103 protein-coding genes, 6 tRNA genes and 1 other RNA gene (2 of these 110 only partly in view) are annotated in these 114,239 nt (G+C 70.2%); 73 read left to right on the plus strand and 37 right to left on the minus strand.

The annotated features are described in order from the left end of the window. A protein-coding gene (locus ASF76_RS05695) for an A1S_2505 family phage non-structural protein (RefSeq protein WP_055954290.1) crosses the window boundary here: on the plus strand, positions 1-143 show its final stretch. It extends 220 nt beyond the left edge of the window; the window shows 143 of its 363 coding nt (coding positions 221-363); its start codon lies beyond the left edge, outside the window; its stop codon occupies positions 141-143. Between the two features lie 11 nt (positions 144-154). Here the strand turns inward: ASF76_RS05695 and ASF76_RS05700 are convergent. After that, positions 155-228: transfer RNA gene (locus ASF76_RS05700), tRNA-Gly, on the minus strand. Between the two features lie 182 nt (positions 229-410). Here ASF76_RS05700 and ASF76_RS05705 point away from each other — a divergent pair. The 6 genes from ASF76_RS05705 (at position 411) to clpX (ending at position 5,758) form a co-directional block, all read left to right on the plus strand. After that, positions 411-484: transfer RNA gene (locus ASF76_RS05705), tRNA-Pro, on the plus strand. 73 nt (positions 485-557) lie between these two features. Next, a complete protein-coding gene (gene tig, locus ASF76_RS05710) occupies positions 558-2,042 on the plus strand; it encodes a trigger factor (protein ID WP_055954293.1) in 1,485 nt (494 codons plus the stop codon). A 280-nt stretch (positions 2,043-2,322) separates the two neighbouring features. Next, entirely contained in the window at positions 2,323-2,811 is a 489-nt protein-coding gene (locus ASF76_RS05715) for a tetratricopeptide repeat protein (protein WP_055954295.1), read from the plus strand. 78 nt (positions 2,812-2,889) lie between these two features. Then, a complete protein-coding gene (locus ASF76_RS05720; RefSeq protein ID WP_055954298.1) occupies positions 2,890-3,477 on the plus strand; it encodes an ATP-dependent Clp protease proteolytic subunit in 588 nt (195 codons plus the stop codon). A gap of 23 nt (positions 3,478-3,500) precedes the next feature. Then, positions 3,501-4,163, plus strand: a complete 663-nt coding sequence (locus ASF76_RS05725) for an ATP-dependent Clp protease proteolytic subunit (RefSeq protein ID WP_055954300.1) — start codon at positions 3,501-3,503, stop codon at positions 4,161-4,163. A gap of 326 nt (positions 4,164-4,489) precedes the next feature. After that, a complete protein-coding gene (gene clpX / locus ASF76_RS05730) occupies positions 4,490-5,758 on the plus strand; it encodes an ATP-dependent Clp protease ATP-binding subunit ClpX (protein WP_055954303.1) in 1,269 nt (422 codons plus the stop codon). Positions 5,759-6,017: 259 nt separating this feature from the next. Here the strand turns inward: clpX and ASF76_RS05735 are convergent, their stop codons facing one another. The 3 genes from ASF76_RS05735 to valS form a co-directional block, all read right to left on the minus strand. Next, positions 6,018-8,069, minus strand: coding sequence for a M3 family metallopeptidase (locus ASF76_RS05735; protein ID WP_055954306.1), 2,052 nt, complete (start codon positions 8,067-8,069; stop codon positions 6,018-6,020). Positions 8,070-8,386: 317 nt separating this feature from the next. Beyond that, entirely contained in the window at positions 8,387-8,635 is a 249-nt protein-coding gene (locus ASF76_RS05740) for a hypothetical protein (protein ID WP_055954309.1), read from the minus strand. Next, positions 8,635-11,202: a valine--tRNA ligase gene (valS, locus tag ASF76_RS05745; protein ID WP_055954312.1), complete on the minus strand. Its 2,568-nt coding sequence runs from the start codon at positions 11,200-11,202 to the stop codon at positions 8,635-8,637. Before valS ends, ASF76_RS05740 begins: the two co-directional genes overlap by 1 nt. 304 nt (positions 11,203-11,506) lie before the next feature. On the opposite strand from valS, the gene ASF76_RS05750 reads away from it, so the two are divergent. The 8 genes from ASF76_RS05750 to ndk all read left to right on the plus strand — a co-directional run bounded on the left by ASF76_RS05750 (position 11,507) and on the right by ndk (position 22,908). Further along, complete coding sequence (locus ASF76_RS05750) at positions 11,507-13,120, plus strand: ABC transporter substrate-binding protein (RefSeq protein ID WP_055954314.1); 1,614 nt, start codon at positions 11,507-11,509, stop codon at positions 13,118-13,120. A gap of 15 nt (positions 13,121-13,135) precedes the next feature. Further along, positions 13,136-14,113 (plus strand): ABC transporter permease, encoded by a 978-nt coding sequence (locus ASF76_RS05755; protein WP_055954318.1) that lies wholly within the window; start codon positions 13,136-13,138, stop codon positions 14,111-14,113. 70 nt (positions 14,114-14,183) lie between these two features. Continuing rightward, a complete protein-coding gene (locus ASF76_RS05760; protein ID WP_055954321.1) occupies positions 14,184-15,023 on the plus strand; it encodes an ABC transporter permease in 840 nt (279 codons plus the stop codon). 83 nt (positions 15,024-15,106) lie between these two features. Beyond that, positions 15,107-16,645, plus strand: coding sequence for a dipeptide ABC transporter ATP-binding protein (locus ASF76_RS05765; RefSeq protein ID WP_235561244.1), 1,539 nt, complete (start codon positions 15,107-15,109; stop codon positions 16,643-16,645). A gap of 598 nt (positions 16,646-17,243) precedes the next feature. Then, entirely contained in the window at positions 17,244-20,729 is a 3,486-nt protein-coding gene (gene ileS, locus ASF76_RS05770; RefSeq protein WP_055954327.1) for an isoleucine--tRNA ligase, read from the plus strand. Then, positions 20,726-22,078, plus strand: coding sequence for a bifunctional folylpolyglutamate synthase/dihydrofolate synthase (locus ASF76_RS05775; RefSeq protein ID WP_055954329.1), 1,353 nt, complete (start codon positions 20,726-20,728; stop codon positions 22,076-22,078). The genes ileS and ASF76_RS05775 overlap by 4 nt, the downstream gene beginning before the upstream one ends. After that, positions 22,075-22,488, plus strand: a complete 414-nt coding sequence (locus tag ASF76_RS05780; protein WP_235561245.1) for a DUF4233 domain-containing protein — start codon at positions 22,075-22,077, stop codon at positions 22,486-22,488. The genes ASF76_RS05775 and ASF76_RS05780 overlap by 4 nt, the downstream gene beginning before the upstream one ends. A gap of 3 nt (positions 22,489-22,491) precedes the next feature. Beyond that, a complete protein-coding gene (gene ndk / locus ASF76_RS05785; RefSeq protein WP_055954335.1) occupies positions 22,492-22,908 on the plus strand; it encodes a nucleoside-diphosphate kinase in 417 nt (138 codons plus the stop codon). 297 nt (positions 22,909-23,205) lie between these two features. Here ndk and ASF76_RS05790 read toward each other — a convergent pair whose 3' ends face one another. After that, positions 23,206-23,802, minus strand: a complete 597-nt coding sequence (locus ASF76_RS05790; protein WP_055954338.1) for a vitamin K epoxide reductase family protein — start codon at positions 23,800-23,802, stop codon at positions 23,206-23,208. Between the two features lie 331 nt (positions 23,803-24,133). On the opposite strand from ASF76_RS05790, the gene ASF76_RS05795 reads away from it, so the two are divergent. Further along, positions 24,134-26,872, plus strand: coding sequence for an Rne/Rng family ribonuclease (locus tag ASF76_RS05795; protein ID WP_055954341.1), 2,739 nt, complete (start codon positions 24,134-24,136; stop codon positions 26,870-26,872). Between the two features lie 219 nt (positions 26,873-27,091). On the opposite strand, the gene ASF76_RS05800 is transcribed toward ASF76_RS05795, so the two are convergent. Further along, positions 27,092-27,361 carry a DUF4031 domain-containing protein gene (locus tag ASF76_RS05800; RefSeq protein ID WP_055954343.1) on the minus strand — a complete coding sequence of 90 codons (270 nt, stop codon included), beginning with the start codon at positions 27,359-27,361 and terminating at the stop codon, positions 27,092-27,094. A 211-nt stretch (positions 27,362-27,572) separates the two neighbouring features. Between ASF76_RS05800 and rplU the strand changes: the two genes are divergently transcribed. From rplU to rsfS, 9 genes are all read left to right on the plus strand, one after another. Further along, positions 27,573-27,881, plus strand: coding sequence for a 50S ribosomal protein L21 (gene rplU, locus ASF76_RS05805; RefSeq protein WP_055836929.1), 309 nt, complete (start codon positions 27,573-27,575; stop codon positions 27,879-27,881). An 18-nt stretch (positions 27,882-27,899) separates the two neighbouring features. Next, on the plus strand, positions 27,900-28,160 hold the full coding sequence (gene rpmA / locus ASF76_RS05810) for a 50S ribosomal protein L27 (RefSeq protein ID WP_055836932.1): 261 nt from the start codon (positions 27,900-27,902) through the stop codon (positions 28,158-28,160). Positions 28,161-28,268: 108 nt separating this feature from the next. Further along, a complete protein-coding gene (gene obgE, locus ASF76_RS05815; protein ID WP_055954347.1) occupies positions 28,269-29,813 on the plus strand; it encodes a GTPase ObgE in 1,545 nt (514 codons plus the stop codon). Further along, positions 29,810-30,646, plus strand: coding sequence for a glutamate 5-kinase (gene proB / locus ASF76_RS05820; protein ID WP_055954349.1), 837 nt, complete (start codon positions 29,810-29,812; stop codon positions 30,644-30,646). The genes obgE and proB overlap by 4 nt, the downstream gene beginning before the upstream one ends. A 4-nt stretch (positions 30,647-30,650) precedes the next feature. Next, positions 30,651-31,910, plus strand: coding sequence for a glutamate-5-semialdehyde dehydrogenase (locus ASF76_RS05825; RefSeq protein ID WP_055954352.1), 1,260 nt, complete (start codon positions 30,651-30,653; stop codon positions 31,908-31,910). Positions 31,911-31,960: 50 nt separating this feature from the next. Next, on the plus strand, positions 31,961-32,185 hold the full coding sequence (locus ASF76_RS05830; protein WP_055954353.1) for a hypothetical protein: 225 nt from the start codon (positions 31,961-31,963) through the stop codon (positions 32,183-32,185). A 10-nt stretch (positions 32,186-32,195) separates the two neighbouring features. Then, complete coding sequence (gene nadD, locus ASF76_RS05835) at positions 32,196-32,792, plus strand: nicotinate-nucleotide adenylyltransferase (protein WP_055954356.1); 597 nt, start codon at positions 32,196-32,198, stop codon at positions 32,790-32,792. After that, positions 32,789-33,907 carry a hypothetical protein gene (locus tag ASF76_RS05840; RefSeq protein ID WP_055954360.1) on the plus strand — a complete coding sequence of 373 codons (1,119 nt, stop codon included), beginning with the start codon at positions 32,789-32,791 and terminating at the stop codon, positions 33,905-33,907. Before nadD ends, ASF76_RS05840 begins: the two co-directional genes overlap by 4 nt. Then, the gene (gene rsfS / locus ASF76_RS05845; RefSeq protein WP_055954363.1) at positions 33,904-34,284 is read left to right on the plus strand and encodes a ribosome silencing factor; all 381 of its coding nucleotides are present in this window, start codon (positions 33,904-33,906) and stop codon (positions 34,282-34,284) included. Before ASF76_RS05840 ends, rsfS begins: the two co-directional genes overlap by 4 nt. 78 nt (positions 34,285-34,362) lie before the next feature. Here rsfS and ASF76_RS05850 read toward each other — a convergent pair whose 3' ends face one another. The 3 genes from ASF76_RS05850 to ASF76_RS05860 are packed head-to-tail and all read right to left on the minus strand — an operon-like array spanning position 34,363 to position 37,336. Then, positions 34,363-35,298 (minus strand): TAXI family TRAP transporter solute-binding subunit, encoded by a 936-nt coding sequence (locus ASF76_RS05850; protein WP_156459154.1) that lies wholly within the window; start codon positions 35,296-35,298, stop codon positions 34,363-34,365. Beyond that, complete coding sequence (locus tag ASF76_RS05855; protein ID WP_055954371.1) at positions 35,295-36,683, minus strand: sensor histidine kinase; 1,389 nt, start codon at positions 36,681-36,683, stop codon at positions 35,295-35,297. Before ASF76_RS05855 ends, ASF76_RS05850 begins: the two co-directional genes overlap by 4 nt. After that, a complete protein-coding gene (locus tag ASF76_RS05860) occupies positions 36,680-37,336 on the minus strand; it encodes a response regulator transcription factor (RefSeq protein ID WP_055954374.1) in 657 nt (218 codons plus the stop codon). Before ASF76_RS05860 ends, ASF76_RS05855 begins: the two co-directional genes overlap by 4 nt. Positions 37,337-37,525: 189 nt before the next feature. On the opposite strand from ASF76_RS05860, the gene ASF76_RS05865 reads away from it, so the two are divergent. After that, entirely contained in the window at positions 37,526-38,908 is a 1,383-nt protein-coding gene (locus ASF76_RS05865; RefSeq protein ID WP_055954377.1) for an MFS transporter, read from the plus strand. A gap of 156 nt (positions 38,909-39,064) precedes the next feature. Here the strand turns inward: ASF76_RS05865 and ASF76_RS05870 are convergent. The 5 genes from ASF76_RS05870 to ASF76_RS05890 all read right to left on the minus strand — a co-directional run bounded on the left by ASF76_RS05870 (position 39,065) and on the right by ASF76_RS05890 (position 42,699). After that, positions 39,065-39,137 (minus strand) — tRNA-Ala (locus tag ASF76_RS05870). Positions 39,138-39,177: 40 nt separating this feature from the next. Then, a complete protein-coding gene (locus tag ASF76_RS05875) occupies positions 39,178-40,086 on the minus strand; it encodes a hypothetical protein (RefSeq protein WP_055954380.1) in 909 nt (302 codons plus the stop codon). Beyond that, positions 40,083-40,793 (minus strand): SOS response-associated peptidase, encoded by a 711-nt coding sequence (locus ASF76_RS05880; RefSeq protein WP_055954382.1) that lies wholly within the window; start codon positions 40,791-40,793, stop codon positions 40,083-40,085. Before ASF76_RS05880 ends, ASF76_RS05875 begins: the two co-directional genes overlap by 4 nt. Positions 40,794-40,972: 179 nt before the next feature. Beyond that, the gene (locus ASF76_RS05885) at positions 40,973-42,013 is read right to left on the minus strand and encodes an App1 family protein (RefSeq protein ID WP_055954386.1); all 1,041 of its coding nucleotides are present in this window, start codon (positions 42,011-42,013) and stop codon (positions 40,973-40,975) included. Positions 42,014-42,018: 5 nt separating this feature from the next. Beyond that, positions 42,019-42,699: a DedA family protein gene (locus tag ASF76_RS05890; protein WP_055954389.1), complete on the minus strand. Its 681-nt coding sequence runs from the start codon at positions 42,697-42,699 to the stop codon at positions 42,019-42,021. Between the two features lie 42 nt (positions 42,700-42,741). Between ASF76_RS05890 and ASF76_RS05895 the strand changes: the two genes are divergently transcribed. Together ASF76_RS05895 and leuS are read left to right on the plus strand one after the other, a co-directional pair. Then, positions 42,742-43,980 carry an anthranilate synthase component I family protein gene (locus ASF76_RS05895; RefSeq protein WP_055954393.1) on the plus strand — a complete coding sequence of 413 codons (1,239 nt, stop codon included), beginning with the start codon at positions 42,742-42,744 and terminating at the stop codon, positions 43,978-43,980. A 64-nt stretch (positions 43,981-44,044) separates the two neighbouring features. Next, positions 44,045-46,618, plus strand: coding sequence for a leucine--tRNA ligase (leuS, locus tag ASF76_RS05900; RefSeq protein ID WP_055954396.1), 2,574 nt, complete (start codon positions 44,045-44,047; stop codon positions 46,616-46,618). 112 nt (positions 46,619-46,730) lie between these two features. Here leuS and ASF76_RS05905 read toward each other — a convergent pair whose 3' ends face one another. Beyond that, complete coding sequence (locus ASF76_RS05905; protein ID WP_055954399.1) at positions 46,731-47,228, minus strand: DUF2087 domain-containing protein; 498 nt, start codon at positions 47,226-47,228, stop codon at positions 46,731-46,733. Positions 47,229-47,334: 106 nt separating this feature from the next. Between ASF76_RS05905 and ASF76_RS05910 the strand changes: the two genes are divergently transcribed. The 3 genes from ASF76_RS05910 to holA all read left to right on the plus strand — a co-directional run bounded on the left by ASF76_RS05910 (position 47,335) and on the right by holA (position 51,579). After that, entirely contained in the window at positions 47,335-47,949 is a 615-nt protein-coding gene (locus ASF76_RS05910) for a helix-hairpin-helix domain-containing protein (RefSeq protein WP_235561246.1), read from the plus strand. Next, entirely contained in the window at positions 47,946-50,462 is a 2,517-nt protein-coding gene (locus ASF76_RS05915) for a ComEC/Rec2 family competence protein (protein ID WP_055954403.1), read from the plus strand. Before ASF76_RS05910 ends, ASF76_RS05915 begins: the two co-directional genes overlap by 4 nt. Positions 50,463-50,541: 79 nt before the next feature. Beyond that, on the plus strand, positions 50,542-51,579 hold the full coding sequence (holA, locus tag ASF76_RS05920) for a DNA polymerase III subunit delta (RefSeq protein ID WP_055954406.1): 1,038 nt from the start codon (positions 50,542-50,544) through the stop codon (positions 51,577-51,579). Between the two features lie 893 nt (positions 51,580-52,472). Here holA and rpsT read toward each other — a convergent pair. Together rpsT and ASF76_RS05935 are read right to left on the minus strand one after the other, a co-directional pair. After that, positions 52,473-52,733 (minus strand): 30S ribosomal protein S20, encoded by a 261-nt coding sequence (gene rpsT / locus ASF76_RS05930; RefSeq protein ID WP_055954413.1) that lies wholly within the window; start codon positions 52,731-52,733, stop codon positions 52,473-52,475. A gap of 118 nt (positions 52,734-52,851) precedes the next feature. Then, entirely contained in the window at positions 52,852-53,574 is a 723-nt protein-coding gene (locus tag ASF76_RS05935) for an alpha/beta fold hydrolase (protein WP_055954417.1), read from the minus strand. 227 nt (positions 53,575-53,801) lie between these two features. Between ASF76_RS05935 and lepA the strand changes: the two genes are divergently transcribed. From lepA to ASF76_RS06015, 16 genes are all read left to right on the plus strand, one after another. Continuing rightward, positions 53,802-55,646 (plus strand): translation elongation factor 4, encoded by a 1,845-nt coding sequence (lepA, locus tag ASF76_RS05940; protein WP_055954420.1) that lies wholly within the window; start codon positions 53,802-53,804, stop codon positions 55,644-55,646. 25 nt (positions 55,647-55,671) lie between these two features. Next, a complete protein-coding gene (locus ASF76_RS05945; protein ID WP_055954423.1) occupies positions 55,672-56,316 on the plus strand; it encodes a DUF1990 family protein in 645 nt (214 codons plus the stop codon). Further along, positions 56,316-57,533, plus strand: a complete 1,218-nt coding sequence (gene hemW / locus ASF76_RS05950; protein WP_055954426.1) for a radical SAM family heme chaperone HemW — start codon at positions 56,316-56,318, stop codon at positions 57,531-57,533. Before ASF76_RS05945 ends, hemW begins: the two co-directional genes overlap by 1 nt. 339 nt (positions 57,534-57,872) lie before the next feature. Further along, positions 57,873-58,913, plus strand: coding sequence for a heat-inducible transcriptional repressor HrcA (gene hrcA, locus ASF76_RS05955; protein ID WP_055954429.1), 1,041 nt, complete (start codon positions 57,873-57,875; stop codon positions 58,911-58,913). Between the two features lie 46 nt (positions 58,914-58,959). Then, complete coding sequence (dnaJ, locus tag ASF76_RS05960) at positions 58,960-60,084, plus strand: molecular chaperone DnaJ (RefSeq protein WP_055954434.1); 1,125 nt, start codon at positions 58,960-58,962, stop codon at positions 60,082-60,084. Between the two features lie 2 nt (positions 60,085-60,086). Then, positions 60,087-60,821: a 16S rRNA (uracil(1498)-N(3))-methyltransferase gene (locus ASF76_RS05965; protein WP_055954438.1), complete on the plus strand. Its 735-nt coding sequence runs from the start codon at positions 60,087-60,089 to the stop codon at positions 60,819-60,821. A 306-nt stretch (positions 60,822-61,127) separates the two neighbouring features. Next, the gene (locus tag ASF76_RS05970; protein ID WP_055954441.1) at positions 61,128-61,475 is read left to right on the plus strand and encodes an HIT domain-containing protein; all 348 of its coding nucleotides are present in this window, start codon (positions 61,128-61,130) and stop codon (positions 61,473-61,475) included. A 49-nt stretch (positions 61,476-61,524) separates the two neighbouring features. After that, positions 61,525-62,550: a PhoH family protein gene (locus ASF76_RS05975; protein ID WP_235561258.1), complete on the plus strand. Its 1,026-nt coding sequence runs from the start codon at positions 61,525-61,527 to the stop codon at positions 62,548-62,550. Continuing rightward, complete coding sequence (gene ybeY / locus ASF76_RS05980; RefSeq protein WP_055954445.1) at positions 62,547-63,014, plus strand: rRNA maturation RNase YbeY; 468 nt, start codon at positions 62,547-62,549, stop codon at positions 63,012-63,014. The genes ASF76_RS05975 and ybeY overlap by 4 nt, the downstream gene beginning before the upstream one ends. Continuing rightward, entirely contained in the window at positions 63,011-64,321 is a 1,311-nt protein-coding gene (locus ASF76_RS05985) for a hemolysin family protein (protein WP_055954448.1), read from the plus strand. The genes ybeY and ASF76_RS05985 overlap by 4 nt, the downstream gene beginning before the upstream one ends. Continuing rightward, positions 64,318-65,211 (plus strand): GTPase Era, encoded by an 894-nt coding sequence (era, locus tag ASF76_RS05990; RefSeq protein ID WP_055954452.1) that lies wholly within the window; start codon positions 64,318-64,320, stop codon positions 65,209-65,211. Before ASF76_RS05985 ends, era begins: the two co-directional genes overlap by 4 nt. Before the next feature lie 46 nt (positions 65,212-65,257). Beyond that, the gene (locus ASF76_RS05995; protein ID WP_055954455.1) at positions 65,258-66,205 is read left to right on the plus strand and encodes a quinone oxidoreductase family protein; all 948 of its coding nucleotides are present in this window, start codon (positions 65,258-65,260) and stop codon (positions 66,203-66,205) included. Beyond that, a complete protein-coding gene (locus ASF76_RS06000; RefSeq protein ID WP_082484886.1) occupies positions 66,202-66,789 on the plus strand; it encodes a GNAT family N-acetyltransferase in 588 nt (195 codons plus the stop codon). The genes ASF76_RS05995 and ASF76_RS06000 overlap by 4 nt, the downstream gene beginning before the upstream one ends. A 150-nt stretch (positions 66,790-66,939) precedes the next feature. Next, on the plus strand, positions 66,940-68,700 hold the full coding sequence (gene leuA, locus ASF76_RS06005) for a 2-isopropylmalate synthase (protein WP_055954460.1): 1,761 nt from the start codon (positions 66,940-66,942) through the stop codon (positions 68,698-68,700). A gap of 23 nt (positions 68,701-68,723) precedes the next feature. Then, the gene (locus tag ASF76_RS06010; protein ID WP_055954463.1) at positions 68,724-69,512 is read left to right on the plus strand and encodes a methyltransferase domain-containing protein; all 789 of its coding nucleotides are present in this window, start codon (positions 68,724-68,726) and stop codon (positions 69,510-69,512) included. Positions 69,513-69,602: 90 nt separating this feature from the next. Then, on the plus strand, positions 69,603-70,385 hold the full coding sequence (locus ASF76_RS06015; protein ID WP_055954467.1) for an MOSC domain-containing protein: 783 nt from the start codon (positions 69,603-69,605) through the stop codon (positions 70,383-70,385). Positions 70,386-70,410: 25 nt separating this feature from the next. Here ASF76_RS06015 and ASF76_RS06020 read toward each other — a convergent pair whose 3' ends face one another. Continuing rightward, complete coding sequence (locus tag ASF76_RS06020) at positions 70,411-71,109, minus strand: trimeric intracellular cation channel family protein (RefSeq protein WP_200936086.1); 699 nt, start codon at positions 71,107-71,109, stop codon at positions 70,411-70,413. A gap of 85 nt (positions 71,110-71,194) precedes the next feature. Here ASF76_RS06020 and recO point away from each other — a divergent pair, with 85 nt between their 5' ends. The 8 genes from recO to ASF76_RS06060 all read left to right on the plus strand — a co-directional run bounded on the left by recO (position 71,195) and on the right by ASF76_RS06060 (position 78,969). Beyond that, positions 71,195-71,923: a DNA repair protein RecO gene (recO, locus tag ASF76_RS06025; RefSeq protein ID WP_055954474.1), complete on the plus strand. Its 729-nt coding sequence runs from the start codon at positions 71,195-71,197 to the stop codon at positions 71,921-71,923. Beyond that, on the plus strand, positions 71,920-72,723 hold the full coding sequence (locus ASF76_RS06030; RefSeq protein WP_055954477.1) for an isoprenyl transferase: 804 nt from the start codon (positions 71,920-71,922) through the stop codon (positions 72,721-72,723). Before recO ends, ASF76_RS06030 begins: the two co-directional genes overlap by 4 nt. Before the next feature lie 49 nt (positions 72,724-72,772). Continuing rightward, entirely contained in the window at positions 72,773-73,456 is a 684-nt protein-coding gene (locus ASF76_RS06035; RefSeq protein WP_055954480.1) for a DsbA family oxidoreductase, read from the plus strand. Between the two features lie 80 nt (positions 73,457-73,536). Next, a complete protein-coding gene (dusB, locus tag ASF76_RS06040; RefSeq protein WP_055954483.1) occupies positions 73,537-74,703 on the plus strand; it encodes a tRNA dihydrouridine synthase DusB in 1,167 nt (388 codons plus the stop codon). Between the two features lie 7 nt (positions 74,704-74,710). Then, entirely contained in the window at positions 74,711-76,024 is a 1,314-nt protein-coding gene (locus tag ASF76_RS06045; RefSeq protein ID WP_235561247.1) for a deoxyguanosinetriphosphate triphosphohydrolase, read from the plus strand. Then, positions 76,024-77,865, plus strand: a complete 1,842-nt coding sequence (dnaG, locus tag ASF76_RS06050; RefSeq protein ID WP_055954489.1) for a DNA primase — start codon at positions 76,024-76,026, stop codon at positions 77,863-77,865. The genes ASF76_RS06045 and dnaG overlap by 1 nt, the downstream gene beginning before the upstream one ends. A 192-nt stretch (positions 77,866-78,057) precedes the next feature. Then, positions 78,058-78,831 carry an ATP-binding cassette domain-containing protein gene (locus tag ASF76_RS06055; protein WP_055954492.1) on the plus strand — a complete coding sequence of 258 codons (774 nt, stop codon included), beginning with the start codon at positions 78,058-78,060 and terminating at the stop codon, positions 78,829-78,831. 62 nt (positions 78,832-78,893) lie between these two features. Further along, positions 78,894-78,969, plus strand: a tRNA-Asn gene (locus tag ASF76_RS06060). 164 nt (positions 78,970-79,133) lie between these two features. Here the strand turns inward: ASF76_RS06060 and ASF76_RS06065 are convergent. Continuing rightward, positions 79,134-80,741 carry a serine/threonine protein kinase gene (locus ASF76_RS06065; RefSeq protein ID WP_055954494.1) on the minus strand — a complete coding sequence of 536 codons (1,608 nt, stop codon included), beginning with the start codon at positions 80,739-80,741 and terminating at the stop codon, positions 79,134-79,136. Positions 80,742-80,934: 193 nt separating this feature from the next. On the opposite strand from ASF76_RS06065, the gene glsA reads away from it, so the two are divergent. The 3 genes from glsA to ASF76_RS06080 all read left to right on the plus strand — a co-directional run bounded on the left by glsA (position 80,935) and on the right by ASF76_RS06080 (position 83,213). Next, positions 80,935-81,861, plus strand: a complete 927-nt coding sequence (gene glsA, locus ASF76_RS06070; protein WP_055954497.1) for a glutaminase A — start codon at positions 80,935-80,937, stop codon at positions 81,859-81,861. Positions 81,862-81,930: 69 nt separating this feature from the next. Further along, positions 81,931-82,548, plus strand: coding sequence for an SRPBCC family protein (locus ASF76_RS06075; RefSeq protein ID WP_082484888.1), 618 nt, complete (start codon positions 81,931-81,933; stop codon positions 82,546-82,548). After that, positions 82,545-83,213: a DUF4166 domain-containing protein gene (locus tag ASF76_RS06080; protein ID WP_055954500.1), complete on the plus strand. Its 669-nt coding sequence runs from the start codon at positions 82,545-82,547 to the stop codon at positions 83,211-83,213. Before ASF76_RS06075 ends, ASF76_RS06080 begins: the two co-directional genes overlap by 4 nt. A gap of 72 nt (positions 83,214-83,285) precedes the next feature. Here the strand turns inward: ASF76_RS06080 and def are convergent, their stop codons facing one another. Beyond that, entirely contained in the window at positions 83,286-83,852 is a 567-nt protein-coding gene (def, locus tag ASF76_RS06085; RefSeq protein ID WP_082484889.1) for a peptide deformylase, read from the minus strand. A gap of 41 nt (positions 83,853-83,893) precedes the next feature. Between def and ASF76_RS06090 the strand changes: the two genes are divergently transcribed. Both ASF76_RS06090 and ASF76_RS06095 read left to right on the plus strand, forming a co-directional pair. Beyond that, entirely contained in the window at positions 83,894-84,859 is a 966-nt protein-coding gene (locus tag ASF76_RS06090; RefSeq protein ID WP_200936087.1) for a DMT family transporter, read from the plus strand. A gap of 270 nt (positions 84,860-85,129) precedes the next feature. Then, positions 85,130-85,203: transfer RNA gene (locus ASF76_RS06095), tRNA-Ile, on the plus strand. Between the two features lie 90 nt (positions 85,204-85,293). On the opposite strand, the gene ASF76_RS06100 is transcribed toward ASF76_RS06095, so the two are convergent. Next, complete coding sequence (locus tag ASF76_RS06100; RefSeq protein WP_055954502.1) at positions 85,294-86,502, minus strand: glycosyltransferase; 1,209 nt, start codon at positions 86,500-86,502, stop codon at positions 85,294-85,296. A gap of 39 nt (positions 86,503-86,541) precedes the next feature. Here ASF76_RS06100 and ASF76_RS06105 point away from each other — a divergent pair, with 39 nt between their 5' ends. From ASF76_RS06105 to ASF76_RS17305, 4 genes are all read left to right on the plus strand, one after another. Further along, positions 86,542-87,549, plus strand: coding sequence for an NAD-dependent epimerase/dehydratase family protein (locus ASF76_RS06105; RefSeq protein ID WP_082484890.1), 1,008 nt, complete (start codon positions 86,542-86,544; stop codon positions 87,547-87,549). Then, positions 87,542-88,303 carry an MBL fold metallo-hydrolase gene (locus tag ASF76_RS06110; protein ID WP_055954509.1) on the plus strand — a complete coding sequence of 254 codons (762 nt, stop codon included), beginning with the start codon at positions 87,542-87,544 and terminating at the stop codon, positions 88,301-88,303. The genes ASF76_RS06105 and ASF76_RS06110 overlap by 8 nt, the downstream gene beginning before the upstream one ends. A 17-nt stretch (positions 88,304-88,320) precedes the next feature. After that, positions 88,321-89,295, plus strand: coding sequence for a 3-oxoacyl-ACP synthase III family protein (locus ASF76_RS06115; protein ID WP_055954512.1), 975 nt, complete (start codon positions 88,321-88,323; stop codon positions 89,293-89,295). A gap of 64 nt (positions 89,296-89,359) precedes the next feature. Next, positions 89,360-90,256: a zinc-ribbon domain-containing protein gene (locus ASF76_RS17305; protein ID WP_055955393.1), complete on the plus strand. Its 897-nt coding sequence runs from the start codon at positions 89,360-89,362 to the stop codon at positions 90,254-90,256. 29 nt (positions 90,257-90,285) lie between these two features. Here ASF76_RS17305 and ASF76_RS06125 read toward each other — a convergent pair whose 3' ends face one another. From ASF76_RS06125 to ASF76_RS06150, 6 genes are all read right to left on the minus strand, one after another. Continuing rightward, the gene (locus ASF76_RS06125) at positions 90,286-91,104 is read right to left on the minus strand and encodes an SDR family oxidoreductase (protein ID WP_055954515.1); all 819 of its coding nucleotides are present in this window, start codon (positions 91,102-91,104) and stop codon (positions 90,286-90,288) included. Between the two features lie 253 nt (positions 91,105-91,357). Further along, complete coding sequence (locus ASF76_RS06130) at positions 91,358-92,383, minus strand: CNNM domain-containing protein (protein ID WP_055954518.1); 1,026 nt, start codon at positions 92,381-92,383, stop codon at positions 91,358-91,360. After that, positions 92,380-93,783 carry a hemolysin family protein gene (locus tag ASF76_RS06135; protein ID WP_055954520.1) on the minus strand — a complete coding sequence of 468 codons (1,404 nt, stop codon included), beginning with the start codon at positions 93,781-93,783 and terminating at the stop codon, positions 92,380-92,382. The genes ASF76_RS06130 and ASF76_RS06135 overlap by 4 nt, the downstream gene beginning before the upstream one ends. A 351-nt stretch (positions 93,784-94,134) precedes the next feature. Then, complete coding sequence (locus tag ASF76_RS06140; RefSeq protein WP_055954523.1) at positions 94,135-94,830, minus strand: hypothetical protein; 696 nt, start codon at positions 94,828-94,830, stop codon at positions 94,135-94,137. Beyond that, positions 94,827-95,738 (minus strand): ABC transporter ATP-binding protein, encoded by a 912-nt coding sequence (locus ASF76_RS06145; protein WP_055954527.1) that lies wholly within the window; start codon positions 95,736-95,738, stop codon positions 94,827-94,829. The genes ASF76_RS06140 and ASF76_RS06145 overlap by 4 nt, the downstream gene beginning before the upstream one ends. Continuing rightward, on the minus strand, positions 95,735-96,133 hold the full coding sequence (locus ASF76_RS06150; protein WP_055954530.1) for a GntR family transcriptional regulator: 399 nt from the start codon (positions 96,131-96,133) through the stop codon (positions 95,735-95,737). The genes ASF76_RS06145 and ASF76_RS06150 overlap by 4 nt, the downstream gene beginning before the upstream one ends. A 254-nt stretch (positions 96,134-96,387) precedes the next feature. Here ASF76_RS06150 and ASF76_RS06155 point away from each other — a divergent pair, with 254 nt between their 5' ends. After that, positions 96,388-96,729, plus strand: coding sequence for a DUF7882 family protein (locus ASF76_RS06155; protein ID WP_082484892.1), 342 nt, complete (start codon positions 96,388-96,390; stop codon positions 96,727-96,729). A 42-nt stretch (positions 96,730-96,771) separates the two neighbouring features. Here the strand turns inward: ASF76_RS06155 and ASF76_RS06160 are convergent, their stop codons facing one another. Both ASF76_RS06160 and ASF76_RS06165 read right to left on the minus strand, forming a co-directional pair. Further along, positions 96,772-98,190, minus strand: coding sequence for a sensor histidine kinase (locus ASF76_RS06160; protein WP_055954535.1), 1,419 nt, complete (start codon positions 98,188-98,190; stop codon positions 96,772-96,774). After that, positions 98,187-98,861, minus strand: coding sequence for a response regulator transcription factor (locus tag ASF76_RS06165; RefSeq protein ID WP_055954538.1), 675 nt, complete (start codon positions 98,859-98,861; stop codon positions 98,187-98,189). Before ASF76_RS06165 ends, ASF76_RS06160 begins: the two co-directional genes overlap by 4 nt. Positions 98,862-99,005: 144 nt before the next feature. Between ASF76_RS06165 and ASF76_RS06170 the strand changes: the two genes are divergently transcribed. The 3 genes from ASF76_RS06170 (at position 99,006) to ASF76_RS06180 (ending at position 101,197) form a co-directional block, all read left to right on the plus strand. Next, a complete protein-coding gene (locus ASF76_RS06170) occupies positions 99,006-99,575 on the plus strand; it encodes a hypothetical protein (protein WP_156459155.1) in 570 nt (189 codons plus the stop codon). Between the two features lie 119 nt (positions 99,576-99,694). Beyond that, positions 99,695-100,582: a hemagglutinin gene (locus ASF76_RS06175; RefSeq protein ID WP_156459156.1), complete on the plus strand. Its 888-nt coding sequence runs from the start codon at positions 99,695-99,697 to the stop codon at positions 100,580-100,582. Between the two features lie 111 nt (positions 100,583-100,693). Then, a complete protein-coding gene (locus ASF76_RS06180) occupies positions 100,694-101,197 on the plus strand; it encodes a DUF3145 domain-containing protein (protein WP_055954545.1) in 504 nt (167 codons plus the stop codon). A gap of 263 nt (positions 101,198-101,460) precedes the next feature. On the opposite strand, the gene ASF76_RS06185 is transcribed toward ASF76_RS06180, so the two are convergent. The 6 genes from ASF76_RS06185 to aceE form a co-directional block, all read right to left on the minus strand. Beyond that, a complete protein-coding gene (locus tag ASF76_RS06185) occupies positions 101,461-102,699 on the minus strand; it encodes a beta-ketoacyl-[acyl-carrier-protein] synthase family protein (RefSeq protein WP_055954548.1) in 1,239 nt (412 codons plus the stop codon). Between the two features lie 68 nt (positions 102,700-102,767). After that, positions 102,768-103,016 carry an acyl carrier protein gene (locus tag ASF76_RS06190; RefSeq protein WP_055954551.1) on the minus strand — a complete coding sequence of 83 codons (249 nt, stop codon included), beginning with the start codon at positions 103,014-103,016 and terminating at the stop codon, positions 102,768-102,770. Between the two features lie 69 nt (positions 103,017-103,085). Beyond that, positions 103,086-104,090: a beta-ketoacyl-ACP synthase III gene (locus tag ASF76_RS06195; RefSeq protein WP_055954554.1), complete on the minus strand. Its 1,005-nt coding sequence runs from the start codon at positions 104,088-104,090 to the stop codon at positions 103,086-103,088. After that, positions 104,087-105,007, minus strand: a complete 921-nt coding sequence (locus tag ASF76_RS06200; protein ID WP_055954559.1) for an ACP S-malonyltransferase — start codon at positions 105,005-105,007, stop codon at positions 104,087-104,089. Before ASF76_RS06200 ends, ASF76_RS06195 begins: the two co-directional genes overlap by 4 nt. Before the next feature lie 82 nt (positions 105,008-105,089). Then, positions 105,090-106,268, minus strand: coding sequence for a PucR family transcriptional regulator (locus tag ASF76_RS06205; RefSeq protein WP_055955396.1), 1,179 nt, complete (start codon positions 106,266-106,268; stop codon positions 105,090-105,092). Between the two features lie 125 nt (positions 106,269-106,393). Next, positions 106,394-109,120, minus strand: a complete 2,727-nt coding sequence (gene aceE / locus ASF76_RS06210) for a pyruvate dehydrogenase (acetyl-transferring), homodimeric type (protein ID WP_055954562.1) — start codon at positions 109,118-109,120, stop codon at positions 106,394-106,396. Positions 109,121-109,383: 263 nt separating this feature from the next. Between aceE and ASF76_RS06215 the strand changes: the two genes are divergently transcribed. Next, entirely contained in the window at positions 109,384-110,079 is a 696-nt protein-coding gene (locus ASF76_RS06215; protein WP_055954565.1) for a DUF1345 domain-containing protein, read from the plus strand. A 3-nt stretch (positions 110,080-110,082) separates the two neighbouring features. On the opposite strand, the gene ASF76_RS06220 is transcribed toward ASF76_RS06215, so the two are convergent. Next, positions 110,083-110,155: transfer RNA gene (locus ASF76_RS06220), tRNA-Val, on the minus strand. 265 nt (positions 110,156-110,420) lie between these two features. On the opposite strand from ASF76_RS06220, the gene ASF76_RS06225 reads away from it, so the two are divergent. The 4 genes from ASF76_RS06225 to ASF76_RS06235 all read left to right on the plus strand — a co-directional run bounded on the left by ASF76_RS06225 (position 110,421) and on the right by ASF76_RS06235 (position 113,769). Then, positions 110,421-111,149, plus strand: a complete 729-nt coding sequence (locus ASF76_RS06225; RefSeq protein WP_055954568.1) for a zinc ribbon domain-containing protein — start codon at positions 110,421-110,423, stop codon at positions 111,147-111,149. Between the two features lie 15 nt (positions 111,150-111,164). Continuing rightward, positions 111,165-112,871 carry a bifunctional 3'-5' exonuclease/DNA polymerase gene (locus tag ASF76_RS06230; RefSeq protein WP_055954571.1) on the plus strand — a complete coding sequence of 569 codons (1,707 nt, stop codon included), beginning with the start codon at positions 111,165-111,167 and terminating at the stop codon, positions 112,869-112,871. Between the two features lie 31 nt (positions 112,872-112,902). Beyond that, an RNA gene (rnpB, locus tag ASF76_RS07470) (RNase P RNA component class A) lies at positions 112,903-113,283 on the plus strand. Positions 113,284-113,478: 195 nt separating this feature from the next. Beyond that, on the plus strand, positions 113,479-113,769 hold the full coding sequence (locus ASF76_RS06235; protein WP_055954575.1) for a hypothetical protein: 291 nt from the start codon (positions 113,479-113,481) through the stop codon (positions 113,767-113,769). 24 nt (positions 113,770-113,793) lie between these two features. On the opposite strand, the gene ppgK is transcribed toward ASF76_RS06235, so the two are convergent. Beyond that, positions 113,794-114,239: the 3' portion of a polyphosphate--glucose phosphotransferase gene (gene ppgK, locus ASF76_RS06240; RefSeq protein WP_055954578.1), read on the minus strand. 340 nt of this gene lie beyond the right edge of the window; the window shows 446 of its 786 coding nt (coding positions 341-786); its start codon lies off the right edge, out of view; its stop codon occupies positions 113,794-113,796.

Below are 114,239 nucleotides of genomic sequence, written 5' to 3' on the forward strand. Positions count from 1 at the left end.
ATCCTGACCTGCGGTTCCTCGTCACCGAGGTGGGGTGCGGGATCGCCGGGTACCGCCCGAACCAGGTCGCGGGCTTCTTCGCGGATGCCGGGGAGAACGTCGTCCTGCCGAAGTCTTTCCGTGCGGTGACGGACGCGACATGACAGCCAGGATGTGGAGGGGCTGACGAGAATCGAACTCGCATCATCTGTTTGGAAGACAGAGGCTTTACCACTAAGCTACAGCCCCGAATTTCGGCATCCTGAAGAGGACGACGAACTCGAACTCGACCACTCTACGACACCCGCGCGGGTGGTGCGAACGCGACCCACGGGCGTCTCCGCCGGTTCCTGTCTGGCGGGACCTGCGCGCTCAGGCCGATCGACTAGACTTTCAGCGGTCGTTTCGTCGGCGCGTGCCGCGCGCCGCCCCGGGGCGTAGCTCAGCTTGGTAGAGCGCCCGCTTTGGGAGCGGGAGGCCGCAGGTTCAAATCCTGTCGCCCCGACGTCACGGCCCCACAGACCACAGGCCTAGCCGGCCCCCGCGTGCGCGCGGGCCACACGAGGAGAACGAACCGCATGGTCAACAGCACCGTCGAGAAGCTCAGCCCCACCCGGGTCAAGCTCCACATCACGGTCTCGCCCGACGAGCTCAAGCCGAGCATCGCGCACGCCTACGAGCACATCGCCAAAGATGTGCAGATCCCCGGCTTCCGCAAGGGCAAGGTGCCCGCGCCCATCATCGACCAGCGCATGGGCCGCGGCGCCGTCATCGAGCACGCCGTCAACGAAGGGCTCGACGGGTTCTACCGCGCGGCCGTCGAGGCGAATGACCTGCGCGTGATCGGTCGCCCCAACGCCGAGATCATCGAACTGCCCGAGCTGAAAGACTTCTCGGGTGACCTGATCGTCGACGTCGAGGTCGACGTGCGCCCCGAGTTCGACCTGCCCGCGTACGACACCATCACGGTGACCGTCGACGCCGCCGAGGTCGACGAGGCCGGCATCGACGCCGAGCTCGACAAGCTGCGCGCCCGTTTCGGCACGCTCGTCACCGTCGACCGTCCCGCGACGACCGGTGACTTCGTCGAGCTCGACCTCGTCGCCACCATCGACGGTGCCGAGATCGACCGCGCCGAGGGCGTGTCGTACGAGATCGGTTCCGGCGAGCTGCTCGAGGGCATCGACGAGGCCATCGAGTCGCTCACCGCCGACGAAGAGACCACGTTCCGCTCGAAGCTCGTCGGCGGCGACCACGCCGGTGAAGAGGCCGAGGTGGCCGTGACCATCAAGGCCGTCAAGGAGCGCGAGCTCCCTGACGCTGACGACGACTTCGCCCAGATGGCATCCGAGTTCGACACGATCGCCGAACTCCGCGAGTCGCTCAACGAGCGTGTCTCGCAGCAGTCGGTGTTCACGCAGGGCGCCGCTGCGCGCGACAAGTTCATCGAAGCCCTCCTCGAGGCCGTCGAGATCCCCGTGCCGCCGGCGCTCATCGAGGACGAGGTCCACAACCACCTCGAGGGCGAGAACCGCCTCGAAGACGACGAGCACCGCGCCGAGGTGACCGAGGCGAGCGAGAAGCAGTTCCGCACGCAGATGGTCCTCGACAAGATCGCCGAAGACGCCAACGTCCAGGTGTCGCAGGACGAGCTGACCCAGTACCTCATCCAGTCGGCCGCGCAGTACAACATGGCGCCGCAGGACTTCGTCAACGCGCTGCAGCAGGGCAACCAGCTGCCCGCGCTCGTCGGAGAGGTCGCGCGCAACAAGGCCCTGGCCATCGCGCTCGGCAAGGTCACGGTCGTCGACACCGACGGCAAGCCCGTCGATCTGACCGGCTTCGTCGCCGTCGAGGGCGAAGAGCCCACCGACGGCGAGGACGAGGTCGTCGAAGAGGCGCAGGAGATCGCTGACGCCGCGGCCGACGCCGACGCCGTCGTCGAGGCAGAAGAAGCGCCCGCCGAAGAGTCGCCCGCCGAGGAGGCCCCCGCGAAGGCCCCCGCCAAGAAGCGCGCCCCCGCCAAGAAGAAGGCCGCCGACAAGGCCGCTGACAGCGAGTAAGTCATGACGAAGGGGGCGGATGCCGTGGCATCCGCCCCCTTCGTCGTTCCCGGATGCCGTCCCTACCCCCTGTTGAGTGTCCAGGACACGCCGCAGGCCAGCCACCCGAACGGCGATTCCTGGACACTCAACAGGGGTTTTGGGGACGGGGCGTGCGAGCGAGTCGGCGGTGGCCCCGGATGCTGTTGAGTGTCCAGGACACGCCGCGCGGGGCCCGGTGATGCGGCGTGTTGTGGACAATCAACAGGACAGCACGACCCCAGGAGACCGGAGAGACGTCATGGACGACTGGCAGAGCCGAGTGGATGCCGTGTGGGCCGACGAAACGCTCGACCCCACTGACGTGATCACCCGCATCGACGAGCTCGCTACGGAGCGTCCCCAGGACGACGCGGTGGCGCTGTTCGAGCGGGCCGGGGCCCGCGATTCGGCCGGGCGAGAGCGGGAGGCGGAGGGACTGTACCGCAGGGCGCTCCAGATCGGTCTCGACGACGAGCGTCGTACTCGTGCGACCATCCAACTCGCCAGCACGATCCGCAACCTCGGTGAGACGGCGGAAGCGCTGGCCCTGCTACGGGCGGAGTACGAGCGCGAGCCGCGCGGCGACCTGCACGACGCGGCGGCCGCCTTCTACGCGCTCGCGCTGGTGTCGAACGGGGAGCCCGAGAGGGCGGCATCCATCGCTCTGCAGGCGCTCGCCCCGCACCTACCGCGCTATACCCGGTCGGTGACCGGATACGCGCGTGAAATCGCCGAAGAACCGCGCTGATCCGCCCGCGGCGAACACGGCATCCCGCCCCGGAACGCGCCGGTAGATTCGTTGAAGATCACCGGAAGAGGAGCACACATGCCCGAACCCCTTATGGCAACGAGCGTCTTCGACAGGCTGCTGAAGGACCGCATCATCTGGCTCGGTTCCGAGGTGCGCGACGATAACGCCAACGAGATCTGCGCCAAGATCCTGCTGCTCGCAGCAGAAGACCCGCAGAAGGACATCTACCTCTACATCAACTCGCCTGGCGGCTCGATCACAGCCGGCATGGCGATTTACGACACCATGCAGTTCGTGCCGAACGACATCGTCACCGTCGGCATCGGCATGGCGGCGTCGATGGGCCAGTTGCTGCTGACCAGCGGCACCAAGGGCAAGCGCTACATCACGCCCAACGCCCGCGTGCTGCTGCACCAGCCGCACGGTGGCTTCGGCGGAACGTCGAGCGACATCCAGACGCAGGCGCAGCTCATCCTCGACATGAAGCGTCGCCTCGCCGAGATCACTGCGGCGCAGACGGGCAAGAGCGTCGAGCAGATCAACGAGGACGGCGACCGGGACCGTTGGTTCACGGCGCAGGAGGCCCTCGAGTACGGCTTCGTCGACCACATGCGTGAGCACGCCACCGACGTCACCGGCGGCGGCGGAACCGCTGCGGTCTGAGGCGAGAGGAAAAGGACACCGACATGAACATCCCCACCTTCGGCGGCGCCGCGGCGCACATGCCCTCGAGCCGCTACGTCCTCCCTCAGTTCGAGGAGCGCACGGCCTACGGCTACAAGCGCCAGGACCCCTACAACAAACTGTTCGAGGACCGCGTCATCTTCCTGGGCGTCCAGGTCGACGACGCCTCGGCCGACGATGTCATGGCCCAGCTGCTCGTGCTCGAGTCGCAGGACCCCGACCGCGACATCATCATGTACATCAACTCGCCCGGTGGCTCGTTCACGGCCATGACGGCGATCTACGACACGATGCAGTACGTCTCGCCGCAGATCCAGACCGTCGTGCTCGGCCAGGCGGCCTCGGCTGCCTCGGTGCTGCTCGCCGCCGGCGCCCCCGGCAAGCGTCTCGCCCTGCCGAACGCCCGCATCCTGATCCACCAGCCCGCGATGGGCGAGGCGGGCCACGGGCAGGCGTCCGACATCGAGATCCAGGCGCAGGAGATCCTCCGCATGCGCACCTGGCTCGAAGCCACGATGGCGCACCACACCGGTCAGGACGTCGCGAAGATCAACAAGGACATCGACCGCGACAAGATCCTCTCCGCTCACGAGGCGATGGAGTACGGCATCGTCGACCAGGTGCTGACCACGCGCAAGCGTGTGCCCGCGGCTCTCACCGCCTGAGGCACTCACCGCACGAAGCCCCGCAGACCTCGTTCGGTCTGCGGGGCTTCGCCGTGTTCGGCCGGCCCGCCATCCGTCGAACTCCGGGCGCGCGGTTCGCATCGACGCTGCATCACGGTGGCAGGCTGCAGCCGAGGTGTCAGGGACACGTCGTCTCGACGCACGCTGCGTCGCCGCTGACGGGTGGACCGCGGGCGTCAGCGGATGCCGCGCGTCCGCCCTGGGCGATCATGACACCGCCGCGGTCGTAAATGCCCTTGGTTCGTACGGGCACGGGTTAGGCTCGACTACACACCGGCGGGGGCCGGGTGACGGGAGGAACCGGCATGGCACGTATCGGTGAGAGCGCCGACTTGTTCAAGTGTTCCTTCTGCGGCAAGAGCCAGAAGCAGGTTCAGCAGCTCATCGCCGGTCCCGGCGTGTACATCTGCGACGAGTGCGTCGAGCTGTGCAACGAGATCATCGAAGAGCGCATGGCCGAATCGTCGGCCGGTGACGTCGCCGAGTTCGATCTTCCCAAGCCCCGCGAGATCTTCTCCTTCCTCGAGGAGTACGTCGTCGGTCAGGATGCCGCGAAGCGTGCCCTCGCCGTCGCCGTCTACAACCACTACAAGCGCATCCGCGCGCACGGCACGCTGCAGCCCGCTGAGGCCCGCGCCGAAGAGATCGACATCGCCAAGAGCAACATCCTGCTGCTCGGTCCCACGGGATGTGGAAAGACGTACCTCGCACAGACGCTCGCGAAGCGTCTCAACGTGCCCTTCGCGGTGGCGGATGCCACGGCCCTCACCGAGGCCGGCTACGTCGGTGAAGACGTCGAGAACATCCTGCTCAAGCTCCTGCAGGCCGCCGACTTCGACGTGAAGCGCGCCGAGACCGGCATCATCTACATCGACGAGGTCGACAAGATCGCCCGCAAGGCGGAGAACCCTTCGATCACGCGCGACGTCTCCGGTGAGGGCGTTCAGCAGGCGCTGCTGAAGATCCTCGAGGGCACCGTCGCCTCCGTCCCGCCGCAGGGTGGACGCAAGCACCCGCACCAGGAGTTCATCCAGATCGACACGACCAACGTGTTGTTCATCGTCGCCGGCGCTTTCGCGGGTCTCGAGGAGATCATCTCCGCGCGTGTCGGTAAGCACGGCGTCGGTTTCGGTGCCCCGCTGCACCGCAAGGAAGACGCGCCCGACCTCTTCAGCGAGGCGCTGCCCGAAGACCTCCACAAGTTCGGCCTGATCCCCGAGTTCATCGGTCGTCTGCCCGTTGTTGCATCCGTGTCTCCGCTCGACCAGGACGCGCTGATGGAGATCCTCACGGCGCCTCGGAACGCGTTGGTCAAGCAGTACCAGCGCATGTTCGAGATCGACGGGGTGCAGCTCGAGTTCGACGAAGACGCCCTGCGTGCCATCGCCGACCTCGCCGTGCTGCGCAAGACGGGCGCCCGCGGGCTTCGCGCCATTCTCGAAGACGTGCTCGGGCCGATCATGTTCGACGTGCCCTCGGCCGACGACATCGCGAAGGTCGTCATCACGCGCGCTTCCGTCGAAGACGGCGCGCAGCCGACGATCGTGCTCGCGCAGAAGCGCCGCAGCGCCTGAGCCACCCGCGCACCGGGGACGGCAGCGCCTGAGCCGCCCGCGCACCGGGGACGGTAGCGCCTGAGCCGCCCGCGCACCGGGGACGGTAGCGCCTGAGCCGCACGACGCCGACGGCCATCGCGACTGCGCGCGCCGGGCCTCACCCGTGCCTGCGCAGAAACGCCACGGCGCGCGAGCACGCCCCGCACACAAGCGCACGCACCGACGACACCCGTTCCGGTCCGGTGCGGGGGCGCTATGCGCGCCCCCGCGCGCGGTGTCACCCCGTGAGGCCGCGTCGCTCCAGGAGCGGGCGGATGTCGGCATCCCGTCCACGGAAGTCGCGGTAGGCCGCGAGCGGGTCGCCGGCGCCACCGACGCCCAACACCTTCTGGCGGAAGCGCTCACCGTTCGCGCGGGCCAGACCGCCGTTCTCGCGGAACCATTCGACGGTGTCGGCGTCGAGAACCTCGCTCCAGATGTAGGAGTAGTACCCGGCGCTGTACCCACCCGAGAACACGTGCGCGAAGTACGTCGAGGCGTACCGGGTCGGCACGACGGGATTGTCGAGGCCGATGTCGGCCAGAGCAGCGGCCTCGAACTCGGCGACGTCGATCTCGGCCGACGCCTCGTCGACGGACAGGCCGTGCCACGCCTGATCGATCCAGGATGCCGCGAGGTACTCGCTCGTCGCGAAGCCCTGGTTGAACGCCTCCGAGGCATGCAGGCGATCGACGACGTCGGACAGGAGCGGTTCGCCGGTGTCGATGTGACGGGCGTAGTTCGTGAGGATCTCGGGCCAGAGGATCCACATCTCATTCACCTGGCTCGGGAACTCGACGAAATCGCGGTAGACCGCGGTGCCGGCGAAGTGCGGGTACGTCACCGTGGCGAACAGGCCGTGCAGGGCGTGACCGAACTCGTGGAACAGCGTCGTGACCTCATCCAACGTCAGAAGGGTCGGCGTGCCCGGGGCCGGCTTGTTGACGTTGAGATTGTTGACGACGACGGGGGCGGTGCCGCGCAGCGTGGACTGCGTCACGATCGAGTTCATCCACGCGCCGCCCCGCTTGCTGTCGCGGGTGTAGAGGTCGAGCAGGAACAGCCCGAGCTCGCCACCGTCGGCGTTGCGCACCTCGAACACGCGCACCTCGGGATGGTAGCCCTGCAGGTCGTGACGTTCGGCGATGGTCACGCCGTACAGCTGTTCGGCGGCGAAGAAGACGCCGTCGCGCAGAACGCGCTCCGCTTCGAACCAGGGGCGCAGCTCCGCGCGATCGAGGTCGTACCGCTCGGCGCGTACCTTCTCGGTGTAGAGGGCCCAGTCGGCGGCCTCGATGTGGATGCCGTCCGCATCGGCGATCTTCTGGAGGGCGTCTTGCTCGGACCGCGCGTTGGCGGCGGCGGGCACAGCGAGTCGGCGGAGCAGGTCGCGGGCGGCATCCGGAGACCCCGCCGTCTGGTCCGCGAGGACGGCGGCCGCGTGCGAGGGGTATCCGAGCAGGGCGGCGCGCTCCGCGCGCACGCGCACGATCTCGCGGAGGACGTCGCGGTTGTCGTGGGCGTTGCCGCGCGCGGCGCGTGAGCGGGACGCCTCGAGCAGACGTCGACGGCTCTCGCGGTTGGTCAGTGACGCGAGGTAGGGGTGACCGGTGTACAAGGTCAGGGTGACGACGTACCGCCCGTCCAGGCCTCGACTGGTCGCCGCCTGCGCCGCGGCCGACAGCTCGCCCGCGCCCAGGCCGTCGAGCTCGGCCGCGTCGTCGAACACGACGGCCAGGTCGTTGGTGTCGGCGAGCAGGTTCTTCTCGAACGTCGTGGTGAGGACCGAGAGACGCTGGTTGAGGTCGGTCAGGCGCGCCTTCTGCGTGTCGTCGAGCCCCGCGCCGGCCAGCGACATCTCGCGGTGACGGCGTTCCACGAGGTAGCGGCTCTCGGCATCGAGATCGAGTCGGTCGAGATGGGCGTGCACCTCCGCGATGCGCGCGAACAGGGTGGCGTCCAGCTGGATCGCGTCGCTGTGCGCGGCCATGAGGGGGGCCAGCTCCTCCTCGATCGCCTGGATCTCGGCGGTGCCGTCGGCAGACGTGACGGTGTAGAAGGTCCGCGCCACACGATCGAGAAGAACGCCGCTGCGCTCCAGAGCGAGAAGGGTGTTCTCGAACGTGGGCTCATCCGTCTGCGCGGTGATGGCGTCGATCTCGGCGCGATGAGCGGCGAACGCCTCGTGGAAGGCGGGCAGGTAGTGCTCGGGCCGGATGCTTCCGTACGGGGGGAGGTCGAAGGGGAGAGCGGGCGGTGCGAGGAGGGGATTGGTCACGGCATCCGTCATCGTCCCAGCCTACGAGCACGAGCGACGGATCCGGGGGGAGGACTTCCGATGGGCGGAGGATCCTGGGAGCGTGCGCCGTCCTCCGCCGCCGGAAACTCCTCCACTCCCGGACGTCGGTCCCGCCGTGCGCGCAGGTGCGAACGGCGAGGCGAGCCTCCGAGCGGAGGACTTCCGGCCGGGGGAGGATCCCGGGCGCGTGCGACGTCCTCCGTCCCCCGAATCTCCTCCGCTCCCGGGCACGACGGGTCGCAAGCGCCACACGACGAAGCCCGCCGACGCCCCAGAGGGCGCAGCGGGCTTCGTGGCGAACGGACGGCTCAGGCGAACTCGTCGTCGTCGTCGTAGCGAACGACGATCTCGCCCGCGGCATCCTGGGACACGATGACCCCGGTGTCGAGCTCGGCGACGGGGCGCCCCTCGAGGAACGTCAGCGTCCACCGCGGGGCGGGCGCGCTGAGCCCGTCGGGATTCAGCGCCTCTTCGACCGCGGCGATCTGCGCGTGCAACGCCTCGGGGACGGCCTTCGGCGGCTGCTCACGGGCGGTCCAACGGGTTCCGAGCTGCATCAGTCCTCCTGGGGTGCGAACACGATGTCGGTGACGGTGGTGGTGTCGCCCTCGGCGAAGGCGATCGTCTCGATGCGCCCGACGGCGCGCAGGTCGCCCTCAGCGAGGCGCAGCGCCTCGACGTGGGGGCTGGCAACCGTGAGCGATGTCACGGCCGTCTTCTGCGAGGCTTTCGCCTCGGTCTTGGCGCGACGGATGCCGATGAGCGCGGCGCTGACGGCGGTGAGCACGGCGGGGTCGCCGTCGATGCCGAGCGGCTCCGGCCACGCGGCGGTGTGCACCGAACCCTCTTCGAACCACGACCAGGTCTCTTCAGCGGCGAACGACAGCACGGGGGCGAACAGGCGCACCAGCGTCGAGAGGGCCGTGCGCAGCGCGAGAGCGGCCGAGGCCTGACCCACGTCGGACCGGTCGTACGCGCGCTCCTTCACCAGCTCGAGGTAGTCGTCGCAGAACGTCCAGAAGAACGACTCGGTGATCTCCAGCGCCCGCGCGTGGTCGTACGCCTCGAAGGCGGCGGTGGCGTCTCGAATCACGGCGTCCAGGGTCGCGAGCATCGACGCGTCGAGGTCGTGCGTGACCTCGGCGCCCTCGGGCACGGGGAAGGACAGTACGAACTTCGCCGCGTTCAGCAGCTTGATCGACAGGCGCCGACCGATCTTCACCTGCGTCGGGTTCTGCGGGTCGAAGGCGGCATCGGTGCCCAGGCGGCTCGACGCCGACCAATAGCGCACGGCGTCGGAGCCGTGCTGCTTCAGGATGTCGGCGGGAGTGACGACGTTGCCCTTCGACTTCGACATCTTCTTGCGGTCGGGATCGACGATGAAGCCCGAGATCGCGGCATCCGACCAGGGGCTCCGGTCGTCTTCGAGGGCGCTGCGCAGCATCGTCGAGAAGAGCCAGGTGCGGATGATGTCCTGACCCTGCGGTCGCAGGTCGAACGGTGCGACGAGGTTCCACAGCTCCTCGTCGCGCTGCCAGCCACCGGCCAGCTGCGGGGTGAGCGACGACGTCGCCCAGGTGTCGAGGATGTCGAGCTCAGGGTCGAAGCCGCCGGCCACTCCACGCTGGTCCTCGGTGTACCCCGGGGGCACATCGACCGTCGGGTCGACCGGGAGGGCGGCGAGGTCGGGGGTCAGCACGCGCGCGTAGTCGCGCTCCCCGTTCTCATCCAGCGCGTACCAGACGGGGATCGGCACCCCGAAGAAGCGCTGGCGCGAGACGAGCCAGTCGCCGGTGAGGCCGTTGGTCCAGTTCTCGAAGCGCACGCGCATGAAGTCGGGATGCCACGACATCTCGCGCCCGAGGGCCACGAGGCGCTCGCGCAGCTCGGCATCCCGAGCACCGTTGCGGATGTACCACTGGCGCGTCGACACGATCTCGAGCGGACGGTCGCCCTTCTCAAAGAACTTCACGGGGTGGGTGAAGGGCTTCGGAGCCCCCTCCATGGCGCCGGATTCCTGCAGCAGCTCGACGATGCGCTTCTTGGCGCTGAACACGGTCTTGCCCGCGAGTTCGTCGTACGCCGCCTTCGCGGCATCCGTCACGATCACGTCGGGGGCGTCGGCGACGATGCGTCCGTCTTTGCCGATGATCGTGCGGTTCGGCAGGTCGAGCTCGCGCCACCAGATGATGTCGGTCACGTCACCGAAGGTGCAGATCATGGCGATGCCCGATCCCTTGTCCTTCTGCGCGAGCGGGTGCGCGAGCACCGGCACCTCGACATCGAAGAGCGGGGTGCGCACGGTCGTACCGAAGAGGGGCTGGTAGCGCTCGTCGTCGGGGTTGGCCACGAGAGCGACGCACGCGGCGAGCAGCTCGGGGCGGGTGGTCTCGATGAAGACGTCGCCGGAGCCGTCGGTCTTCGCGAAGCCCACGCGGTGGTAGGCGGCGGGCTGGTCGCGGTCTTCGAGCTCGGCCTGGGCGATCGCCGAGCGGAAGTCGACGTCCCACAGGGTCGGCGCCATCGACTGATACGCCTCGCCGCGCTCGATGTTGCGCAGGAACGCCAGCTGGCTCGTGCGGATCGAGTCGTCGGAGATGGTGCGGTAGGTCTGCGTCCAGTCGACGCTGAGTCCCAGCTCGCGGAAGAGCTCCTCGAACTGCTTCTCATCCTCGATCGTGAGCTGCTCGCAGAGCTCGATGAAGTTGCGGCGGCTGATCGGCACCTGGTCGGCGGCCTTGCTGTTCTTGTTGTCGCCGCCGGCGAACGGCGGGGTGAAGTCGGCGTCGTAGGGGAGCGAGGGGTCGCAGCGCACGCCGTAGTAGTTCTGCACACGGCGCTCGGTGGGCAGGCCGTTGTCGTCCCAGCCCATCGGGTAGAACACGGTCTTGCCGCGCATGCGCTCGAAGCGCACCTTCACGTCGGTGTGCGTGAAGGAGAACACGTGGCCGATGTGCAGGCTCCCGGATGCCGTCGGCGGCGGGGTGTCCACGGAGTACACGCCCTGGCGACCGACTTTGGCGGCGCGCAGGCGGTCGAAGACGTACGTGCCGCGCTCGTTCCACGCGGCGTCCCACTTCTGCTCGAGGCCTTCCAGGGCGGGCTTGTCGGGAATGGTGGCCATGCGGGTACTCCTCGAGCGATATGGGCGGCACTGTGTGAGCGTGCCTGAAGGGTGTGGCATCCACGATACCGGGGGCGGGGCCGCGGCGCGGGCAGGGCGCCTCCGTGGCCGCGTGAGTGTCCACGACACCAGGGAGCGGTCGGAGATCGTCCGGGTGTCGTGGACACCCACGCGACGAGGCGACCCGTGCGCGCTATGGTCGCGCATTCGCCGCGGGCGAGCGCGCGGGGGCCGGGGTTTCCGCACCGGGTCCAGGAACGCGGGTAGGCTGGAGGTTCCCCATCGAGATTTCCGAGGTCTCTCCATGCCTTCTGTGCACACCCGCCGCGCGCTGACGGCGGTCGCCGTCGCTGCTGTCGCCGCCCTGTCCCTCTCCGCGTGCGCGGGGTCCGACCCCGAGGCCTCCGGTGACGGCGAGATCGTCTGGGCGATCGAGGGCGCCAACCTCTCGGCCGGGCACATGGACCCGCAGACCAGCCAGCTCGATGTGTCGGCCATGGTGCAGCGCGCCGTGCTCGACTCGCTGGTCTACCAGGAGGCCGACGGCTCGTTCTCGCCGTGGCTCGCGACCTCGTGGGAAGTCGAAGACGGCGGTGCGAGCTACGTCTTCCAGCTCCGCGACGACGTGACCTTCCACGACGGCACGCCCTTCGACGCGGCGGCCGTGAAGGCGAACTTCGACCGCATCGTCGATCCCGAGACGGCGTCGGCGCAGGCGGCATCCATGCTCGGAGGCGACCTGTACGGCGGCACCGACGTGGTTGACGACCACACCGTGCGCGTGCGCTTCTCGCAGCCCTACGCACCGTTCCTTCAGGCCGCCAGCACGTCGCTGCTCGGGTTCTACTCCCCGGCAGTGCTCGAGACCAAGGCCGACCAGCTCAAGGCCGGCGGCCCCGGCGTCACGGTGGGAACCGGCCCGTTCGAGCTGACCGAATACACGCCCGACCAGGACATCGTCTACACCCGCAACGACGACTACACCTGGGGCCCCGACGGCACCGGGGCGCCGAGTTTCGAGACGCTGCGCGTCGACATCCTGCCCGAGGCCTCGGTGCGCGTCGGCGCCCTTTCCAGCGGCCAGGCCGATGTCGTGACGAACCTGCCGCCGAACCTCGTCAGCCAGGTTCCCGCCGACGACACCGTCGAGTCGCTCGAGTACCCGGGTCTGCCCTACTCGCTCTTCCTCAACGAGAAGTACGGCGTCTTCGCCGACCAGAAGGTGCGTCAGGCCTTCACGCGCGCGATCGACGTCGACACCGCCGTGCAGGAGATCTTCTTCGGTCAGTACCCGCGCGCATGGAGCATCCTCGGCTCCACCACCCCCGGCTACGACGCGAGCCTCGAGAACTCGTGGCCCTTCGACCAGTCGGCGGCGAACGCCCTGCTCGACGAGGCGGGTTGGACGGGCCGGGATGCCGACGGCATCCGCACCAAGGACGGCCAGCGCCTCACGGCCCGCTGGATCGCGTGGACCCCGGTTCCCGACGACCGCGCGGCGCTCGCGAACGCCGCGCAGAGCGACCTCAAAGCGGTGGGTTTCGATCTGCAGCGCGAGGTGCTCGAGCCCGGCGCGTACAACGAGCAGTACGGCCCGAAGACGTTCGACGTCACCGACTGGGGCTTCTCGGGCGTCGACGCCGATCTGCTGCAGAGCCACCTCGCGACCGACGGGTTCCAGAACGCCTCGCAGGTGAGCGATCCCTCCCTCGACGCGCTGTTGGAGCAGGGTGCCTCGACCACCGACGCCGCGGCCCGCAACGCCGTGTACGCCCAGGTGCAGCAGTGGAACGCCGAGCATGCCGCCATCGTGCCGCTGTACAGCCCCGCGCTGATCAGCGCCGTGCGCCCTGACGTGAGCGGCCTGACGTTCGACCTCTACGGTCGTCCGCTCTTCGCCACCGCGTCGGTCGGCTGAGACCCCGACCCTCGGATGCCACGCTCTCGCCCGCGCGCGCTGCTGACGCGCCTCGGCGGGGTCGTGGCATCCGTCGTCCTCGTCCTGTGGGGGGCGGCGACGCTGGCGTTCGTGGCGTTCCGCATCATCCCGGGTGACCCCGTCGAGGTGATGCTCGGGCCGCAGGCGCAGGTGAGCGACGCGGTCAAGGACGCGATCCGCGCCGACCTGGGGCTGGACCGACCGGTCTTCGAGCAGTACGGCGCGTTCGTGGGCCGGCTGCTCCGCGGTGACCTCGGGGAGTCGTACCAACTGCGCCTCCCGGTGGGTGAGGTCATCGGTCGGCAGCTCGGTCCGACCCTGCAGCTCTCGACGCTCGCCCTGGTCATCGCGGTGGTGCTGGTTCTGGCATCCGCCCTGCTCGTGCGCGGGCGGACGGGCCGAGCCGTGGCATCCGGGATCGAGCTCGTCATACTCTCGTCGCCGGTGTTCTGGACGGGCCTGGTGCTGTTGAGCGTGTTCTCGTTCCAGCTCGGGTGGTTTCCGGTGTCGGGGGCGAGGGATGCCGCGGCGATCGTGCTGCCGGCGGTCACCCTCGCGCTACCGGTCGCGGCTCTGCTGTCGCAGGTGCTGCGCGACGGGGTGGAGGCGGCCGAGCGGGAGCCGTTCCTGTTGAGCGTGCGCGCGCGGGGGGCGACGCGGCTCCGCGAGAGCGTCCACCACACATTGAGACATGCGAGCGTGGGCGGTCTGACACTCGCCGCCTACCTCGTCGGTTCGCTGCTCGGTGGGGCGGTGCTCGTGGAGACGGTGTTCGCACGGCCGGGAATCGGGCGCGTGACGCTGACGGCCATCACCGACCGCGACCTGCCCGTGATCACCGGTGTGATCCTGTTGAGTGCGCTGGTATTCGTCGTCGTGAACACCGTGGTCGACATCGTCGTGCCGCTCATCGACCCGCGTCTGCGCGCGGCGACCACGGCGCTGGACATCCGCACGGCGGTGCCCTCATGAGCGCTGTCGTGGGCCTCGCCCGGGGTCGGACCGGCGATACCGGCGTCGACGTTCGCCCGGCGGTCGCCTCGTGAGCGCAACCACCGCCCGCGCGCGGCTCCGCCCCGGCCGCACCGTCGCCCTCTCGCTCGCGGGCGTCGTCCTGGCCGTCATCGCTCTGGCGGCGGTGGCTCCGGCTCTTCTGGCCACCCACGATCCGCTGCTCACCGACGTGCGCGCGGCGCTCCAGCCGCCGAGTCCCGCGCACTGGTTCGGCACCGATCAGAGCGGCCGCGACGTCTACTCGCGCGTCGTCTTCGGTGCCGGGCGCTCGGTCGGCATCGGCCTGCTGGCCACGGGGCTCGCGCTGGTGATCGGCGTCATCGCGGGCTCGCTCGCCGCGGTCGCACCGCGCCCTGTCGACACGGTCGCGATGCGCATCGTCGACGTGCTTCTGGCGTTCCCGGAGTTCCTCGTGGCGCTGCTGGTGGTGGCGGTGTTGGGACCCGGGCCGGCGAACGTCGCCCTCGCGGTCACCATCGCGGCCGTGCCCGTCTACATCCGTCTCGCGCGCGCACAGACGCGCACCCTCGCCACCGCCGAGTACGTCGAGGCGGCACGCATCAGTGGAGTGCCCGCCGTGTTCGTGCACGTGCGCCACGTGCTGCCCGGCGTGCTCGGCGCGGTGAGTGTGCTCGCGACGATCGGTGTCGGCACCTCGATCCTGGCGGCCGCGGGTCTGAGCTTCCTCGGCCTCGGTCCGACCGAGCCCACACCCGAGTGGGGTCTCATGCTGTCGGCCGGGCGCAACCTGCTGTTGCAGGCGCCGTGGGTCGCGGTCTTCCCGGGTCTGGCGATCACCGCGACGGTGGTCAGCGTGAGCGTCGTCGGCCGGACCCTGCGGGCGCGCGCCGAGGAGCGCGGGGCGTGAGCGGGCGGGAGCCCGGGATGCCGGGCGCGCGCCGAGCGCCGGGCTCGAGGAAACCGGACTCCGGGGGGCGGCTCGCGGACGGGGTGCATCTGCGCCGCCTGCGCATCGACGGGCCCGACGGCTCGATCGTCGACGGGCTCGACCTCGACGTGGCACCCGGGGAGTGCGTTGCGGTCGTGGGGGAGTCGGGCGCGGGCAAGTCGCTCAGCGCCCGGGCGCTGCTCGGTATCGTGCCGGACGAGCTGTCGTGGTCGGTTGAATCGCTCGAGGTCGACGGGGTCGACGCGGGGTCTCTCACCGAACGGCAGTGGCGGGCGCTGCGCGGAAACCGCATCGCGCTCGTGTCGCAGGACGCGCTGGTCTCGCTCGACCCGCTGCGACGGATCGGGGCGGAGGTCGCCGAGCCCGTCCGCATCCATGAGCCGTCCGTGCGCGGCCGCACCCTCGCCGATCGTGTACGCGCCACCCTGGAACGTGTCTCGCTGCCCGAGCCCGACCTGCGCGCACGCCAGTACCCGCACGAGTTGTCGGGCGGTCTGCGCCAGCGCGCGCTCATCGCCTCCGCTCTGGCAGCGCATCCGGCTGTGCTCGTCGCCGACGAACCGACGACGGCCCTGGATGCCACCGTGCAGGCGCGCGTCCTCGACCTCCTCCGGCGGATCACCGACGACGGCGTCGCCGTGGTCTTCATCAGTCACGACCTCGGTGCCGTCGCTCGGGTGGCCGACCGCGTCGTGGTGATGCACGAGGGACGCGTCGTGGAGACGGGCGCCACGGCCGACGTGCTGGCATCCCCTCGCCATTCCGTCACGAAGGAGCTCGTGGCCGCGGTGTCGCACGAGCCGCTGGAGCGCGAGCTGCGGTCGGACGCGCCGATTTTCACGGCCGACCGCGTGACGAAGCGGTTCGGTGAGCGGGTCGCTGTCGACGACGTCTCGTTCGAGGTGCGGCGCGGCCGCACGCTCGCGGTCGTGGGGGAGTCGGGGTCGGGGAAGACGACGCTGGCGCGCATCGTGGTGGGTGTCTCCGCCGCGGATGCCGGGGAGCTCGTCTTCGATGGACGGCCGTGGGGGCGCGCGGTCGCGCGCGGAGCGGACCGGCGGCGCGTGCAGCTGGTGCAGCAGAACCCGTGGGGAGCGCTCGACCCGCGGTGGAACGTGGGCCGCACGCTCACCGAGGCGGTCGCCGCCGCGGGTGTCGCGCGCTCCGCGCGAGGATCGACCGTGGCCACCCTGCTCGAGGAGGTCGGGCTGTCGACGGCATTCGTCGCTCGCCGACCGGCGCAGCTGTCGGGCGGTCAGCGTCAGCGCGTCGCGATCGCCCGGGCCCTGGCCGCGTCGCCCGATCTGCTCGTGCTCGACGAACCCGTCTCGGCGCTCGACGCGACGGTGCGGGCGCGGATCCTCGAGCGGCTGCTCGACCTGCAGCGCGAGCGGGAACTGGCGATGGTCTTCGTCACCCATGACCTCGACGTGGTGGCGGCGGTCGCCGATGACGTGATCGTGATGAAAGACGGCCGGGTCGTGGATTCGGGCGCTGTGTCACGCGTGTTCGCCGCTCCCGGGCACCCGTTCACACGGGAGTTGCTGGCCGCCGCCGGCCTCCGCGCGCCCGGTGCGTGAGCCCGCGCGGCTACCGGCCGAGTCGAGTGTCCACGACATGCCGTATCCACCGGGGCCGGGCGGCGTGTCCTGGACACTCACGGGAGCGGGCCGGACCAGGCGTTGAGTGTCCACGACGCGCCGCATCCGCCGGGCGTGAGCGGCGTGTTGTGGACACTCGCGCGAGCGGGCCGCACGCGGTGCTGAGTGTCCATGACATGCCGTATCCACCGGGGCCGGGCGGCGTGTTCTGGACACTCACGGGAGCGGGCCGGACCAGGCGTTGAGCGTCCACGACGCGCCGTATCCGCCGGGCGTGAGCGGCGTGTTGTGGACACTCGACGATCTTCGGCGGCATCGCGCGACCGGCGGGGTGTCCTACGTGCACAGAGCCGCCGCGCCGAACGCGGCGAGCGCGTAGACTCGGTCCATCAGCACCGATCCGGCCATCACCGGGGAGCTCGCGGAAGAAACGGGTCCAGACCCGGAGTAGAACCGCGCGGGGCAGGCCCGTCACAGCCGCAGTGAGAGCGGCGTACCCGCGAGGGTGCGCAATGCAGGGTGGTACCGCGGTCCGCACGGATCGTCCCGGCGAGTAGACCTCGACCCGCGGAGTGACATGACCTACCCACGCCCCTCATCCTTCGGCCCCGCCGCCGACCCGGCAGCGACCGGCACGGCCTCGACCTCGGATGCCGCCACCCGCGGTACCGCGACCCCGGATACGTCGGCCCCGGCTGCCGCGACCCCGGCGCCCGGGCAGGCCCCGGCATCCGTCGTCCCGAGCCCCCGGTTCCCGGCCATCGAGGACGACACGCTGGCGTTCTGGAAGGCCGACGACACCTTCCGCGCATCGATCGCGAACCGCGAGGGCGCCGAGGAGTGGGTGTTCTACGACGGTCCGCCCTTCGCCAACGGGCTGCCGCACTACGGGCACCTGCTCACCGGCTACGCGAAGGACGTCTTCCCGCGCTTCCAGACGATGCGCGGCAAGAAGGTCGACCGCGTCTTCGGGTGGGACACCCACGGCCTCCCGGCCGAGCTCGAGGCGATGAAGCAGCTCGGGATCACCGAGAAGGACGAGATCGAGCGCATGGGCGTGGCGACCTTCAACGCCAAGGCCCGCGAGTCGGTGCTCGAGTACACGCGCGAGTGGCAGGACTACGTCACCCGCCAGGCGCGCTGGGTCGATTTCGACCGCGGTTACAAAACGCTCGACACGACCTACATGGAGAGCGTGCTCTGGGCCTTCAAGACCCTGCACGACAAGGGCCTCGCCTACGAGGGTTACCGCGTGCTGCCGTACTGCTGGCGCGACGAGACGCCCCTGTCGACGCATGAGCTGCGCATGGACGACGACGTCTACAAGATGCGTCAGGACCCCTCGGTCACCGTCACCTTCCCGCTCGTCGGTGCCAAGGCCGAGGCGCTCGGCCTCACCGGTGTGCGCGCCCTCGCGTGGACGACGACGCCGTGGACCCTCCCGACCAACCTCGCGCTCGCGGTGGGTCCCGGCATCCGGTACGCCGTGATCGAGGGCGGCCCGAACGGCGCCGCCGACGTGCACCGCGCACCCGACGGCGCGGCCGACGAGGCTTTCGAGGCCGTCGCGCACCGGTATCTGCTGGCCGAGGACCTGCTGCCGAACTACGCGAAAGACCTCGGATACGAGAGCCCGGATGCCGCCCGCGCGGCCGTGGAGACGACCATCTCGGGCGCCGAACTCGAGGGCGTGTCCTACGACCGCCTCTTCGACTACTACGCCGACGCCGAGATCTGGGGCACGCAGAACGCCTGGAAGATCCTCGTCGACGACTACGTCACCGTGTCGGACGGCACCGGCATCGTGCACCAGGCACCGGCCTACGGTGAGGACGACAAGCGTCTCGCGGATGCCGCGGGCCTGCCCACGATCATCTCGCTCGACGACGGCGGCCGGTTCCTCTCGGCGGTCACCGACGTGGCGGGGGAACTCTGGTTCGAGGCGAACCGCCCGCTCATCCGCCTGCTCACGCAGGCCGGCCGCCTGTTGCGCGAGGCGTCGTACGAGCACTCGTACCCGCATTGCTGGCGCTGCCGGAACCCCCTCATCTACAAGGCCGTGTCGAGCTGGTTCGTCCGCGTCACCGACATCAAGGACGACCTGCTGGCGAACAACCAGCAGATCACCTGGGTGCCCGAGAACGTCAAGGAGGGCCAGTTCGGCAAGTGGCTCGAGGGCGCGCGCGACTGGTCGATCAGCCGCAACCGGTACTGGGGCTCGCCGATCCCGGTGTGGAAGAGCGACGATGCGAACTACCCGCGCGTCGACGTGTACGGCTCGCTCGCCGACATGGAGGCCGACTTCGGCCGCCTGCCCGTGAACGCCGACGGCGAGGTCGACCTGCACCGTCCTTACATCGACGACCTCACGCGCCCGAACCCCGACGACCCCACGGGGAAGTCGACGATGCGCCGCATCGAGGACGTGCTCGACGTGTGGTTCGACTCGGGATCCATGCCGTTCGCGCAGGTGCACTACCCGTTCGAGAACCACGAGTGGTTCGACGAGCACGCCCCCGCCGACTTCATCGTGGAGTACATCGGGCAGACGCGCGGCTGGTTCTACGTCATGCACGTGCTCTCGACCGCCCTCTTCGACCGCCCCGCCTTCACGGGTGTGTCGTGCCACGGCATCGTGCTCGGCAACGACGGGCAGAAGATGTCGAAGTCGCTGCGCAACTACCCCGACGTGCGCGAGGTCTTCGATCGCGACGGCTCGGATGCCATGCGGTGGTTCCTCATGTCGAGCTCGGTGCTGCGCGGCGGCAACCTCGTCGTGACCGAGGAGGGCATCCGCTCGGGCGTGCGCGAGTTCCTGCTTCCGTTGTGGAACGCGTGGTACTTCTTCGCGACCTACGCGAATGCATCCGGTGCCGAGGGCTACGAAGCCGAGTGGCGCACCGACTCCACCGATGTGCTCGACCGCTACATCCTCGCGCTCACGGGCGACCTCATCGAGGGTGTCGCGGGCGACCTCGAGGGCCTCGACTCCACGACTGCCGCCGAGCGCCTGCGCGACTTCGTCGAGGTGCTGACGAACTGGTACATCCGCCGCTCGCGCGACCGCTTCTGGGTGGGTGTGACCGACGACCCCACGAGCCGCGAGGCGTTCGACACGCTCTACACGGTGCTCGAGACGCTCACCCGCGTCGCCGCCCCGCTGCTGCCGCTGGTGACCGAGCGCGTCTGGCAGGGCCTCACCGGCGGTCGGAGCGTCCACCTCGCTGATTGGCCGGATGCCACGGCGTTCCCGGCGGCCGAAGACATCCGCACCGCGATGGACACCGTCCGCGAGGTCTCGAGCGTCGCCAACGCGCTGCGTAAGCGCGAGGGCAAGCGCGTGCGCCTGCCGCTGCCGCGTCTGACGGTGGTGACCCCGGATGCCGCGGGCCTGGCGCAGTTCGACGACATCCTCCGCGAGGAGCTCAACGTCAAGAGCGTCGAGCAGGTCGCCCTGCAGGACGGCACGGCGGCTGAGTACGGCATCACCCACCGCCTGTCGGTCAACGCCCGCGCCGCGGGTCCGCGCCTCGGCAAGCAGGTGCAGCAGGCGATCAAGGCCGCCCGTGAGGGCGACTGGAGCGAGGTCGACGGACAGGTCGTCGCCGGTGGCATCCCCCTCGAACCCGCTGAGTACGACCTCGTGGTCGAGACCGCCGGTCGCCCCGAGGGCGAGGCTCTCGCCGTGCTGTCGTCGGGCGGCTTCGTGCTGCTCGACACCGTCACCACCCCCGAGCTCGAGGCCGAGGGGCTGGCGCGCGACATGATCCGCGGCATCCAGGACACCCGCAAGGCCGCCGGCTTCGACGTGAGCGATCGCATCTTCCTGTCGCTGACGTTCGTCGAGGACGCCGACGCCCAGGCGGTCGCCCAGGCCTTCGACGTCGCTGGGGTGGCATCCGAGACCCTCTCCGAAGCCGTCGTGCTGGCCGGACCCGAGGGCCGTCTCGTCGAACGCGGTGCGATCGCGCCGGCCGAGTACGAGACCGTCATCGCCGCGAAGACCTACGCGAACGTGGGCGCCGTCACGGTCGCCGTCGCGCGGATCGGAGCCCCCGCATGAGCGACCGCACCAGAGCCGACGCCGTCTACAGCGCGCTGCTCGAGCGGCAGGGCGAGCAGTGGGTGCAGCCGCGCGTCGAGCGCACGCGTCGCGTGCTCGAGCTGCTCGCCGACCCGCAGCGCACCTACCGCGTGATCCACGTGACCGGCACGAACGGCAAGACCTCGACCAGCCGCATGATCGAGAGCCTGCTGCGCGCCATGGGGCTTCGCACGGGCCTGTTCACCAGCCCCCACCTCGAACGCTTCACCGAGCGCATCCTCATCGACGGAGAACCCGTGGCGGATGCCGCGATCGCCGACGCGTGGGACGAGATCCAGCCGTTCGTGGACATGGTGGATGCCGAGCTCGCTGCGGCCGGAGACGCCCCGTTGACGTTCTTCGAGCTGCTCACCGTGCTCGCGTTCGTCGTCGCGGCCGACGCGCCGATCGACGTGCTCGTGCTCGAGGTCGGCATGGGCGGGGAGTGGGACTCCACGAACACTGCCGACGGCGACGTCGCCGTGTTCACGCCCATCGACATCGACCACGTCGATCGGCTGGGCTCGACGATCGCCGAGATCGCCACCGTCAAGGCCGGCATCATCAAGCCCGGCGCCGCGGTCGTGTCGGCCGCGCAGCCCGACGAGGCGCTCCGCGTCATCCGTGCGCGCGCCGAGAAAGAGGGTGCGACGGTGTCGGTCGACGGCGACGGTTTCGCGCTCGAGGAGCAGACCCTCGCGGTGGGCGGGCAGCAGCTCTCCATCCGCGGCGTCGCCGGCAGGTACGCCGAGGTCTACCTGCCGCAGTACGGCGCGCACCAGGGCCGTAACGCGGCGCTGGCGGTGGCCGCGGTCGAATCCCTCATCGGCGGGGGTACGCAGCCGTTGGCCGGCGAGGTGGTCGCCGACGGTCTCGGCAACGCCACCTCGCCCGGCCGCCTGCAACTCGTCGGCACCGCGCCGACCGTGCTCGTCGACGCGGCCCACAACCCGCACGGGGCGCGGGCGCTGGTCACGGCCCTCGACGAGGCGTTCGACATCGACGAGTGGGGCGCCGTGGTCGGCATCCTCGACGGGAAGGATGCGGTCGGCATCATGTCGGCGCTCGTGCCCGCCGTGGCCCGCGTGTTCGCGACCGCCCCCGACAGCGACCGTGCGACCGACCCCGACGTGATCGCCGACGTCGCCGAGGCGGCCGATCTCCCCGTCACCGTGCACCCCACCCTCGAAGACGCCGCCGACGCCGCGCGCGCGTGGGCCGTGGAGTCGGACCGCCGCGCCGTCGTCATCGCCGGCTCCGTCGTGCTGGCCGGCGAAGCCCTGCGTCTGTCGGCGCTGGAGGACTGGAAGTCGGGGTGGCAGGCGTGAGTCCTCGCGAACCCCGCGCTCCGCGCCCCCGCCGTCAGCGCGGTGCGCAAGAATCGCTCGGCGCCGTCGTGCTCGGCTTCGAGTCGGTCATCGTCTTCCTCGGCGGCCTTGTCGTCTACGGCCTCAGGGTGCTGCCGTTCGGGATCGAACCGTGGTGGGGCATCGTCGGCGGCGTCGTGATGGCGATCGCGATGGTCGCCGTCTCGGGGATGCTCCGTCACCGCTGGGCACTCTTCGCCGGATGGGGGCTGCAGGTGCTTCTCCTGCTCGGCGGATTCCTCGTTCCCGCCCTCGCCGTGGTCGCGCTCATTTTCGGCGGTATGTGGGCGTATGCGACGATCAAGGGAGCGGCCCTCGATCGCGCGAATGCGCGGCGCGCCGCTGACCCCGACCTCTCGAACGGAGAATGACCCATGGCCACCGAAGAGACTCTCGTCCTCGTCAAGCCCGATGGCGTCGCTCGCGGCCTCACCGGCGCGATCCTCGCCCGCATCGAGGCGAAGGGCTACGCGCTCGTCGACATCCGCCTCGTCGAACCCGACCGTGAGACGCTCGCCCAGCACTACGCCGAGCACGAGGGCAAGCCCTTCTACGAGCCGCTGCTGGAGTTCATGCTCTCGGGCCCGTCCGTGGCCATCCGTCTCGCGGGCAACCGCGTGATCGAGGGCTTCCGCTCGCTCGCCGGCACCACCGACCCCACCACCGCCGCCCCCGGCACGATCCGCGGCGACTTCGGTCGCGACTGGGGCCTGAAGGTGCAGCAGAACCTCGTCCACGGGAGCGACAGCGTCGAATCCGCCGAGCGCGAGCTCGCGATCTGGTTCGCCTGATCCCGGATGCCATGGTGGCCGCTACCCTCACCGGGTGGCGGCCATCGTCTTTCGCAGCATGCGGGCAGTTCGCAGCCTCCGTGCTCTGCGTAGGGTCAGCGGCATCCGGTGCGTTCGGACTGAGGTTGCGCTGATCGCTGAGGATCTGCGCGGCAGAGTGATCGTGCGGACGCGAACTGCCGGGTGGGTCCGTTCCGCGTCGCCCGGCCCCTTCGACAGGCTCAGGGACCTCTCGACGAGCGGGCTGAGCCCGTCGAAGTCGCCGGTCACCGGTGCTCCGTCGCGCTCCCGCACGTGTCAGAACTGCGCGAGCACGTTCAGGCGCACCTGCGCGAGCACCGCGACGACGACGAAGGCGGCCAGCGTCATCAATGGCACCCACACCATCAACCGGTCCGCGACCTCACGCACCCGCGCCCCCGGGATGACGCCCTCGCGCAGCACGTGCAGCGTGACGACGAAGAACGACGGGATCACGACCGACCACGTCACCATGCACCACGGGCACAGCGTCGCGAGCACGAACAGGCTCTGCGCGATGAGCCAGATGACGAAGGTCAGCGCGAGGGCGAACCCGAGCCAGAACAGCGCCCAGAACCAGCGGGCGAACCGGGCTCCGGCCAGCAGCGCGACGCCGACGACGATCGGGGCGATCCAGGCCGACAGACCGATGATGGGGTTGGGGAAACCGAAGACCGCACCCTGAGCCGACTGCAGGTTCGCCGAGCACTGCACGAGCACGCTGATGTCGCAGGATGCCGCGGCTCCCGGGTTCTCGAGCTGGTGGAAGCGCTCCATCGTCAGCGAGAAGGCCGCCCACCAGCCGACGATGCCGGCGAAGATCAGCCAGGTCGCGACGACGACCGGGAGTCGGGGGGTGACGGTTTCGCTCATACGACAATCCTGCCACCGCGACTTTTCCGAGCGCTGAGGACGTGGCATCCAGATGCCCGTGCGCGTGCGCGCGGCGGACGATCGGCATTCCGGGCAGGGCGAACCGACGTGTTCGCTGGCCCTGGCGCCGGTCCGTGCGATAATGAAGGCCGATGTGCCGCGGCCGCGCCGCAGGAACATCACCCAGAAGACTTCGGGCGACGACCGCCCTTCGCAGCACGAGCCGCAGGCCTGCTGCAGACCGAATGAGTTCGCGGCCCCGCCGGGTGCGGCGCTGCATGAGATTTCGTCGGGCGACGCGCGGTGTCGCCCGCCAGGGAGAACCCCCGACATGGCCGATGTGACAGACGATCAGACCCCCACCGACGAGAGCGCGGCCGACACGTCCGCGCTGAATGCGCCCGACGCTCCGGCCGTCGGGGGCGAGAGTTCGGCCCAGGCCGACTCCGCCGACATCGACGGAGCGGCCGCCGACGAAGACGAGGCGGCGGCGGTTCAGGATGCCGAGGACGCCGTCGCCGAAGACACCGGGGCCCCCGCTGTGCTCGAGGCCGACGATGCGCAGACCGCTGATCCGGTGGAGAGCGCCACGGCGGAGAGCGACACCGCGGTGACCGAGACCGCCGATGCCACTCCCGACGACATCGCGCCCGCGGCACCCGCTGCCGATGAGCCTGCTCCGGCGGCACCCGCTGCCGACGAGCCTGCTCCGGCGGCACCCGCTGCCGATGAGCCTGCTTCGGCGGAGTCCCCGGCGACCGAGGCCCCGGGCGACACCGAGCCCACGGCCGAGGCGGCAGCGCCCGCAGTCGGCGAGACCCACGCCGCCCCCGAGGCTCCCGCCCAGCCGGAGCCCCAGCCCGAGGCGGCTGAGCCGGAAGCCGCGGCCGCACCCGAGAAGCCCGCCCGCCCGACCGCGGTATCGCTCGGCCTGCTGCCCGAGAACTTCGTGTCGGCCGTGTCCACGGCGCTGCACTTCTACGCGCCCGCGCTGCCGCCGCTCGCGCTGAGTGACGACTTCGACGATCGTGACGACCGCGACGACGAGGGCCCTGCCGAACGCGTGTCCGCCAACGCCCGTCGCCGCAACCGACGCCGTGGCGGCACCGAACCCGCCCCGGTCGAGCAGAACGACCCCCCGGCCGCCCCCGTCCGCCAGCGCGCCGTCGAGGTCATCACCGAACCGCAGCGCATCAAGGGCTCCACCCGTCTCGAGGCCAAGAAGCAGCGCCGCCGCGACGGGCGCGAGGCCGGGCGTCGCCGCCCCGTCGTGACCGAGGCCGAGTTCCTCGCCCGGCGCGAGGCGGTCGACCGCGTCATGGTCGTCCGCTCCAAGGCCGGTCGCATCCAGATCGCCGTGCTCGAAGACAACGTGCTCGTGGAGCACTACGTCGCCCGCAATCAGGACGCCTCCCTCATCGGAAACGTCTACCTCGGCCGTGTACAGAACGTGCTGCCCAGCATGGAGGCCGCGTTCGTCGACATCGGTCGCGGACGCAACGCCGTGCTGTACTCCGGCGAGGTCGACTGGGAGGGCGTGGAGACCAACAACCAGCCCCGCCGCATCGAGCTCGCCCTCAAGTCGGGCGACCGTGTGCTCGTGCAGGTGACGAAAGACCCGGTGGGCCACAAGGGCGCGCGCCTGACCAGCCAGATCTCGCTGCCGGGCCGCTACCTCGTCTACGTGCCGAACGGCACGATGAACGGCATCTCGCGCAAGCTCCCCGACACCGAGCGGGCCCGCCTGAAGAAGATCCTCAAAGAGGTCCTTCCCGAGTCGTCCGGCGTGATCGTGCGCACGGCCGCCGAGGGCGCCACCGAGGAGCAGCTGACCCTCGACGTGCAGCGCCTCACCTCGCAGTGGGAGCACGTCTCGAGCCAGCTCAAGACCATCCAGGCGCCCGCCCTGCTGCACTCCGAGCCCGACCTGCTGGTCAAGATCGTGCGCGACGTCTTCAACGAGGACTTCACGCGCATGCTCATCCAGGGCGAAGAAGCGCTGCAGACGATCTCGAGCTACCTGCAGGGCGTGGCCCCCGACCTGCTCGAGCGCGTCGAGAAGTACGACGGCGAGCAGGACCCGTTCGACGCGTTCCGCGTCACCGAGCAGATCGAGAAAGCCCTCGACCGCAAGGTCTGGCTGCCCTCCGGCGGCTCGCTCGTCATCGACCGCACCGAGGCGATGACGGTCGTCGACGTCAACACCGGCAAGTTCGTCGGCTCGGGCGGCAACCTCGAAGAGACCGTCACGAAGAACAACCTCGAGGCGGCCGAAGAGATCGTGCGCCAGCTGCGTCTGCGTGACATCGGCGGCATCATCGTCGTCGACTTCATCGACATGGTGCTCGAGTCCAACCGCGACCTCGTGCTGCGCCGACTCATCGAGTGCCTCAGCCGGGACCGCACGAAGCACCAGGTCGCCGAGGTCACCTCGCTCGGCCTCGTGCAGATGACGCGCAAGAAGCTCGGTCTCGGTCTGCTCGAGACCTTCAGCGAGGCGTGCGAGGTGTGCGCCGGTCGCGGTGTCGTCGTGCACCACGACCCGGTCGTCAAGCACCGTCCGTCGGGAACCGCGAACGGCAATGGCAACGCGAACGGCGGTTCTTCGAACCGTCGTGGACGCGGAGGCAACGCCGGTTCGTCGAACAACGCGTCTTCTTCCGCATCGAACACCGGTCACAGCACCGGCAACGGTGCGGCAGCGGCCGCGAACGGCGGCACGCACGTCATCACCGAGGGCGTGAAGTCCGCGCTCGCCCAGATCGCGGCATCCACCGTCAAGCCCACCGTCGACGACCCCGCCGTCGTCGAGGCGGCGGTCGTGGCATCCGTCGAAGCCGTCCTCGAGGCGAAGGTCGAAGCCGACGCGCCGGCACCGGCGCGCGAGAAGCGCCCGCGCAAGAAGCGCGAGCCCAAGACGCCGCGCACCGAGAAGGACGCCCTGCTGGAGTCGGTGCTCGAGGCGCTGCCCGAGCCGAAGGCCCCGGGCCAGGGCCGTTCGCGCCGTCGCGTGACCACGGCTGCCCTGACCGGCACCCCTGTGAACGCGCAGCCCACGACGGAGTCCTGAGCACGACGACGGACGTGAGGGGCTGCTCCTCGTCGCCGAGCCGGGCTCGCGCGCGACTCGGAGCGGCCCCTCCGCACGTCTCCGCCGGCCGGACCGGGAGCGGCCCCTCCGCACGTCTCCGCCGGCCAGACCGGGAGCGGCCCCTCCGCACGTCTCAGCCGGCCGGGGCGTCCCCACGCGTCCGCGTCGGTATGGCGAGGGATGCCGGGCACGTGCGTGTCAGGAGCGTCGCTCGCGCGCGGTGACGCGCAGGCCCGAGGCCCGCAGGCGCCGCACGAGCTCCTTGCCGCCGACGTGCTCGGCACCGGCGGCGACCAGAGCGGCGTGGCGCTCGTCGGGCACGTCGTAGTGGTCGAGATCGAACGCGCGGCGGGGGATGCCGGCGGCTGCGGCGAAGGCGTGAAGTTCGTCGAGATCGCTGTCGCTCACGAGGTGCGCCCACAGGCGTCCGTGCGCGGGCCACTGCGGGTCGTCGATGAGGATCGCCATTCCGCGATCCTACGGTCGACACGCGGGCCGATGCTTTTGCCGGATGCTGCCCGGTGAGCTAAACTCGACCCTTGGTGCGTCGCGTCCGCCCTACGGGAGCGTGACCCCGCTGACTTTCGTCGGCCGGATCGCACCGAGACTTGGGTCATCAGACCCTCCCAACGTCATCAGACAACCGGAGCCCCGCGCTCCCGAATGAAACAGGTGTGAAGTGGTTTACGCAGTTGTGCGCGCCGGCGGCCGCCAGGAGAAGGTCCAGGTCGGCACGGTCGTCGTGCTCGACCGCCAGAAGGCGAAGATCGGCGAGAGCATCCAGCTGCCCGCCGTCCTGTTCGTCGACGGCGACGCGGTCACGACCGACGCCGACAAGCTCGCGAAGGTCTCGGTCACGGCCGAGGTGCTCGGCGAGGAGCGCGGTCCGAAGATCGTGATCCAGAAGTTCAAGAACAAGACCGGCTACAAGAAGCGCCAGGGCCACCGCCAGGACCTCACGCGCGTCAAGATCACCGGCATCAAGTAAGAGCCAGGAGACGCAGAGATGGCACACAAAAAGGGCGCAAGCTCCACCCGTAACGGTCGTGACTCCAACGCACAGCGCCTCGGCGTGAAGCGCTTCGGCGGTCAGGTCGTCCTCGCCGGCGAGATCATCGTCCGTCAGCGCGGCACGCACTTCCACCCCGGCGCCAACGTCGGCCGTGGTGGCGACGACACGCTGTTCGCTCTGGCTCCCGGTGCGGTCCAGTTCGGCGCCAAGGGCGGCCGCAAGGTCGTCAACATCGTCACCGCCGCAGCGGAGTAATTCCCGCGCTTCGGCGCTCGAGGGGGTGGGCGAAGCCCACCCCCTCGTTTCATTTCCCGAACCGGCTGCCGCGCGTCTGGTTTGCTCGATAACCCGGAAGGACCCGCCATGGTCACCTTCGTCGACCGCGTCACCCTGCACCTGCGTGCGGGCAAGGGCGGCAATGGCTGCGTCTCCGTGCGCCGCGAGAAGTTCAAGCCGCTGGCCGGTCCCGATGGCGGTAACGGGGGAGGCGGCGGCGACGTGGTGCTCGTCGCCGACCCGCAGGTGACCACTCTGCTTTCGTACCACCACTCGCCGCACCGTTCGGCGGGCAACGGCGGTTTCGGCATGGGCGACCACCGTTCCGGCGCGGAGGGCGAGGACCACGAGCTTCCCGTCCCGCTCGGCACCGTCGTGAAGGACCCCGACGGCACGGTGCTCGTCGACATGCTCACCCCCGGCATGCGTTTCGTCGTCGCGCCCGGTGGCCTCGGCGGCCTCGGTAACGCCTCGCTCTCATCCCCCAAGCGCAAGGCTCCCGGTTTCGCCCTGCTGGGTACCCCCGGCTGGGAGGGCGACGTCGTCCTCGAGCTGAAGACCGTCGCCGACATCGCGCTCGTCGGCTTCCCCTCCGCCGGCAAGTCGAGCCTCATCGCCGCGGTTTCCGCTGCGCGTCCGAAGATCGCCGACTACCCGTTCACGACGCTCCACCCCAACCTCGGCGTCGTCCAGTCCGGCGACGTACGTTTCACCATCGCCGACGTGCCCGGACTCATCGAGGGCGCCAGCGAGGGCAAGGGCCTGGGCCTGGAGTTCCTGCGTCACGTCGAACGCTGCACCGCGCTGGTGCACGTCCTCGACTGCGCCACGCTCGACCCGGGCCGCGACCCGCTGAGCGATCTCGACATCATCCTCGCCGAGCTGGGCGCCTATCCCGTGCCCGAGGGGCAGACGCCGCTGCTCGAGCGTCCGCAGATCGTCGCCCTGAACAAGATCGACGTGCCCGAGGCGCGCGACCTCGCCGACTTCGTGCGCCCCGACCTCGAGGCCCGCGGCTTCCGCGTGTTCGAGATCTCGACGGTCAGCCGCGCGGGGCTGCGCGAACTCACCTTCGCGCTGGCCGACGTCGTCGAGCAGCACCGTCTCGCCACGATCGACGACACGCCCGCCGAGCGCATCGTCATCCGCCCGCAGGGTTCGCGCAAGGACTTCGAGGTCAAGGTCGAGGGCGGCACGTACGGTCCCGTCTACCGCATCCTCGGCGACAAGCCGGTCAAGTGGGTGCAGCAGACCGACTTCCAGAACGAAGAGGCCGTGGGCTACCTCGCCGACCGCCTCGCGCGCCTGGGTGTCGAAGAGGGACTGTTCCGCGCCGGTGCGGTCGCCGGCGCGACAGTGGTCATCGGTCCCGGCGACGGCATCGTCTTCGACTGGGAGCCCACGCTCACCTCTGCGGCCGAGCTGATGACCGCCCCGCGCGGTACCGACCCCCGCCTCGTGCAGAATCCCCGCCGCACCTCCTCGGAGCGTCGCGAGAGGTACCACGAGCGGATGGATGCCAAGGCCGAGGCCCGCGCCGAGCTCGAGACCGAGCGCCGCGCGGCGCGTGCCGCCGGCATCACCCCCGACGGCGACTCGGCGGTGCTCGGCGCCGAGGACGACGCACGGTGACGGCCGAGACCCGCGCCGAGATCCCGGGCGCCGCTCGCGTCGTGGTGAAGGTGGGGTCGTCGTCCATCAGCGGCGACGGCGCGCACCGCATTGACACGATCGTCGAGGCGCTCTCGGGCGCCCACCGCGCCGGCACCGAGGTGGTTCTGGTGTCGTCGGGCGCCATCGCGACCGCGCTGCCGCTGCTCGATCTCGGCGGGCGTCCGAACGACCTGGCGACCCAGCAGGCCGCGGCCGCGGTCGGGCAGAACGTGCTCATGTGGCGTTACCAGACCTCACTCGATCGCTTCGGGCTGCTCGCGGGTCAGGTACTGCTGACCGCCGGTGACCTCGAGAACGCCACGCACCGCTCCAACGCCCGTCGGGCCATGGAGCGACTGCTCGGACTCGGCATCCTCCCGATCGTCAACGAGAACGACACCGTCGCCACCCACGAGATCCGTTTCGGCGACAACGACCGGCTCGCGGCCCTCGTCGCCCAGCTCATCGGTGCCGACGCCCTGGTGCTGCTGAGCGACATCGAGACGCTGTTCACCCGGCCGCCCAGCGAACCGGGCGCGCGCCCCATCACCGACGTCGAGTGGGGACACGATCTGTCGGAGTTCGAGTTCGGCGCCGGAGTCGTCAACGGCGTGGGCACCGGGGGAGCGGCAACCAAGGCGTCGGCCGCGAAGCTCGCCTCGACCGCCGGGGTCGGCGTGCTCGTCACGAGCGCGGATCTGGTGGCATCCGCCCTCGCCGGTGACTCCGTCGGCACGTGGTTCGCCCCCAACCCCGATCCCGTCACCCTGGCGACGGGGCCCGTGGGCGCCGTTAGCGCGCCGGTACACTGAGCGCATGACCGTCATCGCCGCCTCCGTCGACGAGCGCCTGCGTCTCGCGAAAGACGCGGCGCGCGAGATCGCCCTCCTCGATTCCGCTCGCAAGAGCGCACTGCTGAACGCCGTGGCAGACGCCCTCGTGACCGCGTCCGACGACATCGTCGCCGCCAATGCCGACGACCTCGAGCGAGGGCGGGCGGATGCCATCGGCGAGGCACTCCTCGACCGTCTGCGCCTCGACACCGCGCGGGTGGCCGCCCTGGCCGCCGCCGTCCGCGACGTCGCCGATCTGCCCGACCCGGTCGGACGCGTGCTCGACGAGCGCACCCTGCCCAACGGCATCCAGCTGCAGAAGGTCGCGGTGCCGTTCGGCGTCGTCGGGTCCATCTACGAGGCACGCCCCAACGTGACGGTCGACATCGCCTCGCTCGCCCTGCGCTCCGGGAACGCCGTCGTGCTGCGCGGTGGGTCGGCGGCGCAGCGCACCAACGCCGTGCTCGTGTCGGTCATGCGTGACGCCCTGCAGTCCGAGGGGGTGTCGCCCGAGGCCGTGCAGAGCGTCGACGACTTCGGCCGCGAGGGTGCGCGCGCCCTCATGAACGCCCGGGGTCTCGTCGACGTCCTCGTCCCGCGGGGGAGCGCCGGTCTGATAGAGACCGTCGTCACCGAATCCACGGTGCCGGTGATCGAGACGGGTGCGGGCGTCGTCCACGTCTTCCTCGACGCCACCGCCCGCGACGACTGGGCGCGCGACATCGTCCTCAACGCCAAGACCCAGCGCCCGAGCGTATGCAACGCCGTCGAGACCGTACTCGTGCACCGCGGCGCGGCCGACCGTCTGCTGCCGGAGCTGCTGGCATCCCTTTCCGACGCCGGTGTCACCGTGCACGGAGACGACGAGACCCGTGCGCACGACGGGCGCGTGGTCGCGGCAACCGAAGAAGACTGGGCGCGCGAATACGGCACGCTCGATCTGGCCGTGCGTGTCGTCGACGACCTCGACGACGCCCTCGCCCACATCCGCCGCTACTCGACGCACCACACCGAGTCGATCGTCACCGACGATCGGGCCGCCGCCGACCGCTTCCTCGCCGAGGTCGACTCGGCGGTCGTACTCGTCAACGCCTCCACCCGCTTCACCGACGGGGGCGAGTTCGGCTTCGGCGCCGAGGTCGGCATCTCGACGCAAAAACTGCATGCCCGCGGACCCATGGGGCTCGCCGAGCTCACGAGCACCAAGTGGCTCGGGCGCGGCGGCGGCCAGGTCCGCGCCTGACCGCCTAAAATGGCTTTGCGCGCCGCGCAGACCACTCGAACGGAGTACTGATGACTTTCGCCACGCTTCTCGCCCACGCCGCCGAAGAAGGCGGACACCACGGCGGCAACGTGCAGGCCGAGACCTTCTGGGTCGGTGCCGTGGCATTCGTGGTCTTCGTGCTGCTGAGCCTGGTCACGCTGTCGTACCGCAACGTGTCGAACCGCCACGCGCACAAGGCCGAGGCCTACGCGCAGAAGCACGGCGCGCCTGTCCCCGAGGCGCACGGCCACTGAGGCCCACCGTATGTCGGTGACGCGCGCCCCTCGCATCGGGGTCATGGGTGGGACGTTCGATCCCATCCATCACGGTCACCTCGTTGCGGCGTCCGAGGTCGCGCAGTCGTTCGATCTCGATGAGGTCGTCTTCGTGCCCACGGGCCGCCCGTGGCAGAAGCACGACGTCACCGAGAGCGAGCACCGCTATCTCATGACGGTGATCGCGACCGCATCCAATCCGCAGTTCACCGTCAGCCGCGTCGACGTCGATCGGGCCGGCCCCACCTACACGATCGATACGCTGCGCGATCTGCACGAGCAGCGTCCGGGCGCCGAACTGTTCTTCATCACCGGCGCCGACGCGGTCGAGCAGATCCTCAGCTGGCGCAACCATCAGCAGTTGTGGGACCTGGCGCACTTCGTCGCCGTCTCGCGTCCCGGCCACGTGCTGAGCACCGAGGGGCTCCCTTCCGAGAACGTGAGCCAATTGGAGATCCCCGCCCTGTCGATCTCGTCCACAGACTGCCGCGCCCGTGTGCGTCGAGGACACCCCGTGTGGTACCTCGTCCCCGACGGCGTCGTGCAGTACATCGCGAAGCACCATCTCTACCGGAGCAAGGCATGAGCACTCCCGACACCCCCGAGACGCCCGCCCTGACCCGCCGTCAGTTGCGCGAGCTGCGTCAGACCGGCGCCACGCCCATCATCACGTCGAACGACTACACCGTGGCCCCGGATGCCACGGCGCAGACCGCCGAGACCGAGTCCCCGGTCGCCGACGTCCCGTCCCCGGACGAAGCGGCTCCGACCGCCGAGCCCGAATCTCCGGATGCCGCGGCACCGACCGCGGAGCCCGCGCCGACCGCCGAGCCCGAGTCTCCGGATGCCGTGGCGCCGACCGCCGAGCCCGAAGCGCCCGCTGTCATCGCGGCCGTCCCGACCGCTGATGAACGCACGTCGTCGGCCGACACGGCGCGCCCGGTCGATCCGGCGCCCGCCGCCGCTTTCGATTCCTACACCGAGGCCGGCGCCGACCACGGTGTCTCCGGCCTCACCCGCCGGCAGGCGCGCGCTCAGGAGAAGATCCGTACGGCATCCGTGCCCGTGATCAGCCCCGACCTCGAGTCGTCGGCGCCGCTCGTCGCGTCCACGCCGACGCCCGACGACGCATCTCAGCCGGCCATCTTCCGCCCGGCGGCGGCCGAGGCCCCCGCCCCCGCGGCGGCTCCCGCACCGTCGGTGGTCAACCCCGCCCTCGGCTCCCAGCTGCTCGACGGCGCGACGCCCGATGTGTCGCTCCCGTCGTCGTTCGACCAGCTCATCTCGCGCACCACCGGAGCGACCGGAACGGTCTCGACCCCGAATTCGCTGATCCTCTCGCAGACGCCCACGGGCGCGCCGCTCGTGGGCCCGGTGACGGCGACCGGCGAGATCATGATCACGGGCACGTTCGACCTGCCCGAGGGCCTCGGTTCTGTCGGGCACGCCCCCGGCACCACTGACGGCCGCGACGCCGACGCCGTCCTCCTCGACGGCGAGCTTCCGGCCGCCTCGTCACCCACCCCGATCGCGGCGAGTGCCGCGATCAGCACCGTCAAGCAACCCGGGGAGATCATCCGTCCCCCGGCGCCCGAGAAGGGGAGCAAGCTCCTCGTGGGTCTCATCATCACGACGGGTGCTCTCTTCCTGGCGGTGGTCGGAACCCTCGGCCTCGCCTTCACGACAGGAGTCTTCCGATGACCGCCACCACCAACGGTAAAGAGATGGCGCAGATCGCCGCTCTCGCCGCCGACGCCAAGGGCGGCGACGATCTCGTCGCCCTCGATGTGTCGGAGCCCCTTCCCCTCGTCGACGTCTTCCTCCTCGTCACCGGTCGCAACGAGCGCAACGTCGCTGCGATCGCCGACGAGATCGAAGAGAAGCTGCTCGAGGCAGGCCACAAGCGTCTCCGCCGCGAGGGCCGTCAGGAGTCCCGCTGGGTGCTGCTCGACTTCGGCGACCTCGTCGTGCACGTCTTCCACGAGGAGGAGCGCGTGTACTACGGCCTGGAGCGCCTCTGGAAGGACTGCCCCGTAGTCCCGCTCGAGATCCCCACGCCGGCGCACGCCGCGGAGTAGCCCCCACTCGACGACGCCCTCTGCCCCGCGGCAGGGGGCGTTCTTCGCGTTCGGGTCCCGCTGCTGCCGTGGCGTCGCTCAGCCGTACCGCTCGCGGTACCGGCGCTCAGCGGCGGGGTGCAACGGCACGGGCAGCGTGTCGATCAGACTCGCCGGTGTCAGGTATTGGACGCCGAGGGAACCGGGCGGCACGAGCCGCGCGGCGTCGTCGATGAGCACATCGACCAGGCGACGCGCCAGGTCGTCATCGAGGTCGCGGTGGGTCAGGAGCAGGTTGGCGACACCGATCGTCGGAACAGACGTGTCGGCGCCATAGACGCCCGCGGGGATCGTCGTGGCCACATATGCGTCGGGGTACCGTCGCAGCAGCTTGGGCAGGACGGGCGTCGTGTCGAGCACGCGGATCGGCGTCCGATCGGCCAGGTCGGCGATCTGGGGTGTCGGAACGCCGCCCGACCAGAAGAGCGCGTCGATGCGGCCCTGCTCGAGGTCGACGACCGCATCGCGGAACGGTCGTTCGATCGTGACGGGAGGCGTCGACGTCGACGTCAGGTCCCCGGCATCCAGAAGCCGGCGCGCGGTCGCCGCCGCTCCCGATCCCGCCGCACCCAGTGAGACGACGCGCCCCGACAGGTCGGCGAGCGAGGTCAGGCCGTCGGCGGCGCGCACGATGCACTGCAGGTAGTTCTGGTAGACCCGTCCGATGGCGACGAGGTCGTCGCCCGGAGTGGCTGCTGCCGCGGAGTCCGCGAGAGAGAGTGCCAGCTCGACGCTCCCGGCGTCGAGCAGGGCGAGGTTCTCGACGCTGCCCTCCGTCGCGAGCGCCGTGATCTCGACGCCGCCGGTCTCGCGTGCGACCGCGCTCAGCAACTGGCCGAATTCCAGATAACTCCCTCCGGGCTCGCCGCACCCGAGGGTCAGGGCGCGGGGCGGGGCGGGGGAGCAGCCGGCGAGACCGACCGCTCCGGCGGCCATGCCCGCCCACAGGAACCCGCGTCGGGTGAGCCCCGTCACGATCGCTCCCACAGCAAGCGAGCCGCGAGCCCCCCGGATGCGGAGCGGTCGAGGACGAGCCGCCCGCCGGCGGCGCGCATCAACTGGGCCACGATCGCGAGCCCGAGGCCCGTTCCGGTCTGCGTCGCGTCGCGGCCGGCGCGCCAGAACCGCGTGCCCATGCGGGCGAGGTCGTCGTCGGCGAGTCGCGTACCGGAGTCCTCGACCACGAGCCGGATGCCGTCGGCATCCTGGGCGAGACCCACGCGGACCTCGGCCGCGGGGCCGGCGTACTTGGCCGCGTTGTCCAGGAGCACGTCGACCATCTCGTCGAGGTCGGCGCGCCCGCACGGGACCGTGACCGCCGGGCCCGGAGCGGTGGTCAGCCGGAGCCCCGCAGCCTCCAGACGGTCGCGGTGACGGTCCGTGATCTCCGCAGCCGTGACGGTGCACTCCCGCGCGGCACCGTCGTCGCGCGCCGGATCGCGCCCCCGCGACTGCGCCGCGGCGCGGTGCTCCGCATTCGCGAGGGTGAGCATGCGCCCCACCGTGTATTCGAGTCGATCGAGGTCGTCATCGACGGCCGCGAGGTCGGTGGCCGCCTCTCCCTCTCGCGGTAAGCCGTCCACGCGCAGCCGGATCGCGGCGAGAGGCGTCCGCAACTGATGCGAGGCGTCGGCGACGAATCCGCGCTGCTGCTCGAGGCTGCTCTCGACCTCGGCCGTCATCTCCCCGAACGCACGGCTGAGGCGTCGAAGTTCGGGCGGGCCCGAGGGGCGCAGGGGCGAGGGGTCGCGGTGGGCGGTGACGTCGGCGACCGCGGCGTCGAGGGCGCGCACCGGGCGCAGGATCCATCGCGTCCACACCAGCGACGCCCCCATGAGGGCGCTGAGCAGCAGCACGCCGATGACGACGATCACGGCCCAGGCACGCGACACGTCCATCTGCGCGTCGCGGAGGTCGACGGCGAGTACCACGACGCCGGTCGACAGGTCGCCGGCGGCGATCACCGGCACGGCCACGACGGAGGTGTCCGGGCCCCAGGGCGTGACGCGGGGGAGCACGAGCTGGGGGAGAGCTCGGGATGCCGCGGTCACGAGCTCGTCGACACGCTCATCGCGCGATACGTCGCCGGCGGAGGCGACGGCATCCCCGGCCTCGTCGAGGACGAGCACCGACTCGCCGTAGACCGCGTGGAAGCGCTGGAGGTAGGTCTGTAGGCCCTCGGCGTCGCCCTGCACGAGCGCGGTGCGGGCACGCTGCACGACCTGGTCGAGGGCGGCGGTGCGCTGCAGGGCGAGCTGCTGCGTGCGGGAGTCGGCGATCGACTGGGCGACGGGGATGAGCACGGCGATGACCGCGATCAGCCCGAACACGAGCAGCGGCAGCAGGACGCGCAGCTTCATCCGGCATCCTCGAGGCGGTAACCGACCCCGCGGACCGTGGTGATGGTCAGCCCGGGGAGCTTCTGGCGCACCTGACCCAGGTGCACGTCGAACGAGCGCGACGACGTCGCGTACGCGTCGCCCCACACCTCGTCGAGGATCTGCTGACGGCTGACGATCTGGCCCGCGCGCCGGGCGAGCGAGAACAGGATGCCGAACTCGTTGGGCGTGAGCGCCACGTCGCTCCCGTCGACGGTGACGCGCCGGGCGTCGACGTCGATGTCGACCGGGCCGACCTGCACGCGCGTGGGCTCATCGGGAGGGGTGTAACGGCGGGTGACGGCGAGCAGCCGAGCGAGCAGCTCGTGCAGGCGCACGGGCTTGACCAGGTAGTCGTCGGCACCGAGCGACAGCGCCCGCACCGTCGAGCGCTCGTCACCACGGGCGGTGACGACGATGACCGGGATCTGACTCACCGCGCGCAGCTGGCGGAGGACATCGAGGCCGTCCATGTCTTCCAGGCCCAGGTCGAGCAGCACGACCTGCGCGTCGCGGTGGCGCAGCAGCACGTCGCTTCCACGGCTGACGCGCGTGCTCGCGTGGCCGGCGCGCTGCAACGCCGAGACGAGCGCTGCGGCGACGGAGCCGTCGTCCTCGGCCACGAGTACGTGCATGTCCTCATCGTAGGCATGCCCCTGCGCGGGGGATCGCTGCGGGCCGGGCGTGAATGTAAGGCGGATGTAAGGATCCGCACGGAGGGCCGCCGCTTGTCGACATGATGTCGGCATACGTCTCGTCGTCGTCGCCGGGAGACTCCGACGGCACACGAGACGAGAACCGTCCATCGACCGATCGGATCTCCTATGTCAACGACGACACCACCGGCCACCACGACCACGATCCCCACGAGTCTCCGCCGCTCCATCTCGAACACCTTGAAGGGCTCGGCGGGCAACCTCGTCGAGTGGTACGACGTGTACGTCTACTCGGTGTTCGCGGTGTACTTCGAGTCGCAGTTCTTCAGTTCCGACGACAAGAACTCGACGATCTACGTCTGGGCGATCTTCGCCGTCACCTTCCTCATGCGCCCCATCGGCTCCTGGTTCTTCGGCCGCTTCGCCGATCGCCACGGTCGACGGCTGTCGTTGACCGTGTCGGTCTCGCTGATGGCGTTCTGCTCCCTCATCATCGCCTTCGCCCCCACCGCCGAGATGATCGGTGTCGGCGCCGTCGTCATCCTGGTGTTCGCCCGTCTCGTGCAGGGCTTCGCGACCGGTGGCGAGTACGGGACGAGCGCGACCTATATGTCGGAGGCGGCCATGCCCGGCCGACGCGGCTTCCTCTCGTCGTTCCACTACGTCACCCTCGTCGGTGGTCACGTGCTGGCTCAGACGACCCTGCTCGTCATGGTGCTCACCCTCGATGAGGAAGCGATCACGTCGTGGGGCTGGCGCGTCGCGTTCGCCATCGGCGGTGTCGCCGCGGTCGCGGTCTTCTGGATGCGGCGCACGATGGACGAATCGCTGGAGAAGAGCGTCATCGACGACACCAGGTCGGGCCGGTCGAAGGACTCCGGGTCGATGCGCGATCTCCTCGTGAACAACTGGCGCCCGCTGCTGCTCTGCTTCGCCGTCACCGCGGGCGGCACGGTCGCGTTCTACACCTACTCGGTCACCGGCCCCAACATCGTCAAGACCGCCTTCTCGGGCGGCGACGTGATCACCGGCACCGTCATCAACCTCATCGCCCTCACCGCTCTGATGCTCATGCAGCCCCTCGGCGGGTGGCTGAGCGACAAGGTCGGCCGCAAGTCGCTGCTGGTCTTCTTCGGCGTCGGCGGCGTGCTGTACACGTGGTTCCTCATCACGATGCTCCCGCAGCAGACCAACGAGTTCGCGGCCTTCGCGATCCTGTTCGGCGGCTTCGTCATCCTCACCGGCTACACCTCGATCAACGCCCTCGTGAAGGCCCAGCTCTTCCCCACCCACGTGCGTGCGCTGGGCGTCGGCCTCGGATACGCCCTCGCCAATTCGTTGTTCGGCGGGACGGCACCCCTGCTGTACGCCGGAGCGCAGAGCACGGAGCAGGTTCCGCTGTTCATCGTGTATGTGACGGCCATCATCGCCGCGTCGCTCGCGGTGTACATCTTCGCCCTGCGCAACAAGGCGCCGAACTGGCTCGAAGACGAGCTCGTCATGCGCGAGGCGCAGACGGCGCGGACCCGCGTGCCCGTCTCGTCGCGCTGATCCACTCTTCGGACGCCCCTGCCCCACGGCGGGGGCGTCCGTCGTTCGGGGGAAGGGATGCCGCGTCGCCGGGCCGAGGGGAGGGTGCGGCCGCGTCGACGACCGCTCCTGACAAACGACGAAAGCCCCCGCCGAAGCGGAGGCTTTCTCTCTATGTGGACCTGAGGGGACTCGAACCCCTGACCCCCTGCATGCCATGCAGGTGCGCTACCAGCTGCGCCACAGGCCCTTATTTTGTTGTCTGCCCCGTTTGAGGCAACTCCATGAGCTTACAACACAGTTCGCGACCGCAGGAAATCGGCGCGACCGGGCGTGTCGTCTCCGCTCGTGACCGCCGCGATCACGGCGCGGCGGAGCACCTGCCCACGCTCACTCATTGTCCGTTGGCGGGTGACGTACTCGGCCTTGCCCTCGGTCGTCTCGATCGCCACCGCCGGGTAGCCCCAGCCGCTCAGATCGTAGGGCGAGGCCTCCATGTCGAGGGTGCGGATGTCGCGCGCGAGTTCGAACGCATCGAGCAGCAGCGGACCCGGTACGAGCGGGCCGAGCTTCACGGCCCACTTGTAGACGTCCATGCCGGCGTGAAGGCATCCGGGCTGCTCGCGCTCGACCTGGTCGTCGCGCGACAAGGGCGTACGGTTGCGAGGCACGGCGTCGGGTGTGAAGAACCGGAACGCGTCGAAGTGCGTGCACTTGAGATCGTGCGCGTCGACGACGGCGTCGGTGCCGTCTCGACCGAGGCGCAGGGGGACCGCGTGCCGCACGTCGTCGGCGCGGTACGCCATCGCCCACTCGTGAAGGCCGAAGCAGCCGAACTGCGCCGGTCGATCCGCCGTCGCGCGCAGCAGGTTCACGACGCCGCGATAGAGCGATCCACGCTCGTCGCGGAAGCGCTCGGCATCCACGCGAACGCCCGCACCCTCGGGGCGGTACCAGCGCCAACCGGCGCGTTCGTCGGCGTCGTCGAGCACGATGTCGGGGCCGGGATGCCAGCGGCGCAGGATCGCGGGTTTGTACGAGTAGTACGTGAACAGGAAGTCCTCGACCGGATGCTTCTCGGCGCGGCTCGCGCGGGCGCGGTGCGCCGCGGTGAGCGCGTCTGCGCGTTCGGCGTGCGCGTCCGCCAGGGCGGTCCACTCGGTGCGCGTCAGCGCCGGTGAACGGAGGAGCGTGGTCACTCGACGGCGTCGATCAGGTCGGGGGAATCGTTGCGGACGTTGCCCACGGCAGCAGAGACGACGTGGTCGTCGAGCGTCTCGGCCACATCGGGTGCAGCGTCGATCGCGGCATCCAGCACGTCGCCGACATTCTCGGTGGTCGGGTCCAGCCAGGCGTCGGCGAAGTCGGGGTCCATGAACAGCGGCATACGGTCGTGGATCGAGCCAAGGCGTCCGATCGCGTCGCGCGTCAGGATCGTGCAGCTCAGCACCCATCGCGCGGGGTCGTCGTCGGCGAGGACGGGGTCTTTCCACCACTCGTAGAGACCGGCGAAGAAGAGCGGCGAGCCGTCGGCGGGGTGGATGTAGTGCGGGGTCTTGCCCGCCTCGGTGGTCTTCCACTCGTAGTACCCGGATGCCGGGATCACCGCGCGACGCTTGATGAGGGCGTTGCGGAACATGGGCTTGTCTTCGACCTCTTCGCTGCGCGCGTTGAACGCCCGTGCGCCGATCTTGACGTCTTTCGCCCACCCCGGGACCAGACCCCAGCGCGCGACCTCGAGACGCCGCACGGGTGGTTCGCTCTTGATCGAGTCGAGCACGATGCCGACCCGCGAGGTCGGCGCGATGTTGTACGACGGCGGGGGCAGCTCATCAGCCTCGACATCGGCGCGAAGCACCCCGATGAGCTCGGACGCCACATTGGCCACGACGAATCGACCGCACATGCCTCCACCGTACGCGCCCCCTCCGACATCGGCTCGACGGCATCGGCGACGGCATCGGCCGCCCGCGGCATCCCCGCTCACATCCTCAGTGATTCGCACAACCTCAGGCCGAGTGCCCCGGATGCCACTCACTTCGTGCACATCGCTGAGGTTGCGCACACCGCGGCATCCGCCGCCGCTCAACCGTCGCGCGAAATGACCCCGACGTCCTCGAGCCGAGCGAGCAGGGCGGCGCCATCGGACCCGGTGACCCACGGCACCTCGGCCGCGGAGTGATCGTCGACGACCGTTCGGCCACCCGCGAGGACGGCCTCGGCGGGCAACAGCCGGCGGATCGCGACCGCTGCGACGCTGTCGGGGTGCTCGATCGCGAAGCCCGTGTAGATCGCGTCGTCGTGCTGACCGTCGTCGCCGACGAGCAGCCACTTCACGTGCGGGAACTCGCTCGCGACGCGCCGCAGGTTGAGCTCCTTGTGATCGCGGCCGCTCCGGAACCATCGGTCGTGCGTGGGACCCCAGTCGGTGAGCAGGAACGATCCGGCGGGGAACAGGTGCCGACGCATGAACCGCGTCAATGTCGGGGCGACGTTCCACGCGCCGGTGGACAGGTAGATGACGGGGGTGCCGGGGTGTTCGCGGGTCAGTCGCTCGAGCATCACCGCCATACCCGGGACGGGCTGACGGGCGTGCTCGTCGACGACGAACGAGTTCCACGCCGCGAGGAAGGGGCGGGGGAGGAGGGTCACCATCACCGTGTCGTCGATGTCGCTCACGACGCCGAAGCGCACATCCGAGCCCACGATGAACACGCGGGTCTCGGCCGGCTCGCTGCCCTCGACCGACATCGTGATCGACTGCCACCCGGGTGCCAGGCTCGCGGGGAGCTTCGCGTCGATCACGCCGCCACGATCGGCCGACACGGTGTGCGTGACGCCGTCGATCACGACGTCGACCTTCGCCATGCCCACCGGAACGGCCGCGAAGCTGCGCCAGCCGCGCAGACTCGCGAACTCCCCGGTCGAGGTGCGCTTGATCGGCGGGGCGATCAGCACGCGTCCGAGGACGCGCACCCACTCCTCGGTTCCGTAGCCCGGAAAACCGGTGACGGCGGGCCGGAGGCCGCGGGAGCGTGCCCTCCGCTCACGCCACCGGTGGAAGCGGCGCTCGAGTCGGGCGAACCAGAGCACCTTGGCGCGGGTGGAGCGAGGAGAACGAGGCATCGGCCTCAGTCTTTCACGTCACCGTCCCTGCGGCCGAGGGTGGGGACGTCATCGGCCAGATGACGTCGCTCTGCGCGCTCGATGAGCTTCTTTCCGACGAACACCAGCACGAGGAAGACGACGAGGATACCGACGAAGATGTATCCGGCGTAGTGGAGCTGATCCGCGAGATCGCGGTAGGTGCCCGCGGCGGTGGCCGCGACCGAGATGTAGAGACCGGCCCAGATGATGCAGGCGGGAGTCGTCCACGCGAGGAAGCGGCGATAGCTGTAGCCGCTCATTCCGACGGTCAGCGGAACGAGCGAGTGCAGCACGGGGAGGAAACGCGACAGGAAGATCGCCAGCCCTCCGCGGCGGCTGAGGTAGCGGTCGGCACGCTCCCAGTTGCGCTCGCCCAACTTCTGGCCGAGGCGCGATGCGCGGATGCGCGGGCCGAAGTACCGGCCGAGCCAGAACCCGAGGCTCTCACCCAGCAGGGCGCCCACCACGACCGCCGCGGCCAGCAGGACGCCCTCGAGCGGCGAGCCGACGGCGGTGCCCGCGACGATCACCATCGTGTCGCCCGGGACGATGAGGCCGACCAGCACGCTCGTCTCGAGCATGACCGCGAGACCGGTGATGACCGTACGCAGCACGGGATCGACGTTCTGGACGACGTCGAGCAGCCACGTGAGGATCTCGTTCACCTCCGTCAGCTTACGGCCGCCGCTCCCGCCTAGCCTGGGAGCGTGCCGCACTCCGCCCCCTCGTTCACCCCCGTCGAGTGGGTCGATCCCGAGGCGGTGTTCCTGCACCTGTTCGCCGACGCTCCCGACGCCTTCTGGCTCGACGCCGGGACGGCCGCGGCGACAGGGTGGAGCTGGATGGGCGCGGGCCGTCGCGACCCGTCGTCCCGGCCGATGGAACAGGATGCCGCGGCCTCCGGCTCCGCACACGACGAACTGGGGCCGTTCCGTGGTGGGTGGGTGGGGTGGCAGACCTACGAGGGGGAATCCGCGTGGCTGCGCGTCGACGCCCTGCTCGCCTTCGACCACGCTCTGCGCCGGATGTACGCCGTGGGCGACCCCACCCTCGCGGCCCGCGTCGCCGAGGCGCCGACGCCCGACGAGGTCGACCCCGCGGAGGACCGGGGCACGGCATCCGCCCGCGTCACCCCCGACCGTTACGCCGAACTGATCGAGGCGTGCCGCGACCGTATCCGCGAGGGCGACGCGTACCAGCTGTGCCTCACGACGCGGTTCACCGTGCCCGGCGCGGTCGATGCGCTCGCGGTGTTCCGGCGGCTCCGCCGTGCGTCGACATCGCACCACGCCGGCTTCGTCCGCATCGGCGAGGTCGCACTGGTCAGTGCGTCGCCCGAACGGTTCCTCGTGGTGCGCGACGGTTCCGTGCACACGCATCCCATCAAGGGCACCCGGCCCCGGTCCGCCGATCCGGCTCGTGACGCGGCGTTCGCCGAAGACCTGCGGACGGATGCCAAGGAGCGCGCCGAGAACGTGATGATCGTCGACCTGATGCGCAACGACCTCTCCCGGGTCTGCGAGCCGTCGACGGTCGGCGTCGACCGGCTGCTCGAGGTCGAGACCTACCCGCACGTTCACCAACTCGTGAGCGAGGTGTCGGGCAGGCTCCTGCCCGGAACCACCATCGGCGACCTGCTCGACGCGACGTTCCCGGCGGGCAGCATGACCGGCGCGCCGAAGGAGTCCGCGATGCGGATCCTCGCCGGACTCGAGCAGACCCCGCGTGGTCTCTACGCGGGTGGCTTCGGATGGATCGGCGACGACGGCGCCGCAGACCTCGCCATGGTGATCCGCAGCGTCGTCGTGCATCCGGATGCCGCCTACGTCGGCGCGGGCGGGGGCATCACCTGGCGGTCGGTCGCGGCATCCGAGGTCGCCGAGGTGGGCATCAAGGCGCGAGCCCCTCTCGCCGCTCTCGGGGCCGCGGTGCCGCCGGGGTGGTGACCCCGGGTCCGATAACCTGGACGCTGGCCTCCGGGCCTCCCCGACTCACACGATTGGTTCTCCCGTGTCTCAGAACTCCGCACCCGACGCCCGCGACGGTGGCTTCGACACCCACGCCATCCAGGCGAAGTGGCAGCAGGCGTGGGCCGAGAAAGACCCGTTCCGCGCCGGCGGCGACGACGATACGCGCCCCCGCAAGTACGTGCTCGCGATGTTCCCCTACCCCTCGGGCGACCTGCACATGGGCCACGCCGAGAACTACCTCTACTCCGACATCGTCGCCCGTTTCTGGCGCCACCGCGGCTACAACGTGCTCAACCCGATCGGGTGGGACTCGTTCGGTCTGCCCGCCGAGAACGCCGCCATCAAGCGCGGCGCCGACCCCGTCGAGTGGACCTACGCGAACATCGCCCAGCAGAAGGCGAGCCTGAAGGACTACGGCGTCTCGTTCGACTGGAGCCGGGTGCTGCACACCAGCGACCCCGAGTACTACCGCTGGAACCAGTGGCTGTTCCAGAAGCTGTACGACAAGGGGTTGGCGTACCGCAAGGACGCGCTGGTCAACTGGGATCCGGTGGATCAGACCGTGCTCGCCAACGAGCAGGTGCTGCCCGACGGCACGAGCGAGCGCAGCGGCGCCGTGGTGGTCAAGAAGAAGCTCACGCAGTGGTTCCTGCGCATCACCGACTACGCCGACCGCCTGCTCGACGACCTCAACCAGCTCGAAGGCTTCTGGCCGAGCAAGGTCATCCAGATGCAGCGCAACTGGATCGGTCGCTCCGTCGGTGCCGACATCACGTTCGAGATCGAGGGCCGAGCCGAGAAGATCACGGTCTTTTCCACCCGTCCCGACACCTTGCACGGGGCGACGTTCTTCGTCGTGGCGCCCGAGTCCGACCTGGCCGCCGAGCTGGCGGCATCCGCGGATCAGGGGGTGAAAGAGACGTTCGAGGCGTACCTCGCCCAGGTGCAACGCGCGACCGACATCGAGCGCCAGGCGACCGACCGCCCCAAGACCGGTGTGTTCCTCGGCCACTACGCGATCAACCCCATCAACGGCGAGAAGCTGCCGATCTGGGCCGCCGACTACGTGCTGGCCGACTACGGTCACGGCGCGGTCATGGCCGTGCCCGCCCACGACCAGCGCGACCTCGATTTCGCGCGTGCGTTCGACCTGCCCGTGCGGGTCGTCGTCGACACCCTCGCCCCCGTCACCGGTGCGATCCCCGTCATCGAGCTCGACGACGAGGGGGTGCCGATCGACCCGCTGGGCGACCTCGACGACACCGACCCGGTGAAGACCGGCGTCGCGTTGACGGGCGATGGTCGCATGATCAACTCCGGCTCGCTGAACGGCCTGTCCAAGCGCCACGCGATCGCGCGCATGATCGATGAGCTCGAGGCGAAGGGCGTCGGCCGTGCGGCCAAGACCTACCGCCTCCGCGACTGGCTCATCTCGCGTCAGCGCTACTGGGGCACACCCATCCCGATGCTCCACGGCGAAGACGGCTCGATCACGCCGGTGCCCGCCGACCAGCTGCCGGTCGTGCTGCCCTCGGTGGAGGGTCTCGACCTGAAGCCGAAGGGCACGTCGCCCCTGGGAGCGGCGACGGAGTGGGTGCAGGTCACCGACCCCGAGACGGGCCAGACGCTGCTGCGCGACCCCGACACCATGGACACGTTCGTCGACAGCTCCTGGTACTACCTGCGCTTCCTCTCGCCTGACAGCTCGACCGAGGCGTTCTCGGGCCGTGAGGCGTCGAAGTGGGGCCCCGTCGACTTCTACATCGGCGGCGTCGAGCACGCGATCCTGCACCTGCTGTACGCGCGTTTCATCACCAAGGCGCTGTTCGACATGGGCCTGGTCGAGTTCACCGAGCCGTTCTCGAGTCTCATCAACCAGGGCATGGTCGTCCTCGACGGCGCCAAGATGTCGAAGAGCAAGGGCAACCTGGTGCTGTTCCAGGAGGAACTCGACGCCCACGGCGCCGACGCCCTGCGCGTGGCCCTGGCCTTCGCCGGCCCGGTGGAGGACGACAAGGACTGGAACGACGTCTCGACCACGGGCGCGGCCAAGTTCCTCGCCCGCGCCCTGCGCATCGCGCACGACGTCGACAGCGAGACCGACGTGGTCTGGGCCGAGGGCGACAAGTCCCTCCGCCGCGTGACGCACCGCCTCCTGGCCGAGGCGCCGAATCTCATCGAGCAGACGAAGTTCAACGTCGTCGTCGCCCGTCTGATGGAGCTGGTCAACGCCACCCGCAAGGCGATCGACGGCTCGGCCGGCGTCAGTGATCCTGCCGTCCGTGAGGCCGCCGAGGTCATCGCGATGGCCCTCGACCTGTTCGCCCCGCACACCGCAGAAGAGATGTGGCAGACGCTCGGCTACGACGGATTCGTGGGACTCGTGACCTGGCGTCAAGCCGATCCCACCCTGCTGGTGGAAGACAATGTCGTCGCCGTCGTGCAGATCGACGGCAAGGTGCGCGCGACCCTCGAGGTCTCGGCCAAGATCGGCGGTGACCAGCTCGAGGCCCTCGCCCGCGGTGACGAGCGCGTGCGCCGCGCCCTCGGTGAGCGCGAGATCGTGCGCGCGGTGGTGCGTCCGCCGAAGGTGGTCAGTTTCTCCACGAAGTAGCGCCGAGGCTGCGGTCGTTGAGCCACCGGAACCGGCATCGACCCTGATCGCCCGATGCCACGTCTCCACGTTATGCGGGGCGGGGGACGTGGCATCCGGTGGCTCGACGCGCTCAGGATGCCGAGGTGTAGGCGCTTCCGTCGCGGGTGCGGGCGAGGAGGCCCGCGTCGATCAGGTAGCGCCGCATCGACACGGGGTCGTCGGTGATCTCTGCGAGTCGATCGGTGACGTGGGCCTCGGTGATGGTTTCCTGCGGCCTCAGGACGCGGATCGCGATGTGGGCGAGCACCTCCCGGCGGTCGGCGGCGCGTGAAGGGTAGGTCGACAGGCGTCCCTCGGTGAAGAATCGCGCGACGCCGTCGGGGCGGACGGGCGTGGATGCCGCGGCGAGGGCGATGCGGAAGATCTCGGACTCCGCCCGCCAGCCGCCGTCGACGGGGGAGATGAGTCCCGCCGCCTGAAGGCTGTCGAGAACCCGACGGCGTTTGCCGGGGGAGAGCGACGACAGGTGCGCGTCGACGGATTGTCCGAGGACGACGAGCGCGTAGATCTCTCGCGCACGGTCATCGGCGAGGGCAGCGACGACAGGACGCCAGGAGTTCGCGGACATCCCCCCAGGCTAGGGCTGCTCCTCCCCGGCGGACGAGCTGCCGCGTTTGTGCACGGATCGGTTCCCGGTCGCCACGCAGACAGTACGGCGTTCGTAGCGTCCTGGTGTGACCTCGACTTCCGACCCCGTACCGAGCGACAAGCTGGAGCCGCGCGCGCGCCTGGGCGTCGGCGCCGTCGTCGTGCTGGTGCTCCTGGCCTTCGCGGTCACGATTGGGATCGGCATGGTGCGCGGTGCGACCGGCGCCGAGGTCGTGGAGCCGGTGTCGACCGCCTCATCGTCTCCGCGGGTCCCCGCCGAGGCCGGACTCTACGTCCACGTCGCCGGGGCCGTACGCGAGGCCGGTCTCTACCGACTCGACGCCGGAGACCGGGTGGCCGATGCCATCGCGCGGGCGGGTGGCTTCGCCGATGACGCGGCACGCGACGGGGTCAACCTCGCGCGTCCCGTCGCCGACGGCGAGCAGATCGTCGTGCCGGTGGTGGGGTCCGAAGTCGCGGGGCCCGCCTCCGGTGGCTCGGCGGCAGACGGACTGATCGATCTCAATGCCGCCACCCCCGAGCAGCTCGACACCCTTCCGCGCGTGGGTCCCGCGATGGCCGACCGCATCATCGAGTGGCGTGAGACGAACGGCCGGTTCACCAGCGTCGACGATCTGCAGTCGGTGCCGGGCATCGGTGAGAAGATGCTGGCCGCCCTTCGCGATCTGGTGCGGGTGTGAGCGCGCTTCGGCGCCGAACGCTGCGCTCGGTGTCGGTCGCGGCGGCGACCTGGGTGTCCGCCGGGCTGACCACCGCGATCCCGGATGCCATCCTCTTCGCCGTCGGGCTCGGCATCCTGTCCTGCATCGCCACCGCCGTCCTGGTGTGGCGTCGGCACCCCGTGCTGGCCGTCGCCGCGGTCGCGCTCGCGTGCGCAGCCGCGACCGCGGGGACCGTCGCATCGCTTGCTCCCGTGCGGTCGCAGATCGCCGCAATTGAAGCGGAGGGCGGTCGCTACCTCGAGCTCGATGTGACGGTCACCGGGCGCATCGACGGGTCGGCCGACGGGGGTGCCTGGTTCGACGCGACCGCCGCGACGGTGCGTGCGGGAGACACGACCGTGGTCGGCGCGATTCCCGCCCGTGTGCTCGTCGATCCGGGCGGACGGGCGGCGCTCGCGCGAGCGAGCATGGGCAGCACGGTGTCGTTGTCTGGGCGAGCGATCCCGGCCGCGGCGGGGGAGCGTGCCGCGCTCGTCGTGCGGGGCAGCGAGGTCGTCTCGGCGACCGAGCCGACCGGTGTCTGGGCGTGGTTCGAGGGCCTGCGCGATGCGCTGGTCGCATCCACACGCGGTCTACCGCAACCAGGGGCCGGTCTCGTCCCGGGGCTCGCCGTCGGCGACACCTCCAGCCTCGACTCGGCGACCGAGGCCGCCATGAACGCGTCTTCGCTCTCGCACCTGACCGCCGTCTCGGGCGCGAACTGCGCCATCGTGGTGGGCGCGGCCTTCGCCCTCCTCGCCCTGTGCGGCGCACCCCGCGGCCTCCGCGTCGGTGGGGCGTTCGTCGTCCTGGCCGCCTTCGTCGCCTTGGTCACTCCGGAGCCGAGTGTCGTCCGGGCGGCGGCCATGGCCTCGGTGGCGATGATCGCGGTGGCTCTGGGCCGCCCGGCGATGGGCGTTGCGGTGCTGTCCCTCGCCGTCACCGTGCTGCTCGTCATCGACCCCTGGCTGGCGCGCTCTCTGGGCTTCGCACTCTCCGCCGCGGCGACCGGTGCCCTGCTCGTACTCGCGCGCCCGCTCGCCACGGGACTCGGTCGATGGATGCCGAGAGCCCTCGCCCTCGCCATCGCCGTTCCGACGTCGGCCCAGATCGTCTGCGGCCCGCTCATCGTGCTCATCGACCCGCACGTCCCCCTGCTCGGCGTTGCGGCCAACCTCGTCGCCGATCCGGCCGCAGCCCCCGCGACGATCGCCGGGGCACTCGCGTGCGTCGCGCCGTTCCCCTGGTTGCGCGATGGACTGACCGCCCTGGCCTGGGTGCCCGCGGCGTGGATCGCCGCCGTCGCGCACACGAGTTCTTCGGTCGCCGCGCAGAACCTCCCCTGGCCCGACGGGCCGGCCGGGGCGATACTCCTCGCTCTCGTCGGAGCCGCCCTCCATCTGGTGATCGTGCGTCCTCGACGCCTGCCCCGCCTCACCGGCCTCGCGTCGGCGGCGATGGCCGTCGTCCTCGGTCTCGTCCTGGGGAGTTCCGCGGTGCGCACGGTCGCGGGGCCGCTCACCGTACCCTCCACGTGGCAGCTCGCGATGTGCGACGTCGGGCAGGGCGACGCGACGCTGTGGCGGTCCGGAGGTGCGACCGCATTGGTCGACACCGGTCCTGATCCCGCAGCTCTCGACCGCTGCCTGGCCCAGTTCGGCATCGACCGGATCGATCTGCTCGTCCTCACCCACTTCGATCTCGACCACGTCGGGGGTTCGCCGGCTGTGATCGGTCGGGCCGCTCTCGTCGTGCACGGTCCGGTGGACGGTCACGCCGACCAGCGGCTGCTCGACCGTTTCGCGGCGGCGGGCGCGCAGCTGCAGCAGGCGACGACGGGGACCGCGGGGGCGCTGGGCGCCACGCGGTGGCAGGCGCTCGGTCCGGCACCCCGTACAGACCCCGGCAACGACGCGAGCGTCGCGATCGACGTCGCGGGCGTCGATTTCCCCCGAACGGTGCTCCTCGGCGATCTCGGCGAGGAGTCGCAGGCGGCCCTGCGACGGCGCGTGGACGTGCCCCGGGTGCAGATCGTGAAAGTGGCGCACCACGGCAGCGCAGACCAGGATGCCGGTCTGTATCAGGATCTGCATCCGACGGTCGGATTGATCGGTGTGGGTGCTGACAACGACTACGGCCACCCGACCGCCTCTCTCCTGTCGATGCTGAGAGCCCTCGGCACCGCGATCGGGCGCACCGATCAGGACGGAGCGCTGGCCGTCTGGCTCGATGCCCACGGCACGCTGACGCTCTGGCGGGAGCATGCGGGGGAGCCGGGGGCGCCGGAGAACCCGAGCCAGGCGCCGCGTGAGACAGGAAAAGCGGTGGCGGGCCCGGCTCGCGGCGTCGGGTGGATCCGAGTGAACGGAGGCGGTCCTGAAGGGGGTGGATGGGCAGCGGGGCGAGGCGCACCGCGCGAGGGGGTTCCGAGTGGGACACGGAGGGCGCCGAGGGGCACCGGCGGTCGGGCGCGCCCGAGTTCCGGCGCCTGACGGCGACGGGGCTCGCGGGGCACGGGGATGAGCCGACGCACCGGGACACGGTGTCGGAGCCGATCGCTAGGCTGGGGGAGTGACCCCGGCACCCCGACGCTCCGCCCCCGCGAAGGCGAAGTCGGCCATCCCCCAGGTGTCGTGGCGCGCCCCGCAGCCGGCGCCGATCGTCCTCATCTCGGGGCCCGAAGAGGTCTGCGCCGAGCGCGCGACCGCCGGCATCCGCGCCATGCTCAAGAGCGAAGATCCGAGCCTCGAGGTCACCGACATCCGCGCCGACGACTACGCCGCCGGCACCTTGCTCGGCGTGACCTCGCCGTCGCTGTTCGGCGAGCCCCGGCTCGTGCGTGTGAGCGGCGTCGAGAAGTGCAGCGATACGTTCCTCGCCGAGGCGGTGTCGTACCTCGCATATCCGCAAGATGGAGCCACTGTCGTGCTCCGGCACACCGGCGCGAGCGTGCGAGGCAAGAAGCTGCTCGACGGCATCCGGTCGGGTCAGGGTGGCGGTATCGAGATCGCCTGTCCTGCTGTCAAACGCGACTCCGACCGCTTCGACTTCGCCGTCGGCGAGTTCAGGGCGGCGCAGAAGCGCATCGCGCCGGTGGCCCTGCGCTCACTCGTCTCGGCGTTCGCCGACGATCTCACCGAGCTGGCCGCCGCCTGCCAGCAGCTGATCGCCGACGTACCCGGCGACATCGACGAGCGCACCGTCGAGCGCTATTACGGCGGCCGCGTCGAGACGTCCGCCTTCACCGTCGCCGACACCGCTATCGCGGGCCAATACGGGCCGGCGCTGCTCGCGCTCCGTCACGCGCTGGCATCCGGAGCCGACCCCGTCCCCCTCGTCGCCGCCGTCGCCATGAAGCTGCGGACGATGGCACGAGTCGCCGGCACCCGCGAGTCGTCGCCGGCCCTCGCGCAACGACTCGGCATGAAGGACTGGCAGGTCGACCGCGCCCGCCGCGACCTCGTCGGCTGGACCGGCAACACGCTCGGCATGGCCATCCACGCCACCGCCCGGGCCGACGCCGAAGTGAAGGGCGCATCGCGCGACTCGGTCTTCGCCCTCGAGCGCATGATCACGATCATCGCCACGCGCGCGCCTTACGGCGACTGAGTCCGCCGTCGCGCGCAACGGCATCCGGTCAGCGTCGCATCAGGTGACGCGCGAGGAACGTCGCCGCCATCAATGTGAGCCGGGGCTCCGCCCGGCGGAGGTCACGGACCACGACGACCTCCCCGTGATCGGGCGAGGCGACCGCGGCCGCCCACCTCAGTGCCGGCTCCGGAGGCTGCCCGCTCGCGGGAACATCTCCTCCGAACAGCTCCACAAGACGCTCTCGCGGGTCCTCCCGGTCACCGAAGAATTTCGCCGCGCGCTCACTCTGCATGTCGTACCTCCTGGCAACCAGGCTATGAAGGGGCGACCGAGGCCCGCATCCTCCGAGGGGATGAGTTGGTGCGCCGCGAGATGCACCGTCGACCGCGTCTGTGCACCAGGGCCGCGGTCCGCTCAGGTCGAGACGGCGGTGAACCGGCGCGGTCCCACTGGGGGCTCAGGGGAGGAGATGCGGGGAGGGGAGGACCGAATCGCGCCCGTTGGTCCTCCGCTCGTCCCACCCCCTCCGCTCCGCACACGGCCCGCCCCGCGCACACCGCCCCGGCCTCCGCACCTCGCCCAGCCTCCGCACACCGCCCCGGCCTCCGCACCTCGCCCAGCCTCCGCACACCGCCCCGGCCTCCGCACCTCGCCCGGCCTCCGCACCTCGCCCGGCCTCCGCACACCGCCGCGGCCTCCGCACCTCGCCCGACCCTTGCCGCGACCCCGGCCTCCGCACCTCGCCCGGCCTTTGCACGCGACCCCGGCTTCCGCCCGTCGCCCGGTCTCTGCGCGCCCATCGTCACCACCCGGATACGCCCCCGCCTCGCCGTGGCGAGGCACGACCCGCTCCGGAAACGACGAAGCCCGCCCCGCAGATGCGGGACGGGCTTTCGAAGAAATGCTGCGGCTCAGAGAGCGGCGACCGACTTCGCGATGGCCGACTTGCGGTTCGCGGCCTGGTTCGAGTGAATGACACCCTTGCTCACGGCCTTGTCGAGCTTCTTGGTCGCGACGACGAGGGCCTTCTCAGCGGCCTCCTTGTCACCGGCCAGCACGGCTTCCTTCGTGCGACGCACGTGCGTCTTCAGCTCGCTCTTGACGGCCTTGTTGCGCTCGCGCGCCTTCTCGTTGGTCTTGTTGCGCTTGATCTGCGACTTGATATTCGCCACGTCGACGGTCTTTCGTTTGAGTGAGTGTTGGAAGTGCCGGGCGAGCGGTAGAGGGGCGCTGCACCGGCGGTCGTGGAGGTCGGGAAAAACCCCACACGCAAGCCAAGGACCGAGTCTATCAGCTAGACGCCTCCACCGTGGTGAGCGCCACGTCCAGCACGGCGTTGAACACGCGCGGGCGCATCGCAGTGACGATGTGTGTCGTGCGCGGCACGATGACGAGCTCGGCGTGCGGGGCGACGGCGGTGAACAGCTTCTCGTTGATGCGCAGCTGGTCCCACTGTCCGTTGACGAACCACAGCGGCACCGTGATCCTGCGGAGGGATGCCAGCAGGTCGAGGTCGGAGAGTGAGGCCAGGGCGATGTGCTGTGCGTCGAGGGCGTATCCACCGGCGCCGAAATCGGGACGCGTCTCGGGCGGCAGGGTGAGATCGAGCACCCGGTCGGTGAACCCCATGCCGCGGTCGGGGAGGCTGTCGGCGCGACGGATCAGATAGCGGTAGGTCGCCAGCGCCGGACCGCGAGGAAGAGACGTGCACGACGCGGCGACCAACGCGGCCACGGGCGGCGGATCCTCCCGCCCGAGGTAGTCGATCGACAGCAGCCCGCCCATCGAATGCCCGACCAGCACGACGGGCCCGTGCTCGGCGGCATCCCGAACCGCCCGGTCGATCGTGGCGTACGCCTCGTCGAGGGTGAACGGCTCCCCGCGGCGCGTGCCGTGACCGGGAAGGTCGACCGCGGTCACCGGGTTGCCGCGCTCCTGCAGGTGCGCGACCTGCGCCCGCCACATGGTGGACGACGTGCGGATGCCGTGCACGAACACGACCTGGACCGTCATGGCATCCACTGTATGAGGGTGTGCCGCGGCGAGACCTGTGAGCCCGAGCGCCGACATCACACGATCGCGATGAGAGCACACGCTCGCAGATGACGCGAACGTGCGGTCTCGCGCCGACCGCGTGATCTCGCGACCGCCGCCGTCGCGGCCGGGGAGGAGCCTGGATGCCGGGACCCTGAGCATCCGCGGACGGCGATGTCGGCGCACCACCGTAGAATCGTCGGAACATGTCACCCCGCGCCCTGAAGCCCCTCGAGCCGTCTGCCACCCCGCCGGAGCAGATCCGCAACTTCTGCATCATCGCCCACATCGACCACGGCAAGTCGACGCTGGCCGACCGCATGCTGCAGATCACCGGCGTCGTCAGCGACCGCGATATGCGTGCGCAGTACCTCGACCGCATGGACATCGAGCGTGAGCGCGGCATCACGATCAAGTCGCAGGCGGTCCGGATGCCGTGGGCCACCGCCGACGGCACCTTCGCCCTGAACATGATCGACACGCCCGGTCACGTCGACTTCACCTACGAGGTCAGTCGCTCGCTCGCCGCATGCGAGGGCGCCATCCTGCTGGTCGACGCCGCGCAGGGCATCGAGGCCCAGACGCTGGCCAACCTCTACCTGGCGCTCGAGAACGACCTGCAGATCATCCCGGTGCTGAACAAGATCGACCTGCCGGCGGCCGACCCCGAGAAGTACGCGGCCGAGCTCGCCGGCCTCATCGGTGGAAACCCCGAAGACGTGCTGCGCGTGAGCGGCAAGACCGGCATGGGCGTCGAAGAGCTGCTCGACCTGATCGTCGAGAAGATCCCCGCCCCCGTCGGCAAGCCCGACGCCCCGGCCCGGGCGATGATCTTCGACTCGGTCTACGACGCGTACCGCGGTGTGGTCACCTACGTCCGCATGATCGACGGGTCGCTGCAGCCGCGCGAGCGCATCCAGATGATGTCGACCACCGCCACGCACGAGCTGCTCGAGATCGGCGTCTCCAGCCCCGAGCCGGTGCCCACCCGCGGCCTCGGCGTCGGCGAGGTGGGCTACCTCATCACCGGTGTGAAAGACGTGCGCCAGTCCAAGGTCGGCGACACGATCACCACCCACCGCAAGCCCGCCACCCAGGCGCTGCCCGGGTACACCGACCCGAAGCCCATGGTCTTCTCGGGCATCTATCCGATCGACGGCAGCGACTACGCCGAGCTGCGGGAAGCGCTCGACAAGCTCAAGCTGTCCGACGCCTCGCTGCAGTACGAGCCCGAGACCTCGGTCGCGCTCGGCTTCGGCTTCCGCGCGGGCTTCCTGGGGCTTCTGCACCTCGAGATCATCACCGAGCGCCTCTCGCGCGAGTTCGGGCTCGACCTCATCACCACGGCACCGTCGGTGACCTACGAGGTCACCACCGACACCGGCGAGACCGTCTCGGTCACCAACCCCAGCGAGTACCCCGACGGACGTGTCGCGTCGGTGTCGGAGCCGATCGTCAAGGTCGGCATCCTGCTGCCGAAGGACTACGTGGGCACGGTCATGGAACTCTGCCAGACGCGCCGCGGCACGCTCCTCGGCATGGAATACCTCAGCGAAGACCGCGTCGAGCTGCGTTACCACATGCCCCTCGGCGAGATCGTCTTCGATTTCTTCGATCACCTCAAATCGCGCACGCAGGGCTACGCGAGCCTCGACTACGAACCGGCCGGCCAGCAGACCGCCGACCTGGTCAAGGTCGACATCCTGCTGCAGGGCGACAAGGTCGACGCGTTCAGCTCGATCGTGCACCGTGAGAAGGCGTACGCCTACGGCACGCTCATGGCCGAGCGCCTGCGCAAGCTCATCCCGCGCCAACAGTTCGAGGTACCGATCCAGGCCGCCATCGGCGCCCGCATCATCGCGCGCGAGACCATCCGCGCCATCCGCAAAGACGTGCTCGCCAAGTGCTACGGCGGTGACATCACCCGCAAGCGCAAGCTCCTCGAGAAGCAGAAAGAGGGCAAGAAGCGCATGAAGATGGTGGGTCGCGTCGAGGTGCCGCAAGAGGCGTTCATCGCCGCGCTGTCGGGCGACGTCGAGGCCAAGAAGTAACGCACCCAACCGAGAGGGGTGGATCATGCGACGGCAGAATTTCACCGATGACACGGTCGACTACGCGGCGGTCGGCGCCACTCAGGCGCCCGACCTGATGCAGTACCCGCCGGAGCATTCCGTGCCCGCCGAAGACGCGTGGCGAATCGGCAGTGGCGAGGAGCGTTTCGTCGCCGCGGGCGAGCTGCTGTTGTCATGGGCACCGCTGCGCGGCGAGGAGCTCAGCATCACCGACGTGCGCCCGGCATCCGGAGAAGGCTACGCCGGAGTCGGGTTCGATGCCGAGGGGGCCCCGGTCGCCCCCAGCCGCCTCGAGGCCGAGCAGCGCTTCGCCGCCGACGGCACCCCGTTCGTCAGCCCCGGTACGGGTGTGCACCTGCACGGCAAGGTCGACGGTCACCGCGCCGACGCCGAGCTGCGGGTCATCTCGGTTTTCGAGGAGCCCCGTCGCGTCGGATTCATCCTCGGCACCGTCGGTCACTCGATCGTCAGCGGCGAAGAGCTTTTCTCGATCGAATGGCGCGACAACGACGAGGTCTGGTTCGTCGTGCGTGCGTTCGATCGTCCGACCGCGCCCACCTACCGGCTGTTCACCAGCCGCGTGCGCCGCCGCCGCAAGGCGCTTTTCGCGCGGTACCTGCGCGCGATCTCGCCGCTGTACACGTCCTGATGGGCGGGCCTCTACCGCTCGGAGATCCTGCTCCCGCTGACGGCCGCCTCCCCGGCGACCTCGCCGTCGATCCCACCACCGATTTCGGTGTGTATCTGCACGTGCCCTTCTGCCGAGTGCGCTGCGGCTACTGCGACTTCAACACCTACACCGCGAGCGAACTGCGCGGTGCGCGGCAAGACGACTTCGCCGACACCCTCGCCGCGGAGGTGCGTCTGGCGGGTGCGGTGATGGATGCCGCGGGCGGTCGCCGCGCGGCATCCACCGTGTTCTTCGGGGGCGGAACGCCCACGCTCCTCCCGCCCGGCGATCTGGCGACGATGCTGGACGCCGTGCGCACCGAGTTCGGGGTCGCCGACGGCGCCGAGGTGACCGTCGAGGCCAACCCCGACACCGTCGACGACGCCGTGATGCAGACGCTCGCATCGGCGGGGATCACCCGCGTGTCCATCGGCATGCAGTCCGCTCGTCCGCACGTGCTGGCCGCGCTCGACCGCACGCACGACCCCGCCAACGTCGCCACGGCGGTCTCGGCCGCACGGCGAGCGGGGCTGGACGTCTCGGTCGACCTCATCTACGGCGCGCCGGGGGAGTCGCTCGACGACTGGCGCGCCTCTCTCGAAGCCGCCACGGCTCTCGGGCCCGACCACATCTCGGCGTACGCGCTGATCGTCGAAGACGGCACCAAGCTCGCCCGGCAGATCCGTTCGGGCGTCGTCGAGGAGCCCTCCGACGACCTTCAAGCCGACATGTACGAACTGGCCGACGAGCTGCTCGCGGCCGCCGGGTACGACTGGTACGAGGTGTCGAACTGGTCTCGCGGAGTCACCCACCGCTCCCGCCACAATCTCGCCTACTGGCGGGGCACGGACTGGTGGGGTTTCGGCCCCGGAGCGCACAGCCACGTCGCGGGCCTGCGCTGGTGGAACGTGAAGCACCCGGCGGCGTACGCGCAGCGGATGGCGGCCGGAGAATCGCCGGCCGCGGGTCGGGAGCGCCCCGATGAGACGGCACGACGCCTCGAGTCGGTGCTGCTGCGCAGTCGTATCCGCGAGGGCCTGGCGGTGTCGGAGCTGCTCGGCGAGGGGCGAAAGGCCGTGGCATCCCTCATCGCCGACGGTCTCGTCGAGGGCGCGGATGCCGTGCGCGGGCGCATCGTGCTCACCCGCCGCGGGCGTCTGTTGGCGGATGCCGTGGTGCGGGCGCTCACCGCCTGACGGCGCACCGCGCGTTCCGGAGTGCATGCCGCGCCTCGGGGAAGCTGCGACAAACGCGATCGCGAGGCAGAAACGCGCCGTTGAGCCGTCTCCTCCACGCCAGGGCGTTTCTGGCGGCGCTGAGGTCGCGTGCCGGGCAGTGCGACAACGGCGATCGCGAGGCAGAAACGCGCCGTCGAGCCGTTTCCTCCACGCCAGGGCGTTACTCGCAGCGCCCGCACCGGTGTCGGCGTTCGCCGGATCGGCAGACGGCATCCGCGAGCCCCCCGACGCGGTGTCGTGCCGATCCCGTAGAATTGGCACTCAATCGAGCCGAGTGCCAAACGGGAGGAACAGCGCATGGTGTCGGAACGCGGCCTTCAGGTGCTCCGCGCGATCGTGCAGGACTACGTCGACACCCGCGAGCCCGTCGGGAGCAAGGCGATCGTCGACCGCCACGCCTTCGGGGTGTCGGCGGCGACCATCCGCAACGACATGGCCCTGCTCGAAGACGAAGATCTCATCGTTGCGCCGCACACCTCGTCGGGGCGCGTGCCCACAGACAAGGGCTACCGCGTGTTCGTCGACCACCTCGCCGAGCTCCGTCCGCTCTCGAGCGCTCAGCGCAGCGCCATCACCTCCTTCCTCGATCAGGCGGGCGACCTCGACGACCTCCTCGCGCGCACCGTACGCGCCCTCACGCAACTGACGGGCCAGGTTGCGATCGTCCAGTACCCCTCGTTCGCGCGGGCCAACGTCTCGCACGTCGAGCTCGTCGCGCTCGGCGGTCCCCGGGTGCTCGTCATCCTCGTCACCGACACCGGCCGGGTCTCGCAGCGCATCGCGCTGGTGCCCGCCGAGCCGACCGAGGCCGACATCGTCCAGCTCCGTGCCCGCGTGGGCGCCGTGCTCGTGGGCCACAGCGTCGCCGAGTGCGCTCAGCGCGTCGGTGACGCGACCGCCGACGCGCCGCGACCGGGCGTCGTGATCGAGGCCATCGCCGACGCCGTGCTGCGGGTGGTCGGCGAAGAACTCGAGGAGTTCCGCCAGGACCGCCTCGTCATGGCCGGTGCCGCGACTCTCGCCAAGCGCGAGCAGGACTTCCGCGGCAGCATCTACCCCCTGCTCGAGGCCATCGAAGAGCAGGTCACCCTGCTGCGACTCATGACCGAGATGGTGGCCGACGAGAAGGGGCTGTCGGCGAGCATCGGTCGCGAGAACGAGCCGTTCGGCCTCGTCGAGGCCTCCGTGCTGGCGAGCCGCTACGACGGTTCCCAGGGCGGCGCACGCGTCGGCCTCCTCGGCCCGATGCGCATGGACTACTCCTCGAATCTGGCGGCGGTCCGCGCCGTCGCGCACTATCTGACCCGCATGCTCGAAGACGACGACAGCGCACGCTGACGAGCATCACCCGAACGACCCCGCGAGAGCGGGCAGGAAGGCGACTGTGGCTGACCACTACGAGGTCCTGGGCGTTGAACGCGACGCCAGCCCGGAAGACATCAAGAAGGCGTACCGACGTCTCGCACGCCAGCTTCACCCCGATGTGAACCCCGGCGACGACGCGTCGGAGCGCTTCAAGCTCGTGACCCACGCCTACGACGTGCTGAGCGACCCCGAGCAGCGTCGCCGCTACGACATGGGCGGCGATCAGAACCCGTTCGGCGGCGGCGGGGGCGCGGCCGGCTTCGGCGGGTTCAGCGACATCTTCGAGACCTTCTTCGGCGCAGGCCAGAGCGGCGGGGGCCGCGGTCCCCGCCCGCGCTCGCGTCGTGAGCGCGGTCAGGACGCCCTCGTGCGCGTGACGCTCGAGCTCGGCGATGTCGTGTTCGGCGCCCACCGCGATCTCGAGGTCGACACGGCCGTGCTGTGCGAGACCTGTCAGGGCTCATGCACCCAGCCGGGCACGAGCGAGGTCACCTGCGACATCTGCCACGGCTCCGGCCACGTGCAGCGCACCGTGCGAAGCCTCCTCGGAAACGTCGTCACCAGCGCTCCCTGCACCGTGTGCCAGGGGCACGGCACGACGATCCCGTACCCGTGCGGCACGTGCCAGGGTCAGGGGCGTGTGCGCGCGCGTCGGACCGTCTCGGTCGACATCCCCGCCGGTGTCGAGTCGGGCCTGCGCCTGCAACTGCCCGGCTCGGGCGAGGTGGGCCCCGCGGGCGGCCCCAACGGCGACCTCTATCTCGAGATCACGGTCGAGGCGCACGACGCCTTCAGCCGCGACGGCGACGACCTCGTCGCCACCCTCGAGGTCTCGATGCCCGACGCCATCCTCGGCGCCACCACGACGATCCAGTCGCTCGACGGCGACGTCGAGCTCGAGGTGCGCGCGGGCGTGCAGTCGGGCGACGTGCTCACCATCAAGGGCCGCGGCATCACGCCGTTGCGCGGAAGCCAGCGCGGTGACCTCAAGGTCGGCGTGCAGGTGGTGACCCCCACGCGCCTCGACCACCGTGAGCGCGCTCTGATCGAAGAGTTCGCCAAGCGCACCAAGGCCCCCAAGCCCCGGCTCGCCGAGCACCAGCAGGGCATGTTCAGCAAGTTCCGCGACCGCTTCCGGCACTGACCGTGGCGCTGCACTTCGTCACCGACGATGCCGCATCCGCTCAGCCGGGGGATGACGTCACGCTCACCGGTGCAGAGGCGCACCACGCCGCGGCGGTCCGCCGCGTGCGCGTCGACGAGGCGGTCACCCTCGGCGACGGACGCGGGGCCTGGCTGGAGGGCCTCGTGACCGCGGCCACGCCGAAGCAGGTCGACGTCCGGGTGACCGCGCGGGAAGACCGCCCCGCGGCGGCGCCGCGCATCGTGCTCGTCCAGGCACTCGCGAAAGGCGACCGTGACGAGCTCGCCGTGCAGGCGGCGACCGAACTCGGCGTCGACGCGATCGTGCCGTGGCAGGCCGCGCGCAGCGTGTCCCGATGGGATGCCAAGGCCGACAAGGGAATCGCCCGCTGGCGCACGATCGTGCGCGAGGCCGCCAAACAAGCGCATCGCGCGTGGATCCCCGAGGTCGAGGGTGTCGCCCGCACGGCCGACCTGGTCGCTCTCGCGGGCACCGCGCTCGTCCTCGTGCTCGAGCCGTCGGCATCCGACCGTCTCACCGTCGTCGCCGACGAGGCCGCGGACGGGCGCGACATCGTGCTCGTTGTCGGCCCCGAGGGCGGGATCGCGCCGGAGGAACTCTCCGCCCTCGAAGCTGCCGGCGCGCGGCTCGTGCGCCTCGGCGACACGGTGCTTCGCACCTCGACCGCGGGGGCGGCGGCCATCTCGGTGCTGTCTGCTGCGCACGGGCGTTGGTGACGCGCGCGCCCCGCGGGCGTTGGTGACGCGCGCGCTTCGCGTGCGCGCGTCCGGTATCGGTCGGTGACGCGCGCGCTTCGCGTGCGCGCATCCGGCATCGACGGCGCCCGAACCGCAGGCCCTGCCGTCCCGCGCCCCGCCTCGACACCGTGGATCGGGGCGGGGAATGTGCAGCGGGGCGGACACCACCCGCCCCGCTGCACATCTCACGCCCCGTCCACCGGTCAACCGGCTCGCACGCCCCTCGGCGCTGACGGCGACGCACAGCAGGCCACGGTGTCGGAGGCCGTCACTAGACTGGATGCCATGAGCGAACCGTCGATCTTCACGCGCATCCTGCAGGGCGAGATCCCCGCCGAGATCGTTGCAGAGACCGAGAACGCCTTCGCGATCCGCGACATCGCGCCGCAGGCGCCCGTGCACCTGCTCGTCATCCCCAAGACGGCGCAGTACCGCAATGTCGTCGAACTCGCCGCGGGCGACCCCGATCTGCTCACCGAGGTCATCGGTCTCGCCAACTCCGTCGCCGCGGAGCACTCCGACGGTGACTTCCGACTCGTCTTCAACACCGGCGAGGGTGCCGGTCAGACCGTCTTCCACGTGCACGCCCACGTCCTCGCGGGCGGCCTGAACGAAAAGAGCCTGGGTGGCTGATTCCCCCGAAGAGCACGTCTCCGACCGCATCGAGGTCGACGGCGTGGCAATGGTGCAACTGCTCGGCCCGCAGGATCGCCTCCTGCGCGTCGTCGAGAAAGAACATCCCGACGTCGACGTGCACGTGCGGGGGAACGAGATCACGCTCTCCGGCGCACCCGACGCGGTGCGCGCCGCGCGCGTACTCGTCGACGAGTTGCTTTCGATGACCCGATCCGGCCAGGGCCTCGATCCGTCCGACGTGTCGAGCTCGAACCGCATGCTGCGCTCCGATGGGGGCCCGCGCCCCTCCGAGGTCATGGGCGAGGCGATCCTGTCGTCGCGCGGCAAGGTCATCCGCCCGAAGACCGCGGGTCAGAAAGAGTACGTCGACGCGATCGACGAGAACACGATCGTCTTCGGCATCGGTCCCGCCGGTACCGGCAAGACGTACCTAGCGATGGCGAAGGCCGTGCAGGCGCTGCAGCGCAAAGAGGTCAACCGCATCATCCTGACGCGTCCCGCTGTCGAGGCGGGGGAGCGGCTCGGATTCCTCCCGGGCACCCTCACCGACAAGATCGATCCGTACCTGCGGCCGCTCTACGATGCGCTCAACGAGATGATGGACCCCGACATCGTCCCGAAGCTCATGGCCACGGGCACCATCGAGGTCGCCCCGCTGGCCTACATGCGCGGACGCACGCTGAACGATTCGTTCGTCGTGCTCGACGAGGCGCAGAACACCACGCCCGAGCAGATGAAGATGTTCCTGACGCGTCTCGGATTCGGCACGCGCATGGTCGTGACCGGCGACATCACCCAGGTCGACCTGCCCCAGGGTGCCTCGGGACTCCGCCTGGTCACCCGCGTCCTCGACGATATCGACGACATCCACTTCTCGCGTCTCACCAGCGCCGACGTCGTGCGCCACAACCTCGTCGGCCGCATCGTCGACGCCTACAGCGAGTACGACGAGAAGCGCCTCGCGGCGCGTCGCGAGCGCGACGAGGCCAGCGAGTTCGCCACCCGTGCGGAGCGACGCGGCCAAAGCGCCGCCGGCCCCCGCGATCACCTCCCGAGACGAAACCGCTCATGACGATCGAGATCAACAACGAGTCCGACCACCAGATCGACGAGCAGGTGCTGCTGCGCCTGATGGAGTACAACCTGGCCGAGCTGCACGTCAGCGCCGACGCCGACGTGGCGATCGTGCTCGTCGATGAGGGCGCCATGGAGTCACTCCACGTACAGTGGATGGACGAGCCCGGACCCACCGACGTGCTGAGCTTCCCGATGGACGAACTGCGCCCGGGATCCGAAGACGCGCCGACCCCCGCGGGGCTCCTCGGTGACATCGTCCTGTGTCCCGCGGTCGCCGAGACCCAAGCGGTCGCGGCGAAGCACTCCACGCAAGACGAGCTGATTCTCCTCACCACGCACGGCCTGCTGCACCTCCTCGGCTTCGACCACGCCGAACCCGACGAGGAGCGCGAGATGTTCGGACTGCAGCGCGAGCTCATCACCGGTTTCCAGGCCGTCGAGCGCCACCGCCGCGCATGACCGAAGCGCTGCTCCTCGTCGCCGCCTTCCTGCTCGTCGCCTTCGGCGGCTTGATGGCGGCGTTCGAGGCGGCCCTGGGGGTGACCTCCCGCACCGATCTGCTCGAGCTCGGCGTCTCCGGACGCAACGCACGGGCGCTGCGGCGCATCGCCGACGACACCAACGCGCACGTCACGGCTGTCTCGTTCATCCGCGTCCTCGCCGAGACGACCGCCGCGGTGCTCGTCGCCGCCGCTTTCATGCTGATGTTCGACGACATCCTGCTCGCCGTGATCGCCGCAGCGGTGCTGATGACCGTCATCTCGTTCGTGGCCGTCGGCGCGAGCCCTCGATCGGTGGGCCGGCAGCACGCGCGGGGGCTCCTGACCGGCGGTGCTCCCGTCGTACGCGGCATGCGCATCCTGCTGGGCCCGCTCGCGCACGGCCTGGTGGCGGTCGGAAACCGCGTCACTCCCGGCATCTCGCACTCGACCTCGTTCGCGTCGGAGGAGCAGCTGCTCAGCATCATCGACGAGGCGGCCGAGAACGAGCTCATCGAACAAGACGACCGGGAGCTCATCCACTCCGTCTTCGACTTCACCGACCGGTACGTGCGCGAGGTGATGGTCCCGCGTACCGACATGGTCAGCGTGGATGCCACGGCCACCTCCCGCGAGGCGCTGTCGCTGTTCCTCGAGAAGGGCGTCTCGCGCGTGCCGCTGGCCGACGACGAGGCCGACGACATCGTCGGCATGCTCTACCTGAAAGACCTCGTGCAGTACGGCTTCCGCGACGAGGCCGGTTGGCGTGACGCGCCCATCCGCCGCATCGCCCGGCCGGCGGTCTTCGTCCCCGAATCGATGAAGGCCGAGACCCTGCTGCAGCAGATGAAGAAGGATGCCGTGCACGTCTGCCTCGTCGTCGACGAGTACGGCGGCGTCGCGGGCCTGGTCACGATGGAAGACCTCATCGAGGAGCTCGTCGGCGAGATCGCCGACGAGTACGACGCCCCCTCCACCGAGGTGGTCGAGCTGGGCGACGGGCGCTACCGCGTCAACGCCCGACTCGGACTCGATGAGGTCGGCGACCTCTTCGGTCTCGAACTCGACGACGACGACGTCGACTCGGTCGGTGGACTGCTGGGCAAGGCCCTCGGCCGCATCCCGCAGCCGGGAGCCACCGCCGAACACTCCGGTCTCGTCCTCACCGGCGGCGCGTCCCGCGGCCGCAACCGGGGAATCGCCACGGTCATCGTGGAGCGTGCCGAGACCCCCGCAGACGAAGACGCCGAGGCCGACGCCTCCGCGCGCGAGAGGAACGACAGATGAGCGACACCCGATCCGGTTTCGTGACGTTCGTGGGGCGGCCGAACGTCGGCAAGTCCACGCTGACCAACGCCCTCGTCGGCGAGAAGGTCGCCATCACGAGCGAGAAGCCGCAGACCACGCGACGCGCCATCCGCGGGATCGTGAACCGCCCCGGTGGCCAGCTCGTCGTCGTGGACACCCCCGGCATCCATCGACCGCGCACGCTGCTCGGCCAGCGCCTCAACGACCTCGTGGAGCAAGTGCTGGGCGATGTCGACGTCATCGCGTTCTGCGCGCCGGCGACCGAGAAGGTCGGGCCCGGCGATCGCCGGATCGCGGAGTCGCTCTCGGGCTACCCCCGGGCGAAGAAGGTCGCGCTGGTGACCAAGACCGACGCCGCCTCGCGTGATCAGATCACCGAGCGGCTCCTCGAGGTCGATGCGCTGCGTGAGGACTGGGACGCCGTCATCCCGCTGTCCGCCGTCACGAACGACCAGCTCGATGTGCTGTGCGACGAGCTGTTGGCGCTCATGCCCGTGGGTCCCGCGCTGTACGCCGACGGCGTCGTCACCGACGAGACACTCGAGGATCGCATCGCCGAGATCATCCGCGAGGCGGCACTCCACGGCGTGCGCGACGAACTCCCGCACTCGATCGCGGTGACCATCGACGACGTCGCCCCGCGCGAAGACAGCGACCTGACCGACGTCTGGGCGAACATCGTCGTCGAGCGCGACAGCCAGAAGGCGATCATCATCGGCCGCAAGGGCTCGCGCCTCGCCGACGTCGGCGCCCGCGCGCGCGCCGGCATCGAACCCCTCGTCGGCGGACGGGTCTACCTCTCGCTGCACGTCCGCGTGGCCAAGGAGTGGCAGCGCGACCCGAAGCAGCTCGGCCGCCTCGGATTCTGACCCCGACGGCCAACACCGACAAGCGAGCACAACGAAAGGCGCGACCATGGCGATGAGGTGGACGGCCCCCGCTCCGGGCCCGATCGAGACCTGGAGCTTCGACGAAGTCGACATCCCCGCCCCCGGTCCCGGTGAGGTCACGGTGCGCGTCCGTGCGGCGGGTATCAACCCCGCGGATGCCAAGCACGTCGCCACCGCGCGTCCCGGGGTCGAGTTCCCCGTGCCCATCGGCTACGAGTTGTCGGGCGAGGTGACCGCCGTCGGCCCCGACGCCATCGGCGGATCGGGCCCCCTCGCCGTGGGTGACGAGGTCGTCGCATTCCGTGTGCAGGGCGCCTACGCCACCGAGCTCACCGTGCCCTCGCGCGATGTGTTCGCCAAGCCCGCGCCCCTCTCCCACGCCGAGGCCGCGAACCTGCTGCTGGCCGGAACGACGGCCGCCGAGATGATCCAGGTCACCCGGGTCGTCGAGGGCGAGACCGTGCTGCTGCACGCGGCATCCGGGGCCGTCGGCGTGAGCCTCCTGCAGCAGGCGCGCGAGCTGGGGGTGCGGGTCATCGGGACGGTGGGTCCGGATGCCGAGGAGTCGGCCGAACGAGTTCGACGCTACGGGGGCATCCCGGTGGCGTACGGCGAGGGGCTCCGCGAGCGGGTCGAACAGGCGGCCTCGGGTGCGCCGATCGCCGCCGCCTGGGATGCCGTGGGTACCGATGAGGCCATCGGGGTCTCGCTCGACGTCGTCGCCGAGCGCGACCGTATCGTCACCATCGTGAGCCCCGACCGTGCGAAGGCCGACGGGTTCCTGTGGATCGCGGGTTCGCGACCCGAGAGCGCGCGCTTCCGCGACATCGCGCGGGCACGCGTGCTCGAGCTGGCGGCATCCGGTGTCCTCGAGGTTCCCGTCGCCCGCACCTATCCGCTCGCCGAGGCCATCGAGGCCGTGGGCTTCGTCATGAACGGACACCCGGGCGGCAAGGTGGCGCTGCTGCCGTGAGCGCGTCGCCGTTCGCGCTGCCTCCGGCGCCCGACACGCTCGAGGTGGTGACCGACCGCCTGCGTTTGCGGCCTTTCGTCGAGACCGACCTCGACGCCATGGCCGCCTACCGCGGCGACGCCGAGGTGTGCCTTTTCCTGCCGTTCGAGCCGCAGACGCCCGCCGACATCCGCGGCCGCATCGGTCACCTGTTCGGGGGCACGGACCTCGAGGGCGAGCGCGGCGGCGTCGTCCTCGTGATCGAGCGCGTGAGCGACGGGCAGGTGATCGGTGATCTCGTGCTCTTCCATCTCGACCCGGCGGCGGGGGAGGCCGAGATCGGGTGGGTCGTGAGCCCCGCGGCATCCGGTCGAGGACTCGCGACCGAGGCCGTCCGTGCCCTCGTCGATACCGCCTTCCGGGTGTACGGCCTGCGCCGTCTGACAGCCCGGATCGATCCCGAAAACGTCCGCTCGGTGGCCCTGGCCGAGCGGGTGGGCATGCGCCAAGAGGCGCACTTCGTCGAGAACGAATGGTTCAAGGGACGCTGGAGCGACGAGCTGCGGTTCGCCCTCCTCGCGCGGGATTGGACGCCGACGTCGTGAACCGCGCGCGGCGACACTGCTACGATCGCAGGATGCGCTTCGGTGGCCTGCTTCTTCTTAGTCGCCGCGACGAGTCCTCGATCTAAGGGCCTTCCTCGTCGCGGAGATCGTCGTCGGCCCCACCGAACGAATCTAAAGAAGCGACACATCATGAAGAACACCCAGAAGCCCACTTCCGCTCCGGTGCACAAGTACCGTCCGTTCCACGAGCAGATCCGCGTCGAACTGCCCGACCGCACGTGGCCGTCGAAGCGCATCGAGTCCGCCCCTCGCTGGTGCGCCGTCGACCTGCGCGACGGCAATCAGGCTCTCATCGATCCGATGAGCCCCGAACGCAAGCGCGTGATGTTCGAGCTGCTCGTGAAGATGGGTTACAAAGAGATCGAGGTCGGGTTCCCGAGCGCGAGCCAGACCGACTTCGACTTCGTGCGCCAGCTCATCGACGACGGTCTGATCCCCGACGACGTGACGATCCAGGTGCTGACGCAGGCGCGCGAGCACCTCATCGCCCGCACGTACGAGGCGATCGCCGGCGCGAAGCAGGCCATCGTGCACCTCTACAACTCCACGTCGGTGCTGCAACGCGAGGTCGTGTTCCGCACCGACGAACAGGGCATCGTCGACATCGCCCTCGAGGGCGCGCGCCTGTGCAAGCGGTACGAGGCGACGGTCCCCGAGACCGAGGTGTTCTACGAGTACTCGCCCGAGAGCTACACCGGCACCGAGCTGGAGTTCGCGCTGCGCATCTGCAACGAGGTGCTCGAGGTCTTCCAGCCGACGCCCGACCGCAAGGTCATCCTGAACCTCCCCGCCACCGTCGAGATGGCGACCCCCAACGTCTACGCCGACTCGATCGAGTGGATGTCGCGTCACCTGAACCACCGCGAGAACGTCATCCTGTCGCTGCACCCGCACAACGACCGCGGCACCGCTGTGGCCGCGGCGGAGCTCGGGTATATGGCCGGCGCCGACCGCATCGAGGGATGCCTCTTCGGCAACGGTGAGCGCACCGGCAACGTCGACCTGGTGGCCCTGGGCATCAACCTGCTGACGCAGGGCATCGACCCCCAGATCGACTTCAGCGACATCGACCAGGTCAAGCGCACCGTCGAGTACTGCAATCAGCTGCCGGTGCCCGAGCGCAGCCCGTGGGCCGGCGACCTGGTCTTCACCGCGTTCAGCGGTTCGCATCAGGACGCCATCAAGAAGGGCTTCGAGGCGATGGAGGCCCGCGCGGAGGCCTTGGGCAAGACCGTCGACGAGATCGAGTGGGCCGTTCCCTACCTGCCCATCGACCCGAAAGACCTGGGTCGCTCCTACGAGGCCGTCATCCGCGTCAACTCGCAGTCGGGCAAGGGCGGCGTCGCCTACCTGCTGAAGGCCGATCACGCGATCGACCTGCCGCGCAAGCTCCAGATCGAGTTCTCGGGTGTCGTGCAGGCCCGCACGGACGCCGAGGGCGGCGAAGTGTCGAGCGCGCAGATCTGGGACATCTTCACCGACGAGTACCTGCCGTCGAAGAACGACGATCAGCGCTGGGGCCGGTTCGAACTGCTGTCAACCCGCTCGTCGAGCGACATGTCGGGCGATGTGCACCTCGACGTCTCCCTGCGCGACGGCGAGACCGTGCACCCGGCGTCGGCGGTCGGCAACGGTCCGGTCGCGGCGTTCCTCGAGATCGTGCGCGCTCAGGGCTTCGACGTGACCCTCTACGACTACGTCGAGCACGCGCTGAGCTCCGGTGGTGACGCGCAGGCGGCGGCTTACGTCGAGCTGCAGGTCGACGACCAGCGCCTGTGGGGCGTCGGCGTCGACGGCGACATCTCGACGGCGTCGCTGAAGGCGATCGTCTCGGGCGTGAACCGCGCGATCCGCACCCGTCAGTCGGCCGACGCCCTCGCCGGCGTCTGACCTCGACGCCGAAGAACACGGCCGTGGCCTACGCCCACGGACACCACGAGAGCGTGCTGCGTTCCCACGCCGCACGCACCGTCGCCGACTCGGCGGCGTACCTGGTGTCTTCGCTGTTCGCCGGCGCCCGCATCCTCGATGTGGGCGCCGGCCCCGGCACCATCACCGTCGACCTCGCCGACCGGGTCTTCCCGGGGCGGGTCGTGGGGGTGGATGCCGCGCCCGACGTCGTCGAGGTCGCCCGCGCCACCGCGGGGGAGCGCACGAACGTCGAGTTCCGCACCGATGACGCGTACGACCTCGATGCCCCCGATGGGTCGTTCGACATCGTGCACGCGCATCAGGTCCTTCAGCACCTGGCCCGACCCGTCGACGCCCTACGCGAGTTCCGCCGCGTGGCGGGCCCCGAGGGCCTGGTCGCGGTGCGTGACGTCGACTACGGCGGGGTGATCTGGCATCCACGGATCCCCGCCCTCGACGAGTGGCTCGAGATCTACCACGGGGTGCACCGCGGGGTGTCGGGCGAGCCCGACGCGGGCAGGCGGCTCAAGGCCTGGGCGCGCGAAGCCGGATTCGCCCGAGTCGAGGCCAGCGCCAGCGTGTGGGTCTTCGACACGGACGAGAAGCGCGCGTGGTGGGGCGGCATGTGGGCTGACCGCGTGCTCGCCTCGGCCTTCGCCGGGCACGCGAAGAGGCTCGGCCTCGCCGACGACGCCACGCTGCAGCGCATCTCCGATGCGTGGCGCGAGTGGGCGGCGCACCCCGACGGGTGGATCCTGCTGCCGCACGGCGAGGTGCTCGCCCGCGGGTGACAGGGCCTCTCCGGCCCCGGCCGACACGGCGGGGCCGGAGGGCAGAGCGAGGGCGCGTGCACGGCCGGCGGGCGGTGCGAGGATGAGAGGGTGATCCGCGTCGATGCCCTGTACCGCTATCCCGTCAAAGGCTTCACGCCCGAACGCCGGGCGCAGCTCGTCATCCAGGACGACGGACGGGTGCAGGGCGACCGCGCCCTCGTCTTCCGCTTCGCCGACGCGCTCGAGCCCGAAGACGCGACTTTCCCGAAGAGTCGCGGCCTGGCGCTGATGACCTTCCCCACGTTGGCGCGCGTCGACCTCGCCTACGACGACGAGGCTCGAACCCTGCGCCTGCGCGTCGACGACATCGACATCGAGGCCGACCTCAGCGAGAGCGGGCGCACGCGCCTTGCCGATGCCGTGACGGCGTACCTGCGCACGACCAGCGACGCGAAGCTGCTCGATGCCGACGGCATCCTTCCCCTCGGGCTGCTCGGCGACGGCCGCACCGCGAGGTTCCAGGATCGCCCGCGCGGATACGTCTCGCTGCACGGCACCGCCTCGGTCGAGGCCCTGGACGCCACCGTGCCGGCACCCGTCGACGATCGGCGATTCCGTTCGAACATCGTCGTCGGCGGTTCCGCGGCCTGGGCCGAGCTCGACTGGCGCGGTCGCGTACGCATCGGCGAGGTGGAGTTCGAGGTGCAGAAGCCGATCGAGCGCTGCGCCGCGATCGCGGCCAACCCCGACACCGGAGTGCGCGACGCGCGACTGCTGCGCGTGCTCACAACCGAGTTCGCTCAGGACGAGCCGACCCTCGGCATCCTGCTCCTGCCCGTGGCCGGCGGCGGCACGATCCGCGAGGGCGACGAGGTCGTCGTCATCGCGTGAGGCGCCAGGCGGGCTCGGGCGCGGTTCAGGCCGCGTCGTCGGTGCGGATGATCGGGATGCCGGTGGTCTCGACCGCGACCTTTCGGCGGTAGAGCTTGCGCTGCTCCGGGAGCGAGAGGTCGAAGAGCACCGCCAGCACGCGGATCACGGTCGTCACTACGACGCCGATCACCGCGGCGAGGGGCAGGGGCACGCCGAAGGCGGCCGTGACGGCGAGCACCGCACAGCCGCCACCCGCGGCGACGGCATAGAGCGAACCGACGTGCATGATCGCCACCGGCAGGCCCATCAGCACGTCGCGCAGCACGCTGCCGCCCGCGGCTGCCACGACGCCGACGAAGATCGCGGGCACGGCGGGCAGGCCCAGGGCGAGCGCCTTCGACGTGCCGAACGCACCGAACAGACCGATCACGACCGCGTCGAGCATGACGATCGCACGATTGAGGCGCTGGAAGATCCCCGACAGCAGCATGCCGACGATCGACGCCAACGTCGCGGTGATGAGATACCAGTTGCTCTGAAGCGTCGCGGGCGTCAGCCCCAGCAGCAGGTCGCGGATCAGACCGCCGCCCATTCCCAGCAGGATGCCGATGATCGCGACGCCGAGCAGATCGAGGCGCCGCTGCCCCTGGAAGCCCGACGCGAACAGCGCCCCCTGCACGCCACCCAGGGCGACGGCGGTGAGATCCGCCCACAGGGGGATGATGAAAGTCGGCGTGTCCACGGCATCCATTCTCCCGCCCGGTGCCGGCGTTCGCGGGCCGCGCGCCGCGCAGGCCGCACGCAGCGGTCGAGGACGATAATGGACTGTGCCCACCTACCGCGACGAGGTCGTGGTCCTGCGTACCCACAAGCTCGGGGAGGCGGACCGCATCCTCACCCTGCTCAGCCGCCGCAACGGCAAGATCCGCGCGGTCGCCAAAGGCGTGCGCCGCACCTCCTCGAAGTTCGGGTCGCGGCTCGAACCGTTCATGGTCGCCGACGTGCAGCTGTTCAAGGGACGCAACCTCGACATCGTGCAGCAGGCGGAATCGCTCGGCTCGTACGGCGCCGACATCGTGGCGAACTACGACGTCTACACCACCGCCAGCGCCATGGTGGAGACCGCCGACCGTCTCAACGAAGCCGAGGCGACCCCCCAGCAGTACCTGCTGCTGGTCGGCGGGCTCCGTTCCCTCGCCCGGGGCGAGCACCCCGAGCGCAGCGTTCTCGACTCGTACCTGCTTCGCGCGATGGCCCTCTCGGGCTGGGCGCCGGGGCTGACCGAGTGCGCCCGTTGCGGCACGGTCGGCGATCACGACTACTTCCTGCCGCAGCTCGGCGGCGTGATCTGCTCGACCTGCGCCCCGGCGGGGTCGCCGCGCGTCGCGCGCGACACGGTCGACATGCTCCGCGCGCTGATGGCGGGGGAGTGGGAGACCATCGACGCCGCCCCCGGTCGCACGACGGCGGCGGCCTCGGGCCTCGTAGCCGCCTACGCGCAGTTCCACCTGGAGCGCGGCATCCGTTCCCTCCCGCACCTGGAGTCGTATCGATGACACCGAAGCCGTTCACGCACCGCGACGCCGTGCCGTATCGCCCGCTGGACTGGACCGGGGAGTACCCGCCGTCCTACCCGCGGGGCGCAGTGCCCGAGCACGTCGCCATCGTCATGGACGGCAACGGCCGATGGGCGAACCGCCAGGGTCTCACCCGCGTCGAGGGGCACCGGGCGGGCGAGGCGGCGCTGCTCGACGTCGTCGCCGGCGCCATCCAGGCCGGCGTGCGACATCTGTCGGTCTACGCCTTCTCGACCGAGAACTGGTCGCGCTCGCCCGACGAGGTGCGCTTCCTCATGGGCTTCAACCGCGAGGTGCTGCACCGCCGCCGCGACCAGCTGAACGAGTGGGGCGTGCGCATCCGCTGGTCGGGCCGCAAGCCCCGCCTGTGGGGCTCCGTTATCAAGGAACTGCAGCACGCCGAGCGGCTGACCGAAGGCAATTCCACCCTCACCCTCACGATGTGCGTCAACTACGGCGGACGGATCGAGATCGTGGATGCGATGCGCCGCATCGGCGACGACATCGCCGCGGGCCGTCTCAAGCCCTCGGCGGTGACCGAGAAGCTGATCCGCAAGAACCTGTACCAGCCCGACATGCCCGACGTGGACCTGTTCGTGCGCTCCAGCGGCGAGCAGCGCACCTCGAACTTCCTGCTGTGGGAGTCGGCGTACGCCGAGATGGTGTTCCTCGACACCCTGTGGCCCGATTTCCGTCGCACGCACCTCTGGGACGCGATCGGGCTGTATCTGTCGCGCGACCGCCGCTTCGGTGGTGCGGTCGACACCCCGACAGCGTGACGGATGCCGCGAACGGAATAGATCCACCATCGAAGGGGTTGCACGCGACATGACGGATGCCATCAAGATCGACGTGTGGAGTGACATCGCCTGCCCCTGGTGCTACATCGGCAAGCGGAACCTCGAGAACGGCCTGGCCGCCACGGCCGCCGACGACGACGCCCCGGTCGTCGAGATCGAGTACCACTCGTACGAGCTCTCACCCGACACCCCCGAGGACTTCGACGGGGGAGAGGTCGACTACCTCTCGCAGCACAAAGGCATCTCGCCCGAATCGGCGCGGGAGATGCTCGATCGGGTCACCGGCGTCGCCGCCGACGCGGGGCTGACCTACCGCTTCGATCTCCTCAAGCACACCAACACCATCAAGGCGCATGAGCTGCTGCACTTCGCGAAAGAGAACGGTCGTCAGCTCGAACTCGCCGAAATCCTCATGTCGGCGTACTTCCTCGAGGGCAAGCACGTCGGGCGCGACGACGACCTCGTGCAGCTCGCCGTCGCCGCGGGACTCGACGAAGAGGCCGCGCGCGATGCCCTCGCATCGCAGCGCTACCGTGCCGCGGTGCGCGCCGACCAGGCTCAGGCGCAGCAGTTCGGAATCACGGGCGTTCCATTCTTCGTCATCGACGGCAAGTACGGTGTGAGCGGTGCGCAGCCGGTCGAGGCGTTCACGCAGATCGCGCGCCAGGTGTGGGGCGAGCGTCGCGAGGCATCCGCGACCGCCGACGCCTGATCCCTCCTCCACAGCGGTGTCCGCGGCCGGTCCGACCGGCGTGGGCACCGCTGTCGCACGACGTCTGGGAGAATGAAACGATGACCACGGCAACGGCCCCGGCGCGGACGCTCCGCATCGGAAACATCGAGCTCGACGCTCCGGTCGTCCTCGCGCCCATGGCCGGCATCACGAACACCGCGTTCCGCCGCCTCTGTCGCGAGTACGGAGCCGGCCTCTACGTGAGCGAGATGATCACGACCCGTGCACTCGTGGAACGCAACGACACCACGATGCGGCTCATCCGTCACCACGAGTCCGAGACCCCGCGCTCCATCCAGCTCTACGGCGTAGACCCGGCCACCGTCGAAGCGGCCGTGCGCCTGATCGTCGATGAAGACCACGCCGACCACATCGACCTCAACTTCGGGTGCCCCGTGCCGAAGGTCACCCGCCGCGGCGGCGGTGCCGCGCTGCCGTGGAAGACCTCCCTGTTCCGCGAGATCGTCGAGCGAGCCGTGCGTGCCGCCGGCAGCACTCCGCTGACGATCAAGATGCGAAAAGGCATCGACGCCGATCACCTCACCTACCTCGAGGCCGGTCGCATCGCCGAGGGTGCCGGGGTGGCATCCATCGCCCTGCACGCCCGCACGGCGAGCGAGTTCTACTCGGGCCACGCCGACTGGTCCGCCATCACGAAGCTCAAAGAGACCGTGACGAGCGTCCCGGTACTCGGCAACGGCGACATCTGGTCGGCCGACGATGCCGTGCGCATGATGACCGAGACCGGCTGCGACGGCGTCGTGGTCGGTCGCGGCTGCCTCGGCCGCCCGTGGCTCTTCGGCGATCTGGCCCGCGCGCTCGGCGGCCCCGATGCCGCTCACGGCGCGCCGGTCGACGCCACCCTCGGGTTCGTCGCCCGGGCCTTCCGCCGACACGCGGAGTTGCTGGTCGAGTTCTTCGACGACGAGGGTCGCGGATGCCGTGACATCCGCAAGCACGTCGCCTGGTACTTCAAGGGGTATCCCGTCGGCGGCGAGCTGCGGGCGAGCCTCGCGACGGCATCGACCCTCGACGAGTTCGACGACCTGCTCTCCACGATGGAACTCGACGCCCCGTACCCCGGGGCCGCGGCCGAGGGCCAGCGCGGACGTGCCGGCACCCCCAAGCGTCCGGCGCTCCCCGACGGCTGGCTCGCCTCGCGCGAGATCGGCGACGACGCCGGGCGTGCCCTGGCCGACGCGGAGCTGGACCACAGCGGTGGCTGAGGTCGCGGTGACCGCCGCCCGACCCCTCGGGTACGACGACGCGGACGCTGCCCGTTTCCACGTCGAGAAGCACCGCTCGCAGCGCGACGACTTCGCCCGCGACCGCGCTCGCGTGCTCCACTCCGCGGCGCTGCGCCGCCTCGCCGCCAAGACCCAGGTGCTGAGCCCCGCGAGCCCCGCCGACTTCGCCCGCAATCGGCTCACGCACTCGCTCGAGGTGGCCCAGGTCGGCCGAGAGCTCGCGACCGCCCTGCAGCTGTCGCCCGACGTCGTCGACACGGCGTGCTTGAGCCACGACCTCGGCCACCCGCCGTTCGGGCACAACGGCGAACGCGCGCTCAACGAGTGGGCGGAGGACATCGGGGGGTTCGAGGGCAACGCGCAGACGCTGCGCATCCTCACCCGGCTCGAACCCAAGGTCTTCGGCGCCGACGGTCGGCCGTTCGGCCTGAACCTCACCCGGTCGAGCCTCGACGCCACCTGCAAGTACCCGTGGACGGCCGACGAGCCCGTTCCCGATCCAGGCGGGCGCCTCAAGTTCGGCGTCTATCCCGACGACGAGCCGGTGTTCCACTGGATGCGGGGCGGCGCGCCCGCCCGCCAGCGGTGCATCGAAGCCGAGGCCATGGACCTCTCCGACGACATCGCCTATTCGGTGCACGACTTCGAAGACGCGGTCGTCAACCGCTACGTCGACCCCGCGCGTCTGGCATCCCGGGTCGGCCGCGAGGGGCTTCTCGACGCCATTCAGCGCTGGGTGGGGTACGACTTCGTGCGCGACGACCTCGATGCCGGGCTCGAACGGCTCATGGCCATGCCCGAATGGATCCCGTCGTTCGACGGCACCCGTCCCGCCCTCGCGCGCTTGAAGAACCTCACCTCCGACCTCATCGGCCGCTTCGCGCGCGCCGCCACCGCCGCCACACGCGAGGCGTATCCCGCCGACGAGCTCACGCGTTACCGGGCGCACGTCGTCGTCCCCGCCGCCGTCGAGGTCGAGATGGCGGTGCTGAAGGGCATCATCGGCGCCACCGTGGTCTCGATCGACGGCCGCAAGGTGCTCTACCGCGAGCAGCGCAACGTGCTGAAGCGACTGGCATCCGCGATGTGGGAGAACCCCGGTGCGCTCGACGCGCTGCACGCACCCGACTTCGCCGCGGCCGCCGACGACACCGCCCGTCGCCGCGTGGTGGTCGACCAGGTGGCGAGTCTGACGGACCAACTGGCGATCGCGTGGCACGGCCGGCTCGTCGGCGAGGTCGATGCCGCCGAACTCGGCGTGTGGGCACCCGGCGCCCGCGCCGCGCGAGCGGATGTCTGATGGCCCGCATCCGCCAGGCCGACGTCGACGAGGTGAAGGCGCGGGTCAACATCGCCGACGTGATCGGTGAACGCGTAGCGCTGAAGCCTGCCGGCGTCGGGTCGATGAAGGGCCTGTGCCCCTTCCACGACGAGCGGTCGCCGAGCTTCAACGTGCGTCCGCAAGTCGGGTACTACCACTGCTTCGGCTGCGGCGAGTCGGGCGACGTCTACTCGTTCCTTCGTGCGTTGGACCACGTGTCGTTCACAGAGGCGGTCGAGCGCATGGCCGCGCGCGTCGGCTTCACCCTCCACTACGAAGACGGGGGAGCGGCCCCCGAGACCACCGGACGCTCGCGGTTGTACGCCGCGAATGCGGCCGCGGCCGAATACTTCCGCTCCCAGCTGATGACCCCCGAGGCCGAGATCGGACGGCGCTTCCTCGGCGACCGCGGCTTCGACGCGGGAGCGGCGGCCCACTTCGGCGTCGGCTACGCCCCGAAGGGGTGGTCGAATCTCTTCGACCACCTGACGGCGCAGAAGTTCTCCCGCGACGAGCTCGAGAAGGCGGGGCTGGTGTCGACCAACCAACGCGGAGGAGTCTACGACCGCTTCCGCGGGCGGCTGATTTGGCCCATCCGCGATGTGACGGGCCAGGTGATCGGCTTCGGTGCCCGCAAGCTGTTCGACGACGACCAGGGCCCGAAGTACCTCAACACCCCCGAGACGCTGATCTACAAGAAGTCGCAGGTGCTGTACGGCCTCGATCTGGCCAAGCGCGACATCTCACGATCGCACCGGGTGGTCGTCGTCGAGGGGTACACCGACGTCATGGCCTGCCACCTCGCGGGGGTCACCACGGCGATCGCCTCGTGCGGTACGGCCTTCGGCACCGATCACATCACGGTGCTCCGTCGCGTCATGGGCGACGACAGCTCGTCGGGCGAGGTCGTCTTCACCTTCGATCCCGATGCCGCGGGGCAGAAGGCGGCGTTGCGCGCTTTCGCCGACGAGAAGCGGTTCGCGGCGCAGACGTACGTGGCGGTCGCCCCCGAGGGGCTCGACCCCTGCGATCTGCGCCTGCAGCGCGGCGACGGCGCCGTGCGCGCTCTCCTGGACAACAAGAACCCGATGTTCGAGTTCGTGATCGATCAGCGCCTGAAAGACTTCGACCTCGCCAGCGTCGAGGGGCGCGCGGGCGCGCTCCGCGCGGCGGCCCCCATCGTCGCCGACATCCGCGACCCCTCCCTGCGCCCGGGATACGTCCGGGTGCTGGCCCGTCGTCTCGGCCTCGACATGCCCGAGGTGCAGGCCGCCGTCGAGCGGGCCGCGCGCGGGGCAGACCGCGCCGAGCAGCGCGAGAACGCCCGCGTCGCCGAGCCCGCGCCCGTCGCGGTATCGGTCACGATGGCATCGCTGCCGAACACGCGCGACGTCGCCCTCGAGCGGGGGGCGATGATGGCGTTCCTGCAATACGGGCACCGGATCGAGCCCGACGTATTCCTCCGCGCGCTGCAGCTGCCGTTCGGCCACCCCGCTCTCGAAGCCGTGCGCAGCTCGCTGGCATCCACTGACCTCTCGCAGCCCGGCTGGGCGGTCGCGGCCGTCGAGGCGGTGCGCGAGCCGTTCCGCTCCCTCGCCGCCGAGCTGCTGACCGCGGAGTTCCCCGCGCGCACCGAAGAGGGCGCGGTGGCCTCGGCGAACGATCTCGCCCGCGGGCTGCTGGTGCGCCAGCTGCAGCGCGAGAAGGACGACTTGCTCCGGGGCATCCAGCGCGTGCCGGCCGACTCCGAAGAGGGGCGCCGTCTGCGCCTCCGCCTTCGCGAATTGGATGCCGACAGGCAGCGCCTGATCGTCTCGTAGCGGGCGCCCGCGGCGGCGGCGGTGGAGGTGGTTCGCGCCGAGACCGCAGGGCGTTGTGGAGACCGCGGGTCATCCGCATCCACCGGACACGGTCTCGGCATCCGCCTAGGGTCTCGGTAGGCGCACGCCATCTCGGCACGCGCTCTGGGCGCGCCGTTGGCATCCCTCACCCTCGTGGGCGAGGATTGGCAGATGCCCCGGATCCTCGACACCGACGTCGTCCTCCGCACCGACGACCTCTCACTCGCTCGCAGTGGCGTGCGCGTGATCGACGGCATCACCTTCACGCTGCTGCCGGGACGGACACTGGTCGTCCGCGGAGCCACGGGGGCGGGCAAGTCGTCGCTCGTCTCGCTCCTCGCCGGCCATCCCGACGACGGGCTGAGCGTCGTCGGCGGTGATGCGCGCGTGCACGGGATCTCGGCCCGGCACCCGGGCAGGGCGCGCCGCGAGTGGGTCTTCCACACCGGGTACCTTCCGCAGGGCGCGGGAGCGGCGCTGCCATCGCGCCTCACCGTGCACGACGTCATCTCCGAGCCGATCACGAGCCGCGACCGGCGCGTCAACACCCGAGCGCTCGCGGTGCGCGTGGCGACGCTGCTCGACGAGATGGAGCTGCCCCTCGGCACCGCCCCGAAGTACCCGTACGAGCTCAGCGCCGGCATGCGCCAACGCGTCGCCCTCGCGCGCGCGCTCGTGCTCGAGCCGCGCCTGTTCGTCGCCGACGACCTGTACGCCAACCTCGACCTCGAGGTGCGCGCCGCCGCCCGCACAGCGATCACCCGCCGCCGCGACGAACGCGACATGGCCTCCCTCATCGTGACGAACGACGCCGACGCGCCACGGGAATTGGATGCCGACGTGCTCGTGCTCCACGCCGGTCACGCCGTGGGCCTCGGCCATGGTGGGGACGCCGTGCAGTGGACTCCCGACGGCACGCCCGAGAGACGTCTTTCATCCCCCTGATTTTCTCGCCGCCCCCGCGTGCTGTTAGTATCGTGGGGTTGCCCACCGCAAGGCGGGCATGATCCTCGGTAGCTCAATTGGCAGAGCAATCGGCTGTTAACCGATAGGTTCTTGGTTCGAGTCCAAGCCGGGGAGCCAACGAAAGGCCCGCCTCATCAGAGGCGGGCCTTCGTCATTCTCCCTGGTCAGCGTCGCATCCCTGCTCGCCTGCGGTCGCACGCGATCGACGAACGGTGTACAACCACGGCGGACGAGGCTGCGAAAACGCGATCGCCCGTCCGCGCGACGAGTGTCGGCTCCGGCTACTTCTTGCCCGAGGCCCCGTTGCCCCGCCCTTTGCTGTCATCCGACTTCCCGGGGGAGTCCGGTCGTCCCTTGCCCTCCGGACCGCCGCGATCCGGTCCGGCCGAGGAATCGTCCGCCACCCCGCCGGGGTCAGAGCCGTTGCCCGCGACCGCCTCCGGCAGCGGACCCGCGGGAATGGCCGCACCCACCCCCGCGTCGTCCGACACCACGGTGGCCCGCTCGACGCTCACGGGCGCCTGCACCGGCGTCGTCGCCCCGGGGCTCCGCTCCGCAACGGCGTCCTCCGCGGGGGACGTCTCCGAGACCGGTGCCGCGGTGTCGAGGGGTGTGTCCTGCGTGCTCCCCGTCGCCGGTGTGGCCGCGGGCGCGGGAGTCGTCACCGGCACCGAGGCTGGGTCCGAGGTCGCGCCCCCGGCAGCTCCGAGCGAGAAGGCCGCCAGATGCCCCCCGACGATCAGGGCCGCACCGATGCTCGCCGCTCCCCACGCCCATCCCCGGCGTCGTGGACGGCGTCCGGTACCGCGGCGCGAACTCGCGGCATCCGTCCGGCCCGCAAGACGTGCGGCATCGGACGGTGCGGAGACGAGCACGGCGTCGGCCGGTTCCGGCGCGCCCGACGCGGCGGCGCCGAGCGCATCCTGGACGGCGGTCGACGGCGTAGACGCGTCATCGGGTGTCGCCGTCGGCGCGGTGATGAGAGCGGTCGGCAGCATCCATACCGGCGGCTGCTTCGCGGCATCCGGGACGACGGTGTGATCCTCTGCGGCGAGCGCGGTCGCACACGCGGCCACCTCCGCGGCGGTGGGTCGCATACCCGCGTCCGCGGCCGTCATGGCATCCAGCAGCGAACGCCACCGTGGACCCACCGAATTCGGAACGTCGGGCTGGCGGGCCAGACGCGCGAGCAGGGTCTCCTGCAGTGAACCGGCACCGAACGGATGCAGGCGCGTCAACGCCTCGATAGCCAGCAAGCCCAACGCATAGATGTCGGACGCGGCCTGCGGTGCTTCACCGCGGACCTGCTCCGGCGCGAGGTAGGCGGCAGTGCCGATGACGGTGCCCGGGGTGGTCAACCGCGTCGCGTCGATGAGGTGGGCGACGCCGAAGTCGGCGAGAACGGCCTCGGACTCTCGGGCCGCCCCGTGCAGCGGTCGCAGCAGGACGTTCGACGGCTTGACGTCGCGGTGCACGATGCCCGCCTCGTGGACGACGGCGAGGGCCCCGGCGAGGTCGCTCAGGATGCCGGCGAGTTCCGCTGCGGGGATCGCCCGCTGCTCGATGCGGCGCTGCAACGACGGTCCGGTGACCAACTCCATGACGAGATAGACGTGACCTTCACCGACGAGGCGGGCGTCGTAGAGGGTGACGAGCGAGGGGTGGTCGAGGGCCGCGAGCGCTCGCGCCTCCGACAGGCGACGCAGCGGTTCGGGTTCGCCGGCGCCGTCGGCGTGGAAGATCTTGATCGCGACGTCACGGGCGAGCACCTCATCGCGCGCGCGAAAGACGCGTCCCATTCCACCGGCGCCGATGCGTTCGCGGAGGATGTAGCGCCCACCGAGGATGTCGCCCGTGTGAGCCGTCAAGAGGTCGGGGGCGTGACTCATCGGGTCCTTCGCGGAGCGGTACTGCGGGAGCGGCGCGGGGTCGCCGCCTGATCGCACACTAGGCGCGCGGGGGCGGTTCCGCCGGGGGCTGGCGGTCATCGGGGGCGGCACGCATAATGGCGCAGCCCGTCCGCACGCGTGGCTTCTCTGCAACCCGGTCGGTGAGACGGTCGATCACTGCGAGGGTGGGCATGTGATCCCCGACCCGCACCGGTACGACCTCGATGCCCTCCGTGCCCGGCTGATGAATGAACGCGGCGGAGAGGTGGACGACAGCATCCCTCAGCTCGCAGACGCCGATCCCGAGCTCTGCGCGGTGGCGCTCGTCCTTCCCGACGGCACCGCCCGCGTGACGACCGACGCCGACGTCGCCTTCAGCATCCAATCGGCGGTGAAGCCGTTCCTGTTCGCCCGGGCGCTGCTCGACACCGAGGGCGAGGCGCTCGACCGAGTGGGGATCGAGCCTACCGGGGAATCGTTCGACGCGATCAAGCTCGAGAGCGGCACGGGCCGGCCACCCAACCCCATGGTCAACGCGGGAGCCCTGCTCGCGGCATCCCTCGTGCGCGGTTCCGACCCCGCCGCGCGCGACGCCCGCATCGCCGAGGGCCTCGCCGCTTTCGCGGGGCACGACCTCGCGGTCGACGAGGACGTCGCGCACAACGAGCACCTGCTCGGCGACCGTAACCACGCCCTCGCCCACCTCATGCGAGCCGAGGGCACCATGCAGGTCAGTGCGGATGACGCGGTCGCCGTCTACGCGCGGGCCTGCGCGACCCTGGTGGATGCCGAGACCCTGGCCGTCATGGGCGCCACCCTCGCGTACGGCGGTGTGAACCCCCATACCGGCGTGCGCGTCGTACCCGCACGCGTGGCGCGAGACGTGGTGTCAGTCATGGCGACCTGCGGCGTCTACGACGGATCGGGCCGGTGGATGCGAGCCGTCGGCGTTCCGGCGAAGTCCAGCGTGTCGGGGGCCATCGTCCTCGCCGCTCCCGGCCGCCTCGGCGCCGCCGTCGTGAGTCCGCCCCTCGATGCGCAGGGGACCAGCGTGCGAGGCCGCCTCGCGAGTGAGGCGATCAGCGACGAGCTGCACCTGCACAGCTTCGCCGCGGGCTGACCCGGCGGCCGCCGCCCGCCACGCGACCTGCTGCCGGAGCGCAGGCGCCCCCGACCCTAGGCTGAACGCATGGGGGGACAGGGGATCTACGTCGAGACCACAATTCGGGCGACCCTCGACGAGGTGTGGATCGCGACGCAGGATCCGCGCCAGCACGTGCGGTGGGACGTCCGCTTCTCGCGCATCACTCCGACCACGCGCACAGCCGACGGCGCCGCCCGTTTCGTCTATGAGCGGCACATGCCGCTGCGCACCATCCGCGGCCAGGGCATCAGCATCGGCGAGACCTCCCGCCCCGACGGTACGCGCACCTCGGCGCTGCGTTTCACGACCGCGGATCGTCTCTCCCCGCTCCGCGACGGGCGCGGATACTGGCGCTACGAGCCCACGGCCGCCGGCATCCGCTTCTCCACCGGGTACGACTACACGCCCGGGTGGGGAGTGCTCGACGTGGTCGTGCGCCCCCTCGTCGGGTGGGCCACCGCGTGGAGCTTCGACCGGCTCCGGCTGTGGCTTGAGACGGGACGGCCGCCCGAGACGTGGACGCTCTTGACCGCGGCGGCCCTCTGGCGCGACGAGAGACCCCTGGCACGCCGTTGCCGCCGCATCGCGCCGCACCGGCGCCGCGCTCTCGACGACGCTCCGGAGACCCTGGCCGCACTGCCTCTGCCGGGAGGGGACCGATGACCTCGATCTTCGCCGAGGCGATCGGCGTCGACTTCGCCCGGTTGCACCCGATGATGCAGCGGCGCTTCAGCGTGGGCCTCGACGGGGGCGAGGCGTGCGTGGGCCGCGGGGTCATGACCGAGATCCGACGCGGACCGTGGTGGACCGTCCCATTCCTGCAGATCGGCAAGCTCCGCAACATCCTCGTGCCGGCCGTCGGGAGCGACGTGCCGTTCGTCATCTGGAACCGCCCCTACCGCGACCCGTTCGGCCGCGAGACCGTGACGTTCGTGCGCGAGTACGAGATCGACGGCCGCCCGGCACGGTTCGACGCGACCATGATCCTCGCCGACGGGCGCATCGTCGACTACCTCGGTACGCACCAGCACCTCGCGGTCGACCTCGACCTCACGGTCGACGACGAGGGGGCGTTGATCCTGCGCTCGGGGGAGCAGCGGTTCTACGAGGGACGCTTCGGATTCCGCTTCCCGATGCTCTTCAGCGGGCGAGCGAGCCTGCGCGAGCACTTCGACGAGCGCGACGGTCGCTTCCATGTCGAGATGCGCGTCGACAACGAGCGTTTCGGGTTCCTGTTCGGTTACCGCGGCAGCTTCACGTGCGAATGGATGCCGGCCGGGGAGGCGCCGGCGCACGTCATCCCGCATCGCCACGAATCCCGCGTCTGAGCTCGACGGTGCGGGAACAAAAGCGTCTCGCCGCGCCTCCCGAACGAGGGCGATCGACGCGATGTCAGGCCGTCACGCGTCGATGTCGTCGACTCCCGGCATCCATGACGCCCCGGGCTTGCCCCACTTGCGCTTCTTGGCGATCTTGGCCACGACACGGCTGTCTTCGTCGTCGAGACGGTCGACGTACAGGATGCCGTCGAGGTGATCGAACTCGTGCTGCAGGATGCGCGCGCGCCAGCCGGTGACCTCGATGCGCACCGAGTGCCCGTCGAGGTCGGTGCCGGTGAGCAGCGCAGCCTCGGAGCGGCGGAGGGGGAAGCGTTCGCCGGGGAACGACAGGCACCCCTCGCTCTCGTCATCCGGGTCGGGGTAGCCGGGTTCGAGCGGTCTGATCCACAGCTCGGGGTTGAGCACGACTCCCCGCCAGGGCTGGCCCTCGTCGTCCTCGTACATGTAGGTGAAGATCCGGAGTCCCACGCCCACCTGCGGGGCGGCGAGACCGACGCCCGGAGCGGCATCCATCGTCTCGAACATGTCGGCGACGAGCTGGCGCACCTCGTCGGTGATCTCGTCGACGCGGGAGGCGGGTGCGTGCAGCACGGGATCGCCCATGATGCGAATCGGGAGTACGGCCACGCCTCCAGCCTAACCAGGCGAGGGGCGGCTACTGTCGAGGCGTGATCCCGCTCGATGCCACTCTCAGCGACGGAATCGACCAACTCGTCGGCGTCTTCCGCGACCCGCGCATCCTCCTCGGCATCCCGCTGGCCCTGCTGGGCGCGGTGTTCATGTCGTTCGGGGCGCAGTACCAGCACCGTGGCGTGCAGAAGGTCGAGCGGCTGTCCGGCGGCAAGACGACCGGCGGCCTCTCGCGGTCGCAGCTGACGTCGCTGCTGACACGCCCGTCGTGGATGGCGGGCACCGTCATGCTGGGCCTGGCGATCGTGTGTCAGCTGGCAGCGCTCTCGGTGGCGCCGCTGATCCTCGTGCAGCCGCTCGGTGCGATCGCCCTCGTGATCACCACCGTGCTGAACGCTCGGGTGTCGCGCCACAAACCGACCCGGCAGTCGCTCATCGCCATCGCCCTGTGCGTCGGCGGCATCCTCGTCTTCGTCACGATCGCGGCGTTCTTCGCCACCGAACAGGTCGTCACCGAACGCGAGCTGCTCATCATCCTGGGCATCCTGGCCGTGGTCGTGGTCGTGTTCGGCGTCTTCTGGGTGCTGGTGCGTCGTCGCGCGCAGGCGCTGTTCTACATCATGGCCGCCGGCGTCATCTACGGCTTCGTCGCCACCCTCGCCAAGGTCGTGATCAGCCGCGCGCAGGCGGGCAACTTCGAGTGGCTGACCCTGCTGTGCCTCGTGGCGCTCCTCGCCGCCGTCGCCGTGGGCGCGTACTTCGTGCAGACCGCCTACTCGGTCGGTCCTCCCGACCTGGTGATCGCCGGGCTCACCGTGATCGACCCCATCGTCGCCGTGCTGATCGGCCTGCTCGTGCTCGGCGAGGCCTCCACCGCCCCCGCGTGGGCGCTCATCGGCTTCGCCATCGCCGGCGCGATCGCCACGTGGGGTGTCATCCAGCTGACGAAGCACCACCCGCAGATCACCGCCGACGGCAAGCCGAAGAAGCCGCGGGTGCACTGACGCGGGCTCCGTGCGGTTTCGCGTCGCGGGCCGTCGGGCGGTTGTCGCCGAGATGACCGGCGATGCGCGAGATGACCTCTTCTTACGCGCATCGGCGGGTCATCTCGCTACGGGCAGGTGATCTCGCGGATGACGTGACGCCAGCGGCGGCGGGAGCCGCGACGCGAGCGGCGACGGGAGACGGATGCCGTGACGCCAACAGCGACGGGAGACGGGTGCCGTGCCGCGGGCGGCGACGGGAGACGGATGCCGGTAGGCTCGTCGTCGCTGGGGGCGGTGGCCAAGCTGGTCAAGGCAGCGGGCTCATAACCCGACGATCGTGGGTTCAAGTCCCACCCGCCCTACGAGAGCCCGCGATGACGCGGCAGTAGTATGCACCGACGCTGTCCCCGAGGCGCTCTTCACCGAGCCGTGGGAATGCGAAGAACGGTGCCTCACCGTGCCGAAGCGACGCCGGTGATCGCGGACTCGTAGACCTCGATCACCGGGTCGATCCGCTGCGCGACCTGCGGGCGCGCCCGGATCATGGCCGCGCTCGCGGCGGTGATCGTTTCGGGTTCCCTCCGAAGGCGCGCCACGAGCGCGGTGATGCCCGCGGCGTCCGGGGTGTCGGTGAGGAAGCCACCGCCCGGCGGGACGACCTCGCTGAGATCGGGGTCGCAGAAGAGCACGGGAAGACCGGATGCCGCCGCTTCCAGCATCACCATCGGTTGATTGTCGAAGTCGTACGAGCTCGACACCAGCAGGTGGCTCGCCCGCATGGCGTCGAGCACCTCCTGCTGCGACACCGACCCGTGAAGGACGAGGGGGGTGCCCATCCGCTCGATCGCCCTTCGCGAGAGGCCGTCGCCGTAGACGTCCACCGAGACATCGAGAGCGAACGATCGCGCTGCTTCAGCGATCACCGCGGGACGCTTCTCCGGCGAGAGTCGTCCGACCCACAGCAGACGCAGAGTCTCCCCGGGGGCGAGTCGACGCTCGATGGGCGCGCCGACGCGGTCGAGCACGCTCTGCTCGAGCCCGTTCGACACGACCGAGACGGGTGTCCGCACCCCTTGCTCCTCGAGTTTCCGTGCGAAGTGTGTCGACGGGACGATCACCTGGTCGCTCGCGCGCGACTGAGCGAGCATGAGGCGCCACATGCGTCTCGCCGGCGAGGTGGCCGTGTAGGGCGCGTCGGCGCGCACGCGGAGACCGCGATGGCTGATCTGCCGGGAGTGGAGGGCGGCCAGCAGGGGAACGGTGACGCGGGGGAGAGGAACGACACTCGTCGTGTACACGTCCACGCGGCCGTGCATGGTGTGGACGACCGGAATTCCCAGATCCCGAGCCGCTCGCACCCCCGCGAGAGCGGCGAACATCTCGGAATGCGTGTGCACCACGTCGATGCGCCGCTCGGCGAACTCCCGCCGGAGCACCGCCACGGCGTCGCGCGGCGACCACGTGAACGGGTAGCCGTCGGGCCGGAACACCCGGGAGGTGGGCAATGCGACGATCGAGCGGTCGTCGCTGCCGTGAGCCAGGGGGCAGAACACCGTCACCTCGAGACCGGCTCGGGTGAGCGCTTCCCGGAGCGACTTCACCGCGGTCTGCACGCCACCGAGCGTGGGCAGGTAGTAGTCGGTCACCAGGGCGATCCGCATGTCCCGAATCCTAGGGCCGACGGCCGTAGGATCGGCCGAATGGGGGCAGCAGCAGAGGTGGGTGCGCCGGGCCCGGCGCGTCGAGGGGAGACGGCGCTGGTCACCGGCGCGAGCGGTTTCCTCGGCGGGTACGTCGTGCGGGAACTCCGCGCCCACGGCTACGACGTGATCGCGTCGGGACGCAACGCCGCCGCCCTGCCCGCGGGGGAGACCTTCGTCGGCGATCTCGACGACCTCGCCCGGGCCGACCTCGGCCGAACCGTCGATGTGGTCGTGCACTGCGCGGCGCTCTCCTCGCCATGGGGTCGCTCGGCCCAGTTCGAGCACGCCAACGTCGCCGGTACCGCGCGGGTGCTCGAGTTCGCCCGACGCGCCCGATCGCGTCGACTCGTGCACATCTCCTCCCCGGGCATCTACGCCGCCCCTCGCGATCGGATCGGCATCCGGGAGGGCGAGGTCGATCCGCGGCATCCGATGAACGGCTACATCCGATCGAAACTCGAGGCGGAGTCCCTGCTGCAGCATGCGGCGACGCAGGGCACGGGACCGGAGATCGTCATCCTTCGACCCCGCGGCATCATCGGCCGCGGCGACCCCAGCCTCGTCCCCCGGATCCTGCGTGTCCGCGAGCGGTTCGGCATCCCCCTGATGCGCGGCGGACGGGGACTCATCGACCTGACAGCGGTGGAGAACGTCGCGCTGGCGGTGCGGCTCGCGGCCGAGGCGCCCGATGTGCACGGGCAGGCGTTCAACATCACGAACGGGGATCCTCGTCCGTTCCGCGCGGTGCTCGAGCAGTTGCTCGCGGGGCTGAGTCTCGAGCCGCGGTACCGGCCGGTGCCGACCCCGGTCGCCTACAGGGTCGCTGCACTGCTGGAGGCCGTGTGCGGGGTTCTTCCCGGGCATCCCGAGCCGCCCGTCACGCGGTACACCGTCACGACGATCGCCCATTCGCAGACGCTCGACATCTCCCGCGCGCGCGATCTGCTCGGCTATCGGCCCGCGGTTTCGCTCGACGAGAGCCTCGCGGGGTACGCGCGTGTCTGAGCTGGTCTTCTTCGCCTGCGGCGAGACCTCCCACGACATGAGCCGGTTGCTGCGCGGTACCCGTCGGGAGCGGCGTGTCTTCCCGGCCGGGGCGTTCCTGTACCGCTTCGGTGCGCGGCGCGTGCTCTTCGACACCGGCTACGCGCCCGAACCGTGGCGCGCCGGGCTGAGCGGGTGGGCGTACCGCAGGATGCTGCCGCCTCGCGTCGGCGCGGGCGACACGATTGCCGAGCAGCTCGATCCCGCCTCGATCACGCACGTCGTCCTCTCGCACCTGCACCCGGACCACATCGGCGGCGTCCGCTTCTTCCCCGACGCCGCATTCGTCCTCAGCGACGGGGTTCGCCGCACTCTCGAGCGACCGCGGCTGCGCGACGGCGTGCTCCGACGGCTGCTGCCGCCGTGGTTCGAGGCGGCGACGGTGCTCCCGCCGCCCGTGTTCGGGTCCGGTCCGCACGGTCTCCGCACCGCGGACCTCTTCGGCGACGGGTCGTATCTGCTCGTCGATCTGCCCGGTCACGCCCGAGGTCACCTCGGCGCCCTCATCGAAGACCGGGTGCTGCTCGCCGGAGACGCGGCCTGGGGGCGCGACCTGCTCGGCGAGGAGCGTCGCATCCGCGCCCTCCCGCGACTGGTCAGTCACGACGCGACCACGCAGCGCACCACCGCGCAGATGCTCCTGGCCGCCGAGCAAGACGGGCTCCGGCTCCTCTTCAGCCACGATCGGCATCCGGCCGGGAGGAACCTGCTGTGACCACGAGGGGGACGAGGATGCTGCAGCACCCACCGATCGGACAGCGGCCTTCGCTCCGGCCGTGCCGGCTGGCGGGGTGGGGGACGTACCTCCCCGACGAGGTGGTCACGTTCGGGAGCCAGACGCGCTACCGCATCCCGGACGGCATGTCGCAGCTCGACATGCTCGCCGCGGCGGCTGAGGACGCCCTCCGACGAGCAGACCTTCACCCTGACGACATCGACTGCATCATCGCCGCCTGCGCGGCCGGCGTGCAGCCGATCCCCTGCACGGCCGCACTCGTCATGGAACGCGTCGCCCCTCGTGCCGGCGCCGCCGCCTTCGATGTCAATTCGACCTGCACCAGCTTCATCACGGCGGTGGACATCGCGTCCCGCTACCTCGCCGCCGGCGACTACGAGCGCGTGCTCATCGTCTCCGGCGACGTCGGGTCCCGATTCCTCGACGCCGGCCAACGCGAGAGCTTCGAGCTCTTCTCCGACGCCGCCGCCGCTGTGGTGCTGACGCGCGAGACAGGCGGCAAGAACGCGCCCGGAGTTCTCGGCAGCCTGCAGCAGACGTGGCCCGCACACGCGCACGACACCGAGCTGCGCGGCGGACTATCGCTGCATCCGGCCCAGTCCTACGCCGACGGCGACCCGTCCGACTACCTCTTCGCGATGAACGGGCGGCGCGCGCTCCTGGGCATGCTGGCCGTGCTGCCCGATTTCTTCGCCCGGTTCTTCGACCGTGTCGGTCTCGGTCTCGACGAGATCGACCTCGTCGTGCCGCACCAGGCGAGCAGGGCGCTCGGCATCGCGATGCGCCGTATCGGCATCCCGCGAGGCGCATACGTGGACCGCGTCGCGGAGTTCGGCAACATGGTGTCCTCGTCGGTGCCGTTCATGCTGGCGACCAGTCTGGACGAGGGGCGGATCGGCCCCGGTGACACTGTGATGCTGTGCGGCACGGCGGCGGGCTTGACCGCGAACGCCCTCCTGCTCAGGCTCTGACGAGCCGGGGGCGTCGACGAAGCGCCACGGCCGGACGGGCGCTGATTGCGCCGTGGCGGAGTCGATGTCCGTGGTCGCCGCTAACGTGCCTCCCGTGGCGGAGAGAGTGCAGGCTTGGTGGCTGCGACGGCAGAGGTCGAAGGGGCGCGACGTGCCTTACCCGGTGGGTGCCTATCGCGAGGAGTGGGCTGCGTACCCCGCCCTGATACGTCAGTACCACCCCGACCTCAATGCAGGGATCGTCCTCAGCCAGGTGCCTCCCGCGGCCGATGTGCTGCTGCTGTGGCAGTGCGACGCGGGCCATCGCTTCGCGGCCACTCCGCAGGAGCAACGTCAGCGACCGGGACGGGAGCGCCGGCGCAGCGCCTGGTGCCCCGAGTGCAGCGAGCTCGCGAACCCGACACGCGTGGTCGCGCTGCCGATGCGCGAGTCGGTGATCGTGCCCGCCGTCACCGAGAAGACGGTGCTCCGCCCCCGGCCGCCCCGTCGCCCGTCGAGGCTGTGCGACAAGACGCCCCCGGTCGCCGTTGGCGAGGCATTCGTCTCGGCCTGCGCGCCGAGGCCCGCGTCAGCCGCTGAGGATCGCGTTCGTGCCGACCTGCGCGACCATCTGACGCTCACGGAGGGACTCAACGCCGTCCGGGTCGCCCGTCCCTTCTTCGACCACCTCGAGGTGTGGCCCGACTTCGTCTTCCCCGAGCTGCGGATCGCGGTGGAGTACGACACGATCGGCCGTCACGGCCTCGAGCATGTCGGGCGCCGTGCCGACGCCGACCGCCGCAAAGACCGCGCGCTGCGCGGCGCCGGGTGGGAGGTGGTGCGCCTGCGGCTCGGCCGCCTCGAACCGCTCGGGCCGCACGACGTGCCGCTGACGGTCTGGAACCCCGCCGCTCTCGACCGACTGATCGGTGCCTTCCGCGGCATCCGGGGTCCGCTGCTCGTCAATTCCTACCTGCGGTGACCCACCGCGTACCCCCACCCCACCCGTTCTCAGGACCCGTGCGCCTCCTCCGATACCGGCTGCCACTCGCGCCACGTCTGCAGGCGCGATTCGTAGTCGCGCTCGGCGATGGCGAGGGGTGCCTTGCCGAAGAAGATGCGCAGCGGAGGCTTCTCGGCATCCACCACCTTCAGGATGGCGGAGCGGGTGGCCTCGGGCTTCCCCGGGTCAGCGGCCGACGGGCGCTTGGACGCCTGCTCCCGCACGTCGGCGTACGCCTCGATCTCTTCGCTGCGCTTCGCCGACGGGCCCGACCAATCGGTCGAGTATCCGCCGGGCTCGATGAGGGTGACGTGGATGCCGAAACCGGCGACCTCCTGCGCGAGCGACTGCGACAGTCCCTCCAGCGCCCACTTCGAGGCGTGATAGACCCCGACGCTCGGGAACGCGCTGATACCCCCGATGCTGGACACCTGGATGATGTGGCCCGACCCCTGCTCGCGCAAGACGGGCAATGCCGCCTGGGTGACCCAGAGTGCGCCGAAGAAGTTCGTCTCCATCTGCGCGCGCACCTCGTCTTCGGTGAGTTCCTCCACCATTCCGAAGTGACCGAACCCGGCGTTGTTGACGACGACGTCGAGGCGGCCGAACCGCTCATGCGCGGCTTTCACCGCGGCGGTGTCGGCGGCGTGGTCGGTCACGTCGAGCTGCAGGGGCAGGAACGTGTCGGGGTACGCATCGACGAGGTCGCGGACGTCGTCGAGGTTGCGCGCGGTACCGGCGACGCTGTCGCCGCGCTCGAGGGCCGCTTCGGCCCACTCGCGGCCGAAGCCCTTGGATGCGCCGGTGATGAACCAGATCTTGCTCATGGGAGTCCTTGGGGAAAGGGGAGTGGTTGACGCGGGCGACGGTACGCCGCCCCGCCGGACGTCCGTGATGGCTTGACACTCCGAACGCCATCGATACGTCCCACCGCCCCCTGCCGTTCTGGCCGGATCGCGCGCCGCCGGACGTGCGATACCGACCGTCCCGCTGCCGACGCGGTTCGGGGCAGACCCCGCCGTTCGGGGCGGGAGAAGTCCGCCCCGAAGCGCAGAACCCGCCCCGCACCTGAAACCGCGCCTATCGCGCCGCGACCTCGGCCACCTCGCCCGGTCCGGGCAGGATTTCGCGCAGCAGGTCGTCGAGCGTCACGACCCCGATCAACCGCTCGCCCTCGACGACCGTCGCGAGCTGCACGCGGCCGCGGCGCATGCGCGCGAGGGCGTCGTACGCCGAGGCATCCGGTCCCAGCCGCAGGGGCTCGCGCGCGATGTCGAGCGCCGGCGTGGCCGCATCGACCGCGAGCGTATCGCGCACGTGCACCACGCGAGATGTCGCCCCGGAGCCGACGAGGATGCGCAGGTGCGTCGACGAGGCGGCGACCGCCTGGATGTCGGCGACCGTGGCATCCATCCGTACAGCGGTGGGGGAGCGATCGGTGCGCACGATGTCGCCGACGGTGAGCGTACCGAGGGCGATGGCCCGCGCGATCGGTTCGGAGTACTTCTGCTCCAGCGTGCCCGCCTGGCGCGAGTGCGCGACGAGCTCACGGATGGTGTCGGCGTCCTGGCCACCGGCGGCGGCCTTGTCGACCGGCTCCACGCCCGACGCCCTCACCAGACGGTTGGCGATGTGGTTGATCCACAGCAGGAACGGGCGCAGAGGCCACGTGAGCGCACGGGCCAGGATGCCGGTGGCCTTCGCCGCCGTCTCGGGGTGCGCGATCGCCCACGACTTGGGTGCCATCTCGCCGATGACGAGGTGCAGGAACGTCACCACGATCAGCGCGAGCATGAACGCGATGACGTCGGCCAGCACGTACGGCAGACCCCACATCTCGAACACCGGCGCGAGCGCGTAGTCGATGGCGGGCTTCGTGATGGCACCGAGCAAGAACGTGCAGGCGGTGATGCCGAGCTGCGCGAAGGCGAGCATGACGGTCAGCTCGTTGACGCAGCGAAGCGCAGCGCGGGCGGAGGCGCTGGTGGCGGCCTCCTCTTCCAGGCGGTGACGGCGTGCGGCGAGCAGGGCGAATTCGACGATGACGAAGAACGCGCTCGCGACGATCAGCGCCGTCGTGATGAGGGCGACGGTCCAGCCGTTCATCGGGTCACCTCCTCATCGATGGCACGCGCGTCGTCGGCGGGCTCGGCATCCCGATCCACCTCGTGCAGCTGCACGCGCACCTGTGCGGGGACGTGACGGTCGACCTCGGTGACCTCCACGGCCAGCCAGCGGTCGATGTCGATCCCTTGAACGGTCTCGCCCGGACGCTCGGGGAGGTCGATCCGCACCACGGTGCCGACGGGCGGCAGGTCGCCGTGCGTCTCGATGACGAGACCCGCGACGGTCTCGACGTCGCTCTCGGCGAGGTCGTGCCCGATGAGGCGCTCGAGTTCGTCGAGGTGCAGGTCGCCCGGCACGCTCCACGCGTCGTCGCCGACGGACGCCGCCTCGGCGGTCTCGACGTCGTGCTCATCGGACAGCTCGCCGATCACTTCTTCCGTGAGGTCTTCGATGGTCAGGATGCCGTCGAAGTTGCCGTACTCGTCGACCACGCACGCGAGTTCGTTGCGCGAGTGTCGCATGCGGTCCAACGCCACGGGAAGCAGCATCGAGGTGGGGATGACGACGGCGGCGCGCATGACGGATGCCACGGGGGCGTCGTCGGCAGGCTGCTCGCGCAGGAGGTCGATGAGCTCGACGACGCCGACGGGGGAGTCTTCGTCACCGATCACCGGGTAGCGCGTGTGGCCCGTCGCCATGAGCGCTCGCACCTCGCCGACCGTGGTGTCGGGCGTCACCGAGTCGATCTGGGAGCGGGGGACCATCGCGTGCTCGACATCGCGCTGGGGGAAGTCGAGGATGCGGTCGATGATGATCGACAGGTCGTCGGGCAGATCGCCGCTCTGGCGCGACTCCTCGATGATGGCCTCGAGGTCGCGCGCGGTGGCACTCTCGTCGACGTCTTCCAACGGCTCGATGCGCAACAGACGGAGCAGCGCGTTGGCGGCGACGTCGAAGACGGTGATGAGCCACCCGAACAGCATGAGGTAGATGCGCGTGGGCATGGCGAGGGCGCGGGCGAGGGGCTCGGGGCTCGCGATGGCGAGGTTCTTCGGGTACAGCTCACCGAAGATCATCGTCACGATGGTCGCCAGCAGCAGCGCTCCCACGGTGCCGATGAGCACCGAGACGGCCGGGTCGATGCCCACACCGCCCAGCAGTGTCCCCAGCGACTCTCCGATCAACGGCTCGGCGACGTAGCCGATGAGCAGTCCCGTGACGGTGATGCCCAACTGGGCGCCCGAGAGCATGAACGACGTGCGCTTGGTGATGGCGAGGACGCGCTTCGCCTGCGCATCGCCCTTCTCGGCCAGCGCCGCCATGCGCGAGCGGTCGACCGACATGTAGGCGAACTCCTGCGCGACGAAGAAACCGCACGCGACGATGATCGCAAGAGTCACGATGACACCCACCAGGAGTGTCAAGGCCGCAGCCAGCATCAGATTTCACCCCCTCTCGAAAAGAGGGGGCTCGAAGATCGGCCCTCCTGGTCGGTGGAGGTGCGGTGATGGCTCACGGGTTTTCTCTCTCGTGGGTCGGATGATCGCAGATCCCTTCGACCCTATCGACCGTGGTGCGCGCCAGGCTGGGGATACGCCTCGACAGCGCAGCCCGGCGGTGTTCGGCCCGGGGCCCGGCGGCCGTGAAAAGTCCGACCGGCTCGGGGCGAGAAGCGTCGCGTCCCGAGCCGCGGACAGATCGCCCGGGGTGACGGTGCGAGACGACCCCAGAGCCCGGGAGCCGCGAAGGGGCCGAACCGCCCATCGCGATCCGGCCCGTCATCGCCGCAGTCAGGGAATCGCGCGGCGCAGGGTCGCGAACGACGATGCGGCCAGCGCGAACGTGAGCACGATGCCGCAGACGGCCAGCCCGAACGCCCCCAGCGTCACGACGTTCTCACCGACGGTGGCCCACGAGCGGGTCGCCGTGATGAGCCACGCTGCCGCGACGAGAGCGAGGCCGACGCCCACCAGTGTGACGGCCGTCGTCAGGCCACCGAAGCGCTTGAAGATCGTCGCCGCCCAGAAACCCACGACGAAGGCGAACATCGCCAGGGCGAAGTAGGCGATGCCGGCCGCCACCGGGCCTGCTTCCCACACCCACGGGATGTAGAAGAACCACCCGTTCATGCCGTACCCGTTCGTGGCCTGCTCGAGCAGGCCACCGATGACGAAGACGACCGACAGCAGACCCGCGGTGAGCACCGCCGTCAGCAGCGTTCCGACGAAGAAGTCACCACGTGTGACGCTCATCGCCTGGGAGAACGGGAACGTGCGGGTCAGCGCCTGCGCCCCGATGACGCCGAAGTACCACAGCGGCGCCTGCACCCCGCCGCTGATCATGACCCCACGGGCGCCCGACGACTGGATGATGCCGTAGAGCAGCAGGCTGATCGCCAGTGACCCGAACAGGATGATGAGCGGGATCCAGACGAAGGTCTGGCGGTTGATGAGTTGGAGGCGGACGACCTTCAGCGCGCGGTTCATCGGAGCGCTCCTTCCTGGGCGGGGGCGGCCGGCGTGCTCGCCGCGTGTTGGGTGGATCGGACGATAAACTCCTGCAGCGACACCGGGGAGGCCTCCAGCCGTGCGTCCGCCAGCATCCGGCGGTCCTCGGTTGTCAGGGCGCCCAGGATGGTGACCGACGCGACGCGGCCCAAGGTCTCACGGTGCAGAACCTCGTGACCCGCGCAGAAGGCGTCGACCGCGGCGGCGTCGCCCATGATCGTCGCCGCGCGTTCGCGCACGGCATCCGTGTCCTCGTCCATCACGACGCGACCACCGTCGAGCACGATGACGCGCTCGAGCAGATTGGCGACCTCGTCGATCAGGTGACTCGACAGGACGATCGTGCGCGGGTGCAGGGAGTAGTCCTGCAGCAGCCGGTCGTAGAAGATCTGGCGCGCGACGGCGTCGAGACCCAGGTACGGCTCATCGAAGAAGGTGATCTCGGCCCGCGACGCAAGACCGATGACCACACCCACCGCCGAGAGCTGGCCGCGCGACAGCTTCTTGATCGTGCGTCCGACGGGGATCTGGAACGCCTCGATCAGGTCGGTGGCGAGGTCGTCGTCCCAGTTCGGGAAGAACAGGCGCGCCGCCGCGAACGCGTGGCGGGGTTTGGCGTCATCCGGATACTTCTGGCTCTCGCGGACGAAGCACATTCGCGATAGCACCCGCGGGTTCTCGTACGGGTCTTCCCCGAAGACCCGGACGCGCCCGCCGGTCGCGAAATTCTGCGCGGTGAGGATGGACATCAGGGTCGTCTTGCCGGCGCCGTTGCGCCCGAGCAGGCCGTAGATCGCGTCCGCCTCGACGGCGAACGACACATCGGTCAGCGCGTCGGTGTCACGGTAGCGCTTGTGGAGGCCGGCCACTTCGATCACTGCGGTCATCGTGCGGTCCCTTCGATGAGGTGAGCGGGGGAGGAGACGAGCGCGGCACGCTCGCGGATGAGTTCGGCGAGGTCGTCGGGGCCGAGGCCGAGCGTGCGCGCCTCGCTCAGGAGCGGATCGAGGTAGCGATCGGCGAAGGCCGAGCGCCGTTCGCCCAGGAGCTGTGCGCGGGCTCCGTCGGCGACAAACATCCCGATTCCCCGGCGTTTGTAGAGGACTCCCTTGTCGACGAGCACGGCGATTCCTTTCGCGGCGGTGGCGGGGTTGATGCGGTGAAAAGCTGCCAGTTCGTTCGTGGAGGGCGCGCGGCTCTCTTCCGGCAGCGAACCGTCGACGATCTGGTCCTCCACGCCCTCGGCTATCTGGAGGAACAGCGCTCTGCCGTCGTCGATCATGCGATCTCCGTTTGTTGGTTAGTTACTTGACTAGGTAACCATGCAACACGAACGCGGCCGCGTCAAGAGCAGGTCCGATTCGGTCCGAAATGGAGTTTGTCCACGGGCGAAGCATCTCCAGGCGATATATCGGTCGGACTCGGCCGACACGTCTCCGGGGGTGAAATACTGATGCTCCCGCATTGCCTCGCTTCCCGGCGTGGTCCCGCCCTTGCTCAACCGGTACGCTTTGGCGCGCCAGAAAAGGACCAGCCGTGGGACGCCTCATCTACCGAGACCGTGCATCGTTCGACATCGACGACCGCATCCTCGCCCACCTCCGCATCGTCGTGATGAACAAGCTCCGTCGCAACGAGGGGTTCATGCTCCAGCTGCCCGTCAACGAGGGCGTGCGCCAGGCCAGCCTCTGGATCCATGCGTCGAACGCCCTCGTGATGCAGTTCTACGGCGGTCGCGAACCCGCCATCGATCGGAACCTCGTCGACCAGATGATGCACGACGCCAGCGGCGCCGACGGCCTGACGTTGACCGCAGCCGGGATCGCTCCGGCCTCCGCGGCGCCCCGCCAGCCCGTCGGGGGCCACGCGCGTCCCTGACCCCGTCAAGGGGCTGAGCCGGATGCCGCGGGGCCGGTGGCCTCAGCTCCGCGGCACCGTCACGACGAACCGTGCTCCAGCCCTCCCGGGCGCGCAGCGGACGTCGCCGCCGTGCGCGCGCGCGATGCCTCGCGCGATGGGGAGACCGAGTCCCACGCCGCCGGAAGAGACTCGTCCCTCGTCGAGGCGCACGAGCCTTTCGAAGATCCGCTCGCGATCGCCGTCGGCGACACCGGGCCCGTCGTCGTCGACCGTGACGCGGGCTTCTCCGCCCGCGCTGTCGACGCCGAGGAGCACCGATCCGCGCCCGCCCGTCGCTCGAGCGGCGTTCTCGACGAGATTCGACAGCACCTGAGAGATGCGGTCGACGTCGATGCGGACGGGCACGGCGGCATCCGGGATCTCCGCTCGGATCCGTAGCGAGGGGTGCACGAGCGGCACCCGGCGCACTTCGGCCTCGACCACCGCCCGAAGATCGGCGTCGACGACGTGCAACTCGAGGCCACGGTCGACGCGGGCCATCGTCAGCAGATCGTCGATGAGCCGCGACGCGCGGGTGGCCTCCCGCGCGACGTGGGCCGCGAGCTGATCGCGCTCGGGTCCGTCGAGGTCAGCGCGCACGAGGGTGTCGGCGGCGGCGCGGATGCCGGCGACCGGCGTGCGCAACTCGTGCGCGGCGTCGGAGAGGAACGCCCGCAGCCGTGCCTCGGCGTCACGCGCCGCCTGCTCGGCCCCCACGACGTCGTCGAGCATGTCGTCGAGCGCCGCGGCCACCCGGCCGATCTCGGTGTCGGATCGCGTCGGTCGCAGCCGCCGCTCCCGCTCACCGGCGCCGATGGCCCGCGCGACCTGCGACACCTGCTCGAGCGGTCCGAGGCTTCGGCGTACCACGACCGTCACCGCCCCGGCCGCGAGCAGCAGGACGCCAGCGGATGCCAGCGCCATGATCCAGCGCACCTGCACGAGCGTCTCGTCCACACCGACCGCCGATGCCGTCAGCGTGAGCGTGGAGCCGTCGCTGAGGGTCGAGCGCAGAGTCACGAGCTGGTCGTCGCCGGACACATCGGATGCCACGACCGAGACACTGCCGGAGGCCGTGGGCTGCGGCACCGACCGGTCGCCTGCACCCGGCCCCCCGCCCGGCCCCGGGGGACCTTCGCGCAGTTGGTCGGGGCTGGGGCCCGCGACGACGGAGTCACCACCCGCCCCGTCGATCCGCACGGCCAGCCCCTGGTACGACAGGCGCTCGGCGAGCTCGGCGTCGTCGACCGTGCCGACGAGCGACGCGGCCGCGGCGGCGCGGTCGCGGAGGCGCTCCTCGATCTGTCCACGAAGGCGAGCGCCGAGCGCGAGGTCGACGACGACGGCGAGCACCACCAGGAGCAGCGCGACCAGGGCGAGCACGGCGACGATCGTCCGACGTCGCAGCGAGCCCGAGCGCAGGGGAGGCAGCGAGCTCACGGCGCCGCGCTCAAGCGATAGCCGAGACCGCGCACGGTGTGGATGAGACGTGGACCGTGCTGCTCCATCTTGCGCCGCAGCGCGCTGAGGTGCACTTCGACGAGGTTGGGGTCGTAATCGTCGTACCCCCAGACCTGCGTGAGGATCTGCGCCTTCGACAAGGTCCTTCCGCGTCCGTCGGCCAACAGGTGCAGCAGGCGGAACTCGGTGGCCGTCAGATCCAGCACCGCTCCCGCGCGATGGGCTGTCGTGGCATCCGGATCGACGACGAGATCGCCGACCGAGATGGTCTGAGGCAGCCGCCCGCGCCGTCGGAGCACTGCTCCCGCGCGTGCCACGAGCTCCGCCATCGTGAAGGGCTTCAGCACGTAGTCGTCGGCCCCCTCGGCGAAGCCGCGCAACCGGTCATCGACCTCGTCGCGGGCGGTCAGCATGATGACCGCGGTGTCGCCCGCCGCGCGCACGACGGGCAGTAACCGGATGCCACTCGGCCCCGGCATCATCCAGTCCAGCACCACGAGATCGGGGCGGAATGCGCTCAGTCGTTCGGACAGGTCCACGCCGTCGGCGGCGACATCGGTGACGAAACCCTCGGCGCGCAGTGCCGTCGCGACGGCAAGGCGGATCGTCTCGTCATCGTCGACGACGAGCACACGGGCGGCGGGGGACATTCGGCCGACGATAGGGGCGACTGCTGTACGCCGGTTATGGCTTGCGTATGCAGTGACCGGTCGTCGACGAGCTTCAGGTTCGCTTCAGTCCCGGCTCGAAGTCTGGTCTCAGAGCCGGTGAACGCCACCGGCGAGAGGAAGATCATGAACGACGACAACCCCACCACCCCGCTGCCGCGACTGGACGACACCACCGAACCGCGCCGCCGCTCATGGCGTCGGCCCGCACTCATCGCGGGAGCCGTCATCGTGGCCGTCGGCCTCACCGGCGGAAGCGCCGCCTTGGCTGCGCAGACCAACGGCGGCTCGTCGACGGCCGCGGCCACCTCGGCACCCAGCGCCGACGGCGGGTCGGTCGGCCCAGGCGCCGGCACGACCCCCAGCGCCGCCCCCACCGGCGCCCCAACGGATGGCACCGCGCCCACACCCCCGGCGGACGGCACCGCGCCCACCCCGCCCGCGCCCGGCGAGGGCTCCGGTCCCGGCGAGTGCGGACCCGGGAGCGGTCCCGCCGGCCCCGGACACGGACCGAAGGCCGAGGGCGACAAGCCCACCCCGCCCGCCGACGGCACCGCCCCCACACCCCCGGCAGACGGCACCGCGCCCACGCCCCCGGCCGAGGGCGACAAGCCCACGCCGCCCGCCGGCGGCACGGCTCCGACCCCGCCCGCCGACGGCACGGCGCCCACCCCGTCCGCCCAGCCGGGCAGCTGACCGCACCGCTCATACGAGCCGCGCACGAGCCGCCCCGTGCGATCCGCGATCGCGCTGGCCGACGCGCCACATCCTGAGATGTGCAGCGCGCGGTCAGCGCGGTACGGCACGATCGGAGGGTGGCGAGAACTGGCACGCGGCGCCGCCGCACGAACCGCGCGCGCGTGCTCCGTCGCCGACGTATCGCCTTCGGCCTCGTCGCGGCCGGCCTCATCGCCCTCGTCGTGCTCGCCGTGGTGCCCCTGGTATCGCTGACGTCCGCGTGGAACGCAGCGTGGAACACGGAAGCGCGGCGCGATGCCGTCGACCTCACCGGCTTCGACCCGGGAACGCTCATCAGCGACGACGACTTCTACGACGGCGACGCCCTGACCGCCGACGAGATCCAGCGCTTCCTCGACGAACAGGTCGGCCGGTGCGCGACCGACTCGTGTCTCGCGCGCTTGCGGATGCCGGTCGAGGGCCGCGATCCGGTGGTCTCCGACGCGACGGGCGAGACCGTCTGCGAGGGCTTCGAGGGCGGCGACCTCAGCGCGGCCGAGGTCATCGACCGCGTCCAGCGCGCATGCGGCATCTCGGCGAAGGTGCTGCTGGTCACCCTGCAGAAAGAGCAGAGTCTCATCTCGGGTCGCACCGCGCGCGCCCCCACCGAGCGGCAACTCGGTGCGGCGATGGGGGCGCGTTGCCCCGACGACGCGGCGTGCGACCCCGGCGCCGCAGGCTTCGCCGACCAGGTCGCCCAGGGTGCGTCCGACCTCAAGTCCTACAGCGCCTCCGACTTCATGCGCCAACCGGGGACGCACTACATCGCCTATTCACCCGACCCGGCATGCGGCGGTACCGACGTGACGATCTCCAACGAGGCGACTGCCGCGCTGTACAACTACACGCCGTACCAGCCGAACCCAGCGGCCCTCGCCGCGCGGTGGGGGACCGGCGACGACTGCTCCGCGTACGGCAATCGCAACTTCGTCCTCTACTGGGCCCTCTGGTTCGCCCGCTCCTGAATCACAGTGTTGTGATTTCGTTATGCGCGGGCGATAATGGCCGGACAACCGAACAGTCGCCACACTCCATCCCAGGTCGTAGGGGAAGACGTACCTGACGAAGGAGAGACCATGGCGATCACGTCTTCGCGCGGAGTGATCCTGATCCACTCCGCGCCCCGCGCGTTGTGCCCCCACCTCGAGTGGGCGGTAGGACGCGCCCTCGGCCGAGCCGTCAACTTCGACTGGGCCGACCAGCCCGTGCTCGTGGGCAGCCGCCGCGCGGAGTTCTACTGGGAGGGCCCGGTGGGTTCCGGTGCGGCTCTCGCGAGCGCCATTCGCGGCTGGGAGCATCTGCGCTTCGAAGTGAGCGAGGATCCCACTCCCCGCAGCGATGGCGGACGCTGGATGCACACGCCGGGTCTCGGCATCCATTACGCCCAGACCGACGCGGCGGGCAACGTCGTCATCGGCGAGGATCGCGTGCGCTACGCGATGGAGGTCGCCGCCGGCGACCTGCTGGAGCTGCAGCGCGAGCTCGACATCGCTCTCGGTTCGTCTTGGGACGAAGAGCTGGAGCCCTTCCGCCACGCGGGCGACGATCAGCAGATCGTCTGGCTCCACAAGGTGGGCTGAGCGCCGCCACAGAACGTCGGCGGGGAGGCGCCACTAGCGGAGGTCGGTGAACACACCTGGCACCGAGACCGCGTATCCCCGGCCCGGCACGACGAACGCCCCCGGGCATCCCGACCTCAGTCGGGGATGCCCGGGGGCGTTCTCATCTGCGCACCGTGACGCGGGCCGCCGCCGGAGGGACCCGTGTCAGCTCGTCGTCGATACTCGGGAGTCCGCCAGGGCGCCTCCGGGTGTCGTGGACACTCGGGATCGCGCCTCAGCCGTCAAACCGAAGCGATCGCGACGACGGCGTTGTGTCCGCCGAAGCCGAAGGAGTTGCTGATGGCGAGCTGGTCGCCGGCGCCGAGCTCGACGGGCGAACCCGACAGCGAGAACGGAACCTCGGGGTCCTGCTCGGTGAGGTTGATCGTGGGCGGGGCGACGCGATCCTGCAGCGCCAGCACTGTGAAGATCGCCTCCAGCGCACCGGTGCCACCGAGCAGGTGCCCGGTCGAGGCCTTCGTGGCCGACACGGGGATCTCGTCGATCCGGTCGCCGAACACCGTGTGCAGCGCACGGTATTCGTTCGGGTCGCCGACGGGGGTCGACGTGGCGTGCGCGTTGATGTGCGTGACGTCGTCGGCAGATGCCCCGGCCATCTCGAGTGCCAGGCGCACGGCTCGGGCCGCGCCCGTGCCCTCGGGGTCGTTGGCGGTGATGTGGTACGAGTCGGCGGTGACGCCGCCTCCGACGATCGACGCGTAGATCTTGGCGCCGCGCGCCTTGGCATGCTCCTCGGTCTCGAGGATCAGCACCCCGGCGCCCTCGCCCATGACGAAGCCATCGCGGTCGATGCTGGCCGGACGTGAGGCCGTCTCGGGGGAGTCGTTGCGCTTCGACAGCGCCTGCATCGACGCGAACGACGCGATGGTGATCGGGTGGATCGCCGACTCAGTGCCGCCGGCGATTACGACGTCGGCGAGGCCGTCGCGGATGTGCTGCACGGCGTTGACGATCGACTCGGTGCTCGACGCGCACGCCGAGGCCACCGTGCGGGCGAACGCACGGGCGTTGAAGTGCAGCGACAGGTTGCCCGCCGCGGCGTTGGGCATGAGCATCGGCACCGTCATCGGCATGACGCGGCGCGGCCCCTTCTCACGCAGATCGTCCCAGGCGTCGAGCAGCGTCCACACACCGCCGATGCCGGTGGCGAAGTCGACACCGAGGCGGTCGGGGTCGATGTCGGGCGCACCCGCATCTTCCCAGGCTTCTTTCGCCGCGATCAGAGCGAACTGCGACGACGGGTCGAGACGCTTGGCGACGGGACGCTCGAGAACGGTCTCGGGGCGCACGAGCGCCTCGGCCGCGAAGGTGACGGGCAGGTTGTACTTCTCGACCCACTCGTGCTCGAGGGTGCGCGCGCCGGAGGTGCCGGCGAGCAGCGCCGACCAGCTCTCGGGGGCGGTGCCGCCGATGGGCGAGGTGGCACCGATACCGGTGACGACGATGCGGGGTGTGCTCATGAGCGAAGAATCCTTGGTGCGGCCGACGGATCGTGACCGGTGGGGGCCGGAGCCCCCACCGGGAGGTGTCAGGACTGGTTCGACGTGATGAAGGTCACGGCGTCGCCGACGGTCTTGAGGTTCTTGACCTCGTCGTCGGGAATGGTGACACTGAACTTCTCTTCGGCGTTGACGACGATCGTCATCATCGAGATCGAGTCGATGTCGAGGTCATCGGTGAACGACTTCTCGAGGGCGACCTCGTCGGCCGAGATACCGGTCTCGTCGGTGATGAGCTCGGCAAGGCCGGCGAGAACCTCGTCGTTGGTGAATGCCATGATGTCTCCTGTTTTTCTTGGGGTGGGCCCGAACGAGCCTGGATCAGTTTAGGGTTCGACGACCGTGCGTCAGGGGAGGACGACGACCTGCGCGCCGAACACGAGTCCGGCGCCGAAGCCGATCTGCAGCGCGAGTCCGCCGCTGAGCTCGGGGTGCTCCTCGAGCAGGCGGTGGGTGGCGAGCGGGATGGATGCCGCCGAGGTGTTGCCCGTGGTCTCGATGTCACGGCCGATCACGACGGTCTCGGGCAGGCCGAGCTGCTTGGCGAACTCGTCGATGATGCGCATGTTCGCCTGGTGAGGCACGAAGGCGGCGAGGTCGGCGGGCTCGATGCCCGCGGCCTCGATCGCCTGGCGGGCGACCTTGACCATCTCCCAGACGGCCCAGCGGAACACCGTGGGCCCCTCCTGGCGCAGGGTGGGCCACGCGGCGGTGCCGTCGCGGAACTCGGTGAGCGTGGCGTTCATGCTCACGGCATCCGCCTTCGATCCGTCGGATCCCCAGACGGTGGGGCCGATGCCGGGGGTGTCGCTGGGACCGATGACGACGGCGCCCGCGCCGTCGCCGAGCAGGAACGAGATGCTGCGGTCGGTGGGGTCGACGATGTCGCTGAGCTTCTCGGCGCCCACCACGACGACGTGCTTCGCCAAGCCCGCGCGCACCAGCGCGTCGGCCTGACCGACGCCATAGGCGAATCCGGCGCAGGCGGCGTTGACGTCGTAGGCGGCCGCGGGGTTCGCACCGATGCGGTCGGCGACGATGGCCGAAGCCGACGGCGTCTGCTTGGGGTTGCTGATGGTCGCCACGATCACGGCGTCGATGTCGGCGGGTGCGACACCCGACTTCTCGACGGCCTCCCGAGCGGCCTCGGTGGCCAGATCGATGGCATCCGTGTCTTTGTTCGCCCGCACGCGGGTCACGATGCCGGTGCGCTGGCGGATCCACTCGTCGCTGGAGTCGATGGGGCCGACGAGGTCGTCATTGGGCACGAAGTTCTCGCCTCGAGCGGCGCCGTACGCGTAGATGCGCGTGTGGGCGGGGCCCTGCAGCTGACGGAGGGTGGGGGTGCTCATGCCTGATCTTCCTTCAAGAGTGAGACGGCCGCGTCGAGGTCGTCGGGGGTCTTGACCGCCACGGTGGGCGTGCCGCGCAGGGCGCGCTTGGCGAGCCCGGTCAGCGCGCCCGCGGGGGAGAGTTCGATGATGCCGGTCACGCCGTGTTCGGCGAAGGAGGCCATGCAGCGGTCCCACCGCACGGGGGAGGCGACCTGCGCGACCACCAGGTCGAGCGCGTGGCGGCCCTCGGTGACGACGGAGCCGTCGGAATTCGTCCACAGCGTCGTCACCGGGTCGGATACCGGGACGTCCGCGGCCGCGGTGCGAAGCGCCTCGACCGCGGACTCCATGAAGCGGGTGTGGAAGGCGCCGGCCACCTGCAGGGCGATGACGCGCGCGCCGCGCGGCGCATCAGCTGCGAGCTCGGCGAGGGCGGGCTTCTCGCCCGCCGCGACGATCTGGCCGCCGCCGTTGTAGTTGGCGGGGGTGAGGCCGAGGGTCTCGAGCCGCTCGAGCACGGCGGTCTCGTCTCCGCCGACGACCGCGCTCATGCCGGTCTCGACCGCCGCAGCTGCGTCAGCCATGGCGCGACCGCGCAGGCCCACGAGGCGCAGGGCATCGGCGTCACGGAGCACACCGGATGCCGCCAGCGCGGCGATCTCGCCGACCGAGTGACCCGCGACCCCGGCGACGGGCGTGCCGGCGCGCTCGGTGAAGGCGGCCCACGAGAGGAGGCTCGCTGCCACGATGAGTGGCTGCGCGACGGCCGTGTCGCGGATCTGGTCGGCGTCCCACTCGGTGCCCGCGGCGATCAGGTCGACGCCCGATTGCTCGGAGAAAGCCTCGAGGCGCTCACGTACTCCGTCGAGTTCGAGCCACGGGGTGAGGAATCCGGGGGTCTGCGAACCCTGTCCCGGGAAGACGGCGATGATCACGACTCCATCCTGACAGGGATCGTTCAACCGCTTCTGGAGATATCGACACAGATATGCGGCGTGTCTTTGTGCGTGCCGTGCATCACCGCGGCTGCGACGGCCGCCGTTTGCCGGTTCCGCGACGCCGCGTGGCATCGGTGCCGATCGATCCGAGGATCAGCGCCGTCTGCAGGATGAGCGCCTCGCGCGGGCCCGTGGCATCCCATCCAATGACTTCGGAGACGCGCTTGAGGCGGTAGCGCACGGTGTTGGGATGCACGTACAGCTCGCGGGCCGTGGCCTCCAACGACCGGCCGTTGTCGAGGTAGCTCCACAGCGTTGCGACGAGATCGGCGCTGTGCGCGTGCAGCGGGCGGTATACGCGGTCCACGAGGGTCTGCTTCGCCACCGCGTCACCCGCCAGGGCGCGCTCGGGGAGCAGGTCGTCGGCCTCGACGGGCCGCGGCGCGTGCCTCCACGCGCGGGCCACCGCGAAACCCGCGAGCGCTGCGCGGGCGCTCTGACCGGCGTCGACGAGAGCCGGAACGGCGGGTCCGAGCACGAGGTGACCCGTACCGAAGCTGGGCTCCAGCCGCTTCGCGATGTCGGTGAAGGGCAGCTCGGTGATCTCGGCGCCACCGCGGGCGGGCAGATCGGCGCGGCCGAGCACGAGCACGAGACGCAGGCCCTGCACTCCGATGAGCACGTCGACGCCGAGCTTGCGCGCGGTACGGCGCACCTGATCGACATCGAGCTGCGGGGGAGTCGTGCCCACGAGCACCGACACCTCGCCGTGGCCGTGCCACCCGAGAGCGGCGATGCGGCTGGGGAGTTCGTCGTCGGCCTCGCCGGTGAGGATCGAGTCGACGACGAGGGCTTCGAGGCGCGCGTCCCAGAGGCCCCGCGCCTCGGCGGCGCGTGCGTAGACGTCGGCGGCGGCGAACGCCACTTCGCGCGAGTACGACAGCATCGCCTCGCGCACCTTTTCGCTGCGGCCGGCGACCCGCTCCTCCATCACCTCGACGGTGACGCGTACCAGCTGCAGCGTCTGGGTCAGGCTGACGCTGCGCAGCAGCTCGCGAGGAGCGGCGGCGAAGATGTCGGCCGCGATCGCGGGAGTGGATGCCGGCTCCTCGAACCACTGCAGGAACGAGGTGATGCCGGCCTGTGCCACCAGCCCGACGGCGGAACGCCGCGCCGGCGGCATCTCGGCGTACCAGGGGAGCGTCTCTTCGAGGCGCTGGATCGTGGCGGTGGCGAGATCGCCCGAGATGCGACGCAGCCACGCGAGCGTTTCGGCCTTCTCGACGGCCGCCTCAGCGCGTACGTCCCCTCCCGGAGACCGGTCGGACCCGGCCCCGCCCGAAGAGGGGGAACCGGGTCCGACGGTGGAATCCGTCACGTGGATCAGGCCTCGCCACCCGCGTTGCCGCTGGTGCCGGCGTTGACGTCGTGCAGGCGGTACTTCTCGATGGCCTGTCCGACCACGGCGCGGTCGATCTTGCCCTCTTCGGCCAGCGCCTGCAGGGCGCGGACGGCCAGCGAGGGACCGTCGATCTTGAAGAAGCGACGAGCCGCGGCACGGGTGTCGGAGAAGCCGAATCCGTCGGCACCGAGCGTCCAGTAGTTCTGCGGGACCCACTGGCGGATCTGATCCTGGACCGCGTGCATCCAGTCGCTGACCGCGACGACCGGGCCCTCGGCTTCTTTGAGCTTGTCGGTGAGGTAGGGCGTGCGGCGCTCCTCTTCGGGGTGCAGGAAGTTGTGCTCGTCCGCGGCGAGACCGTCGCGACGCAGCTCCGTCCACGAGGTGACCGACCACACGTCGGCGACGACGCCCCAGTCGTCCTTGAGCAGACGCTGGGCCTCGAACGCCCACGGCACGCCCACGCCCGAGGCGAGCAGCTGGGTGCGGGGACCGTCGCCCTCACCCGAGGAGATGTGGTGGATGCCGCGGACGATGCCGTCGACGTCGACCCCCTCGGGCTCAGCCGGCTGCACGTAGGGCTCGTTGTACACCGTCATGTAGTACATGACGTTGGGATCGGGGTGGTTGCCGCCGTACATGCGCTCGATACCCGAACGCACGATGTGCGAGATCTCGTAGCCGTAGGCCGGGTCGTACGACACGGTCGCCGGGTTCGTGGATGCCAGCAGCTGCGAGTGGCCGTCGGCGTGCTGCAGACCCTCACCCGTCAGGGTGGTGCGACCCGCGGTCGCGCCGATGATGAAACCGCGCGCCATCTGGTCGCCCGCAGCCCACTGGGCGTCGCCGGTGCGCTGGAAGCCGAACATCGAGTAGAAGACGTAGACCGGGATGAGCGGCTCGCCGTGGGTGGAGTAGGACGTACCCGCCGCCGTGAACGCGGCCAGGGCACCGGCCTCGTTGATGCCGACGTGGATGATCTGCCCCTGCGGGCTCTCCTTGTACGCCAGCAGCAGCTCGCGGTCGACCGACGTGTAGTGCTGCCCCTTGGGGTTGTAGATCTTCGCCGTCGGGAAATACGCGTCCATACCGAACGTGCGCGCCTCGTCGGGGATGATCGGCACGATGCGGTGACCGAAGTCCTTGACCCGCAGGAGGTCCTTCAGCAGACGCACGAACGCCATCGTCGTGGCAATCTCCTGGGTGCCCGAGCCCTTCTTGGGCAGCGCGTACGCGGCATCCCCGGGGAGCTCGAGACCGACGTGGGTGGTGCGGCGCTCGGGCAGGAACCCGCCGAGCGAACGGCGACGCTCCAGCATGTACTGGATCGTCTCGTCCTTCTCGCCGGGGGTGTAGTACGGCGGCTGGTACGGGTTCTCTTCGAGCTGCGCGTCGGTGACGGGGATCTCCATCGCATCGCGGAACGACTTGAGGTCGTCGAGCGTCAGCTTCTTCATCTGGTGCGTGGCGTTGCGACCCTCGAAGTGGGGGCCGAGGCCGTAGCCCTTGATCGTCTTGGCGAGGATGACGGTCGGCTGGCCCTTGTGCTCGGCCGCCGCCTTGAACGCCGCGTAGACCTTGCGGTAGTCGTGGCCACCGCGCTTGAGGCCCCAGACCTGCTCGTCGGAGAAGTCCTTGACGAGCTCGAGGGCGCGCGGGTCGCGACCGAAGAAGTTCTCGCGGACGTAGGCGCCGTTCTCGGCCTTATACGTCTGGTAATCGCCGTCGGGGGTGGTGTTCATCAGGTTGAGCAGTGCGCCCTCGGTGTCGCGGGCGAGCAGGTCGTCCCACTCGCGGCCCCAGACGACCTTGATGACGTTCCAGCCGGCACCGCGGAAGAAGCTCTCGAGCTCCTGGATGATCTTGCCGTTACCGCGCACGGGACCGTCGAGGCGCTGGAGGTTGCAGTTGATGATGAAGTTCAGGTTGTCCAGGCCCTCGTTGGCCGCGACCTGCAGCTGACCACGGCTCTCGACCTCGTCCATCTCGCCGTCGCCGAGGTAGGCCCAGACCTGCGAGTCGCCGACGTTCTTGATGCCGCGGTTGGCGAGGTACTTGTTCGACATCGCCTGGTAGATGGCGTTGATCGGACCGAGGCCCATCGACACCGTCGGGAACTGCCAGAACTCCGGCATGAGACGGGGGTGTGGGTACGAAGGGATGCCGTTGGGGGCCTGCGACTTCTCCTGGCGGAAGCCGTCGAGCTGCACCTCGGTGAGGCGACCCTCGAGGTAGGCGCGGGCATAGGCGCCGGGCGAGGCGTGGCCCTGGATGAAGATCTGGTCGCCGCCCGAGGGGTCGTCCTGGCCGCGGAAGAAGTGGTTGAAACCGACTTCGTAGAGCGCGGCCGACGAGGCATAGGTCGAGATGTGGCCGCCGACACCGATGCCGGGGCGCTGCGCGCGGTGCACGGTGACCGCGGCGTTCCAGCGGATCCACTTGCGGTAGCGCCGCTCGAGCTCCTCGTCACCGGGGAACTCGGGCTCGTTCTTCTGCGAGATGGTGTTGATGTAGTCGGTGGTGGGAACCATCGGCACGTTGAGGTGCAGTTCCTTCGAGCCCTTGAGAAGGCTCAGCATGATCTCGCGCGCACGGGCCGGGCCCTTGGCCTGGACCAGCTGTCGCAGGGATTCCTGCCACTCCCCGGTCTCTTCCGGGTCGCTGTCCTGCGGCCCCTGCGAATACGGATCCTGGTCGTGAACAGTCACGGAAGACCTTTCGTCGTCTGGCAGGTCATGCCAGAGAATCGCCATACGAGTGCGGCAACCCTTGTCTGCTCCGCACAATCAACCAGAGTCCACCCTAGCGAGTCGGGGCGGTCCCGGATGCGCGCTGCCGATACGCCCCGCCGCACGCTCGCAGCTACTGTTCGACGTCGAGACGTCTGCGGCATCCGTGTGCTCCTCATGAAGGATGCCGGGCCACGTCGCACGGGCGGGGGAGGCGAGCCTCGCGGGTCTAGCCTGAGCGCGTGAGCCCGCAGGATCCCGCCACGTTCCGCACCCGCCCCGAGCATCGGTGGCCGGTGCTCATCGCCCTCGCCGTCGGGACGGGCCTGTACGCCGTCCTGCCGAGCGAGGCGTCGGGTGTGCTCCGCTACGTCGTGGTGGGCGCCGGTGTGCTGTGCGCGATCCCGATGATCGCCACCAACCCCGCCCGGCTGACGCGCGATTCGCGCCTGGGGCGCGGCTTCGCGCTGGCGTTCACGGCGCTCCTGCTGCTCGCGAACCAGGTTGCCCTCGTGCTGCTCATCCGCCAGTTGCTGCAGGGGGAGGGCGAGGGGGCCACGACCCTGCTCGGGGCGGCCCAGGTGTGGGCGATCAACGTCATCGGCTATGCCGTCGTCTACTGGGAGATGGACCGGGGCGGACCCATCGCCCGTCGCCGCGACCTGCGCGACGCGCTGCCCGCGGCCGACTTCCAGTTCCCGCAGGACTCCGACGGCGACGCGGTGAGCGAGGTGCGGCGCCGCTCGTCCGACGTCGACCACTGGGCGCCGGGCTACGTCGACTACCTCTACTTCTCGGCATCCAACGCGATGGCGTTCAGCCCGACCGACGTCATGCCGCTGTCGTCGCGCGCGAAGCTGTTCATGATGGTGCAGGCGGTGTCGGGGTTCATCCTGCTCGCGCTGGTCATCGCGCGGAGCGTGAACGTCCTGAATTGAGGGTGGGCCCTGCCGGGATCGAACCGACGACATCCACGGTGTAAACGTGGCGCTCTACCAGCTGAGCTAAAGGCCCGGGATGCCACGAGTCTAGCGCGGCGCCGTCCCGAGGCCCGCGCCATCCCGATGCCCGCGCCGTCCCAAGGCCCGCGCCGATCCGCCGGAGAGCCGCGAGACGACATGCCCTTCGCGACATCACACACCGTTCGGCAGAAAGTCAGTTAATCTCGGACAAATCGAGTGATCTCGCCGCGCGGGTGAAGCCGCCCACCGGAAGCCGCGGCGCCCCCTGGTCCGAGGACGCACCGCCGATGTCCCACCCCCGGGGTAGCGTTGAGACCGTGAATGCCGATCCCGCCGACCAGCGCAAACTGCTCGACCTCGCCGACCTCGATGCGCGAATCCATCGCGATGAGAAGGTCGCCGCGAACCCGCCGCAGGCCGAGCGCGTCCGCGAGTTGATCGCGCAGCGGGGCGCCCTCTCGCAAGAGCTCGGGTCCCGAGCCAACGCGCGTGACGACATCACCGCCGAACTGAAGCGTCTCGAGTCCGACGTCGCCGTGGTCGACGCCCGAATCGCCCGCGACACCGAGCGGCTCGCCGCCTCGTCGAACGCGAAGCAGGCACAGGGCTTCGAGAACGAGCTGGTGTCGCTCCGGCGCCGCAAAGACGACCTCGAAGACATCGAGATCACCCTCATGGAGCGCCTCGAGGCTGCCGACGCCGCCGTCGCCGAGCAACAAGCGCTGATCGCCGACACCAACGCACAGGGCGCGCAGCTGAGCGCCGAGGCCAAGACCACCGTCGCCGACGCGACCACCCGCCTCGAGGGCGCACGTCGCGATCGCGACGCCGTCGCCGCCTCGGTCCCCGCCGCCCTGCTCGCCCTCTACGAGCGTCTCGCGTCCCGCGGCAACGGGGCCGGACTCCTCCTGGCCGGTGCGTGCGAAGCATGCCGAATGGTGCTGCCGCCCAGCGACCTCAACGTGGTGCGCCGCTCGCAGACCGACGAGGTGGTGTTCTGCCCCGAGTGCGGCGCGATCCTCGTTCGCACCGAAGAATCCCGATGACCCCGATCGGCGTCCGTGGTCTCTGACACGGTCGTCGTCGGGCGCAGCGCGACCGGGCGGATCGCCCTCGTCTCCGTAGGGCCGGATGCCGTGCCGTCCGGCGCCACCGAGATCGACGTCGACGCCCTCGCCGACGCCGTCTCCACACGGGAGGGCGCGGGCGAGGTCCGATGGGTCTGGGCCGACACCTCCGCCACCTATCCGCGCCTGCTCGCGGCCGGCGTGCGCGTCGCTCGCGCCTGGGACCTCCGGCTCGTGCACGCCATCCTTCGTCAGGCGCAGGCGCTGACCGACGACCACGGTCTCCGCCACGCCACGCAATGGGAAGCCGACAGCGCCGTGCCCGCGGTCGGAGACACGCTCTTCGACCTGGGCGACTCGGCATCCGGGGTCCCCGACAGCGCCGACGCCGCCGTGGCGGAGTACCGCCGCCAGGTCGCCGCGATCACGTCGTCGGAGATACCCGGCGCGCTGAGGTTGCTGTGTGCGGCCGAGTCGGCGGGGGCACTCATCTCGGCGGAGCTCCATGCCGCAGGAGTGCCGTGGAGCCGCGCCGCGCACGAGCAACTGCTCGAGGGTGAACTCGGCGCCCGGCGCGGGGGAGGGCTCCCCGTCCGCATCGAACAGGCGGCCGTCACCGTGCGGGCGGCACTCGGCGATCCCTCGGCCTCTCTCGACTCCCAGCCGCGCCTGCTGCGCTCGCTCCACCGCGCGGGACTGATGGTGCAGTCCACCAGCCGATGGGAGCTCGCCGAGCACGACCACCCCGCCGTCGCTCCGCTCATCGCCTACAAGAAGCTCATGCGCCTCTACACCGCGAACGGGTGGGCGTGGCTCGACGAGTGGGTGCGCGATGATCGGTTCCGCCCCGTCTACGTTCCGGCAGGGGTCGTGACGGGCCGCTGGGCGTCATCCGGCGGCGGGGCTCTGCAGATCCCGCGATCATTGCGCACGGCCGTCCGTGCCGACCCTGGCTGGACCCTCGTCACCGCCGACGTCGCTCAGCTCGAACCCCGCGTGCTCGCGGCGATGGCACGCGACACCGCGCTGGCCGAAGCGGCATCCGGTCGCGACCTCTACGCCGGCATCGTCGAGCGCGGAGCCGTCGCCAGCCGCGCCGAGGCGAAGCTCGCGATGCTGGGTGCGATGTACGGCGCCACGACGGGTGAGAGCGGGCGTCTGCTGCCGCGGCTCCGGCGCACCTTCCCGCGGGCCATGCAGCTCGTCGACGACGCCGCCCGCACGGGTGAAGAAGGGGGAGTCGTGCACACGTGGCTCGGGCGCACGTCACCCCTGGCGGGGGAGTCATGGCGCGAGCTGCAGTCGCGGGCGAGCGACGCCGCGGCATCCGGAGTCGATGAGACTCGCGCCCGCCGCTCCGCACGCGACCGGGGCCGCTTCACCCGCAACTTCGTCGTGCAGGGCACTGCCGCCGAGTGGGCCCTCGCGTGGTTGGCCGACCTGCGCGCGCGCCTGGCCGCCCTCCCCGAGGTGGATGCCGCCCGCGCGGCGCCGGCATCGGGCGCGGTGTTCGGGCGGGCGCCGCACCTGGCGTTCTTCCTCCACGACGAGATCGTCGTGCACACCCCCCTCGAGCACGCGGAGGCCGTGGCCGAGGCCGTGCGCGAGTCGGCTGCATCGGCGGGCCGACTGCTCTTCGGCACGTTCCCGATCGACTTCCCCCTCGACCTGCGCGTCGGCCAGACGGCGGAAAAGGGCTGAGCGCGCCCGCCGGTAGACTGGGCGGTGCGAATGGGTCGGCTGGACGGTCGCGTCACGGGTTCGCCCGTGCCGAGGAACGTCCGGGCTCCACAGGGCAGGACGGTGGGTAACGCCCACCCGGAGCAATCCGCGAGACAGTGCCACAGAGAGCAGACCGCCTCGGCCCGCAGGGGTTCGGGGTAAGGGTGAAAGGGTGGTGTAAGAGACCACCGGGGTCGTGGTGACACGACCCGCGAGGTAAACCTCGTCCGGAGCAAGGCCAGACAGGGGATGCTGACGCGGCTCGCCGAGTCCCCGGGTAGGCCGCTGGAGCGGCACGGCAACGTGTCGCCGAGAGAGATGACCGTCCACGGGGCCCCGAGCTTGTCGAAGGGTCCCCGGACAGAACCCGGCGTACAGGCCGGCCCATTCGCCCTGACGCGCGGCACAGCGCATCCAAACCGACCGGCGCTTCGCGCCGAATACCCATCGACCCTCCTGCTGGCCCCCTGCCTCAGGAGGGTCGCGGCGTGTCGGCGGACGAACGCGTGCGCGTCCCGTCCAACCCCGGGGTGAATGTCGGAGTTATGTTCTAACATCGACCACGGCCGGGGAAGGGGTCCGGCGCATGGGTTCGACGAGGGTCAGCGACGAGATGGTCGCGCGGGTGCTGGCATCCATCGCCCCGTGCACCCTGCAACCCGAGACGTGGGGCGCCCGACCCATCGAGTGGTACGCGCAGAAGCGTCCCGTGTGGGCATGGGTCACGTGGCCCAACCGGGCGGCCACGCGCGAACCGGCCTGGGCGACTGGCGGCAACGACCGCGTGGTCATGCTCGAGGTGCCGTGCGAGGGCGGGCACTGGGCGCCGGTGGTGTGGCGTAACGCCGTCAGCGTGCGGCAGGTCGACGCCGCATGACGACGGGGACGACCAGGGCGCCGTCTACTTGACGGCGGGCAGCGCCTCAGGCACGGGAACGGCGAGGGACGCCGCACCGATGATGCCCGCGTTGTTGCGGTGCTTCGCCGGCACGATGGGCGCGCGCAGTTTCAGCAGCGGGAGGAACTGCTCGGAGTGCTTCGACACGCCGCCGCCGACGACGAGCAGGTCGGGGCTGAAGAGGAACTCGACGTAGTCGTAGTACCACTGCAGGCGCGTGGCCCACTTGTCCCACGACAGTTCCTCGCGCTCCATTGCCGAGTAAGCGGCGAAGTGCTCGGCATCTTTCTTGTGACCGGCGCGCTGCAGGTGGCCGAGCTCGCTGTTGGGCACGAGCACGCCGTCGTAGATCATGGCCGAGCCGATCCCGGTGCCGAGCGTGGTGAGGATCACGAGACCCTCGACGCCCTTCGCCGCGCCGTAACGCACCTCGGCGATTCCGGCCACGT

Source organism: Microbacterium sp. Leaf151, assembly GCF_001424225.1.
GTDB lineage: Bacteria > Actinomycetota > Actinomycetes > Actinomycetales > Microbacteriaceae > Microbacterium.

Excerpts from the sequence above, each read along its gene's own strand:
- ASF76_RS05735 (WP_055954306.1), bottom strand. The coding sequence starts at position 8,069 with ATGACGGATGCCGTGACCAATCCCCTCCTCGCACCGCCCGCTCTCCCC.
- ASF76_RS06055 (WP_055954492.1), top strand. The coding sequence starts at position 78,058 with ATGCCCCGGATCCTCGACACCGACGTCGTCCTCCGCACCGACGACCTC.
- ASF76_RS05720 (WP_055954298.1), top strand. The coding sequence starts at position 2,890 with ATGCCCGAACCCCTTATGGCAACGAGCGTCTTCGACAGGCTGCTGAAG.
- hrcA (WP_055954429.1), top strand. The coding sequence starts at position 57,873 with ATGGTGTCGGAACGCGGCCTTCAGGTGCTCCGCGCGATCGTGCAGGAC.
- ASF76_RS05885 (WP_055954386.1), bottom strand. The coding sequence starts at position 42,013 with ATGCCTCGTTCTCCTCGCTCCACCCGCGCCAAGGTGCTCTGGTTCGCC.
- ASF76_RS06125 (WP_055954515.1), bottom strand. The coding sequence starts at position 91,104 with ATGAGCAAGATCTGGTTCATCACCGGCGCATCCAAGGGCTTCGGCCGC.
- ASF76_RS06145 (WP_055954527.1), bottom strand. The coding sequence starts at position 95,738 with ATGACCGCAGTGATCGAAGTGGCCGGCCTCCACAAGCGCTACCGTGAC.
- ASF76_RS05755 (WP_055954318.1), top strand. The coding sequence starts at position 13,136 with ATGCCACGCTCTCGCCCGCGCGCGCTGCTGACGCGCCTCGGCGGGGTC.
- rpmA (WP_055836932.1), top strand. The coding sequence starts at position 27,900 with ATGGCACACAAAAAGGGCGCAAGCTCCACCCGTAACGGTCGTGACTCC.
- ASF76_RS06135 (WP_055954520.1), bottom strand. The coding sequence starts at position 93,783 with ATGCTGGCTGCGGCCTTGACACTCCTGGTGGGTGTCATCGTGACTCTT.
- nadD (WP_055954356.1), top strand. The coding sequence starts at position 32,196 with ATGTCGGTGACGCGCGCCCCTCGCATCGGGGTCATGGGTGGGACGTTC.
- valS (WP_055954312.1), bottom strand. The coding sequence starts at position 11,202 with ATGGCCACCATTCCCGACAAGCCCGCCCTGGAAGGCCTCGAGCAGAAG.
- ASF76_RS06195 (WP_055954554.1), bottom strand. The coding sequence starts at position 104,090 with ATGAGCACCCCCACCCTCCGTCAGCTGCAGGGCCCCGCCCACACGCGC.
- rsfS (WP_055954363.1), top strand. The coding sequence starts at position 33,904 with ATGACCGCCACCACCAACGGTAAAGAGATGGCGCAGATCGCCGCTCTC.
- ASF76_RS06105 (WP_082484890.1), top strand. The coding sequence starts at position 86,542 with ATGGGGGCAGCAGCAGAGGTGGGTGCGCCGGGCCCGGCGCGTCGAGGG.
- ASF76_RS06035 (WP_055954480.1), top strand. The coding sequence starts at position 72,773 with ATGACGGATGCCATCAAGATCGACGTGTGGAGTGACATCGCCTGCCCC.
- dusB (WP_055954483.1), top strand. The coding sequence starts at position 73,537 with ATGACCACGGCAACGGCCCCGGCGCGGACGCTCCGCATCGGAAACATC.
- ASF76_RS05790 (WP_055954338.1), bottom strand. The coding sequence starts at position 23,802 with ATGAGCGAAACCGTCACCCCCCGACTCCCGGTCGTCGTCGCGACCTGG.
- ASF76_RS06130 (WP_055954518.1), bottom strand. The coding sequence starts at position 92,383 with ATGAACGGCTGGACCGTCGCCCTCATCACGACGGCGCTGATCGTCGCG.
- ASF76_RS06165 (WP_055954538.1), bottom strand. The coding sequence starts at position 98,861 with ATGTCCCCCGCCGCCCGTGTGCTCGTCGTCGACGATGACGAGACGATC.
- ASF76_RS05935 (WP_055954417.1), bottom strand. The coding sequence starts at position 53,574 with ATGACGGTCCAGGTCGTGTTCGTGCACGGCATCCGCACGTCGTCCACC.
- hemW (WP_055954426.1), top strand. The coding sequence starts at position 56,316 with ATGGGCGGGCCTCTACCGCTCGGAGATCCTGCTCCCGCTGACGGCCGC.
- ASF76_RS06185 (WP_055954548.1), bottom strand. The coding sequence starts at position 102,699 with ATGAGCACACCCCGCATCGTCGTCACCGGTATCGGTGCCACCTCGCCC.
- ASF76_RS05725 (WP_055954300.1), top strand. The coding sequence starts at position 3,501 with ATGAACATCCCCACCTTCGGCGGCGCCGCGGCGCACATGCCCTCGAGC.
- lepA (WP_055954420.1), top strand. The coding sequence starts at position 53,802 with ATGTCACCCCGCGCCCTGAAGCCCCTCGAGCCGTCTGCCACCCCGCCG.
- era (WP_055954452.1), top strand. The coding sequence starts at position 64,318 with ATGAGCGACACCCGATCCGGTTTCGTGACGTTCGTGGGGCGGCCGAAC.
- dnaG (WP_055954489.1), top strand. The coding sequence starts at position 76,024 with ATGGCCCGCATCCGCCAGGCCGACGTCGACGAGGTGAAGGCGCGGGTC.
- ASF76_RS05795 (WP_055954341.1), top strand. The coding sequence starts at position 24,134 with ATGGCCGATGTGACAGACGATCAGACCCCCACCGACGAGAGCGCGGCC.
- ASF76_RS05740 (WP_055954309.1), bottom strand. The coding sequence starts at position 8,635 with ATGCAGCTCGGAACCCGTTGGACCGCCCGTGAGCAGCCGCCGAAGGCC.
- ASF76_RS06150 (WP_055954530.1), bottom strand. The coding sequence starts at position 96,133 with ATGATCGACGACGGCAGAGCGCTGTTCCTCCAGATAGCCGAGGGCGTG.
- ASF76_RS05905 (WP_055954399.1), bottom strand. The coding sequence starts at position 47,228 with ATGTCCGCGAACTCCTGGCGTCCTGTCGTCGCTGCCCTCGCCGATGAC.
- ASF76_RS05995 (WP_055954455.1), top strand. The coding sequence starts at position 65,258 with ATGGCGATGAGGTGGACGGCCCCCGCTCCGGGCCCGATCGAGACCTGG.
- ASF76_RS06180 (WP_055954545.1), top strand. The coding sequence starts at position 100,694 with ATGGCGATCACGTCTTCGCGCGGAGTGATCCTGATCCACTCCGCGCCC.
- ASF76_RS05945 (WP_055954423.1), top strand. The coding sequence starts at position 55,672 with ATGCGACGGCAGAATTTCACCGATGACACGGTCGACTACGCGGCGGTC.
- obgE (WP_055954347.1), top strand. The coding sequence starts at position 28,269 with ATGGTCACCTTCGTCGACCGCGTCACCCTGCACCTGCGTGCGGGCAAG.
- ASF76_RS06075 (WP_082484888.1), top strand. The coding sequence starts at position 81,931 with ATGGGGGGACAGGGGATCTACGTCGAGACCACAATTCGGGCGACCCTC.
- ASF76_RS05715 (WP_055954295.1), top strand. The coding sequence starts at position 2,323 with ATGGACGACTGGCAGAGCCGAGTGGATGCCGTGTGGGCCGACGAAACG.
- ASF76_RS06030 (WP_055954477.1), top strand. The coding sequence starts at position 71,920 with ATGACACCGAAGCCGTTCACGCACCGCGACGCCGTGCCGTATCGCCCG.
- ASF76_RS05775 (WP_055954329.1), top strand. The coding sequence starts at position 20,726 with ATGAGCGACCGCACCAGAGCCGACGCCGTCTACAGCGCGCTGCTCGAG.
- leuA (WP_055954460.1), top strand. The coding sequence starts at position 66,940 with ATGAAGAACACCCAGAAGCCCACTTCCGCTCCGGTGCACAAGTACCGT.
- ASF76_RS05800 (WP_055954343.1), bottom strand. The coding sequence starts at position 27,361 with ATGGCGATCCTCATCGACGACCCGCAGTGGCCCGCGCACGGACGCCTG.
- ASF76_RS05985 (WP_055954448.1), top strand. The coding sequence starts at position 63,011 with ATGACCGAAGCGCTGCTCCTCGTCGCCGCCTTCCTGCTCGTCGCCTTC.
- ileS (WP_055954327.1), top strand. The coding sequence starts at position 17,244 with ATGACCTACCCACGCCCCTCATCCTTCGGCCCCGCCGCCGACCCGGCA.
- ASF76_RS05855 (WP_055954371.1), bottom strand. The coding sequence starts at position 36,683 with ATGAAGCTGCGCGTCCTGCTGCCGCTGCTCGTGTTCGGGCTGATCGCG.
- ASF76_RS05880 (WP_055954382.1), bottom strand. The coding sequence starts at position 40,793 with ATGTGCGGTCGATTCGTCGTGGCCAATGTGGCGTCCGAGCTCATCGGG.
- ASF76_RS05970 (WP_055954441.1), top strand. The coding sequence starts at position 61,128 with ATGAGCGAACCGTCGATCTTCACGCGCATCCTGCAGGGCGAGATCCCC.
- ASF76_RS05750 (WP_055954314.1), top strand. The coding sequence starts at position 11,507 with ATGCCTTCTGTGCACACCCGCCGCGCGCTGACGGCGGTCGCCGTCGCT.
- ASF76_RS05975 (WP_235561258.1), top strand. The coding sequence starts at position 61,525 with ATGGTGCAACTGCTCGGCCCGCAGGATCGCCTCCTGCGCGTCGTCGAG.
- ASF76_RS05825 (WP_055954352.1), top strand. The coding sequence starts at position 30,651 with ATGACCGTCATCGCCGCCTCCGTCGACGAGCGCCTGCGTCTCGCGAAA.
- ASF76_RS05865 (WP_055954377.1), top strand. The coding sequence starts at position 37,526 with ATGTCAACGACGACACCACCGGCCACCACGACCACGATCCCCACGAGT.
- ASF76_RS06190 (WP_055954551.1), bottom strand. The coding sequence starts at position 103,016 with ATGGCATTCACCAACGACGAGGTTCTCGCCGGCCTTGCCGAGCTCATC.
- ASF76_RS17305 (WP_055955393.1), top strand. The coding sequence starts at position 89,360 with ATGTCCGTGGTCGCCGCTAACGTGCCTCCCGTGGCGGAGAGAGTGCAG.
- ASF76_RS06170 (WP_156459155.1), top strand. The coding sequence starts at position 99,006 with ATGAACGACGACAACCCCACCACCCCGCTGCCGCGACTGGACGACACC.
- ASF76_RS06080 (WP_055954500.1), top strand. The coding sequence starts at position 82,545 with ATGACCTCGATCTTCGCCGAGGCGATCGGCGTCGACTTCGCCCGGTTG.
- ndk (WP_055954335.1), top strand. The coding sequence starts at position 22,492 with ATGGCCACCGAAGAGACTCTCGTCCTCGTCAAGCCCGATGGCGTCGCT.
- ASF76_RS06235 (WP_055954575.1), top strand. The coding sequence starts at position 113,479 with ATGGGTTCGACGAGGGTCAGCGACGAGATGGTCGCGCGGGTGCTGGCA.
- ASF76_RS06115 (WP_055954512.1), top strand. The coding sequence starts at position 88,321 with ATGCTGCAGCACCCACCGATCGGACAGCGGCCTTCGCTCCGGCCGTGC.
- ybeY (WP_055954445.1), top strand. The coding sequence starts at position 62,547 with ATGACGATCGAGATCAACAACGAGTCCGACCACCAGATCGACGAGCAG.
- ASF76_RS05830 (WP_055954353.1), top strand. The coding sequence starts at position 31,961 with ATGACTTTCGCCACGCTTCTCGCCCACGCCGCCGAAGAAGGCGGACAC.
- ASF76_RS06140 (WP_055954523.1), bottom strand. The coding sequence starts at position 94,830 with ATGAACCGCGCGCTGAAGGTCGTCCGCCTCCAACTCATCAACCGCCAG.
- ASF76_RS05840 (WP_055954360.1), top strand. The coding sequence starts at position 32,789 with ATGAGCACTCCCGACACCCCCGAGACGCCCGCCCTGACCCGCCGTCAG.
- ASF76_RS06065 (WP_055954494.1), bottom strand. The coding sequence starts at position 80,741 with ATGAGTCACGCCCCCGACCTCTTGACGGCTCACACGGGCGACATCCTC.
- ASF76_RS06100 (WP_055954502.1), bottom strand. The coding sequence starts at position 86,502 with ATGCGGATCGCCCTGGTGACCGACTACTACCTGCCCACGCTCGGTGGC.
- ASF76_RS05860 (WP_055954374.1), bottom strand. The coding sequence starts at position 37,336 with ATGCACGTACTCGTGGCCGAGGACGACGGCTCCGTCGCCGCAGCGCTC.
- tig (WP_055954293.1), top strand. The coding sequence starts at position 558 with ATGGTCAACAGCACCGTCGAGAAGCTCAGCCCCACCCGGGTCAAGCTC.
- clpX (WP_055954303.1), top strand. The coding sequence starts at position 4,490 with ATGGCACGTATCGGTGAGAGCGCCGACTTGTTCAAGTGTTCCTTCTGC.